107 protein-coding genes, 2 rRNA genes and 1 pseudogene are annotated in these 108,515 nt (G+C 42.0%); 59 read left to right on the top strand and 51 right to left on the bottom strand.

Features of this window, described 5'->3' with window-relative positions; all coding sequences use genetic code 11:
* Positions 1 to 376: 376 nt before the first annotated feature.
* On the bottom strand, positions 377 to 1,060 hold the full coding sequence (locus HYG89_RS08560; protein WP_178867112.1) for a M23 family metallopeptidase: 684 nt from the start codon (positions 1,058 to 1,060) through the stop codon (positions 377 to 379).
* A 106-nt stretch (positions 1,061 to 1,166) separates the two neighbouring features.
* Between HYG89_RS08560 and HYG89_RS08555 the strand changes: the two genes are divergently transcribed.
* The gene (locus tag HYG89_RS08555; RefSeq protein WP_004974242.1) at positions 1,167 to 1,607 is read left to right on the top strand and encodes a DciA family protein; all 441 of its coding nucleotides are present in this window, start codon (positions 1,167 to 1,169) and stop codon (positions 1,605 to 1,607) included.
* A 97-nt stretch (positions 1,608 to 1,704) separates the two neighbouring features.
* Here the strand turns inward: HYG89_RS08555 and lpxC are convergent, their stop codons facing one another.
* The 8 genes from lpxC to gshB form a co-directional block, all read right to left on the bottom strand.
* On the bottom strand, positions 1,705 to 2,607 hold the full coding sequence (gene lpxC / locus HYG89_RS08550; protein WP_004974240.1) for a UDP-3-O-acyl-N-acetylglucosamine deacetylase: 903 nt from the start codon (positions 2,605 to 2,607) through the stop codon (positions 1,705 to 1,707).
* A gap of 123 nt (positions 2,608 to 2,730) precedes the next feature.
* A complete protein-coding gene (ftsZ, locus tag HYG89_RS08545) occupies positions 2,731 to 3,912 on the bottom strand; it encodes a cell division protein FtsZ (protein WP_004974238.1) in 1,182 nt (393 codons plus the stop codon).
* A gap of 159 nt (positions 3,913 to 4,071) precedes the next feature.
* A complete protein-coding gene (gene ftsA / locus HYG89_RS08540; protein WP_178867110.1) occupies positions 4,072 to 5,334 on the bottom strand; it encodes a cell division protein FtsA in 1,263 nt (420 codons plus the stop codon).
* Between the two features lie 67 nt (positions 5,335 to 5,401).
* Entirely contained in the window at positions 5,402 to 6,256 is an 855-nt protein-coding gene (locus tag HYG89_RS08535; protein ID WP_004974235.1) for a cell division protein FtsQ/DivIB, read from the bottom strand.
* Between the two features lie 2 nt (positions 6,257 to 6,258).
* The gene (locus tag HYG89_RS08530; protein WP_104852724.1) at positions 6,259 to 7,188 is read right to left on the bottom strand and encodes a D-alanine--D-alanine ligase; all 930 of its coding nucleotides are present in this window, start codon (positions 7,186 to 7,188) and stop codon (positions 6,259 to 6,261) included.
* Positions 7,189 to 7,244: 56 nt separating this feature from the next.
* Positions 7,245 to 8,693, bottom strand: a complete 1,449-nt coding sequence (gene murC, locus HYG89_RS08525; protein ID WP_178867108.1) for a UDP-N-acetylmuramate--L-alanine ligase — start codon at positions 8,691 to 8,693, stop codon at positions 7,245 to 7,247.
* Positions 8,694 to 8,696: 3 nt separating this feature from the next.
* Positions 8,697 to 9,800: an undecaprenyldiphospho-muramoylpentapeptide beta-N-acetylglucosaminyltransferase gene (murG, locus tag HYG89_RS08520; RefSeq protein WP_004974229.1), complete on the bottom strand. Its 1,104-nt coding sequence runs from the start codon at positions 9,798 to 9,800 to the stop codon at positions 8,697 to 8,699.
* Positions 9,801 to 10,119: 319 nt separating this feature from the next.
* Positions 10,120 to 11,064: a glutathione synthase gene (gene gshB / locus HYG89_RS08515; protein WP_004974228.1), complete on the bottom strand. Its 945-nt coding sequence runs from the start codon at positions 11,062 to 11,064 to the stop codon at positions 10,120 to 10,122.
* A gap of 116 nt (positions 11,065 to 11,180) precedes the next feature.
* Between gshB and HYG89_RS08510 the strand changes: the two genes are divergently transcribed.
* Together HYG89_RS08510 and HYG89_RS16015 are read left to right on the top strand one after the other, a co-directional pair.
* Entirely contained in the window at positions 11,181 to 11,375 is a 195-nt protein-coding gene (locus HYG89_RS08510; protein ID WP_167846407.1) for a DUF3565 domain-containing protein, read from the top strand.
* Positions 11,376 to 11,518: 143 nt separating this feature from the next.
* A complete protein-coding gene (locus tag HYG89_RS16015) occupies positions 11,519 to 11,578 on the top strand; it encodes a hypothetical protein (RefSeq protein ID WP_225531235.1) in 60 nt (19 codons plus the stop codon).
* 48 nt (positions 11,579 to 11,626) lie between these two features.
* Here the strand turns inward: HYG89_RS16015 and HYG89_RS08500 are convergent, their stop codons facing one another.
* From HYG89_RS08500 to pyrE, 3 genes are all read right to left on the bottom strand, one after another.
* A complete protein-coding gene (locus HYG89_RS08500; protein WP_136144754.1) occupies positions 11,627 to 12,286 on the bottom strand; it encodes a hypothetical protein in 660 nt (219 codons plus the stop codon).
* Positions 12,283 to 13,143 (bottom strand): PAAR domain-containing protein, encoded by an 861-nt coding sequence (locus HYG89_RS08495; protein WP_178867106.1) that lies wholly within the window; start codon positions 13,141 to 13,143, stop codon positions 12,283 to 12,285. Before HYG89_RS08495 ends, HYG89_RS08500 begins: the two co-directional genes overlap by 4 nt.
* A 476-nt stretch (positions 13,144 to 13,619) precedes the next feature.
* On the bottom strand, positions 13,620 to 14,270 hold the full coding sequence (gene pyrE / locus HYG89_RS08490) for an orotate phosphoribosyltransferase (protein ID WP_096901637.1): 651 nt from the start codon (positions 14,268 to 14,270) through the stop codon (positions 13,620 to 13,622).
* Between the two features lie 39 nt (positions 14,271 to 14,309).
* Between pyrE and HYG89_RS08485 the strand changes: the two genes are divergently transcribed.
* Positions 14,310 to 15,128 carry an exodeoxyribonuclease III gene (locus HYG89_RS08485; protein WP_096901635.1) on the top strand — a complete coding sequence of 273 codons (819 nt, stop codon included), beginning with the start codon at positions 14,310 to 14,312 and terminating at the stop codon, positions 15,126 to 15,128.
* Positions 15,129 to 15,673: 545 nt separating this feature from the next.
* Positions 15,674 to 16,021 (top strand): Spx/MgsR family RNA polymerase-binding regulatory protein, encoded by a 348-nt coding sequence (locus tag HYG89_RS08480; protein WP_178867104.1) that lies wholly within the window; start codon positions 15,674 to 15,676, stop codon positions 16,019 to 16,021.
* A 94-nt stretch (positions 16,022 to 16,115) separates the two neighbouring features.
* Here the strand turns inward: HYG89_RS08480 and HYG89_RS08475 are convergent, their stop codons facing one another.
* Complete coding sequence (locus HYG89_RS08475; RefSeq protein ID WP_004974208.1) at positions 16,116 to 16,553, bottom strand: DUF2147 domain-containing protein; 438 nt, start codon at positions 16,551 to 16,553, stop codon at positions 16,116 to 16,118.
* 154 nt (positions 16,554 to 16,707) lie between these two features.
* On the opposite strand from HYG89_RS08475, the gene HYG89_RS08470 reads away from it, so the two are divergent.
* Entirely contained in the window at positions 16,708 to 17,658 is a 951-nt protein-coding gene (locus HYG89_RS08470; protein ID WP_256733966.1) for an alpha/beta hydrolase, read from the top strand.
* 87 nt (positions 17,659 to 17,745) lie between these two features.
* Here the strand turns inward: HYG89_RS08470 and HYG89_RS08465 are convergent, their stop codons facing one another.
* The 5 genes from HYG89_RS08465 to HYG89_RS08445 all read right to left on the bottom strand — a co-directional run bounded on the left by HYG89_RS08465 (position 17,746) and on the right by HYG89_RS08445 (position 23,977).
* Positions 17,746 to 19,863, bottom strand: a complete 2,118-nt coding sequence (locus HYG89_RS08465) for a peptidase domain-containing ABC transporter (protein WP_178867103.1) — start codon at positions 19,861 to 19,863, stop codon at positions 17,746 to 17,748.
* A 3-nt stretch (positions 19,864 to 19,866) separates the two neighbouring features.
* Positions 19,867 to 21,132, bottom strand: a complete 1,266-nt coding sequence (locus HYG89_RS08460; protein WP_178867100.1) for an HlyD family secretion protein — start codon at positions 21,130 to 21,132, stop codon at positions 19,867 to 19,869.
* Between the two features lie 8 nt (positions 21,133 to 21,140).
* A complete protein-coding gene (locus HYG89_RS08455; RefSeq protein ID WP_178867098.1) occupies positions 21,141 to 22,289 on the bottom strand; it encodes a JmjC domain-containing protein in 1,149 nt (382 codons plus the stop codon).
* Between the two features lie 71 nt (positions 22,290 to 22,360).
* Positions 22,361 to 22,687 carry a hypothetical protein gene (locus HYG89_RS08450; RefSeq protein ID WP_178867096.1) on the bottom strand — a complete coding sequence of 109 codons (327 nt, stop codon included), beginning with the start codon at positions 22,685 to 22,687 and terminating at the stop codon, positions 22,361 to 22,363.
* Between the two features lie 342 nt (positions 22,688 to 23,029).
* Complete coding sequence (locus tag HYG89_RS08445) at positions 23,030 to 23,977, bottom strand: Arc family DNA-binding protein (protein WP_178867094.1); 948 nt, start codon at positions 23,975 to 23,977, stop codon at positions 23,030 to 23,032.
* A 79-nt stretch (positions 23,978 to 24,056) separates the two neighbouring features.
* Here HYG89_RS08445 and HYG89_RS08440 point away from each other — a divergent pair, with 79 nt between their 5' ends.
* The 3 genes from HYG89_RS08440 (at position 24,057) to istB (ending at position 26,686) form a co-directional block, all read left to right on the top strand.
* On the top strand, positions 24,057 to 24,233 hold the full coding sequence (locus HYG89_RS08440; protein WP_178867092.1) for an Arc family DNA-binding protein: 177 nt from the start codon (positions 24,057 to 24,059) through the stop codon (positions 24,231 to 24,233).
* Positions 24,234 to 24,390: 157 nt separating this feature from the next.
* Positions 24,391 to 25,956 carry an IS21 family transposase gene (gene istA, locus HYG89_RS08435; protein ID WP_178867090.1) on the top strand — a complete coding sequence of 522 codons (1,566 nt, stop codon included), beginning with the start codon at positions 24,391 to 24,393 and terminating at the stop codon, positions 25,954 to 25,956.
* A complete protein-coding gene (gene istB, locus HYG89_RS08430; protein ID WP_178867088.1) occupies positions 25,949 to 26,686 on the top strand; it encodes an IS21-like element helper ATPase IstB in 738 nt (245 codons plus the stop codon). Before istA ends, istB begins: the two co-directional genes overlap by 8 nt.
* Before the next feature lie 291 nt (positions 26,687 to 26,977).
* Here the strand turns inward: istB and HYG89_RS08425 are convergent, their stop codons facing one another.
* The 6 genes from HYG89_RS08425 to HYG89_RS08400 form a co-directional block, all read right to left on the bottom strand.
* A complete protein-coding gene (locus HYG89_RS08425; RefSeq protein ID WP_004974205.1) occupies positions 26,978 to 27,541 on the bottom strand; it encodes an FMN-dependent NADH-azoreductase in 564 nt (187 codons plus the stop codon).
* Positions 27,542 to 27,707: 166 nt separating this feature from the next.
* Complete coding sequence (locus HYG89_RS08420; RefSeq protein ID WP_131261214.1) at positions 27,708 to 28,388, bottom strand: glutathione S-transferase family protein; 681 nt, start codon at positions 28,386 to 28,388, stop codon at positions 27,708 to 27,710.
* Positions 28,385 to 30,196, bottom strand: a complete 1,812-nt coding sequence (gene dsbD / locus HYG89_RS08415) for a protein-disulfide reductase DsbD (RefSeq protein ID WP_372595705.1) — start codon at positions 30,194 to 30,196, stop codon at positions 28,385 to 28,387. The genes HYG89_RS08420 and dsbD overlap by 4 nt, the downstream gene beginning before the upstream one ends.
* Before the next feature lie 186 nt (positions 30,197 to 30,382).
* Positions 30,383 to 31,153: a transporter gene (locus HYG89_RS08410; RefSeq protein ID WP_104852730.1), complete on the bottom strand. Its 771-nt coding sequence runs from the start codon at positions 31,151 to 31,153 to the stop codon at positions 30,383 to 30,385.
* A 16-nt stretch (positions 31,154 to 31,169) separates the two neighbouring features.
* Positions 31,170 to 31,712 (bottom strand): ankyrin repeat domain-containing protein, encoded by a 543-nt coding sequence (locus HYG89_RS08405; protein WP_004974192.1) that lies wholly within the window; start codon positions 31,710 to 31,712, stop codon positions 31,170 to 31,172.
* 164 nt (positions 31,713 to 31,876) lie between these two features.
* Complete coding sequence (locus HYG89_RS08400) at positions 31,877 to 32,242, bottom strand: HPF/RaiA family ribosome-associated protein (RefSeq protein ID WP_004974190.1); 366 nt, start codon at positions 32,240 to 32,242, stop codon at positions 31,877 to 31,879.
* A gap of 545 nt (positions 32,243 to 32,787) precedes the next feature.
* On the opposite strand from HYG89_RS08400, the gene HYG89_RS08395 reads away from it, so the two are divergent.
* The 4 genes from HYG89_RS08395 to HYG89_RS08380 all read left to right on the top strand — a co-directional run bounded on the left by HYG89_RS08395 (position 32,788) and on the right by HYG89_RS08380 (position 36,913).
* A complete protein-coding gene (locus tag HYG89_RS08395) occupies positions 32,788 to 33,528 on the top strand; it encodes an outer membrane protein OmpK (RefSeq protein ID WP_070155832.1) in 741 nt (246 codons plus the stop codon).
* A gap of 172 nt (positions 33,529 to 33,700) precedes the next feature.
* Positions 33,701 to 34,483, top strand: a complete 783-nt coding sequence (locus HYG89_RS08390; protein ID WP_178867087.1) for a sulfite exporter TauE/SafE family protein — start codon at positions 33,701 to 33,703, stop codon at positions 34,481 to 34,483.
* 176 nt (positions 34,484 to 34,659) lie between these two features.
* Complete coding sequence (locus HYG89_RS08385) at positions 34,660 to 36,075, top strand: DASS family sodium-coupled anion symporter (protein ID WP_178867084.1); 1,416 nt, start codon at positions 34,660 to 34,662, stop codon at positions 36,073 to 36,075.
* 136 nt (positions 36,076 to 36,211) lie between these two features.
* On the top strand, positions 36,212 to 36,913 hold the full coding sequence (locus HYG89_RS08380; RefSeq protein WP_178867082.1) for a phospholipase D family protein: 702 nt from the start codon (positions 36,212 to 36,214) through the stop codon (positions 36,911 to 36,913).
* 81 nt (positions 36,914 to 36,994) lie between these two features.
* Here HYG89_RS08380 and parE read toward each other — a convergent pair whose 3' ends face one another.
* Complete coding sequence (parE, locus tag HYG89_RS08375; RefSeq protein ID WP_178867080.1) at positions 36,995 to 38,875, bottom strand: DNA topoisomerase IV subunit B; 1,881 nt, start codon at positions 38,873 to 38,875, stop codon at positions 36,995 to 36,997.
* A gap of 14 nt (positions 38,876 to 38,889) precedes the next feature.
* Positions 38,890 to 39,474, bottom strand: a complete 585-nt coding sequence (locus HYG89_RS08370; RefSeq protein ID WP_178867078.1) for a YqiA/YcfP family alpha/beta fold hydrolase — start codon at positions 39,472 to 39,474, stop codon at positions 38,890 to 38,892.
* A gap of 308 nt (positions 39,475 to 39,782) precedes the next feature.
* On the opposite strand from HYG89_RS08370, the gene HYG89_RS08365 reads away from it, so the two are divergent.
* The gene (locus HYG89_RS08365) at positions 39,783 to 41,114 is read left to right on the top strand and encodes an alpha/beta fold hydrolase (protein ID WP_004974178.1); all 1,332 of its coding nucleotides are present in this window, start codon (positions 39,783 to 39,785) and stop codon (positions 41,112 to 41,114) included.
* A 142-nt stretch (positions 41,115 to 41,256) separates the two neighbouring features.
* On the opposite strand, the gene HYG89_RS08360 is transcribed toward HYG89_RS08365, so the two are convergent.
* Both HYG89_RS08360 and gshA read right to left on the bottom strand, forming a co-directional pair.
* Entirely contained in the window at positions 41,257 to 41,790 is a 534-nt protein-coding gene (locus HYG89_RS08360; protein WP_178867076.1) for a disulfide bond formation protein B, read from the bottom strand.
* 18 nt (positions 41,791 to 41,808) lie between these two features.
* Positions 41,809 to 43,386, bottom strand: coding sequence for a glutamate--cysteine ligase (gene gshA / locus HYG89_RS08355; protein WP_167846414.1), 1,578 nt, complete (start codon positions 43,384 to 43,386; stop codon positions 41,809 to 41,811).
* A 318-nt stretch (positions 43,387 to 43,704) separates the two neighbouring features.
* Between gshA and HYG89_RS08350 the strand changes: the two genes are divergently transcribed.
* The 5 genes from HYG89_RS08350 (at position 43,705) to HYG89_RS08330 (ending at position 49,007) form a co-directional block, all read left to right on the top strand.
* Positions 43,705 to 44,244, top strand: coding sequence for a DUF924 family protein (locus HYG89_RS08350; RefSeq protein ID WP_167846415.1), 540 nt, complete (start codon positions 43,705 to 43,707; stop codon positions 44,242 to 44,244).
* A gap of 45 nt (positions 44,245 to 44,289) precedes the next feature.
* A complete protein-coding gene (locus HYG89_RS08345; protein WP_104852739.1) occupies positions 44,290 to 44,865 on the top strand; it encodes a hypothetical protein in 576 nt (191 codons plus the stop codon).
* Positions 44,866 to 44,883: 18 nt separating this feature from the next.
* Complete coding sequence (locus HYG89_RS08340) at positions 44,884 to 46,212, top strand: DUF445 domain-containing protein (protein WP_178867074.1); 1,329 nt, start codon at positions 44,884 to 44,886, stop codon at positions 46,210 to 46,212.
* A 158-nt stretch (positions 46,213 to 46,370) separates the two neighbouring features.
* Positions 46,371 to 47,525, top strand: coding sequence for a methionine aminotransferase (locus tag HYG89_RS08335; RefSeq protein WP_178867072.1), 1,155 nt, complete (start codon positions 46,371 to 46,373; stop codon positions 47,523 to 47,525).
* A 114-nt stretch (positions 47,526 to 47,639) separates the two neighbouring features.
* Positions 47,640 to 49,007, top strand: coding sequence for an MATE family efflux transporter (locus HYG89_RS08330; protein WP_178867070.1), 1,368 nt, complete (start codon positions 47,640 to 47,642; stop codon positions 49,005 to 49,007).
* 32 nt (positions 49,008 to 49,039) lie between these two features.
* On the opposite strand, the gene HYG89_RS08325 is transcribed toward HYG89_RS08330, so the two are convergent.
* Positions 49,040 to 49,879, bottom strand: coding sequence for an SDR family oxidoreductase (locus tag HYG89_RS08325; protein ID WP_178867067.1), 840 nt, complete (start codon positions 49,877 to 49,879; stop codon positions 49,040 to 49,042).
* 213 nt (positions 49,880 to 50,092) lie between these two features.
* Here HYG89_RS08325 and HYG89_RS08320 point away from each other — a divergent pair, with 213 nt between their 5' ends.
* From HYG89_RS08320 to phoR, 3 genes are all read left to right on the top strand, one after another.
* Entirely contained in the window at positions 50,093 to 50,812 is a 720-nt protein-coding gene (locus HYG89_RS08320) for a TetR/AcrR family transcriptional regulator (protein ID WP_004974164.1), read from the top strand.
* A 495-nt stretch (positions 50,813 to 51,307) separates the two neighbouring features.
* Positions 51,308 to 52,018 (top strand): phosphate regulon transcriptional regulator PhoB, encoded by a 711-nt coding sequence (gene phoB / locus HYG89_RS08315; RefSeq protein WP_004974162.1) that lies wholly within the window; start codon positions 51,308 to 51,310, stop codon positions 52,016 to 52,018.
* 9 nt (positions 52,019 to 52,027) lie between these two features.
* Positions 52,028 to 53,386 (top strand): phosphate regulon sensor histidine kinase PhoR, encoded by a 1,359-nt coding sequence (gene phoR / locus HYG89_RS08310; protein WP_178867065.1) that lies wholly within the window; start codon positions 52,028 to 52,030, stop codon positions 53,384 to 53,386.
* Positions 53,387 to 53,482: 96 nt separating this feature from the next.
* Here the strand turns inward: phoR and asd are convergent, their stop codons facing one another.
* The 3 genes from asd to pncB form a co-directional block, all read right to left on the bottom strand.
* On the bottom strand, positions 53,483 to 54,343 hold the full coding sequence (gene asd / locus HYG89_RS08305; RefSeq protein ID WP_178867063.1) for an archaetidylserine decarboxylase: 861 nt from the start codon (positions 54,341 to 54,343) through the stop codon (positions 53,483 to 53,485).
* Positions 54,340 to 55,182 carry a sulfurtransferase gene (locus HYG89_RS08300; protein WP_178867061.1) on the bottom strand — a complete coding sequence of 281 codons (843 nt, stop codon included), beginning with the start codon at positions 55,180 to 55,182 and terminating at the stop codon, positions 54,340 to 54,342. The genes asd and HYG89_RS08300 overlap by 4 nt, the downstream gene beginning before the upstream one ends.
* A gap of 173 nt (positions 55,183 to 55,355) precedes the next feature.
* Positions 55,356 to 56,561 (bottom strand): nicotinate phosphoribosyltransferase, encoded by a 1,206-nt coding sequence (gene pncB, locus HYG89_RS08295; protein ID WP_168417727.1) that lies wholly within the window; start codon positions 56,559 to 56,561, stop codon positions 55,356 to 55,358.
* A 232-nt stretch (positions 56,562 to 56,793) separates the two neighbouring features.
* Here pncB and dtd point away from each other — a divergent pair, with 232 nt between their 5' ends.
* Positions 56,794 to 57,234 carry a D-aminoacyl-tRNA deacylase gene (gene dtd / locus HYG89_RS08290; RefSeq protein WP_178867059.1) on the top strand — a complete coding sequence of 147 codons (441 nt, stop codon included), beginning with the start codon at positions 56,794 to 56,796 and terminating at the stop codon, positions 57,232 to 57,234.
* A 57-nt stretch (positions 57,235 to 57,291) separates the two neighbouring features.
* On the opposite strand, the gene HYG89_RS08285 is transcribed toward dtd, so the two are convergent.
* From HYG89_RS08285 to serB, 3 genes are all read right to left on the bottom strand, one after another.
* Positions 57,292 to 57,771: an SCP-2 sterol transfer family protein gene (locus HYG89_RS08285; RefSeq protein ID WP_168460472.1), complete on the bottom strand. Its 480-nt coding sequence runs from the start codon at positions 57,769 to 57,771 to the stop codon at positions 57,292 to 57,294.
* A 203-nt stretch (positions 57,772 to 57,974) separates the two neighbouring features.
* A complete protein-coding gene (aciT, locus tag HYG89_RS08280) occupies positions 57,975 to 58,310 on the bottom strand; it encodes a ciprofloxacin tolerance protein AciT (protein ID WP_019838067.1) in 336 nt (111 codons plus the stop codon).
* Between the two features lie 403 nt (positions 58,311 to 58,713).
* Positions 58,714 to 59,934 carry a phosphoserine phosphatase SerB gene (serB, locus tag HYG89_RS08275; protein ID WP_178867057.1) on the bottom strand — a complete coding sequence of 407 codons (1,221 nt, stop codon included), beginning with the start codon at positions 59,932 to 59,934 and terminating at the stop codon, positions 58,714 to 58,716.
* A 78-nt stretch (positions 59,935 to 60,012) separates the two neighbouring features.
* Here serB and HYG89_RS08270 point away from each other — a divergent pair, with 78 nt between their 5' ends.
* Positions 60,013 to 61,272: a hypothetical protein gene (locus tag HYG89_RS08270; protein ID WP_178867055.1), complete on the top strand. Its 1,260-nt coding sequence runs from the start codon at positions 60,013 to 60,015 to the stop codon at positions 61,270 to 61,272.
* A gap of 106 nt (positions 61,273 to 61,378) precedes the next feature.
* Here HYG89_RS08270 and ppk1 read toward each other — a convergent pair whose 3' ends face one another.
* The 4 genes from ppk1 to mhpT all read right to left on the bottom strand — a co-directional run bounded on the left by ppk1 (position 61,379) and on the right by mhpT (position 66,173).
* Positions 61,379 to 63,442: a polyphosphate kinase 1 gene (gene ppk1, locus HYG89_RS08265; protein WP_131261229.1), complete on the bottom strand. Its 2,064-nt coding sequence runs from the start codon at positions 63,440 to 63,442 to the stop codon at positions 61,379 to 61,381.
* A 232-nt stretch (positions 63,443 to 63,674) separates the two neighbouring features.
* Entirely contained in the window at positions 63,675 to 64,301 is a 627-nt protein-coding gene (gene pncA / locus HYG89_RS08260; protein WP_104852749.1) for a bifunctional nicotinamidase/pyrazinamidase, read from the bottom strand.
* Positions 64,302 to 64,348: 47 nt separating this feature from the next.
* A complete protein-coding gene (locus HYG89_RS08255) occupies positions 64,349 to 64,750 on the bottom strand; it encodes a hypothetical protein (RefSeq protein ID WP_131261230.1) in 402 nt (133 codons plus the stop codon).
* A 196-nt stretch (positions 64,751 to 64,946) separates the two neighbouring features.
* Positions 64,947 to 66,173 carry a 3-(3-hydroxy-phenyl)propionate transporter MhpT gene (gene mhpT / locus HYG89_RS08250; protein ID WP_131261231.1) on the bottom strand — a complete coding sequence of 409 codons (1,227 nt, stop codon included), beginning with the start codon at positions 66,171 to 66,173 and terminating at the stop codon, positions 64,947 to 64,949.
* 830 nt (positions 66,174 to 67,003) lie between these two features.
* Here mhpT and dapA point away from each other — a divergent pair.
* The 4 genes from dapA to HYG89_RS08230 all read left to right on the top strand — a co-directional run bounded on the left by dapA (position 67,004) and on the right by HYG89_RS08230 (position 69,845).
* Positions 67,004 to 67,903 (top strand): 4-hydroxy-tetrahydrodipicolinate synthase, encoded by a 900-nt coding sequence (gene dapA, locus HYG89_RS08245; protein ID WP_131261232.1) that lies wholly within the window; start codon positions 67,004 to 67,006, stop codon positions 67,901 to 67,903.
* Between the two features lie 14 nt (positions 67,904 to 67,917).
* Positions 67,918 to 68,517, top strand: a complete 600-nt coding sequence (locus HYG89_RS08240) for a lipoprotein-34 precursor (NlpB) (protein ID WP_178867116.1) — start codon at positions 67,918 to 67,920, stop codon at positions 68,515 to 68,517.
* A gap of 36 nt (positions 68,518 to 68,553) precedes the next feature.
* Positions 68,554 to 69,273 (top strand): phosphoribosylaminoimidazolesuccinocarboxamide synthase, encoded by a 720-nt coding sequence (purC, locus tag HYG89_RS08235; RefSeq protein WP_178867053.1) that lies wholly within the window; start codon positions 68,554 to 68,556, stop codon positions 69,271 to 69,273.
* Positions 69,274 to 69,632: 359 nt separating this feature from the next.
* Positions 69,633 to 69,845, top strand: coding sequence for a cold-shock protein (locus tag HYG89_RS08230; RefSeq protein WP_004974113.1), 213 nt, complete (start codon positions 69,633 to 69,635; stop codon positions 69,843 to 69,845).
* 114 nt (positions 69,846 to 69,959) lie between these two features.
* On the opposite strand, the gene HYG89_RS08225 is transcribed toward HYG89_RS08230, so the two are convergent.
* Positions 69,960 to 71,228, bottom strand: a complete 1,269-nt coding sequence (locus tag HYG89_RS08225; RefSeq protein WP_004974112.1) for a replication-associated recombination protein A — start codon at positions 71,226 to 71,228, stop codon at positions 69,960 to 69,962.
* A 117-nt stretch (positions 71,229 to 71,345) separates the two neighbouring features.
* Complete coding sequence (locus HYG89_RS08220) at positions 71,346 to 71,798, bottom strand: YcgN family cysteine cluster protein (protein ID WP_178867051.1); 453 nt, start codon at positions 71,796 to 71,798, stop codon at positions 71,346 to 71,348.
* A 191-nt stretch (positions 71,799 to 71,989) separates the two neighbouring features.
* Between HYG89_RS08220 and HYG89_RS08215 the strand changes: the two genes are divergently transcribed.
* The 10 genes from HYG89_RS08215 to HYG89_RS08170 all read left to right on the top strand — a co-directional run bounded on the left by HYG89_RS08215 (position 71,990) and on the right by HYG89_RS08170 (position 79,258).
* Positions 71,990 to 72,148 carry a DUF1328 domain-containing protein gene (locus HYG89_RS08215; RefSeq protein ID WP_004974108.1) on the top strand — a complete coding sequence of 53 codons (159 nt, stop codon included), beginning with the start codon at positions 71,990 to 71,992 and terminating at the stop codon, positions 72,146 to 72,148.
* 207 nt (positions 72,149 to 72,355) lie between these two features.
* Positions 72,356 to 73,096 carry a dienelactone hydrolase family protein gene (locus tag HYG89_RS08210; protein WP_178867049.1) on the top strand — a complete coding sequence of 247 codons (741 nt, stop codon included), beginning with the start codon at positions 72,356 to 72,358 and terminating at the stop codon, positions 73,094 to 73,096.
* 69 nt (positions 73,097 to 73,165) lie between these two features.
* A complete protein-coding gene (locus HYG89_RS08205) occupies positions 73,166 to 73,528 on the top strand; it encodes an HIT family protein (RefSeq protein ID WP_070155794.1) in 363 nt (120 codons plus the stop codon).
* A gap of 136 nt (positions 73,529 to 73,664) precedes the next feature.
* Positions 73,665 to 74,699, top strand: coding sequence for an A/G-specific adenine glycosylase (gene mutY, locus HYG89_RS08200; protein WP_131261235.1), 1,035 nt, complete (start codon positions 73,665 to 73,667; stop codon positions 74,697 to 74,699).
* A gap of 60 nt (positions 74,700 to 74,759) precedes the next feature.
* Positions 74,760 to 75,299: a M23 family metallopeptidase gene (locus tag HYG89_RS08195; RefSeq protein WP_178867047.1), complete on the top strand. Its 540-nt coding sequence runs from the start codon at positions 74,760 to 74,762 to the stop codon at positions 75,297 to 75,299.
* Between the two features lie 18 nt (positions 75,300 to 75,317).
* Positions 75,318 to 75,563 (top strand): hypothetical protein, encoded by a 246-nt coding sequence (locus HYG89_RS08190; protein WP_178867045.1) that lies wholly within the window; start codon positions 75,318 to 75,320, stop codon positions 75,561 to 75,563.
* Positions 75,564 to 75,606: 43 nt separating this feature from the next.
* Positions 75,607 to 76,191, top strand: a complete 585-nt coding sequence (locus HYG89_RS08185) for a DNA-3-methyladenine glycosylase I (RefSeq protein WP_178867043.1) — start codon at positions 75,607 to 75,609, stop codon at positions 76,189 to 76,191.
* Between the two features lie 40 nt (positions 76,192 to 76,231).
* On the top strand, positions 76,232 to 77,254 hold the full coding sequence (locus HYG89_RS08180; protein ID WP_178867041.1) for an NAD(P)-dependent alcohol dehydrogenase: 1,023 nt from the start codon (positions 76,232 to 76,234) through the stop codon (positions 77,252 to 77,254).
* Positions 77,255 to 77,807: 553 nt separating this feature from the next.
* Positions 77,808 to 78,512: an FKBP-type peptidyl-prolyl cis-trans isomerase gene (locus HYG89_RS08175; RefSeq protein WP_178867039.1), complete on the top strand. Its 705-nt coding sequence runs from the start codon at positions 77,808 to 77,810 to the stop codon at positions 78,510 to 78,512.
* Positions 78,513 to 78,568: 56 nt separating this feature from the next.
* A complete protein-coding gene (locus tag HYG89_RS08170; RefSeq protein WP_178867037.1) occupies positions 78,569 to 79,258 on the top strand; it encodes an FKBP-type peptidyl-prolyl cis-trans isomerase in 690 nt (229 codons plus the stop codon).
* Positions 79,259 to 79,364: 106 nt separating this feature from the next.
* Here HYG89_RS08170 and murJ read toward each other — a convergent pair whose 3' ends face one another.
* Complete coding sequence (gene murJ, locus HYG89_RS08165; RefSeq protein ID WP_171525557.1) at positions 79,365 to 80,915, bottom strand: murein biosynthesis integral membrane protein MurJ; 1,551 nt, start codon at positions 80,913 to 80,915, stop codon at positions 79,365 to 79,367.
* Between the two features lie 80 nt (positions 80,916 to 80,995).
* Positions 80,996 to 81,565 carry a 1,6-anhydro-N-acetylmuramyl-L-alanine amidase AmpD gene (ampD, locus tag HYG89_RS08160; RefSeq protein ID WP_168525268.1) on the bottom strand — a complete coding sequence of 190 codons (570 nt, stop codon included), beginning with the start codon at positions 81,563 to 81,565 and terminating at the stop codon, positions 80,996 to 80,998.
* Between the two features lie 177 nt (positions 81,566 to 81,742).
* Between ampD and nadC the strand changes: the two genes are divergently transcribed.
* The gene (gene nadC, locus HYG89_RS08155) at positions 81,743 to 82,588 is read left to right on the top strand and encodes a carboxylating nicotinate-nucleotide diphosphorylase (protein WP_178867035.1); all 846 of its coding nucleotides are present in this window, start codon (positions 81,743 to 81,745) and stop codon (positions 82,586 to 82,588) included.
* 61 nt (positions 82,589 to 82,649) lie between these two features.
* Here the strand turns inward: nadC and HYG89_RS08150 are convergent, their stop codons facing one another.
* Positions 82,650 to 82,841, bottom strand: coding sequence for a hypothetical protein (locus HYG89_RS08150; RefSeq protein ID WP_178867033.1), 192 nt, complete (start codon positions 82,839 to 82,841; stop codon positions 82,650 to 82,652).
* 162 nt (positions 82,842 to 83,003) lie between these two features.
* The gene (rph, locus tag HYG89_RS08145) at positions 83,004 to 83,720 is read right to left on the bottom strand and encodes a ribonuclease PH (RefSeq protein ID WP_004974074.1); all 717 of its coding nucleotides are present in this window, start codon (positions 83,718 to 83,720) and stop codon (positions 83,004 to 83,006) included.
* Positions 83,721 to 83,924: 204 nt separating this feature from the next.
* Here rph and HYG89_RS08140 point away from each other — a divergent pair, with 204 nt between their 5' ends.
* The gene (locus HYG89_RS08140; RefSeq protein WP_178867114.1) at positions 83,925 to 84,581 is read left to right on the top strand and encodes a TetR family transcriptional regulator; all 657 of its coding nucleotides are present in this window, start codon (positions 83,925 to 83,927) and stop codon (positions 84,579 to 84,581) included.
* A 114-nt stretch (positions 84,582 to 84,695) separates the two neighbouring features.
* Here HYG89_RS08140 and HYG89_RS08135 read toward each other — a convergent pair whose 3' ends face one another.
* Complete coding sequence (locus HYG89_RS08135; protein ID WP_004974070.1) at positions 84,696 to 85,316, bottom strand: thiol:disulfide interchange protein DsbA/DsbL; 621 nt, start codon at positions 85,314 to 85,316, stop codon at positions 84,696 to 84,698.
* A 181-nt stretch (positions 85,317 to 85,497) separates the two neighbouring features.
* On the opposite strand from HYG89_RS08135, the gene ubiG reads away from it, so the two are divergent.
* The 15 genes and pseudogenes from ubiG to HYG89_RS08060 all read left to right on the top strand — a co-directional run bounded on the left by ubiG (position 85,498) and on the right by HYG89_RS08060 (position 98,817).
* Positions 85,498 to 86,214, top strand: coding sequence for a bifunctional 2-polyprenyl-6-hydroxyphenol methylase/3-demethylubiquinol 3-O-methyltransferase UbiG (gene ubiG, locus HYG89_RS08130; protein WP_178867031.1), 717 nt, complete (start codon positions 85,498 to 85,500; stop codon positions 86,212 to 86,214).
* A complete protein-coding gene (locus HYG89_RS08125) occupies positions 86,211 to 86,918 on the top strand; it encodes an HAD family hydrolase (protein ID WP_178867029.1) in 708 nt (235 codons plus the stop codon). Before ubiG ends, HYG89_RS08125 begins: the two co-directional genes overlap by 4 nt.
* Positions 86,919 to 86,999: 81 nt before the next feature.
* Positions 87,000 to 87,746, top strand: a complete 747-nt coding sequence (locus tag HYG89_RS08120; RefSeq protein WP_131261239.1) for a YciK family oxidoreductase — start codon at positions 87,000 to 87,002, stop codon at positions 87,744 to 87,746.
* A 311-nt stretch (positions 87,747 to 88,057) separates the two neighbouring features.
* Positions 88,058 to 88,624, top strand: a pseudogene (msuE, locus tag HYG89_RS08115) (FMN reductase); the annotation flags it as partial.
* A gap of 327 nt (positions 88,625 to 88,951) precedes the next feature.
* Positions 88,952 to 89,371 carry a hypothetical protein gene (locus HYG89_RS08110; RefSeq protein ID WP_178867025.1) on the top strand — a complete coding sequence of 140 codons (420 nt, stop codon included), beginning with the start codon at positions 88,952 to 88,954 and terminating at the stop codon, positions 89,369 to 89,371.
* A 138-nt stretch (positions 89,372 to 89,509) separates the two neighbouring features.
* Positions 89,510 to 89,665 (top strand): hypothetical protein, encoded by a 156-nt coding sequence (locus HYG89_RS08105; RefSeq protein WP_165492522.1) that lies wholly within the window; start codon positions 89,510 to 89,512, stop codon positions 89,663 to 89,665.
* 243 nt (positions 89,666 to 89,908) lie between these two features.
* A complete protein-coding gene (locus HYG89_RS08100; protein WP_131261242.1) occupies positions 89,909 to 90,298 on the top strand; it encodes an RcnB family protein in 390 nt (129 codons plus the stop codon).
* Between the two features lie 425 nt (positions 90,299 to 90,723).
* Complete coding sequence (locus HYG89_RS08095; protein ID WP_178867023.1) at positions 90,724 to 91,107, top strand: RcnB family protein; 384 nt, start codon at positions 90,724 to 90,726, stop codon at positions 91,105 to 91,107.
* 145 nt (positions 91,108 to 91,252) lie between these two features.
* The gene (gene argA, locus HYG89_RS08090; RefSeq protein ID WP_178867021.1) at positions 91,253 to 92,599 is read left to right on the top strand and encodes an amino-acid N-acetyltransferase; all 1,347 of its coding nucleotides are present in this window, start codon (positions 91,253 to 91,255) and stop codon (positions 92,597 to 92,599) included.
* A 352-nt stretch (positions 92,600 to 92,951) separates the two neighbouring features.
* Positions 92,952 to 93,935, top strand: coding sequence for a sulfonate ABC transporter substrate-binding protein (locus HYG89_RS08085; protein WP_178867019.1), 984 nt, complete (start codon positions 92,952 to 92,954; stop codon positions 93,933 to 93,935).
* A gap of 22 nt (positions 93,936 to 93,957) precedes the next feature.
* Positions 93,958 to 94,953 carry an aliphatic sulfonate ABC transporter substrate-binding protein gene (locus HYG89_RS08080; protein ID WP_178867017.1) on the top strand — a complete coding sequence of 332 codons (996 nt, stop codon included), beginning with the start codon at positions 93,958 to 93,960 and terminating at the stop codon, positions 94,951 to 94,953.
* 23 nt (positions 94,954 to 94,976) lie between these two features.
* The gene (gene ssuD / locus HYG89_RS08075) at positions 94,977 to 96,155 is read left to right on the top strand and encodes an FMNH2-dependent alkanesulfonate monooxygenase (protein ID WP_131261247.1); all 1,179 of its coding nucleotides are present in this window, start codon (positions 94,977 to 94,979) and stop codon (positions 96,153 to 96,155) included.
* Positions 96,152 to 96,967, top strand: coding sequence for an aliphatic sulfonate ABC transporter permease SsuC (gene ssuC, locus HYG89_RS08070; RefSeq protein WP_131261248.1), 816 nt, complete (start codon positions 96,152 to 96,154; stop codon positions 96,965 to 96,967). The genes ssuD and ssuC overlap by 4 nt, the downstream gene beginning before the upstream one ends.
* A gap of 92 nt (positions 96,968 to 97,059) precedes the next feature.
* Entirely contained in the window at positions 97,060 to 97,782 is a 723-nt protein-coding gene (locus tag HYG89_RS08065; protein WP_371971162.1) for an ABC transporter ATP-binding protein, read from the top strand.
* Between the two features lie 357 nt (positions 97,783 to 98,139).
* Positions 98,140 to 98,817, top strand: coding sequence for a TetR family transcriptional regulator C-terminal domain-containing protein (locus HYG89_RS08060; protein ID WP_178867015.1), 678 nt, complete (start codon positions 98,140 to 98,142; stop codon positions 98,815 to 98,817).
* A gap of 79 nt (positions 98,818 to 98,896) precedes the next feature.
* Here the strand turns inward: HYG89_RS08060 and HYG89_RS08055 are convergent, their stop codons facing one another.
* Positions 98,897 to 99,463 carry a 5'-methylthioadenosine/S-adenosylhomocysteine nucleosidase gene (locus HYG89_RS08055; protein ID WP_136144516.1) on the bottom strand — a complete coding sequence of 189 codons (567 nt, stop codon included), beginning with the start codon at positions 99,461 to 99,463 and terminating at the stop codon, positions 98,897 to 98,899.
* A 207-nt stretch (positions 99,464 to 99,670) separates the two neighbouring features.
* Between HYG89_RS08055 and ribF the strand changes: the two genes are divergently transcribed.
* The 4 genes from ribF (at position 99,671) to HYG89_RS08035 (ending at position 104,592) form a co-directional block, all read left to right on the top strand.
* Positions 99,671 to 100,672 (top strand): riboflavin biosynthesis protein RibF, encoded by a 1,002-nt coding sequence (gene ribF, locus HYG89_RS08050; RefSeq protein ID WP_178867014.1) that lies wholly within the window; start codon positions 99,671 to 99,673, stop codon positions 100,670 to 100,672.
* A gap of 66 nt (positions 100,673 to 100,738) precedes the next feature.
* A complete protein-coding gene (ileS, locus tag HYG89_RS08045; protein WP_178867012.1) occupies positions 100,739 to 103,585 on the top strand; it encodes an isoleucine--tRNA ligase in 2,847 nt (948 codons plus the stop codon).
* The gene (lspA, locus tag HYG89_RS08040) at positions 103,578 to 104,117 is read left to right on the top strand and encodes a signal peptidase II (protein ID WP_004974039.1); all 540 of its coding nucleotides are present in this window, start codon (positions 103,578 to 103,580) and stop codon (positions 104,115 to 104,117) included. The genes ileS and lspA overlap by 8 nt, the downstream gene beginning before the upstream one ends.
* Entirely contained in the window at positions 104,110 to 104,592 is a 483-nt protein-coding gene (locus tag HYG89_RS08035) for a peptidylprolyl isomerase (protein ID WP_004974037.1), read from the top strand. The genes lspA and HYG89_RS08035 overlap by 8 nt, the downstream gene beginning before the upstream one ends.
* A 424-nt stretch (positions 104,593 to 105,016) precedes the next feature.
* Here HYG89_RS08035 and HYG89_RS08030 read toward each other — a convergent pair whose 3' ends face one another.
* The 4 genes from HYG89_RS08030 to HYG89_RS08015 form a co-directional block, all read right to left on the bottom strand.
* Positions 105,017 to 106,186, bottom strand: coding sequence for a PQQ-dependent sugar dehydrogenase (locus tag HYG89_RS08030; protein ID WP_178867010.1), 1,170 nt, complete (start codon positions 106,184 to 106,186; stop codon positions 105,017 to 105,019).
* 191 nt (positions 106,187 to 106,377) lie between these two features.
* The gene (locus tag HYG89_RS08025; protein WP_004974034.1) at positions 106,378 to 107,736 is read right to left on the bottom strand and encodes an MFS transporter; all 1,359 of its coding nucleotides are present in this window, start codon (positions 107,734 to 107,736) and stop codon (positions 106,378 to 106,380) included.
* Positions 107,737 to 108,068: 332 nt separating this feature from the next.
* Positions 108,069 to 108,183, bottom strand: a 5S ribosomal RNA gene (gene rrf / locus HYG89_RS08020).
* A 223-nt stretch (positions 108,184 to 108,406) separates the two neighbouring features.
* Positions 108,407 to 108,515: ribosomal RNA gene (locus tag HYG89_RS08015) — 23S ribosomal RNA — on the bottom strand; the annotation flags it as partial.

Genomic DNA, 108,515 nt, shown 5'->3' with positions numbered 1-108,515 from the left:
TCGCAAGAGATGCGATGGATGTCTGATTATTTGTAGTCATAAATTTAAGTCCCCACTTGTTTCTAAGTGGGGACTAAATTAAGGCTTATAGGATGAATTCAGAAGGTGTGTTCAGCGGACGCTTACACACATTCTTACAGCAAATAACAAAAAACCGCCAATTTAGGCGGTTTTTTATACAATAAAGCAGATACTGCATGTTATTATTTTTTTAGGTGATAAGTTGATGTCTGAAATGTCTCACTAGATTTTGCTAAAAGCTAAAACGTGAGTATAAAGAAAAGCGACCTTTGCCGCTTTAATTTCATGTTTTAATTTGTAGTTCGCGTGTAGTTTACAGTGAGTGTGGCTAGAGCATGAATTTCTAGCCAAAACATTACGGCAACATTGCTAAATAGGTAGAAGGGTTCTTACGTTGACCATCTTTCACTACTTCATAATGTAAGTGAGGACCTGTACAACGACCTGTACAACCCACGTTGGCAATATGTTCGCCTGCATCTACACGGTCACCCACACGTGCAATTAAACGTGAAGCGTGTGCGTAGCGCGTGATATAACCATTACCGTGGTTAATTTCTACATATTGACCATAACCTGTGCCCCAGCCTGACTTGGTCACAATACCTGGGCCAGTCGCATAAATTGGAGTACCGCTTGGTGCAGCAAGGTCTAAGCCTGAATGGTTTTCAGCACGACCACTCATGACACGACCGCCATAGTTCGAGCTAATACGTGCATTTGGTAATGGATGTGACACTAACCAAGCATAAGGATTTGAAGAAGCAAAACGGGTGTTGGTATTGGTACCGTATTTTTTTGCTAAAGACGCATTGTTTAATTCTGTAGTCTTTTCACGAAGCTTAACGGTCATCTGCGTTTGTGCAGGAACATCAATGTCTTGTGTTTCTGTATAAGAACCTTGTGACAAGGTGCGGGTTAATTGCTCAATACGATCAGTCGATGAATTTTGAGAATCTAACTCAACTAAATCAGCAAATGCGACAGATGCTGCCGAAGCTGCCAGTGAAAACGCTAATAAAATACGGCGCGAATGCATAAAAAAACCTCTTAACTGTTCTTACTTGAAGTTCCTTGTGATCTCTTCCTTGATATCTACTGAAAGGAGCGCATAAGATTAGGGCATAAACATGAAGGAATGATGTATGTCCGAACCTGTGAATCTCTTTCAACAAACAAGAAAACACATAAAAACAGGAAACCTAACGTTTCTCTCAACCCAAGTTGCTGCATGGCAGAAACTTGGCAAACTTATTCAACCTTTACTGCCGCAACCAGAGCAATGGCAGGTGGTTTGTTATCAACAAGGTGTCTTAACCATTACTGGAACGAATCAAGCGATGGTCAGTCAACTTGCTTATTTGCAAAAGCAATACATTACTCAACTGTCACAACTGCATGAACTGAAAGACATACAAAAAATTCAAGTTCGTTTAAGAGTTGAATCTCAAACGCCCCCAAAAAGCGAAAAGCCTTTAAGAACACTTAGTCCAGAAACTCAAGATATGTTACGAGGTGCTGCTGACTTTGTGAGCGACCCTAAGCTTAGCCAAGCTTTGTTACGTTTGGCAAGCAATAAAAAATAATTGTTTGCAGAAAACACCAAAAACTCGTGCTCAAATTTGTGATGAAATTCACATATTATTGTTGTTACATTATAACGTAGTAAGAAAAGACAATGACTTATGTCACATGCACAAAAGTGATCGGGCAAGAATTTATGTCATCAAATGTTACAATTTCATAACTGCTTGGATCGCTCTGAACATTGCGTAATAACTGATTATTTAAGGCATGTCCTGATTTATAACCATCAAACTTGGCAATAATTTGATGTCCAAGCAAGTACAAATCCCCCACAGCATCTAAAATTTTATGCCGTACAAACTCGTCCGAGAAGCGCAAACCTTCTTCATTGACCACGCCTGTATCATCTACCCCAATGGCATTATCTAAACTCGCACCCAAAGCCAAATTATTGGCTTTTAAATAGTCCAAATCTTTCATAAAGCCAAAAGTACGTGCGCCACTGACTTCATAGACAAAGGTTTCTGTAGAAAAATCGATGGTGGCAGACTGATATTCTTTTTTAAAGGCAGGATGATCAAAGTCGATGGTGAAATTGAGCTGAAAACCTTCATGCGGACTGAACACCGCACGTTTATCGTCAATTAAAGCTTCTACAGGTTTTAAAATTTTGATGAACTTTTTCGCAGCATCCTGTTCTTTTAAACCACCCTGCATCAACAAATAAATAAAAGGCCCTGCACTGCCGTCCATAATGGGCACTTCAGAGGCAGACACTTCAATAATCAAGTTATCAATGCCCAACCCTGCAATTGCACTCATAACATGCTCAATAGTGCCAACTTTGGCATTATCCTGAACCAAATTCGAGCACATAAATGCTTCTTGAATCAGCATGGCATCGGCTGGAATATCGACAGGCGGATTTAAATCGATACGACGAAACACAATTCCCCCATCGGCATGATGCGGCACAAAGTTGATCAATACTTTTTGACCACTGTGCAGACCAATACCGCTCGCCTTGACGACACGTTGTAGGGTACGTTGTTTCAGCATGTTCTCAATTCATCTAAATTTTAAAACCGCTATACGTTAGCATATTTAGCCATTGATAAAAAACAAAAAAGGCAGTTTAAAACTGCCTTTTCCCGATCACACAATGAAATTGAGGATCTTGGCTTATTTACGCTGCTGATTTTTCAAATAGTCTTGAATACTCATTGGCGTTGGACGCGCAGAGCCTGATGTTGTTGTCGCACTAATTGCAGGCGCAGTTTCTGCCTGCTGACGCTGAATTGCAGGCACATCATCTTCTTCTACTGCCGCTGTTGGTGCTGCAGAAGTGGTTTGTGTCACGGTGCGTTTTGCAGGCTCTGGTGTATCGCCTGTGTTACGCGCTAAACCAGTAGCAATAACAGTCACGCTAATTTCGTCACGCGCTTCAGGATCAAATACCGTACCGTAGAATACTTGGGTTTGTTCGGTATCTGAAAGTTGATGAATCACGTCCATGATCTCTTCGATTTCACCGAAGGTCACATCATCACCACCCGTTACGTTAATCAACAAGCCTTTGGCATTGGCAATAGTCACGCTATCGAGCAATGGACTACGAATCGCTTGTTCAGCCGCTTGACGCGCACGGTTTTCACCACGACCTGAACCAACACCCATCATCGCATAACCGCGCGTACTCATCGCAGTTTTCAAGTCAGCAAAGTCTAGGTTGATGTGACCTGGACGTACAACCAAATCAAAAATACTGCGTACACCGTTCAACAAAACGTCATCGGCTTTTTTATACGCATCTTTCATTGAAATGTCGCGGTAAACTTTCATTAAACGTTGGTTTGGAATAATGATTAAAGAGTCTACATGCTGTTCTAATGCCGCAATCCCTTTTTCCGCAGAAAGCAAGCGGCGCTTACCTTCAAAGTTAAATGGCGTAGTCACCACACCAACAGTCAAAATGCCCATTTCTTTGGCAATTTCAGCCACAACTGGCGCAGCACCTGTACCTGTACCACCACCCATCCCTGCAGTCACAAACACCATGTCTGTGCCTTCAAGTTGCTGACAAATCAGCTCGCGGCTTTCTTCCGCTGCAGTTTGACCCACTTGAGGATCACCGCCCGCGCCTAAACCACGTGTGCTTTGCTCACCTAGCTGGATTTTGAATTGCGAATTCATGCGATCCAATGCTTGTTTGTCCGTATTGGCACAAACAAATTTTACACCCTGAATATCCGACTCAAGCATGTGCTGCACAGCGTTACCACCTGCACCACCCACACCAAACACAGTGAAACGGGCTTGACCGTTGCTATCGGTTTGATCATCTATAAATTCAAATGAGGCCATGACCTTTAGATTTCCTAATACGTTATTGGCAGTCACTTAAGCCCGTATACTGCCTTGATCTTCATAAAAATTATTTTTAAGAATGCTGTTCAACTTCTGGCTTGTCAAGTACCAGTGATGATCCGTACAACTTCCTAACAATATTCCCAAAAAACTCAACTAAAAAATAGATTTTAACTTTTCGTTCAAGCCAGACCATGCCCGTCCGACACGCCCCCAAACCGATAAGGTTTCAGGGTCTTCATGTTCTACAATCGTGTCTTGAGTATAGTTTTGACTATAAAGCAATAAGCCTGAAGCTGTTGCATATTGTGAACGGCGTAAGGCGGCCTGATGCGGTTCATCGGCATAAACTTGTGAAGGATGATTCCCCAAGTGTGCCGAAACACCCAACATACGACGTACCAAGCTGATCATGCCTTCAATTTGTGAGGCATCACCCGCCAAAACCACACCATGATATAAACCATGAATGGCACCGCTCTTTTCGAGTTCCAGACGAATTTGTGCAAAAATTTCTTCATAACGCGCAATAATAATTTCCGCCAGTTCAATACGGCTAATGGTTTGCGGCCCATCAATGCCCTGAATCTGAATCATGTGATCAGGTTTGACCACTTTCATATCTACACAGCCATACAATAGCTTAATCCGTTCAGCTTCTTCAGTTGTGGTTTGTAACACCGCTGCAATATCGCGGGTGACATGCTCACCACCACGCTGCAAAGTGTGTGCCAAGGCCAAACGTCCATCTAAATAAACTGCAATACTGGTCGTACCTGCGCCAATATCTACCAGACACACACCGTATTCTTTTTCATCTTTAAGCAGACTGGCTTCTGCAGTGGCTAAATTTGACACCACCATTTTTTCGACACCAATATTGGCACCTTTTAAAGCACGGTCTAAATTCTGCATGGTGCTAATAGGCAACATCATCAATTGATAATGCCCCGTCATGCTATGTGCTGACATACGAATTGGGTTTTGTACCCATTCACCCGAATCATCTAAATCGAAACCGAGTGGTACTGCGCTCACCAAATAATGGTCTGAGGTGAGGTGACTGGCTTTGGCCAAGTCCAATGCGCGTACCACTTCACTGGTGGTAATGGTGTGATCACTACTTTCAATAGGTGTGCGACCTGAAGCATAAAAGCTTTTTAGTTCTGCACTAGGAATAGAAATCCATGCCGAATGCACACGGCATTCCGCCATATCTTCTGCTTCTTGCACGGCATTTTTAATTGCAGTAATCACTTTATCGAGACTGACAATTTTTCCCTTACTCATGCCTCGATTACGTGCGGTGGCCATACCAATGACTTGGATATTGTCTGGCGCATGGACCTTAGCAATCAAAACTGAAACTTTGTGCGTCCCAATGTCAATCGCAACAACCGAGGGAACAGCTTCACTCATTTATTCACTACCATTACCAGTATGTTTAATTTATGGCTTAATGCCTCTATTTTTTTAAAGCCCAATATTATGGCTTTGCTCTTATTCCCTCTGCAATGCTTGTGTCATCAATCGTTACAACAAAGTGACCATTTGCAATTTTTGGCGGAATTGAGTTTTTCCATTGAATGGCTAAACCATTGCGATAACGCAAATCGATGGCGGATATTTTAGACCATACAGGTTTCAAATCACTTTGTGCAAGATGCCCCAAGCGCTGCAGCTTACTCATGGTTTGATCTTTATCTACAATAACACGTAGACCTGAATCAAACTGCATAAACCACGTCATACGTTCTGTTAAATATAGTTCTTTTAAACGATCGTTGACGGGTAAGAATAATTGGTTAATTTCATTATAACGACGCATCATCATTTTAGATTGATGCGTTGGCCCGTGTAATAACGGTAAATGTTGATTATTTTGTGGCGTGACCTCGGTAAAGACTTCACCGCTGTCACTGAGCAAACGACCTGTCCCCCAACGTGCAATTGGATGACGCGGCATAACCCGCACACGAATAGCATTCGGCCACGCACGTGAAACCACCACTCGATCTACCCAAGACAACTCCAAAGCGGTATCGCGGATTTGCTCTAGGTCAGAGGTGAAATAGTTCTTGGTCATTACAGGGTTCACATGCGTCATCACTTGGCGGTGTTCCGCATCTGAACGTGTACCCACTACATCTAGCTTGGCAATTTGTGCATCGGTCATGACTTTGTATAGCCCGTACGCACCCACTGCCAACACGAGCACCGCAACGCACAGCATTACCCAACCGCCAAAATGAATCAGCTTTTCTTTGGCTGTTGGCGGTTTGTCATGAATCGAGGTAATCGCTGCCCGTTTACGGCGCAAGGATGCAGGAAGTTGAGCCATATTTAGTGTGCTTCACCTGTAAGGGTTTGTGCCAAAATTGCCACACACAGCTCATCAAAACTATAGCCGACTGCATTTGCCGCTTTCGGAACTAAAGAGTGGCTGGTCATTCCCGGCACGGTATTCACTTCCAATAGCCAGAAATTGCCGTTCTCATCTTGCATGGCATCAATACGACCCCAGCCACTTGCACCCACGGCTTGGAAGGCACGTAATGCCAAAGCTTGTAACTGTTGCTCTTCGGCAGTGCTTAAACCACACGGAATACCGTATTGCACATCATTACGTTGATATTTGGCTTCATAATCATAGAACGCCACATCTTTCGGTGGTTCTAAACGAATAATCGGTAAAGCCTGACCATTTAACAGCACGATGGTAAATTCACGTCCTGTAATCCATTTTTCAGCCATAACAATAGCGTCATGTGCAGTTGCTTTCGCTACAGCATCGGCAAAGTCTTCTACTTTTTCGACTTTGCTCATGCCAATACTTGAACCTTCATGTACAGGCTTGATGATGAGTGGTAAACCCAATTCGACAACCACGTCTTCAATATTGGAATCTTTGCTAACAATACGATATGGCGCAGTTGGCAAGTCAGAACCTTGCCAAATTTGCTTGGTCTTCACTTTGTCCATGCCAATGGCTGAACCTTGCACGCCCGTACCCGTGTATGGAATATTCAACCATTCCAAAACACCTTGAATTTGACCATCTTCACCACCGCGCCCGTGTAACACAATAAAGGCACGATCATAATTGACCAATTCGGTCACGCTACGTGTTTGTGGATCAAATGCTTCTGCATTGACCCCAGAACGTAGCAGTGCTTCGAGTACTGCTTGACCGCTGTCTAGAGAAACCTCACGCTCAGCAGATTTTCCACCCAATAACACGGCAACTTTGCCGAACTTTGAAGCATTTGACACGTTTATATCCTTAAACTTTAAACTGGTCGATCAAATTCAAACATCACAGGTTGTGATTATTTTAAATATAAATGGTTTTGTGCAAGCTCGATTGAAATCGCCCCCACATTACCTGCACCTTGGGTCAATAACAAGTCATTGGCCTGTAACACTTGTTTCACAATATTCGGTAGGTTGCCGTCATTTGGATCGACCAAAATTGGCTCAACCTGACCACGCAAACGAATACTGCGTGCCAAAGTACGGCTATCTGCGCCAACAATTGGTTTTTCACCCGCAGGATAAACATCGAGCAATAACAATTGATCGACTTGTGACAACACTTCCACAAAGTCATCAAAACAGTCACGGGTGCGACTAAAACGGTGTGGTTGGAACAACATCACCAAACGGCGATCAGGATGACTTTGACGCGCAGCTTTAATGGTGGCTTCCACTTCTTTCGGGTGATGTCCGTAGTCATCTACCAATTTCACATTGCCGTCTGCTACCTCAAACTCACCTTGTACTTGGAAACGACGACCGACACCGCTAAAGCCTTCTAAAGCACGGCAAATTGCACCATCAGAAACGCCTTCATCGGTGGCAATTCCAATTGCAGCCAAGGCATTCAATACGTTATGCAGCCCCGGTTGATTCACCGTCACGCGTAACGGTTCGCGGTCTTTACGCAGTACAGTAAAGTGTGTGCGCATGCCGTCTTGATCGACATCAATGGCACGAATATCGTTGTCTTCATTAAAACCATAGGTCAATACAGGGCGCCCGATACGCGGCATGATTTCACGAATATTGGCATCATCACCACACACCACAGCCAAACCGTAGAATGGCAGTTTGTGCAAAAATTGAATAAAGGTATCTTTTAAGGTATCGAAACTACCACCATAGGTGTCCATGTGGTCGGCATCAATATTGGTCACCACAGCCGCCATTGGCTCTAGGAATAAGAACGATGCATCAGATTCATCGGCTTCTGCCACGATATAACGGCTAGCACCCAATGCTGCATTGACCCCAGTACGGTTTAGCAAACCACCAATCACGTAAGTTGGATCCATGTTTTCTTCGGCCAACATACAGGTGATTAAACTGGTAGTAGTGGTTTTACCATGTGTACCCGCGACTGCAATACCATGACGGTAACGCATCAACTCGCCCAGCATTTCAGCACGACGCACCACAGGAATACGGGTGTCAATTGCTGTTTTAATTTCTGGGTTTTCTGGGTCAATTGCAGTAGACACCACCAAAACATTTGCGCCTTTAATATGGTCTGCCGCATGCCCAATATAAACCTTGATGCCGTTTTCTTCTAATTGCGCTGTGGTTTTTGAGGCTTTGATGTCTGAACCCGATACTTTATAGCCCTGGTTTTTCAAGACTTCGGCAATACCACACATCCCCGCGCCACCAATACCCACAAAATGAATGTGTTTGATACGGCGCATTTCAGGCACTTTGATTAATTTTTTCGCTTGATCAGCGGGTGTAGATGGAGACATATTTTACTCGAACAATGCTTGAATAAGACGAACCACGTGCTGAGTTGCATCTGGCTGTGCCTGCTGACGGGCTTTGACCGCCATTTCAGACAACAATTGACGATTCATTAACGGGGTTAATAATGTTGTTAAACTTTCGGGAGTCATACTGGCTTGCGGACAGATTTTTGCTGCACCCAAATCGGCTAAAAATTTGGCATTGGCAGTTTGGTGATCATCCACCGCACTAGGCAATGGTACAAATACTGCTGCAACACCTGCAGTCGCGACCTCGGTTACCGTGAGTGCGCCCGCACGACAAATAATTAAATCGGCATCACTATAGGCTTTGGCCATATCTTCAATAAAAGGCTGTACCTCAACCTGTAAATGGTCAGGCTTGTGTGCATAACGTGCCTGCGTCGCTTCGGCATGGTTTTGCCCACATTGATGATAAACATCTAAAGCGACATTTAGTTGCTTTAACGCTTCAGGTACACATTCATTTAAGGCTTGTGCACCTAGTGAACCACCCACAATTAAAATACGAATTGGCAAGCCTGCTTTTTCACGTTCCTGATAGCGCCATGCAGGGCTTAAGGTCGCAGTGATTTCTTCACGAACAGGGTTGCCTGTGGTGACAATTTTGTTACTGTTTGGAAAGGTATTTGGGAAAGCCTGACACACGGTTTTTGCCACACGTGACAATTGAGTGTTGGTAAAACCCGCAACTGCATTTTGTTCGTGAATCAGCACAGGAATACCCAAAGCACGTGCTGCCAAGCCACCTGGCCCTGCCACATAACCACCAAAACCTGCAACAGCATCAACTTTTAATTGCTTCATGTAACGCACAGCACTGAGCGTTGCGCCTAAAATTTTAAATGGTGCAGCCAGTTTACGGATCAAACCGTTGCCACGTACACCTTGAATATTAATTTGGTAAATTGGGATATTATGATTTTTAAGCAGACGATTTTCCATGCCCGTTGGGGTCGCCAACCATGACACTTGAATCCCTTGTTGCTGTAATTGTTTTGCGACGGCCAAAGCGGGAAAAACATGTCCACCTGTACCTGCGGCCATCATCATGACATGTTTAGGCTGTTGTTGCTGTGCGTCAGTCACGGTTTAATTCTTCAACTCAAAATAAGGCAAATAAAAATCTTGTATAAGCTATCAATTGTAATCACAAACGCATGGGCTTGAAAGGTTATTTACTTTTTTTCACCAAGTGCTTGATTGTTTTTTTCTACAGATTTTCAAGTTTAAACTAGTTTTATTATTAATCTACGGAAAATGTTAAGTTTTATTCAATTTTACCTGCTTTGATTGATCTATTTTGCAAAGTGTTTAAGTTGTTTTTTGTATCCACGTCTCTAAAAACAAGGCCGCTTTCAAATAGAAAACGGCTTTTGTATTGATACAGTGAGCATAAAGCCCAAACTTAGTTGGGACGACCTGCTTCAAGTACGGTAAATAAATCATCGGCAATGGATGTACCAAACTGTGCATCAATTTCACGAATACACGTTGGACTGGTCACGTTGATTTCAGTGACATAGTTGCCAATCACATCTAATCCGACAAAAACCAAGCCTTTTTCACGTAAAAATGGCCCGACTTTGGCGGCAATGGCTTTGTCATTTTCAGTCAATGGACGTGCTTCGCCTAAACCACCTGCAGCTAAGTTGCCACGCACTTCGCCATTTTGTGGAATTCGTGCCAAACAATAAGGCACAGGCTCACCATTAACCATGAGGATGCGTTTATCACCATCTACAATTTCTGGAATATAGCGCTGCGCCATGATTGGCTGAGTGCCGTTGTTGGTCAGAATTTCAATGGTTGAGCCAATATTGACCCCATCTTGGTACAAACGGAAAATTCCCATGCCGCCCATGCCATCGAGCGGTTTAACGATCACATCACCATGTTGCTGAATAAATTCACGAATCAGGCTTTGTTGTGAAGTGACCAATGTCGGAACTTGTAGTTCTGGGAATTGAGTCGCAAACAGCTTTTCATTACAGTCACGCAGGCTTTGCGGCTTGTTGATGATCCATGCGCCTTCGCGTTCAGCTTGCTCTAAAATATATGTGGTATAAACGAAATTCATGTCAAAAGGCGGGTCTTTACGCATGAGAATGACATCATAATCAGCTAAGGATTCTTTGCGTTTTTCGCCCAATTCGTAATAATGGTTATAATCTTCAAAGACTTTGAGCGATGCAATCAGACCAAATGCCTTGCCCTGATCAATATATAAGTCTTGCTGTAATGCATAGCCCAAGGTATGCCCACGACGGCTTGCCGCCCATAACATCGCCATGGTTGAGTCTTTTTTCAAATTGACACTTTCGATGGGATCCATCACAACAAGTACGCGCATATTTCGGTGCTCTTTTGAAGAATTGAATAAGCAAAAGTATAGCGGAGTTTGGCTTTGGTTTTGCTGCAATTTTCGTAACGCTTTATCCACGATCATCATGCACTTAGGAGTATGCGATGCAACAAGCGATTATTGATTTTCATTTAGATGAAGAAAATGATTGGGTCGCAGATTTGGCCTGCGGTCATGGGCAGCATGTGCGGCATAATCCACCGTGGCAAAACCGCCCGTGGGTAATCACAGAGCAAGGGCGCAAGGAAAAGTTGGGGGTGATGCTGGAGTGTAAGAAGTGTGAGGAGGAGACTGAGTGAATACGCTTAGATACTCAGTGTTATTCATACCCCAAATGTCTCCTTTTAAGTCGTGCGTGTATAGCATTCTTCGCTGCCATTAAAGGGCGATCTGGTCTCATCCATGGAACTCGAGAACTTGTGGTGCATCGCACTATGTTGTCGTGTATGACGTTAAAGATTCTGTTCGTATTTTAAGAATTTTGCATACATCACAACAGTAGGGTTAGGTTGATGTATTTACGCACTCCTGAAAACCAATACAACAAAGATCACTGGTAACTAGCGATCTGTTCAATCGCCAACTCATAAGAACTTTCAAACTGATATTTCAGCGTTTTATCTTGAGTAGAATGAATAAAATCTTCCATTTTTTGTCTATATTCTTCATGTCCTGCCTTATACATCGCGAGTAAGTACCCCCACTCACCATATAAATATTCAGAGTCATTTTTAGGAGTGACTTTCAATGTCTTTTCCAGCAATGACGCTACTTGGGCATAACATTTTTCATATTCATTTTTAGGCTTTTTAGCGTAATAGCTCAACTCACATTGAGTCAGTAAACGTGCTTCGCTAAACCTAGTTTTTAACATTTTACTATTTAAATCATAAGCTTCTTTATACATGGCTGTGGCTAAGTAAATCTGCATTTGCAACTTTTCTCGCTCGGAATCATTCTTAATTTTGTTTATTTCAGACAAACTATCTTTCATTACCTTATTCGCATGTTCTCTTTCCCTAAAATTCAAATTATGAATCGTATCTTTATATTTTTTTATAATAGATTGATCTTCTGCAGAAAGACTCTGGGCAGCTTCACTATCTTGAGTGAGTTCAACTTCACCATGATGTGTATTATGTCCATTAGATGAGCAGGCAGTGCTTCCGAATATCAAGAAGGCTGTTAAAAAAATAAGAAAATTCTTCATCTAACTTCCCTTGCTGCGGAATTTAAAGTAAAGCTGTGGGTTGTAAAACTGGGTATCGGGGTAACAACTCCACCGCTAAACGTCAATACATATCCAAGATCTAATTCAACCCTCAATAGGAGTAAATCAGGCTCAGGCAAGGTAATGTTACAGAAACCTACTGGTTCTTTTCCTCGCTCAATACTCCAAACCCCACCATCAGACTTCAATTCTTGTATTTTTAATAATTCAGATTTTCTATTTTTTTCTTTATAGAGTCTTAGAGTTGCATAAGGAGTGATTTTATTTGCATCATGTTTTACAACTGGCGGGTGATATGAAACTGTTATAAACAGATTCTTTTTCTTTAAAATAGATGTAACGATAAAATCACATGCTCCTGAAACTATTTGTAAAACACTCCCAAATAGCCCTTTTTTATCTTCATCGTATGGAGGAATTCCTGTTTTAAATTTTACATAATCGGTTTTATTAAACTCAATATAATAGTTCTCATACTTCCTCTTATTTGTAAAACTATTTATTAAATTCTGTTGAGCACTTATAGGCAGAGTTTGCTCAGTTTGAGGATTAGAAACTATATGATAATTAGCATTACTCCCACCAACAACATGCGACTGTTGCGGCTGAATAATAGCACCGCATGTTAATTTATCCCCGACATAAGCAACTGGCTTACCATCAAAGATAATATGGTCATGGCTTTTAATCACTGAAGACCAACATTTACATCTTGGACAGAAATGCCCATCGCCCGCTCTAACAAAAGAATTGCCCATTTGAGAATTTCTTATCTGAGTAGCTAGAATACGACCACCATGATTAGTTGGTGCATTATGAATAGCAAAACCTCTCATAATCTTAATCCTTATAGTTTAGTCATGACTAAGAGAGTTCTGAAATGTTAATTGATCTTTAAAAATGCATATTGCCACCGAATTGTTAAAAGTATCAATAATTTCATCGCCATTCTTTAATTGACTACTGACCAATAGAGCAGTGATACCTTCAACAACTTTTAAGATTTGCTCAATCTCTTTTGAGAACATCTGTTGTTCTAGTGTTTTGATAAATAATTTGTATAACGAAGTTGATCTTGTCATTTTTGAGTTCGTATATGTTTTTATTATATAATGTGAAGTATAACAAACTTTAAAATTAGTAAAAAATCATAGTACTTTTCTCATATTAAATTTTAATGTGATTTAAAAATACAAAATTTGTCTCACCCCTCAGTCGGGCTTTTTTATTATTTATTACATTTCATTATATTATTAAAAATCAAACTGAATAAAAGCGAAAAGGAAGCTCTCGCTTCCTTCTCCAAAACAACTTAAATCCCATACTTCACACGGTACGCTTCCATTTTCGCCAAGGCATCTTTTTCACCTTTAGCATCCAAATAATTCATTAAATCTTTCATGGTAATTAAAGCATGCACAGGAATTTCCAACTCTTTTTGCACTTCCTGAATAGCAGACAAATCGCCCTGACCTTTTTCTTGACGGTCTAAAGCCACCAATACGCCCGCAATTTGTGCGCCTGCATTTTTCAAAATAGTCACCACTTCACGAATAGCCGTACCCGCAGTAATCACATCATCAATAATCCAAACTTTTTTGCCCTCAACCGCAGCACCCACCAACACACCGCCTTCGCCATGATCTTTGGCTTCTTTACGGTTAAACCCCCACGGCACACTTACGCCATGATTTTGCGATAAAGCCACTGCTGTAGCTGCCACAAATGGAATACCTTTATAGGCAGGCCCGAAAATAACATCTACATTTTTGCATTGCATGAGTTGATCTGCATAGCCCGAAGCCAATAGCGATAAAGCTTCGCCATCATTCAACAAACCTGCGTTAAAAAAATAAGGACTCACACGACCCGATTTTAAAGTAAACTCACCAAATTTAAGCACACCACGTGATAAGGCGAGTTCGATAAAAGCTTGCGGGTTAAATTGAGCTGGCGATGTCATGAGGTGCTCCAAATTAATACATTGAGGTAAGACCTGAGCATGATACCAAAGAGTAGCTATCCGAGTGATCAAAAAATTCTTCGAGTGGTTTCAATTAACGTCAATGGGTTGCGTTCATCGGTAAGCAAAGGCTTACTCGAATGGTTGGAAAAGTCTGAAGCAGACGTGATTTGCATGCAGGAAAGCCGCATCACACACGCCCAATGGACCGATAAATTTAAGCCTGAAGGCTGGCACACGCATCTTTTCCCTGCAGAACGTGCAGGTTACGCAGGAACAGCCATTTATAGCCGTTTGCCCTTTGTTTCTGTGCAAAATGGTTTAGGCTTTGAATTGGCCGATTCTCAGGGTCGCTTTATCAGTGCTGAATTTGATGTAGGACTGGATCACCCAATTTACATCTGTTCACTGTATTTGCCTTCTGGCTCTTCGGGTGAAGAAGCGCAAATGCGGAAAGATCACTTTTTAGAAGAGTATCAAAAAATTCTAAAACAGTGGCGTGAAGACAATAAATCGATCATTGTCTGTGGCGATTACAACATTGTGCATAAGCGCATTGATATTAAAAACTGGTCAGGTAACCAAAAGTCTTCAGGTTGCTTACCGCATGAACGTGCATGGTTAGATCATATTTATAATGACTTGGGCTATGTCGATACCTTCCGTGAAGTACGCCATGAAGCAGAGTTGTATTCTTGGTGGTCAAATCGCGGGCAAGCCCGTGCCAAGAACGTTGGTTGGCGGATTGATTATCATGCCTGTTCACCCGACTGGAAAGCACGCACTGTCAATGCTTGGGTGTATAAAGAAGAATGGTTTAGTGACCATGCTCCCGTGATTATTGATTATAAGATCTAATATTCACACAAATTTCACAGCCTACACGAGTGAACAGTTGTTCACTAAACTGAGGTTCAATTCGCACATAATCTGTCGACTTTGTGTATTTATCTTCAAGTCGATTCAGCGCATTATTGCATCACGGCAAAGGGACAGTCAGGATGACACAAAAGGATTGGAAGCCGAAGGATGGAAAATAAACTAACTGGTTTTGGTTAGTTTCAAGGATGTAACAATGGACGTTAAAATGAGACCCGCATAATCAGGATGATTAAATGCGGGTTTTCTCTTTTTATCATCTTATTTTCTGTTTTGCGCTGTTACTGTTGTTCTTCACTGTATTTTTTATTTTCACTAGAGTTTGTTCTTATCAAGTTTTTCATTTTTTTCTGTTTATGCGTCCCATTTTAGAGCGATCAAGTGTCAATTTGGTGACATCGGTATGACGTATTGATGACACATACCATTTAAACAGCCAATCATTGTTCACTGCAAGTTTCTAGCACTTAGCGCTGTTTTGGGCTAGGCTATAGCCAGTTTGATGATATTAACGTGAAAAAAATATGTTAAAAATTTATGGGATTAAGAACTGCAATTCAATGAAAAAAGCCTTCGATTTACTCAATGAATTGGGGCTAAGTTATGAGTTTCACGATTATAAAAAACAAGGGATCGATGCCGACACTGTCAAAAGTTGGTTAGATGCGCTTGGGCAAGATGTAGTACTGAATAAAAAAGGCACCACTTGGCGCAAACTCAGCGAAGCAGAACAGCAAGCTGCTTTGGCCAGTGAAGCCAACTTAATTGAAGCACTTTGCACTCACACCAGTTTAATTAAACGTCCTGTCTTAAACACTGAATCAGGCTTTATTGCGGGTTTTGATGAAACGGCTTATCGTGCTTTAGGTTAAATTTAAAAAATACCAATAAAAAACCTGCTCACATGGAGCAGGTTTTTTTATATCCTGTGCAATATGATTTCAACTGCACAGGTGGAATACATGCTTAGTTCGCACGAATCCATGTTTGGTTACGACCCAATGCCGCTACACCAATGAAACCACGCAATTCCAGTTTCTTACCACCATCGGCAAGTTTACCTTTTAGCTTGTAGGTTTTACCTGTTTGCGGGTCAAGAATTGAACCACCATCGTAGCTCGTGCCGCCTGTATTTTTCAGACCGCGAACAATGGTCAAACCTTTGAGTGATTTGTTGTGATACGGACCTTCACATTTTGTACAGGCATTTTCTTCACCAGGCGTTAAAATTGACTGAATGCTTGCGGTTAAAGTTCCATTTTTTTGCTCAGTAAATCTTACCGTGGCTTTGGGTTGTTTGGTTTTGTCGTCAATTGTTTTCCAAACTGTGCCGTTAAGCGGATCTGCAGCATTGGCCAAAGCGCTTAAACCTAACAGCCCGAATGCAAGTGCAATTTTTTTCATTGTTTTGTTTCCCTGGTCTACTATCAGACAACTTTATTATTAAAAAGTCACAACAAATTTGCAATTTTTGAATGTGACCGTTTAGTGTACCCTTGTAAATTATGTTGGTAAATACACAAATATCCGATCAAATAAAGAACAAGATGGAAAAATCATGAAGATTAACCCCATGTGGAAACAAATTATTACAGAGCAGTTTTTAAAAACCACCATTCGCAAACCAAGCCAATTTAATTTACCCCCCAATTCTGTACGTTTTGCACTAGAACAAATGTGCCGTTTATTTCCCATGCAAAAGTCGGTGCAGGTACGCGCGCTGCGTTTAGCAGGTCTGCATGCCGAAGAATTAAAACCACAGAATGCTGCAACACAGCTCATTTTTCATATTCATGGCGGGGCTTTTTTTCTGGGTTCGTTAAATACCCATCGAGCATTTTTGAGTCAAGTTGCGGCACGCACCCAAATGCAAGTGATTCATGTCGATTATCCGCTTGCACCTGAGCATCCTTTTCCACATGCTTTGGAAGCCGTGTTTGATGTCTATCAAAGTCTGTTGGCGCAAGGTATACACGCCAAAGATATTATTTTGTCAGGAGATTCTTGCGGTGCAAATTTAGCGTTGGCGCTAGCTTTAAAAATACGTGATGAGCAATTGCCGCAAGTGAGTGGCTTAATGCTGCTGTCACCATTTTTAGATTTAACCCTCACCAGTGAATCCTTGCGTTATAACAGCAAGCATGATGCCCTGCTGTCAATTGAAACGCTGGAAACAGGCATTGATTACTATGTACCGCCTGAACTTGATCGGGCAGACCCGCAAATTTCGCCATTGTTTGATGATTTACATGAATTACCACCAGTTTTAGTACAAATTGGCTCTAAAGAAATTTTGCTGGATGATGCAACACGTTTTAAAGAAAAAGCCGAACAGGCAGGCGTAGAAGTGCATTACAAACTCTACACGGGTATGTGGCACAATTTTCAAATGTTTTCACCGTGGTTTGAAGAAGCCAAACGTGCATTGGCTGCATATTCCTGTATAAACATACCACCTATTCTTGTTCCCACCATACCAGTCATTCCTGTTCGTGCTATACCACTTTAATTAAACGAATAAAGGGTGGAGCTAAACACCAATATTGACTATTAAATTAAATATTTTCTACACTAATCCGAATATCTATTAAAAAGACTAAAGCATTTGATCACTAACAATACAACCATTGTTTAAAGCAATAATACGATCAACCGATGAAATCGTCTCTGGGCGATGAGCAATAATGATTCGGGTGATATTGAGTGACTTAATCATATCGTTAATTTCTTTCTCTTTTATGATGTCTAGATGACTTGTTGCCTCATCTAAAAATAGAATCTTAGGCTTTCTATACAATGCTCTTGCCAATAATATTCTTTGCTTTTGTCCTCCAGACAAAATATTACCCATATCACCGACTAATGTCTGATATCCCATAGGCATCGCCATAATTTCATCGTGTACAGATGCCATTTTTGCACATTGTTCTACCCAATCTTGCTGAACACCATCATCAAAGAAACTAATATTTTCTAGAATAGAGCCCGCAAATAAAACATCATCTTGGGCAACATAGGCAATAAAATGTCTGAGTTTATTAGCACCAAGGTTCTTTATGCTTTGCCCACCAATTTTGATTTCACCATGCTCAGGAGTTAAATTACCTAAGAGCAAATTCATAAGTGTGGTTTTACCACAACCTGTAGGGCCTACAATGGCTACAGATTGTCCTTCTGGAATATTAAAGTTAATGCCATGAATGATCCAAGACTCATCTTCTGAATACCTGAATTTGAGCGATTTAACATCTATCTCTGTTTTTTGTAGTTCTGACGATTCAGGTACAAATAAATAGCTATCTGTTTTTTCTTGATCGGTAAGGACGATGTCCGCTAGACGTTCACCATGTAGACTGAGCATCTTTACTTCAACATACTTATCAATTAAAGAGCTAACTCGACCACCGAATTGGTTTTTATAGGCAAGAAAGGCCATTAATATACCAACAGTAAACTCACCCTCAATGACTAGAGTTGCACCCAGCCATACAATGATAATATTCTGCAATCCAAACAGTAATGTATTTACAAACCCAAACATGATGTTAAGTTTTTGTGTCGTCAATCCTGCATTAATTTGGTTTACGAATAGCGTTAGCCACGTGGCTTGTCGATAGTCCTGTTTTTCGAATTGTTTAATGGTCTTTATGCCACGCATAGTTTCCATAAAATGAGTGCTTTGCTTTGCAGCATGGACAATCTGATCTTCCGTTGCTCGCCTTAAAGGGTAATACCAGATCCAACGAATGACTGCATACAACAGCATGGTGATCACTGCGATCCATGCCAATTTTGCACTATATACGAACATTAAAATTAATGTGAAAATCGTCATTAAACCATCGAGAATGGCTGTAATAAATGATGTTGTTAATGTTCTTTGAATTGCATCAATCGAACCAAATCTGGAAATAATATCTCCTAAATGACGTTTCTGAAAAAAATTGGTCGGTAAGTTAACCAGATGATGAAAAATATTGGCTTTCCATTGTACATTCAATGTAGTTGCCATATGCATGACCACCCATGCTTGCAACAAGCTAATTAAGCTACTCAACAACATCAACAGACCAAAACCAAGTGCCAAGGTCGTGAGCAAGTTTAGATCAGCGGAAACAATCGCATGGTCAATCACCCATTGCATAAAGAATGGACTGACGAGAGAGAATACTTCTAGGACTAAAGCAAGAATAAGAATTTGCCCTAAAGATTTCCACAAGCCTCTAATTTCACCAAATAATTTAAAAATACGAATACTTGTTTTATCTTTTTTTTCTTCAAAATTAGAATCAGGCCATAATTCTAAAGCAATGCCTGTAAAATGGGATGAAGCCTGATCATAGGTGAATACTCTTTCTCCGAAAGCTGGATCAACAATCGTTATTTTTGTTGCCGATACATTCTTGAGAACCACAAAGTGGTTTAAATCCCAATGTAAAATACATGGTAGTCTTAATTGATTTAATTCATCCAATTCAAGTTTTAAAGGGCGGGTCGTGAGGTGCAGCTTATTGGCAATCTTAACCAAAGTTGTAAGCGTTGCCCCTTTTTGGGATATAGGATGCTTCTGTCTTAATGTTAAAAGATCTGATTCATAACCATAATAGCCTGCAATTATTGCAAGGCACGCTAGTCCACATTCTGACGATTCTGTTTGTAATATTACAGGAACTTTTCGACCAAGACCTAAAGATAAACGATCAAGATAACGCATGGACTATAGTTTTCCTGTAATACTAAATAATGGTTCTAAAACCCACTCATACAATTTACGCTTTTCATGCATGATATCGCCTTCAAGGGTCATTCCCACCTGTAAAGGCATATCCTTACCATAAGCTTTCACCATCTGTTTATCGAGTTTTGCTCTTACCAAATACACAGGTTCATTATTAAGCTGTTCTTGTGGTGAGATAATTCCGATCGTTTGTAAATCCTGACTTGCCAATGCCGTTTTTGCTACAGATAAAACTTGTGCTTTTGCATGACCAAATTTTTGATAGGGGTATGCTTGATAACGTAGTAAAACCTGATCCCCCTCTTTAACAAAACCAATGGCGCGACTCGGCACATAAAGCTGTGCAATCAATGCTGTGTTTTCAGGAAGAACCGTCAATAAAGGCTTAGATAAATCAACAAACTGTCCAACTTCAGCATTAATGGTACCTATAACGCCTGATGAATTCGCCTGTATGGCAATATGCTGCCTAGATTGCATTTCGATTAATTCTTGCGTATTGGTCGATAACAACCGCTCCAACTGCTCAATTTGGTTATTTTGTCTATTTTCTAATCCTGACAAGCTAATTTGCTGCTCTGTGAGCTGTTTTTCTAATGATACTTTTTCACGTTGTAATGACTCATATTGAGCCAACTGATCCAGATAATCTATTTTTCTTGCTTCAAACTCTTCATGAGAAATTGCATTTTCATGAAGTATATTGCCATACCGCTGTTGATTTTTTTTAGCTAGATTGACACGTTCCCGCTGATTAGCAATTAAATTTTCAACCTTAATCAAAGTCCCATTCAGCAAACCAATCTGATTATTGATTGTTCGCTTCTCATCTTGGTGAATAAAGCGCATTCGAGTGATTTCATTTCGTATGGATTGCTCTTTTAATTGCGTTTGCTTCGCTAAAGCATCGGCAATACTACCTTGTTCACCATAACTGGCGGTTGAAATTGTAAAAAGAACATCGCCTTTTTTAACTGTTTGTCCTTCGTGCACATTCTTTTTAAGAACCGTACCTGACTGTGTTGTATAAACCTGTATCAGCCCTGATTGCGGAATCAATTGTCCTTGGACTGTACTACGTTTGGTATAGCTCCCCCATATTGCAAAAGCGATAATCACTAAAGCAATGCATAAGGCACAGATTGTTAAATAGGTAAAACTAAATGGACGGGATAGAATGATAGTTCCCGTCCATTTAACCTGTTTGGCATCAAGTGCTTCTTTTCGAAATAAATTAGAGCTCATTTATAATTTTACATTACCAGCTCAATTACATTTTCTACGGATAATTGAAAAAGAAGTTTGTTTATTTTTTCTGGAGGATGTTCTAAAAAGTTACTCAAAATATCTTCTACGCGCGAATAGGGGTGATTAAATAAATATTGAATTAAGCTTAAACTCGTACCATCGACATTAATTTTATTGCCATTAATGATAACAAAGCCTTCATCAAAGTAATGCAATAAGTTGGCATTCAAATATAGCTTTTGGTTGCTATCCAATTGACTTACTTTACCATTACCCAATACATCTAGTGATAACATGGATGGTACTGATTGCTCTGCTAGGTGGTGCATCATAAAACTTTGATAACAGTTTTTGTCTTTGATAATTTCCATAACTTGCTGACTAATACTGTTGATCATCTCTGCATCATTTTGAAAATTAGTAAAATTCTTACGGCAGTCTAGAATACCTGGCATAACATTCTGCAACCAGCGCATATACTCAAATCCTGTCGGTGCAAATGTTGCAACAGCTAAATGAAAGGTTTCTTCATCTAAAGGTAATGGATCATGCCACCAGCCACGAGGTATATATAAAATATCTCCAGCTTCTAAAATTACATCCATGTAGATTTCTTCTGGTTCTTTTATATCTGGAAAATTCTTGGTTTGTTGCATATATAAAGGAAATTCAAAATTAGGCTTTCTTAATATCCAACGTTTCCGTCCTAATAATTGAACAGCATAAACATCTCTAGTATCCCAATGACTTTTATAGGATGATTTAGAACTAAATGCCGCATAACTACCTGTAAGTGTACGAGCCTCTGCGAAGCTACCAATTTGCTTACTAATCTGATCAACGAAGGGTTCATTTTTAATCCGATTACGGACTAGGGTTGCACCATTTCTAAGATACTCATAGAAGACTGAAGTAATACAGCGGTATTCTGTTACCCCCAAAAAGTCATATGATTCTACATATTCTTTTTTAGGTACTTCATAGCCATTCATTAATTTAAAGTCACGATGTGAAATATCACCACGACTATAAAGCTCATTAACTTCTTTCCAAGAAAATTTGGTGGAATCAATTGCATTTTTAAATAGAAAAGGTTTTTGGTATAAAAAATCGTTTTTAAAAGTGTCTTTATCAAGAGAAAAATTTAGCAGCATAACAACCTAGCTATAAATAAAATTGGCTGATTATATCAGCCAATTAAATAAATTTGTAGAATATCAAATTTTTAATAATCGCTACCGTCTTCACAGTAGTCATTACCACTTTTATCGCCTGTGACACTCTCTTTTAAGGCACCCGCAGCCGCACCAAAATTTGCGGCGTGTGCTGTATTTGCAGCGGTAGCTCCAGCTCTAATTGCTTTAATGCTATTTCCTGCAATTCCACCTAAAGCACCAGCAGCAGTATTAATTGCCAACTCTCCCCAAGAAAACTCTTTTCCCCCTATAACCTCTCCCGCATATGTGGCTGCACCAACAATAGCTCCAGCTACATGTAAAGGAACGGTCGCACCTGACACTATTTCCATTTCCTCTAAAGTAATTTCTCTCAAGGTAATCTCCTCTCACTATTCCATTTAATAAATTTCATCAAAAGGAATACCAGTATAAATACTGATACTCCTCTAAAAATATATGAGTAAATACTGTTTTCTAAATCATATCTAATAGCGAACTTTGAAAAAATATAATTCATGAATACGTAGATAAATAAAATAATTAACAATATCATTGCTTTAATTAAATATTTTTTTAGCAAAATCTTCACCAAACGATTGATAATTGCGAAAATAAATTTACCAATACAACTATATACTGTCAACACCTTTTCAACAGTTACTATTTTAAAGAACAATTTAAAAAGCACTTAAATTTATTATTTTTACCTATCAAGATTACGGATTCGTATCTTTAACTCCTTCACTGGCAACATGAACAGTAGACAACCAATCAGACCATAGACCTTCATATAATTGTATAGTATGGGTACTTGGCTGTTTTCTCCAAATTTCCTCCCACCAGTAAGATGGTTGGGTGTGGCGAAGAATAGCTAAAGGGTGCATGTATAATTTACGAAGTTCATTAAATTTTTCTTTCTTCATTAAATAACTATGCACTGAATTACGATGAGGACTATTGTAAAGATGAGCCCATAAACTCGCAAAATTTTGCAGCATTCTTCGTCCGCCATCTCCAATTTCCGTAGAAATATGAGCACGTGTTTCTAGCACATCAACTTTCTCATCTTTATATTCTCGGATAATTACTAACTCGCCTTCAGGGGAGATATTCCTTACAAAGTGAATCTTTTTAACTTTGCTCATAAAAATTTCATGGTCAGAGATTCCTTCCGTTTGAAATAGCTCAGGAATATCTTGCTCTGGTAAACCTGAAGCATCAAATGAAGAATGTGGTGTTGGATAACCATCTCCATGCACCAACCAATCTTGCTCAACCCCTAAGAATTCAGCAATTTTTCTGAGCTCAACAAATGTAGGTTCCTGTTTGCCTTGTACCCAATCCAAAAAGATTTCTGCTGTTTCATACTCAAGCTGTTCTGCGATATGAGAATATTTTAACTCTCGAAAGTTATTGAAATTTGCCCATTGAATAGAATGAACTAATCTATCTGATAATTCTTTTTTACGATCTAAAAGTTGGTAAGGGCTTAATGCCATACTCCCATTTTCTGTGTCCAACTTTTTAAAATTAAAGCTATTTTCAAGACGTGCTACGATTTCTGAATTCATTGACCGCTTAGCATCTTGTGCCTCAGCTTCGATTCTTTGTTTCAATTCAGTTGGTAATCTTAGTTTTACTTGCGAATCACTTAATAGACTCATAGAACATGGACCTTATATATTGATATATAAACCACATTGGTTTAATATAATTAAACCAATGTGGTCCAAAGAGGTTTCTATGAACCCCAATACTCATGAACTCGCCCAACTTAAAATTCGTATTCCTGCCAATTTAAGAAAGCAATTGCAGGAAGAATCTATTGCTCAACAAAGGTCCATGAATGCTCAAATTAACTTTATTTTAAAGCAATTTTTGCAAATTCCTAGCAATGTACAACAGATGAAAGATAACTAAAATACGGCAGAAATAATAGAGACTCATGCGGGTACATGAGTCTCTAAAGTTGTCTTAATTTTGCGGTCAAGACAACTTCATTGTATTGAACATCGATTGATTTATCAATGTTCAAGCGGTTCTTTCTGCCTCTTTTAAACCAAAGAGGTCCAATCCTATGCGTATTGAAACAGATAAAATTAGGCAAATTGTTCGGCTCCTTAATCTTGGGTATAGCCAAAGATCAATAGCAATGCAGGTTCAGGCGAACCGTAGTTCTGTAAAAACCATTTTCGATAAATTAAAACTTTTCCCTATTGATAATAGTGAACTTAATTTATTCACCAATTTAGAATTGTTGGATTATTTTGAGATTTCCCGTATTTGCTCTTACCCAACACGGAAAATCTACCCTGATTTTGAATATATTAATCAAGAACTCAAAAAACGGGATATGACACTGGAATTGCTTTGGCAAGAGTATATTACTCAATTTAAAGAAGGCCTTTCATATTCTCGTTTTTGCCATGTATTTAATCGTTTTCGCAATAAAAAACATGCTTCAATGCGCCAAACGTTTAAAAGTGGTGAAGCGTTGCTTGTTGATTTCTGTGGTAGGACTATGGAGATTACATCTCCAGTAGATGGATCAAAAAGTTATGCTCAAGTCTTTGTGGGTGTTCTAGGGGCCTCTGCGTATACATTTGCTTATGCTGTGCCAAGTCAAAGGGTGGAACATTGGCTTGAATGTTTTATCAAAACTTTTGATCATATTGGTGGTGTTCCTGCAACCGTGATCACAGACAATCTCAAATCAGCAGTCATTAAAAACAACAAGTCAGGTTTGATATTCCAAAAGGATTTTGAAGACTTTGCGGCACATTATGACTTTGCAATTATTCCAACTCGTCCTCGTCATCCTAAAGATAAAGGTCTAGCTGAAGTGAGTGTTCAAATTGTGCAACGTGCTGTACTTGCTTCATTACGAAATCAAAAATTCTTTTCTATTGAAGAATTAAACGAAGCCATTAAGGAAAAAATGGATATTATCAATCGAAAAACAACTCGGCGTTTTACGATTAGTCGTTATGAGCAGTTTTTGGCGTTGGATAGCAAAGATATTTCACCATTACCACTTTATCCTTATGAGCTTTGTTCATGGAAAAGGCATGTACGGGTGAGTGAATTCTATCGAGTTGAATATGATGGGAATCAATATTCAGTTCCTTATACCCATATACATTTGCATGTCGATCTCAAAGTTACCCAATCAGCAATACACGTTTTTTATGAACGTGAAAAAATTGCGGAACATGCAATTAGTCACGGTATTCGTCAAGATATATGTCTTGATGAACATATGTCACCTGCGCATCGTACCCAAAAAGGCTTATCAAAAGATGAAATTATTTATTGGGCAAATCGGGCTGGTCCAAATACTTCACAGTATGTATGCCATATTTTAAATCAAAAAGGCGATCTCGCTAGAAATATTAAATCATTGAACAAACTGAGAAAGTGGGTAGTTGACAATCAAAAGTCCCATTGTCTTGAAGATGCTTGTGATTTTGCATCACAACGACAAATTTATGCCGTGGATCGACTACAACGAATCATTGCAAACAGTGCTTATCAAATCCAGCAACAACCTGTATCAGACGCATTAAGTCATATACCCACACCACACCATAATATTCGTGGTGCAGATTACTATTTCCGCAATTCTGGAGCTGCTCATGCTTAAACAATCCGTGAAAGACAAATTAGAGCAACTTAAACTCAAAGGTTTCTTACGTACAGCAGAGACTTCTTTGGATCAAATGCTTACTCGAGGCACAAGTTTCGAAGAGTTTTTGGACTTCTGCCTAGAAGCCGAATTAAATGATCGGACAAACAGACGAATCGAAAGACTTTTTTCGATTGCAAAATTTCGTTATCCCACTGCACGATTAGAGCATATTGACTATGCTTCTGAACGAGAAATTAAAAAGGCAGATATTGCTCGCTATGCGAATTGTGAGTGGATTAGTGATTGCAGAGGGCTAATTATATCTGGGGCGACAGGTGTAGGAAAGTCATGGTTAGCCTGTGCCTTGGGTGCGGAAGCTTGCCATCGCAGCTATAGTGCTATGTATTTTAATGCAATAAGCCTATTCGATGAAATTAGCAGTGCAATAACATTAGGTGAAATCAAAGATTTTAAGAAAAAGGTATGTTCTACAAAACTACTTATTATTGATGACTTTGGATTGGGTGGTTTTACTCAGTCCTTAGCACCCTCATTTTTAGAAATTATTGATAAGCAATCACAGAATGGTGGGTTGCTCATTACTAGCCAAGTTCCTAAGAGGTTATGGTTTGAGCAATTTCAAGATCCGACGATTGCAGATGCAGTTATGGATCGCATTTTACATCGTTCATACGAGTTAGAAATTTCTGGTCGATCTTATAGGGAAAAAATCTACGCTCAATAATGGCAACTTTATTCAGTTAAGGGAGTAATGGCCTACACCATTCTCCCTATTATTTTGATTGTAGTGGTATGGTACGAACAGGAATGACTGGTATGATACGAACAGGAATGGGTGGTCGTTTTATCCAGTATTTTGCACATTGGCAGATTTAGCAGAGTTTGCACATCGGCAAGATCAGAGCTAAGTTCAACCATAACAAGGCTTTGCTAACCAACCCTTTTAGCCTATCCATCTATATAAAAAAAGCTCAGCACCCTCAAGGCACTGAGCTTTTTTTATTGAAATAGTGGGTTAAATCGCCTGAATTTTTTGCATCGCATTGGCAACAGCTTGGTCTTTAAATTCCGACATACTCACCCCTTCAGCGCGAATAATTTCTACATCATTCACCCCTGTAAAGTTGAAGATGGTTTTCAAGAAATCTTCCTGAAAATCGGCAGGGCTGTTATCACCATACACACCGCCACGGCTACTGGCGATATAGGCTTTTTTCTCACCCGCCAAGCCTACAGGCCCTTGCTCGGTATATTTAAAGGTTTTACCTGCCACGCTGATGCGATCAATCCATGCTTTTAAAGTTGAAGTCAAACCAAAGTTATACATGGCTGCACCCACCACCACGACATCGGCATCAATATATTGCTGGATGATTTTTTCACCCAAAGCCGCTTGTTCTGCATCCTGCCCCATTAAAATTTCGGCAGTTAAGTGCGGAATCGGCTGTTGTGCCAAATCTAAATAATCGACCTGTGCATTGCTATTTTTTGCAGTCAATTGTTGCACAATCGCTTGGCTTAACTGACGTGAAACTGAGTTTTCACCTAAAATACTCGAGTCGATGTGTAAAATTTTCATGGGGATGTTCCAATCTTGTATTCATTTAATAACGCTATTTTAATCGTGCAGCGTAAATAGAATAATTGGGAAAACTAAGACACTATGTTTTATTTTTGGAACAAAAAAGACCACTTTACCGCACAAAAACTTCCGCAGTATTTTTCCTAATCCTGCTTTTTCCAAGTCATTTTGCTGGTTTTTGATAAGGCTCTAAATAATTGACCCACATTGCTTCTTGTGATGCGGCGTGTACCCAAGCCCGCATAGCAGGATGCTGCATCACCCGCTGCATATAGTGTTGGCTGTTGGCACTTACAGGCAAGGCATAAGTCATAAAACGCGTCACCACAGGAGCATAAAACGCATCGGCAATGCTAAATTCACCACACAAGAAACCATCTGCTGCAGGACGTGCCGACCAAATGTGTTCAATGCGTGCCACATCCTGCCTTAAACCCGAATGTTCTTGCCATAATTTTGTACCCACTTCTGCTAAATTGGCGCGAATATTCATGCCACATAAACTGCGTAAATCGGTAAAACCACTGTGCATTTCTGCGCTGATGCTACGCGCCCAAGCGCGTTGCTGTACATCACGCGGCCAAAGTGCTTGTTCAGGATATTGCTCTGCCAAGTATTCACAAATGGCGAGAGAATCCCAAATCAACATGCCCTGATCTAACAAGGCAGGCACTTTACCATTGGGGTTAATTTCTAGGACACGTTGTTTAAAATCGCCCTCACCACGCTCGCATGGAAAGTTCAGTTGTATTTCTTCAAAAGCCAAATCAAACGCCTTCAGTACCAACCACGGGCGCATCGACCAGCTCGAATAATTTTTATTGGCAATATACAGCTGCATCATGGCGATGACTCCTGTGTGGTTTGAAGTTGCTGCAGTTGATTTAACAAGGTGCTTTCGTTAAACGCACCCGTTAAACGCAGACTGCGAATTTCTTGTTGTTGTGCATCCAAAAATAAAAAGGTAGGTGGCCCTAAAATTTCCCATTTATTCAGCAAAGCTTGATGACTGGCATCGTAATGGCTTAAATCGAGTTTAATTAAATAAAATTCTGCAAGTGCCTGTTTTACAGTGGAAGATGTCAATACCTGTTGCTCAATCGGACGGCACGCCACACACCAATCGGCATAGACATCTATAATCATGCGCTGATTTTTCGGAGCTTGGGCAAGTAACTGTTGTAATTCCGTTGCAGTCGTTGCACGGTGCCATTCTAAAACCGCATCGTTTTCCTGCGGCCAAAAACGCTGGCTGTGTTGATATTGGTTATAAATCAGATACGGCACCACCACCAATAACGCACTCAGATACATCGCCCGCAGCGCACCATGATAGCCACTCAAACGATGCAACACATAGCCGACAAAACCCAGTCCAAGTGCCAAACTAAGCCATTGCATCCATGCTTCACCCAATAACGGACGAATGAAATACAACGCCAATGCCAACATAATAAAGGCAAACAGCACTTTGACTTGATGCATCCACAAACCTGCGCGTGGTAAAGCTTTTGCCCCAAGCACACTGGCCAATAATAACGGCGTACCCATACCAAAACCGAGCGTAAATAACAGCAACGCCCCCTGCATCTGACTTTGGGTTTGTGAAATAAACAATAACGCCCCTGCCAGTGGTGCAGTCATACACGGGCCGACCAAAAGTGCCGACAACATGCCCATGAGTGCAGCACCTGCCAAATTGCCGCCTTTTTGCATAGATTGCGCCTGATCGAGTCGATTGACCCAAGCACGTGGTAACTTGATTTCAAACAAACCAAATAGGTTTAAAGCAAACAGCACAAATAACAGACTAAATGCAATTAAGGTTACAGGCTGCTGCAACCAACGCTGAAAATTCAAACCTGCCGATGAGGCAATTAAACCCAACAGCGCATAGACTAAGGCCATGCTGCAGACAAAGACCAGTGCAATCATCCATGCTTTGATGCCTTTGTGTTCACGTACCAATAGGGAGGTCAAAATGGGCAACATCGGCAAAGAACACGGGGTAAAAGCCAGCAGCAGCCCCAATCCAAAAAATAATAGCAAGCCATAGGCCAACGAGCTTTGTGCCAGTTTTTCAGACCACTGCTGATCTTGTGCCGTTATAGGTTGTGCAGCTTCAGGGCTTGTCTGCAAATCAGTTGGAGAATTGGCAGGTGCAGTTGAAAATCCTTCACGAGTGGAACTACTTTGCCCAGCCCAAATACTTTTTTGTGATGCACTTTGATTTTCTAAAATGACCAAACCTGTGTTATCGGTCTGGAATTCTATACGCTGCGGTGGATAACAAATCCGATCTTGGGCGCACCCTTGCCAAGTCACTTGATAGTGCTGCGCAGCTTGGGTGGGAATTTTAAAACTCACCTGCCGATAATAAACTTGAGTGTGTCCATAATTTTCATCATAAACATCTTCTGCGGGAGGCAACTCTAAAGCCAGTATTTGCTGTCCATGCTCAACCTTAAATTGATGCTGATACAAATAATACTGTTCAGGCATGTTCCAACGCAGTTCAGCTTGTTGGGGATTGACCGATTCAACGCTAAACTGAAAGGCTTGTTCGGGTGAGAGTAAAGGTGCTTCTGCGTGTAGGCTTAGCGAACACAATAAAAGTAGACTTGCGAGCAGACAAGATAAGCCCCTATTCATATAGCGAAAAATATCAGCCATTAGATCAACAGCAGCTTGCCAAAAGGTCTGAAATAAGGACTGCTTCATGTTCTGCTCGCCTCGGCATGAACTTTATTAGGATGAAAACGAATCTGCAGCAAGCTTGATGAGTTTAGCCTGCTGCAACATACAACGTATTTTAAAGCTTTAAATGGTTTAAATGGCTTAGAACAAGAACGCCATACCTAAACCTGCATGGTAACTTTTATCTGCACCGTCTAAATCTACACCGACACTGGCATCCAGCTGAGTGCGTTCATTCAGTGCGTAAATCACCCCCGAAGTTAAGCCATATTCATTGTCCTGACTTTCTGCTTTACGATAGACCAATTCTGAAAAACCTGACCATTGATCGCTTAAACGATACTGAATATTGGGAATTGCTGTAACCGCCCAATCGCTATTTTGTACATCGTAACGCATGTTGATGCCTGTTTTTAACAGCTCACTGTATTGATAGCTGACTGCCGTACCCAAGCTATAAATATCATCTTCTTCGCTAAAGCCATCATTGCCTGTGGCAATTAGCGCTTGCAACAACACGGCCATAGAAAGTTTGTCATCATTTAAGTCAATGGCTTGTTTCAAACCAATGCTGACATCGCCCAAACCATCATCTTCAACCGATTGACCTGCAGTTTTGCTTTTGCTCCATGCAGGCCCTTGCCAGCCCAGCTGTAACTCTAAATCTTGCGCCAAACCTGTACGTAACAGCATGTCAGCATTAAGGCGAGTAGTTTTAACTTTTTCGCCCGAAGCATCGTTACTTTCTTGATAACTTGCACTTGGCAAAGCCTGTTCCCAAGCCAGTTTCCCTACAGGTGTAATACCCGTACTCATTCCTGCACCAGGACGATCAAACTCAAAATCTGCCGCGCTCACCTGCATGCTGATGCCTGCCGCCACGATTAACCCAACTGTTTTTAATGCTGACATATTTTTATCTCTGCTCTTAGGCCAATTCTTTGCTCATTTTTGCGCCATAACGACGCAACAATTCTAAAGTCTGCTGTTCTTCTAGCAAAGCATCCGACCACTGAATTTCATCAAAATCACAATCAAACAATAAATCACTAATTGAAGATAAAATCGTTAAACCATCTTCATCTTTGCTGTTCGGATCGACTTTTTCATCTAATAAACGCTGTACCGCAGGAACACATGCTGCAGAAGCCGCATCCCACAATGGGCCGTAAATTTCTTCGGCATCCCATAAATGCAAATTCACTTTGGCTTGAATCAAGGCCTCTAAAATATCTAAATGCACTTGCAAATCTTGCTGTTTTTGCTGCTCTGTGAGTGGCTGACCTGCTTCATATGCTTCGCAGACTTTTTCCCACCATTGAAATAAACCATCTGACCAGACTGAAATTACAGGGCCTTTTTCGGCATCCATAAAGTTAGGGTCTAAACCGTCTGCCAATAGGCGTTGCACTTGGGCAAGGTCTAATTCTTCTATTGCTTGCACCAAGACTTGTTGTTGCGCAGTTAACATGCAGAGAGCTCTCTTATTCAATGTTTAATTTAGAACTATTATGCCCAATAAAGCGACATTTGTATGAGATAAATGTCAGCAAATCGTGAATTTAGTGCATTGGCTGCATGCAAACACAAAAAAGCCCCGCAAAATTTGCGAGGCTCTTGGAATCTGTCTGATCCTTATTCGTCGTCGCCACCAACATCTGTATCTACAAATTCTGGGCGAGCACCACGAGGATTCTCATTTTTCTCAAACGCATGTTCTAGGCTGCGTTTTAAACGGTCAATCGCACCGTGAATGGCTGTATCAATATTATGACCACGATGATTCACAACCACTGGTTTTAAACCTGCTGGACGTGCTTCAATCATACAACGAATGTCGTCATCACCGCCTTTTTCACCATTTTCATCACTAAAATGCACTGAAAAATGGGTAATACGCTCACTGTGGCGTTGGAATTCATTATTCAGTTCTTCACGAACGTAACTAATTAATCGATCACTGTTTTGAATGTTTTTATCGGTACGGATTTCAATGTTCATGATTTCATCCTCTTGCGTTCGTTATTTCTGAATCTTGTTGTGCCAAAATCTTACACATAATTTTATATATATGTTTTGGCGTGTTTATAATGTGCTGTTTTTACAGCATAAAGTACATCTTCAACTTAGTTTGGAATCACTTCCTCCTACGTGAATGATGAACACTTTTAATTCTGCAGAACCGTGTCCCTATACCTTGAATATCGGGCCTATCTGAAAAATATGCAAGCAATATTTATAGAAAAGCAGCAAAAGAATAACCCTTTTATCACCAATTTCAGCTTAGATGCTCAATAAGCGATCAATTTGGATAGCACCATGTTGTTCAATCTATTGCCAATAAGAAACTTGATGCTTTTAAAGGGTTTAGTTACATCTGCAATATTCGCCTTTGCATTTTGACCATTGGTTTTAAATCGTTTAAAAAACACTCAACCCAAAAACTGATAAAAAACACCCAAAAATGACCCGTCAATAATCGAATTTTGCTTTATTTTTGCTAAAGAATCTGTATCCTTGAAACGCTTTTATTGGGGTCTATTTTTATGAAACTTACACATATTGCTGCGCTGTGCGCAATCTCCACTGCTGCAACTTTTACGCAAGCTGCACCGATTTGGCAAGATTTTAGCGTGACAGGTTTATACGGTGAAAATTACAAATCACCTTTTTTAACTGGCGATCAAGAGATTGAACAAAGCACTGTAACTTTTGAATACGCTGCTGGTTTTAAATATGGTGATTTTTTTGCCTTTGCTGACCGTTCAAACAATGATGTAGATGGCAATGACACTTACTTTGAAGTATCACCACGCTTAAGCTTAGGCGCTGTTTCTGGTCAAAAACTTGCCTTTGGTCCAATTAAAGATGTTTTAATTGCAACCACTTGGGAAGGTGGCGAAGGCTTTAACAATTACCTATACGGTATTGGTTTTGATCTTGAGCTTCCATATTTCAAATATGCGCAATTGAACTTCTACAAAGCAGATAATGATAAAGATATCTCTCAAGATGATTATCAAATGACGTTTGCTTACGGTCTTCCATTTAAAGTCGGTGCTGAAGACTTTTTAGTAGATGGTTTCCTTGATTGGTCTACTGCAGAAGATGACCACGCTAGCGAACTCAACTGGACTACACAATATAAATGGAATGCAGGCAAACACATTTCGCCAAATACACGTTTATATGTCGGTATCGAACACTCTGTTTGGAACAACAAATACGGTAATAAATCAGGCATCAATCAAAACGATGTCAGCGCATTGGTCAAATACCACTTCTAAGCTGTATTTTTCTCTGTTCAAAAAAGCAAGACTTCGGTCTTGCTTTTTTATTGGTCATTAAAATAGTTTCCAATAAATATGCATTGCTCATAATCACGCAACCCATTTGTACTTAGCTCAAAACTCCGCTACATTGAGTTAAATTTCAAATAAAAAGCACTGTGAAGCCCACATGCAAAAAACCGATTTCATTATTCTGCTGTTTTGTGCGATTGCTGCAATTTTGCATGGCATGAGCGGTTTTGGTTTTCCTATGCTCAGTACGGCTGCGGTGGCGATGTTATATCCACTCAGTACTGCGGTTGCTTTGGTTCTGATTCCCTGTTTGCTTCTCAATATCTACATGCTGCGGGGCGATGCCACACAATCTATATTCAGCAGTTTATATGGCTACTGCAAAAAATATTGGGGTTTAATCTTCAGTGCGCTGATTGGCAGCTATTTGGGCGTCAGTTTGCTGCTCATTCTGAACGAAGGTTATTTAAAATTGGCAATGGGCGTACTGATTTTATTGTACGTGGCCGATCAATTTCGACAACGTCCTTTGCAAATTTCTGCCTCACTCAAAAATATGCTGATTTTTGGTTTGCTGGCAGGTGTGATTGGTGGTGCGACCAATGCCATGGCACCATTTCTAATGATGTATTTACTCAGCACTCAACACAGCAAAACCGATATTGTGGTGATTAGCAACTTAAACTTTATTATTTCCAAACTCATTCAATTGGCAGTTTTATATCCAGTAATTCAACAGTTTAACCACACTCAATTACAAGTTTTAGCCCTGATTTGCCTAATTTCTGTGGCAATGGTTTATGTGGGCAGTCAGATTCGTAAAAATATTTCTCAGGCTGTATTTAAGCAGATTGTATTTACTTTACTGGGTCTTATGGCTATTTACGCAATTGCTCAAGGATTATCCATCATTTTAAAACAGCCTGCATTGATGGTATAAATCATTAAAATGTACATAACAAATGGAAAATTATTTAGATTTTTTTTGGCTTAAATAAATTTTTAAACCTATAATTAAAGCTAGCTTAAAAGACAGTCTATTCAGACTGCTTCGGTCGTTTGCATCGACCAATCTTCCCTCTTTTCTTTTAATTCCTTTTGACGGAGCGAACTTCTATGGAAAATAACCATATAGAAGTGCCAGCCAGTATTAAGCGAAAAGAACTGATCAAGACTTGGGCCATTGTTATTCTTGCGACCCTGCTCTCTTTCGGTTTGTATAACGTCTTACCCTATGATGAAAACGCCAATAAGGGTCTAAGTCTGTTGCTTTTTATTGGTATTTTATGGCTCACCGAAGCGGTACACATTACCATTACAGCACTGTTAGTACCTGTGCTTGCTGTGGCTTTAGGTATGCCACTTGAAAATGCCAGCAAAGAACTTGTACCAATTTCAACCAAGCAAGCATTAGCAACTTTTGCAGACCCTGTCATTTTCTTATTCTTTGGTGGTTTTGCCTTAGCAACTGCGCTGCATATCCAAAAACTGGATCGTAAAATTGCGATGTGGATTATTTCCATGTCGGGCGGTCACTTGGGGATTTCGGTTTTATCTATTTTTATTGTCACTGCTGCGTTGTCGATGTGGATTTCCAACACAGCCACGGCGGCGATGATGTTACCACTGGCATTGGGCTTGTTGTCACACCTCGATGCCACTAAAGAACGTAAAACCTTCATTTTCATTTTATTGGGGATTGCCTACTCTGCCAGTTTAGGTGGTTTGGGTACTTTGGTCGGTTCGCCGCCAAATGCCATTGCAGCCAAAGCTTTAGACTATGACTTTGCTGACTGGATGAAAATTGGTCTACCAATGGTGCTGATTTTACTACCAGCGATGTTGGTCAGCTTATATTTGGTATTGCGTCCAAATTTAAACCAGAAAATTCGTTTTGAAACTGAAGTCATTCCATGGACCAAAACCCGTATTGCAACCATGCTTTTATTCGTATGTACTGCAGTGGCATGGATTTTTGGTAAAAAACTTAGCGAAACCTTTGGTATTAGCCAACCCGATACATGGACTGCATTAGCTGCTGCATGTTTGGTGGTCATGCTAGGTACTGCCTCATGGAGGCAAGTGGCTGAAAATACCGATTGGGGCGTGTTATTACTGTTCGGTGGTGGTTTAACCCTCAGTGCGATCTTAAAAGATTCAGGCGCATCTTTGGTATTGGGTCAAACCCTTGCCAATACCTTTGGTGATACTTCGCCATTGGTAGTGATTTTTGCGGTGACCATCTTCATTATTTTCTTAACTGAATTTACCAGTAATACAGCGTCTGCTGCGTTATTGGTTCCTGTATTTGCTGCAATTGCAGACCAAATGGGTATTCCAAAAGAAATTTTAGTGGTGATTATTGGTATTGGTGCATCGTGTGCCTTTATGTTACCTGTGGCAACGCCACCAAATGCGATTGTATTTGGTACAGGTCAAATTAAACAAAGTGAAATGATGAGTGTGGGCATGGTGTTGAACGTCATGTGCGTATTTATTATTTCATTATTTGTATATTGGTTCTTTAGTTAAGGATCAATAAAAAATGGAGCACAAGATGCTCCATTTTTTCGCCTCAATTTTAGAATATTTTTAATCATCAAATCATTACCTAAATAAATTCGCTATACTCAGGACATAATAATTTAGACACAATGAGGAGGGTTAAATGGCTAAGTTTTTAAATACGAGCGCGACCAATTTTTTCTTAGAAGAACTGATAAAAAATGCCAAAGAAAGGTTAATTTTAATTAGCCCATATTTACGTTTAAATGACCGTATTAAAGAGTTACTTGAAGATAAAAACCGACTCAAAATAGATATTCGTATTGTCTATGGTAAAAGTGACTTGCATCCTGATGAAATAAAATGGATGCAAAAACTTGATTTTATTCGGCTGAGTTTCTGCAAAAACCTACACGCAAAATGCTATCTCAATGAGTCGGAATGTATTATTTCTAGCTTAAACCTTTATGAATTTAGCCAAATTAATAATAACGAAATGGGTATTCTGATTCATAAGTATGAAGATCAAGACGTATTTCAAGATGCTTATGAAGAGTCACAGCGGATTATCCGTATCAGTGATGAAGTCAGAATTAGCCTAGATGAAGTAAAAACAGAATCTATAAATGAATCTAACGATGATACTAGCGAGAATAATGTAGGAAAATTGACCTCTTCTAAACTTGCAGCAAAACATAAAATAAAAACGAATGAATTACTGGCTCATTTTACCGAGAAAGGCTTTTTGAATATCAATGATGCGGGAAAACACATTCTCACTCAACAAGGTAAAGACTTGGGTGCGGAATTCAAAACTAGCCAATATGGCGGTTATTTTATATGGCCTGAAAATATAGAATTATAAAAATAGGGTTATATTTCGATACTGTCACCATCCATCATCTTAATAAAATGATGGATGGTTTTTTATTCACTTTAGATCAACTTAAACGGCCAAATCAGCTAAATTACCTTTCTGCTCTAACCATACTTTACGGTCCGCAGAACGTTTTTTTGCCAACAGCTTATCCAGCAAACCTGCAGTGAAATGGCTGTCGTCTAAATCCAACTGCACCAAACGGCGTGTATTGGGGTCCATTGTGGTTTCACGCAACTGACTGGCATTCATCTCACCCAAACCTTTAAATCGGGTAATTTGCGGATTTTTGGTCTTGGCTTTTTTCAGGGTGTTTTCCAGCTCATCGTCATCTAACGCATAATGCACATCTTTACCGTCATCAATACGGAATAATGGCGGCATGGCCACATATAAGTGCCCATCTTCCACCAGACTTGGAAAATGCTTCACAAACAGAGCACATAACAAGGTCGCAATATGTAAACCGTCCGAGTCAGCATCGGCCAAAATACAAATTTTGCCATAACGCAATTCAGACAAGTCATCACTACCTGGATCAACCCCAATGGCAATTGCAATATCATGTACTTCCTGCGAGCCTAAAACCTCATCGGAAGAGACTTCCCACGTATTTAAAATTTTCCCACGAATCGGCATGATCGCCTGAAAGTTTTTATCGCGTGCTTGCTTGGCAGAACCACCTGCAGAGTCACCCTCTACAATAAATAGTTCCGATTCTTCACGGGTTTGCCCCACACAATCTGCCAGTTTACCGGGCAAGGCTGGGCCTGAAACGATTTTTTTACGTTCCACTTTTTTAGCCGCTTTTAAACGACGACCTGCTTTAGAAATTGCCATTTCTGCAAGTTGCATGGCAATGTCAGAGTTTTGGTTAAGCCACAAGGCAAAAGCATCTTTGGCAATATTTTGCATAATGCTGGCTGCTTCACGGCTAGATAAACGCTCTTTGGTCTGCCCAGAAAACTGCGGCTCTTGGAACTTTAACGATAAAATGTAGTTAACCCCATCCCAAACATCTTCGGCAGATAGCTTTAAATTGCGCGGCAATAAATTGCGTAATTCACAGAACTCACGTAAAGCATCGGTCACACCAGAACGTAGTCCATTGACATGCGTACCGCCTTGCGCAGTCGGAATCAAGTTGACATAACTTTCCTGAATTTGCTCGCCACCTTCTACGTTCCAACAAATTGCAAATTCTGCACTAGCACGTTCTGCCTCACCTGTCGCCACAAAAGCAGGAGCAGGTACAATCTCACGATCTTCCAGCTCATCCATCAAATAGTCGACTAGACCATTTTCAAACTGCCAGACAATTTTTTCATCGTTAATTTCATCAATGTAATGAATTTCTAAACCTGCAGCCAGTACCGCTTTGGCTTTTAAATTGTGCTTTAAGGCTTTTAGCGCAAATTTAGGTGAATCAAAATATTTAGCTTCAGGCCAGAAATGTACCAACGTACCCGAAGCACGTTTTGGCGCTTTGCCTTCCAAGACTTCTAAAGGTGCAGCGGCTTCGCCCTGATCAAAAGCCATTTTATACAGGTTGCCCTGACGCTGTACGGTCACTTCAACCCGACTGGACAAGGCATTCACTACAGAAATACCGACCCCGTGCAAACCACCCGAAAATTGGTAGTTGTCGGTGCTGAACTTACCGCCTGCATGCAGCTTGGTCAGAATAATTTCAATCCCGCTTTGCCCGTATTCTGGGTGAATATCGACAGGCATACCACGGCCATTGTCTTCTACCGACAAAGAGCCATCTTTATAGACTTTTACGGTAATTTTATTGGCATGCCCTGCAAGTGCTTCATCCACCGCATTATCAATAACTTCTTGCGCCAAATGGTTTGGACGTGTGGTGTCGGTATACATGCCCGGGCGACGACGTACTGGATCTAAACCAGATAAAACTTCAAGAGATTGAGCGGTATATTGAGACACGTTGTACTGTTTCCTTAAGCTAGGGAATCCGATAAAAATTGCAGTAACATCGGAATTTTGTCTGCAAAATCATCCATGGCATGATTGCCGTGCGCTTCAGTCATGATCATGGCCGAAGGTGAGGCAGCACTATAATAACGCTGCGCTTCACGATAATCCAAAACTTCATCGCCTTGTTGCAATAACACCAATATTTTGTCTGCATCTTGCGCAACTGGCAACGCAATTTCTGCTAAGTCATCCAATTGCGCTGCAGTTAAGCTCCAGTTCGGATGTACCACATAGGGCAGCACATCGCCAAACAAGTCCTGAAACAATTGCCATGGTCGCATAGCAGGGTTAATCACAACAGCAGGCACATGATGCTGTGCGACCAGTTGTGTCGCATAAAAGCCGCCTAGACTGCTGCCCACCAATGCCACATTGGGCAAACGTTGAATCAATGCCGATACGTTTGCCAAAACCTCTAAAGGTGGAGCATTTAAATCGGGCAAATGCATCTGAATACCAGGGCGATGCTGCTGCACATAGGCATACAATAGCTGCCCTTTCATGGACAAAGGACTGCTCTGAAAACCATGTAAATAAATTAAATTCATGCGTGACATTTCTAAGTAACACCATTCAATTTTTGGCTGATACAGCACTTATTTTGCGTTTTTAATTTAATTTTCATGGAAAAATGCAATTGTTAGACAAAAAGATGCGAACATCTTGGCATTCATCGGTATTTTACAAGTAGTTCAAAATGAACACGATAAAATAAAAGTATCGGGTTTGGTGACAATTCATCTAAAAATTTACAGTCCTGTAAATTCATGAAATGCCAACAGACCCTTGAGTTTATACCGCGAACCCAAGTAAAAATAAAGCGTTCGGTATATGGGAACACAAGGGGCAACACAGTATGCCAAGTTTAACACCGCTGCATGAAACCTATTGTAGATGGGATCGTACACCTCCAAGTCAGGCCGATATCCTAGAAGGCTTGGCACAGTTGGTCAGCACGCGCCTGAATGCCGTGATGAGCGAAGTGATTCAAACCATTCAGCGTGAAGTTTTGCTCAGCGTATTTGGCATGAGCGAACAACGCTCGCAAAAGTTTCAAAAAACCGCGACTTTTCAAAAGCTGTATAAGTTTGCCTTTCACAGCTTACAACAATACGGCTATCACTTTGTTGCGCCAGGTTTACGTCAAATTATTGCGCAATTTCCCAACTTACATGACAAAGCACTCACACCAAGCCTGCATTTTTTAGTCGGTGTACTGAATGGCGTATTGGGAGATTATCTACTCGAACAGCAAAATCCGCTCGCCTTACCTATGGTGCTCTATGACCATTATGGCGAAGTCCAACAAGGCGATTTGTCTGGGCGTGTGGTGATTTTTGTGCACGGTTTATGCCGCAATCACCTCGATTGGACTACACACCAATTTGGTGGTTTTGGTGAAAAATTACTGGCACAACGTGACCATAACACCATGTTATATCTGAATTACAATACAGGGCGTCGCATTTCTGCCAATGGCCGCAGTCTTGCCAATACCTTAGATGATTTAATTCAGCGTCATCCTAAAATTACCAGTATTGATTTAATTGGGCACAGCATGGGTGGCTTGGTGTCGCGCAGTGCGCTGTTTTACGGTAAGCAAAATTTGCAGCACTGGATTCACTTGGTCGAAAATCTGGTCTGCTTGGGTTCACCACATCATGGGGCTGTTTTGGAGCGTTTTGGTTTCCATTTACAGGAAAAATTAGGTCGCTTTCCTATTGTGAAAATTGTCGGGCATTTGGTCAACATTCGCAGCAACGGCATTTTAGATTTGCGCTATGGCAGTGTGCGAGATGATGACTGGGAACATAATCAGGCACGAATTGGACAGGTCGATGACAACCGCAAACCTGCACCTTTGCCAACCCATATTAATGCTTATTTCGTGGCAGGCAGTATTGAGTTCGAGAAAAAGCAGAACCTGACCCGCAAAGTCATTGGCGACTATTTGGTCAGTGTAAAAAGTGCTTTGGGGGAGCACCCTAACCCACGGTTTCAATTAAGACTGCCTGAATCACACAAAGCTGTGTTCTATGGTCTGAACCATTTTCAGTTGCAATATCATCCGAGTGTGGCTGAGCAATTGGTGAAATGGTTTTATCCTGCGCATGAAGAAGTGCCAGAGCAGCAAATTCGTGAGTTTATTGGTGATTGGTCAAGCTTAGAAGGCATCGCGCTCACCTAACATAGTCTAAACAGTTCAAAATACGCTACAACACGATGATTTTTAGATGGATTTTCAACAGCCCCTAAATACACAAATAAAAAAGCGCCATCTACATTGAGATGGCACATTTTTATCAATTCAGTGAGCAAGTAGCCCGAATTTATTTTTTCTTCACTTTGCCAAATGTAGTCGATGCCACAAACGGATAGTTACGCAGCAATTGCCATAAACTGATGAGTGCCAACACGCTAAAGAACAGCAATGACCACACGGGTAAAGACTGCCCCAAGAACATCCAATCAATCACAGCACATTCACCTGAACCCGACAGTACTTGTTGCAATACGGCTTTCATGGGTAAGGCATCTACCAAATAATCTAGCCCTGGACCGCAGCTTGGCACTTGATCGGGCGGTAAGTTTTGCAGCCACACATGCCGTGCTGCCACACCCACTGACCATAAAATTCCAATACTGCCGAACAGCGCGTAAATACGCTTAACCACGTTAGATTTAGGGTTATGCACAAAAGCAATCAGTGAAACCAAACCCAATGCAATTAAGCCCACCCGCTGAAAAACGCACAGTGGACACGGCGCTAAACCTTGCACATGCTCTAAATACAATGCAAATGTCATCCCAATGACACTGGCTAAAAATAAAACACCACTTAGCAGACGATAACTCAATTGCATGTTTAAATCTCTGAGCTGTTATCTATATTGTGCGACATAGTCTGCAAAACTCAGACCCTGTGCTTGTTCAAGTTGTTGTTGTTGCTGAATAGATTGCACTGCAATTTCATCAAAATATGTTTGTGTTTCAGGACGCAGCGCATGTTGCTCATACGCATGTGCATGTTGCTGCGCCATATAACTGCCAAAGCCCCACGTACCGCCATGACGAATAGTATCGGCAATCATGTGTGCCGACAGAGTTTCATCGACTTCATGCAAACGCGCCATCATGCGTTCTAAAGCTTGAGAATACAGCTGCGTCGCATAACTTTGGTCGAGTAAAGCAGCCAAAGGTTGCATGGCGGTGACATACTGCTGTCCCCACGCTTCAATTGGGGTTTTAACATCGCTCTCTTGAATGTGCGCATTTGGCGCACGCCCACGATTGACCACTTCGGCCTGATTTTTTTCGATGATGCTTTGTTCCGCATCTAACAAGGCTGGGCTGTCTTGCAACAAACAATACAATGCTAAGACTTCCAAAAAGCCTGCGGTATGTTCATCTATCCCAATTGGGCTATACGGATTAACATCTACCGCACGTAATTCGACATAACCAATACCACGATTGGCAAGTGCTTGAGATGGGGTTTCACCTTCTTGTGGTACTTGTTTTGGGCGCACCAAACTGTAGTACTCATTTTCGATTTGCAGCACATGGTCATTAATTTGAATTGGCTCACCCGTGGCATCATCTAAACCTAAGCGGCTAAATGGCAAGTACGGGGTTTTTACGGCTTTTTGCAAACCATCCAAATAACCCGTTAAATCATTGTAATGAATACCAAGTTTTTTCTGCGCCGAGTTTTGATAGCCAAAGTTACCCATACGCAATGCAGTCGCATACGGTAAATACAACGTGCCTCTTAACAACGGCAGCAAATGATGTTCACGCCCCGTCATAAAACACTGACAAACCGATGGACTTGCACCGACTAAAAACATCACCAATGGTGTTAAACGAATAAAGTTACGAATTAAACCTAAATAACGATGACTACGATAATCTTGCAAACTCAGTGCTTTGAGCTGCTCATCACTTTCATGTTGTTGCAAGGCGGCAAATAAATGTTCAGGGAAGGATAAATTATAATGCACCCCTGAAATAGTCTGCATACGGCGACCATAGCGCACACCTAAACCACGGCGATACAAAGTTTTAAAGCGCCCAATATTGGAGCTGCCATATTGCGCCAGTGGAATACCGTCATCGGTTTCATCAAGCATACATGGCATCGACAGCGGCCAAAGTTTTTCACCTTCGCCTAAGTGCTGATGCACCACGCTATGAATATCTCGCAAATAATCAAGCGCGTGTTGAATGCTGCTTTGCGGTGGAGTAATGAACTCCATCAATGCTTCGGAATAGTCCGTAGTAATATGCGGATGTGTGAGTGCCGAACCCAAGGCTTGAGGATGTGCTTGCTGCGACAAGAAGCCATCGCTTTGCATACGCAGACTTTCGCGTTCAATCCCGCGCAACATCCCTTGAAGCAACGCAGCGTCTACCCATGTTGGTAGAACATCTTGCGCATTTGGTTCGGGTTGACTCATTACACTCTCGCTTAATCCAATACACTACAAATACGACATAAACCACAGGCTGATTTTGGGTCGGTGGCAATTTTCTCTATCATGCAGATGATCTGAGATGAAATTGCTACCGTTCAAGTATAACTTGATTTGGCATCAGCACATGCGCTTGGGCTGTTTTTTCTAACAAAATGATGATTTTGGGGCATGCTGACATTTTATAAAGTGGTCAACGTCAATAAATTTTAATTTGGCAATTTTTTATCACAAAGTTGCACTATAAGACATGCTAAATTTGTGATTTTATAATCAAAAGAACAGAGGTAAATAATAAAGCGTATGAATTATCAAGATTTTTTAGATTTTTGGTTTTCTCCTGCTGCAGAACCGAACTGGTTTGTCAAAAGCGCAGAATTTGATGCCCTGCTCGCAGAAAAATTTACCGATGTACTGCAACAAGCGGCACAAGGAGAATTATGGACATGGCGCGAAACACCTGCAGGTCGTTTGGCTGAAATCATTGTTTTAGATCAATTATCACGTAATTTATACCGTAATGACCCGCGTGCCTTTGCCCAAGATGGAATGGCCTTGGTGTTGGCACAAGAAATGATTCACTTAAAATTGGATCAGGACTTAAACCCAACCGAACGTCGTTTTCTATATATGCCGTTTATGCACAGTGAATCCAAACGTATTCACGAAGTCGCATTAACGTTGTTTGAAAGTTTGAATGACCCCACCGTGTTGGGCTATGAACTGAAACATAAAGTGATTATTGACCGTTTTGGACGTTATCCACATCGGAATCAGGTGTTGGGACGTCCTTCGAGTGCAGAAGAACTTGAGTTTTTAACCCAACCCAATAGCAGTTTCTAACTGGCGAGCTTGTCTTGGCTGGTTGATGTGTACAGGAGCTTTCACATGAAATATTCCCTACTCGGTCTTGCCCTTGCCAGCAGTTTGCTGTTTACAGGCTGTGCCACGACATCCTCTAAACCGCTCAGCTTTGAGCAGTTGGGGCAATACAGCACCACACCGCTCAATGCGCAAACCTATCGGATTAGTTTTTTAGCGGGTCATAACATGAGTTTTGGCACAGCAGAAGAAATTACTTTGGTGAAAGCAGCACAAACCACGCTGCAACACGGTTTTCGCTTTTTTAAAGTTTTAGATGATCCGAGTAACCGTAGCCAGAAACCACCTAGACAAGCCGTGGTTTACCCTGCACCAAGTTACTATCCGTATAGCTATTCGCCGTATGGATATTATCATCGTCGCGCACCATTCTGGCCTGACCCATTCTATGATATGCCGCAAGTGGTCACCCTCGATCCGACTCAAGTGTCTTACACCATTCAGTGTTTTAAAGATCAAAAATCTGCACCTGAAGATGCCTTTGATGCGAGCCTAATTTTACAATCACTGGGGGCAAAATATGGTTTAAGTCCAACAGGACAACCATTACCCCCACCAACCTCTGCCCCTGCCGCGCCCTAATGAGATAAGGATGCCTGCATGAATACAGCGTCTGACCACACTTTAGCGAGCAGCTCGCAACATAGCTCTCCGAGCCTGCAACGCAGTAAACGCTTTGCCACCATTGCTTTAGTGATTGCCGTGCTGGCATGGCTGGCATTAATGCTGACCGCAAAATTACTGCCTGAATATACGTGGTTGATTCACATACTAATGCTGTCTGCCGAAGCAGGCGTGGTCGGTGGTCTGGCAGACTGGTATGCGATTACGGTGCTGTTTCGCAATCCTTTTGGCAAAATGCCAATTCCTAAATTCTTACGTGATCACACCGAAATTATTCCACGCAACAAAGACCGTATTGCCGAGTCGATGGGGCGTTTTGTGCAGGAAAACTTTTTATCGCCACAAGTGGTACAAAAAAGCCTGCACAGCACTGACTTATCTTTAGCCGTGGGCAAATGGTTAGCGAATCCACAAAATAATGCGCAAGTGACCCAAGTCATTCAGCAAACTGTACCGAAAATTTTTGAATTTGTTGGGCAAGAACAAATTGGGCGCTTTATTCAAAGCAATAGTGTGCAATGGGTTCGCAACACACAGGTCAACCACTTGGCCAGTGAAATGCTGCGTGCAGTTTTGGAAAATGACTTCCATCAGGATGTGCTGCAACGCGGTTTAGACCTTGCCCATGACTGGATGCTGAAACATCCTGAAAAAAGCCGTGAATTGACCCGTCAATTGTTTAAAGAACTTGGCGTATGGAAACTGGCCAAAGGTGCGAGTTGGATTGGAATTGATGTGCAGCAACGCACTATAGATTCTTTACTGCAACGGGTCGAATCCATGCTGGCAGACCCTGAACATCCTTGGCGACAAAAAATTGAAGAGGCTGGGCAGCAACTCATGTTACAACTGGCAGATAACAACAGCAGTGCCAGTCTGCGCCTAAATGACACTAAAAATGCTCTGTTAGACAGCCCACAAGTCTTGAATTTTATCAGTGGTGCCGTGGTCATTCTCTGTAATGCGATTAAGGAAGATTTACAAAAACCTGATTCGGGAATTACCCAAAACCTGCGTGTTGCCATTCAGCAAGTCGGTGAAAATATTATTGCAAATATTGCAGTACGTCAGTTACTGAATGAAAAAATGAGTACGATTGCGGTGAATTTGTCTGATCAATATAGTGAAAAAGTAATTCGCTTTATTAGTGAGCGCATTCATGAATGGGACTCGCGCGAAATGATTGGCAAAATTGAAAACGAAGTCGGTGGTGATTTACACATGATTCGGGTCAATGGTGTAGTGGTAGGTGCATTTATTGGTCTGGGATTGGGAATTATTCGGGCATTGGTGGAGTTGATTTGAGATGAAATTTTTTTGATAAGTCGATCTTGAGGTGTTCAATCAAAAATAACGCCTCGAACGATCTATTCAAGCCACATCATCACCCTTTACCCCATTTGCATTCCCCCCTGAAAACGCTACGATGTAAAACAAGCTGCTGCCACCACCAGAACCTCTCTATGCTCGATATTCACGCGAAACTGCCTGCTCAAGGTCTGAGTATTTTTAGTACCATGTCTAACTTGGCACAACAACTGAATGCCTTAAATTTATCGCAGGGTTTTCCCGACTTTCCCCCACCTGCAGCATTACTGGATGCTTTAAGCCAAGCCACACACGCAGGCTTCAATCAATATCCTTCGGGCGATGGTTACTTGCCACTACGCGAACAACTGGCACAGCAATTTTTACAGCGTGATCAGCTAATGCTTGACCCGATCAGTGAAATTACCATCACCCCAGGGGCAACACTGGCTATTTTTAGCATCATGCAAACCGTGCTGCAGGCAGGCGATGAAGTCATTATTTTTGATCCAAGTTATGACAGTTATGCACCCTGTGTAAAATTGTTGGGTGCAAAAGCCGTTCATATTCCGCTGCAGGCTCCACATTTTCAGGTGGACTGGAATAGGGTCAAAGATGCCATTCATGCTAAAACCCGCATGATCATCATCAACACGCCACATAATCCCACTGGCACAGTGTGGTCAGAGCAAGATTGGCAGCATTTAATTGATGTTATTCAGGAACATAATATTTTGGTGCTCTCCGATGAAGTCTATGAACATTTAGTCTTTGATACGCATCAACATCGCTCTGCGCTGTCTTTTCCTGAGCTTAGGGAACGTAGTTTTGTCGTGGGCTCGTTTGGTAAAACTTTTCATGTCACAGGCTGGAAAACAGGCTACTGTGCGGCTGCACCTGCCTTAATGCAGCTCTTTCGCCAAGCCTATCAATTTATTAATTTCTGCGGAGTTAGCGCTGTGCAAGTGGCTTTGGCAAATTATATGCAGCAGCACCCTGAACATATTGCAGAACTGGCAAAGTTTTATCAGGACAAACGTGATTTGTTTAATCAAGGCATTGCCAATTCACGCTTTCAATTCAGCCCTGCACAAGGCACTTATTTTCAAAATTTAGATTACAGCAATATCCGTCCTGACTTAAATGCCGTAGATATGTGTCATTTTCTAGCCGAGCAGTACGGCATTGTCGGTATTCCTGTGTCTGCATTTTATCAAAGCCCACCCGATGATTTACGTTTAATCCGTTTCTGCTTTGCTAAAAAAACTGAAACCCTGTTGCGTGCAGGTGAAATTTTATCGGCAATTTAAGTAGTGAAGCTCTACTGAAATGTCACTGAGTTACTGAAAAGCTAAGGCTTTTTATGAGCAAATCATGCTAGGGTGAAATTTCAAACAACCGCATAGTGAAGCGCAGGATTTGGCATGGCAAGACCTCAGGCACTGGTCGATCACCCTCAGCTTTGGAAAACCTTTTTGGTATTTCTATTGCCACTGATTGCCACCAATATTTTGCAAAATCTTTCTGGCACCATTAACACAATTTTTGTCGGGCAAATGCTGGGTGTGGAAGCCATTGCTGCAGTGTCGGTATTTTTTCCCATTATTTTTTGCCTAATGGCCTTTGTGATTGGGCTTTCGGCAGGCTCGACCGTGTTGGTTGGACAAGCATGGGGCGCACAAAATGTCGAAAAAGTGCGCTGTATTGTCGGCTCGACTTTATTTATGACCCTGATTGGCGGCAGTTTGATTGCCTGTTTAGGGGTAATTTTTGCCAAACAAATTTTAATCTTATTGGGCACAGACCCTAAAGTGATGCATCTATCCCTGCCGTATGTGCAATGGATGTTGGCAGGCAGCCCACTGCTGTTTGTGTATATTATTTATACCTCTATTTTACGTGGAGTGGGCGATAGCCTTACACCGCTCATTGCCCTAAGTCTGACCAGTTTAATGGGCTTAGTGATTACCCCCATCCTGATTGCAGGTTATTTTGGCTTTCCTCGCTTGGGCATTATTGCCCCTGCCATTGCCACCATTCTGGGCTATTTGGCTGTTTTAATTTTTTTGGTGATTTACCTGAATAAAAAGAACCATCCCCTAAAAATGGATAAGCATCTGCTACGTCAAATTCGGCATCAACCCAATCTAAGCAAGGTGATTTTACGCTTAGGCATTCCTACGGGCTTACAAATGGTCACCACCTCTCTGGCGGGTTTGGTGATTGTTGGTTTGGTTAATCGACATGGTGCTGCGGCCACTGCCGCTTATGGTGCTGTCAATCAGGTGTTGAACTATATTCAATTTCCTGCACTATCCATTGCCATAGCTGCGTCAATTTTTGCAGCACAAGCTATTGGAGCAGGCAAAGCCGAATTACTGGCCAAAGTCACCCGTACTGCCTTGGGCATGAATCTGCTAATTACAGGTATTTTAGTCACTTTGGGTTATTTATTTTCTAAATATCTGATGGCGCTGTTTATTACCGATCCTGCAGTGGTGGTGCTAGGTCAACAACTGTTATTTATTGTGTTGTGGGCTATAGTATTCTTTGGTGCCAGTGCAATTTTTGCCTCAATTATGCGTGCCAGTGGTACAGTCACTGTACCCATGATCATCAATATTTTAGCCATTGTGCTGATTGAAGTGCCATGTGCGTATTTGTTTAGTCAACGCTGGGGCTTGGAAGGTATTTGGTATGCCTATGCTTTGGCCTTTGTGAGCCTGTGCATTGGTCAAGGCGCATATTATCAATTCGTCTGGAAGAAAAAGACCATTCAGGTTTTGGTCTGAATGGTCGGGGCTATCTCATCTTTCAGATTAGATTAACTGCGTTTTTTACCCAGCTTGGTTGCCCACGCTGTGACTTTTTGATACCCAGTTGGAACAATACGCTGAATCAAATCTAAGGTTTTCGCATCATTACCAATCAATAAACGGCGTTTATCTTTTTGTACGGCTTCTAAAATTTGACGTGCTGCTTCTTCAGGTGGGCAACGCAATAATTTATTAAACGCACGTGCCGATTTTTCAGGATTCATGCCCAACGTACGCATGCTGTCATTCATTTTTGCGTTATTGGCAATATTGGTACGAATCCCGCCTGGATGCACACTCAATGCACTCACACCGCAGTTTTCCAAGTCCAATTCCTGACGCAAAGACTCTGTAAAACCACGCACCGCAAATTTGGTTGCGTTATAGGCAGACTGAGTCGGTTGTGCGGTTAAACCAAATAAACTGGAAATATTAATAATATGACCATCGCCCGTTTGTTTAATTAAAGGCAAAAACTCTTTGGTGCCATACACCACGCCCCAAAAGTTAATCCCAACAATCCACTCCAGCTCTTCGTAAGTTGCACCCTCTACAGTAGAACCCAAAGCCACGCCTGCATTATTAAAAATCATATTCACCGAGCCGTGATCTTGTACAGTTTCTGCCGCCCAAGCACGCATTTGCTCCAGCTGAGATACATCCACCTTTTTAATGGTCACACGAACATTGCTGTCTTTTAACAAGTCTACAGTTTGGGCCAAACCTTGTTCATTCACATCACTGAGCGATAAATGACAGCCTTGCTTCGCCAATAGAACAGCCAATTGCTGCCCAATACCCGAGCCTGCGCCTGTAATTGCGGCAACTTTATTTTTAAAATTTTTCATGTGATTTCCTTGAGTATGTGGCGTGCACAGTTCAGACCTGCTTGTTGTTTTGTAGGGCTGTGCGATGCGCTGTGGTTTAAATATAATTTTGACAATAAGTATTGTCAATATAAGCCAGTACGAATATCGCAAATGAATCTGAAAACATAGGTTTAACAGATAATTATTGCTAGTATAAAGCCTAATTACGGTTCTTATTTGGCTTAACTGAACATGACAGAACAACTGCCCGTGACTGCAGAAACAGAAAAAACCACCCAGAAACAACAAAAAGAACGTCAGTTTAAAGGCTTGTCTTTAACTGAGCGCAAACAGGCGCGTCGTGAAAAACTGATTGAGGCAGGTATTCAAGCCTATGGCACGCATGGTTTTTTTGCCGTGACCGTAAAAGATATTTGTACCGAAGCCAAACTAACCGAGCGCTATTTCTACGAATCCTTTAAAAAAAGCGAAGAACTGTTTCAGACCATTTTTTTAAAATTGATTGATGAATTACAGCAAAATGTCATGCAAGCCATTATGCAAGCCTCGGCTGATCCTAAAAAAATGATTGATGCAGGACTGACTGCTTTACTGACCACGCTAAAAAATAACCCGCAAATGGCACGTATTATTTATATTGATGCCATGCTGGTGCAAGAACTACATAACCAAGCCACCATTCACGAAACTATGTCGCGTTTTGACCGCATGATTCAGGCCTTTGTCATGCTGATGATGCCGCATTTAGACCGCCCCAACCGAGAAATTTCACTGGTAGCGACAGGCTTAAATGGTTATGTCACCCAAATTGCGATTCGCTGGGTGATGAGCGATTTCAAACAATCCATGGAAGATGTCTTGTCTTCTTGCCGTATTGTATTTTTATCGTTATTACAGACCTTTTCGGAAAAAGAGCAAGCTTTTGTGAAAGATTCTTCGACATTGTCATAAAATCGAAAAATATTCATAATATTTTTCAAATTCAGAGGGGTCTGCTGACATTTCATAAATGGCTTGCGCTGTAGGCTAAAACTGAGCAGATCAGGCATGAAACGCAGGGAATAGTGGGTCTATTGCCAAGTTTCATAACGCAATCTGAGAAAGTTTTAGCTACAGTCCTTCGGAACGAGCATATTTTTTTGCCGCTATTGCGTTATGAGTCAGTCACTTAGAATAACTAAATTTCCTGCCTCATGCCTTATATCAGCTAAAAAATCTTGCGAGATATATCTCTCACGTCGCAAACATAGACGAAGTGTCAGCAGACAATATTTACTTTGACTGAATCTATTCAGTTTTTTCATCAAATCGACACTATTTTGTCACAAATTATTGCAAAAATAGCCCATTCAACCCTTTCTGCAATGATACTGTCATAATTAATCTTTGTAATAAGCCTGTCATAAATAAAACGGTCCACCGTTAACATCTATAGGATATTGCGTTGTGAAAGATGACTACATTTTAATCGTCGATGACGAACTTCCAATTCGGGAGATGATCCATACCTCTTTAGATATGGCAGGCTTTCAGTGCTTACAAGCAGAAGATGCAAAACAAGCTCATCAGATGATTGTCGATCAACGTCCAGCGCTTATCTTGCTTGATTGGATGATGCCAGGCGGTGTCAGCGGTGTAGACTTGTGCCGTCGCCTAAAACGCGATGACAACCTTGCTGAAATTCCTGTGATTATGCTCACTGCACGTGGCGAAGAAGACCACAAGGTTCAAGGTTTAGATGCTGGCGCGGACGACTACATGACTAAGCCGTTCTCGACCCGTGAACTGGTGTCACGTATTAAAGCGGTCTTACGTCGTGCCAATGCCTTAAGCGGTGAAAAAACTATTGATGCCAACGGTTTAATTTTGGACCCAGTCAGCCAGCGTGTTAGTTTTGGGGACAATATTTTAGAAATGGGACCAACTGAATATCGCTTACTTGCGTTCTTTATGACCCATCCTGAGCGTGCCTATACCCGTGCGCAATTGCTTGACCAAGTCTGGGGCGGCAATGTATATATTGAAGACCGAACTATTGATGTGCATATTCGTCGTTTACGTAAAGTTTTAGAACCGTATGGCGTAGACCGTTTTGTACAAACGGTACGTGGTACAGGCTATCGCTTCTCGACACGTGCGGATGTTGCTTTAGGCTAAAATTATTTTATGTACGAACCTTACCCAGTCCCTGAACTCGCCCGTGACCTCAAACAAGTTCGTTACAGCAGTTTATGGACTTTTGCCAAACAAGATTTTCGTTTATTGGCCTTTTTCCTAATTATTGCAAGCTTGATTGGTTTTGGGATTGGGTATTTTTGGATTTGTATTAGCCTCGCCTTTTTGCTGTTTTTTCTTCAGCAAATGCGCTCCCTCTATTTAGTTAATGATTGGATTTCCAATCGTCCTTATGATGTGCCGCCAAATCTGCATGGTATTTGGGGTGCATTACTGTTCAATGTTTATCGCTCACAACGTCAGGAACGTATCGTTCAGGCCGAAATGGTCGGGTTGATTGATCGCGCCCAGTCTTCATTGGTGGCGTTGGATGAAGCCGTGATGCTGATTGATGAAAATCATCAAATTGAATGGTGGAACCCTGCTGCTGAAAAGCTATTGGGTATTCAGCCTTTAGACCGTGGACGCAACATCCTCACTATTTTGCGCCAACCTAGTTTTATTGAATATTTTAATCATATTGATCAAGCACCTGACGGTTTAAAAATGAAATCTAGCGTGCATGAAGGGCAATATGTGCAAGTCAAAATGACTCAGTTTGGTGGCGATAGCCGTTTGTTATTTGCTTACGACATGACGCGTATGCATAACCTAGAACAAATGCGTAAAGACTTTGTCGATAATATTTCACACGAATTACGCACTCCGCTAACGGTGCTGAGTGGTTATATCGAAACCTTTACCGATCAGGAAGATATTAACCCGCGTTGGAAACGTGCTTTTGAGCAAATGCAGTCACAAACCCGACGCATGAACGCTTTGGTAAATGACCTGCTGCTGCTGTCGCGTCTGGAAAATGAAAAAACCATCGCCAAAAATCAAATTATTGAAATGCCAAGTTTAATGAATCAATTATTTGACGATGCACATGCCTATAACGTCGATTATGGACATACGCTCAACTTAAATATTGACAGTCATTATGATCTGATTGGTTCAGATGTAGAATTGGCCAGTGCCTTTAGCAACCTGATCACCAATGCGATTAAATATACCCCGAAAGGTGGGACGATTACCATTGGCTGGCATGATGATGGCAATCAAGGTTATTTTACTGTGGAAGATACAGGCATCGGGATTGATCCGAAACACTTACCACGCTTAACCGAACGCTTTTATCGTGTAGACAGCGCACGTAGCCGACAAACAGGCGGTACTGGTTTAGGTTTAGCAATTGTGAAGCACGTTTTGATGCAGCATAATGCACACTTAGAAGTCGAATCTAAAGAAAATCAAGGCTCTATATTTAAAGTCGTGTTCCCAAAAGAGCGTTTGTATTACGAAACTTAAGCGCTGGTTGAGCTAAAATAGACAATAAATTACAGATTTAAAAAACAAAAAAATGCCAAATTACTTTGGCGTTTTTTATTTCTTTATTCACATATTTTATTCAGCAGAAACGATATGTCCCAGGGCTTTCCCCATTTCCACCACAGAATTAGCCTTGAATTCGGCATCCCACTGCATTTTATTTTCTTCAAACAAAACAATCGCGGTTGAACCCAAATAAAAACGTCCTAATTCTGCACCTTTTTCAAGGAATAACTGGTGCTGATTCAGCTCCAAACGTCCCGATGGTTTTACTTTACCTGTCGCCACGGTTTCAATGCCCGCTACAATCATGGCGCCCACCAAAACGACCGCCATACGCCCCACTTCGGTATCAAACAAACAGACCATGCGCTCATTGCGGGCAAATAAACCCGGAATATTTTCGGCTGTGGTTTGATTGACAGAAAACAACTCCCCCGGCACATATAAAGTTTCGGTGAGTGTGCCTGCAAAAGGCATGTGTACACGGTGATAATCACGTGGAGATAAATATACGGTTGCAAACTGACCATTTTTAAAGGGTTCAGCCAATTGCGGGTCGGCAATTAAGTTTTCAACAGTAAATTGCTGACCTTTGGCCTGAAAAATCGCACCATTCTCAATTTTACCTAACTGCGAAATCGCCCCATCGGCAGGCGATACAATGCTGTTCGGATTGCTGTCAATTTCACGCACACCTTGCTTTAAAGAACGGGTAAAAAAATCATTAAAAGACTTATATTTCAAGGCATTACTTTGCTCTGCCAAAGACATATCAATGCCGTATTGTGCCTTGAATGCAGTAATCACTGCATTTTTGAGCACAGGATGTTCACTGGCTGCAAGTTTACCCACTACACGTGATAATTGATGTTGTGGCACAACGCGTTGTGCCTGAATGAAAATTTGTTTTTTTAAACGTGATGTGAGGCTCAAGACGGCAACTCTCCAGTAATAACAGGACTGTCAGGGCGGTTGCCCCATTCACTCCACGCACCATCGTAGGCCTGAATTTGCCAACCCAGTAATCTTCCTAAAATATAGGCCAGACCTGAACGGTGATGTGACTGACAATACACCACTACAGGTTCGTTGAGATTAAATCCGAGTTGTTCCAGACGCTGTCGTGTGCGTTCTAAGGGATGCAATTTTAAATGATTTTCACGATTAAGGGCAGTACTCCATTCAAAATGCAATGCCCCTGGTATGTGACCACCGCGTCGTGCAGCCAAACGCAGCCCTGTATATTCGTCTACAGTACGGCAATCCCACAGTTGTACCGACTGGTTTTGGCACTTTTCTAATAGCTCATCATATTGAATACGATACTGATTTTGCGCTACAACAGGAGCAAGTGTACTGACAGGTTTCAGTGATTCAACTTCAGAAGTAGTCGGTAAACCTGCGGCCAACCAAGCATGAATACCGCCATTCAGCAAACTGGTATTTTCAAAGCCCAAACAGTGCAAGTTCCAGATCAAACGCCCTGCCCATGCACCGCCTTCATCATCATAAGCCACCACATGATGCTCAGGCGAGATATTCAAATACTGAATCAGCTCCTGCAAGGCTTCAGGTTCTGGCAATAGACCTGAAGTATCTTCATCCTGACGTAACAACATGCTCGGTTTGACCTGTAAGGCATGCGGCAGATGCAATTGCTCATACACCGAATTACGGCTTAAATCGACAATGCGTAATTTGTCATGTCCTAAAACGGGGACTAAATCTTCTGCTTCAATCAGCAGTCCAAAATCGAATGGTGAAGCGTTCATTTTTATGCTGTTCAGTCTGGTTGGCAATCCACTTTAACTTAGTATAGGTCATTTTTGGGCACATGCTGTTTTTTTCATAACTTTCTCAGAATTTTAACAATCACATGCTTTAATCTAGAAAAAAACCGAAGATTTTCTTCGGTCTTTTTTCAGTTTTTTAGGCTTGTTGGTCTTTAAACTGGTGCCTGAATATCAAAAACTTGGCGCAAATATGCCAAGAAGGTGTCATTATCGGTCATGGTTTTACCAGGACTATCTGACAATTTCGCCACCGACTGACCATTACACTCGACCAGCTTCAACACAATATTCAGTGCCGTTTGCCCCATGTCATTGGTTAAATTGGTACCAATCCCAAAACTGACCTGAAAACGGTCTTTAAAGTACTGATGCAAGGCCCATGCTTTTTCAACATTCAATCCATCACTAAAGGTCAGCATTTTAGTTTTGCTGTCAATTTTCAGCTTTTTATAATGTGCATAGGCTTTATCGCCCCACGCATACGGGTCGCCACTGTCATGTCGCAAACCATCAAATAACTTGGCAAAATATAGGTCAAAATCACGCAGGAAAGCATCCATTCCCACAACATCGGTCAGGGCAATACCTAAATCACCCCGATATTCCTGCACCCAAGTTTCCAACGCAGCTTTTTGGAAATCGCGCAGACGCACATCCAATGCCTGAAAAGCCTGTAAAAATTCATGTGCCATGGTACCAATAGGCGTAATACCTAATTCTTTGGCTAACAGAACATTACTGGTGCCACGGAATACATCGGGTACAGCTTGATGAAAAGCTGCTACCACATGCTTTTGCCAAGCAAAGCTATAACGACGACGCGTACCAAAATCTGACACTAAAAATGGCGGGTCTTCAGGTTGTTGCTGCTGTTGATAGTCCTGAATCAGGGCAATTTTTTGCTGTAAACGTCGCTCGCCTTCTGCCCAGACCTCATCTGTGCGAATTCGCTGGAAATACAGTTCATTCACAATGGCCAGCACAAAAATTTCAAACATCATGGCTTGTACCATTGGGCCTTCCACCCGAATGTCCAAGCGGCCCTGTGCATCAATACTAGCCTGAATAAAACGGCGTTTGAGCTGGAACAGTTCTAAATAATCGACAAAATCACTTTTAATAAAGCGTAAATTGCGCAAATACTGCAATTCATCTTCTTTAAATTTCAGCTGACACAAGTGATCGAGCTGTTCATTTAGTTCATCTAAAATATCGGTCAGTGGATAGGCAGTATCTTCAAGGTTACGACAGCGGAACTGATAAACACTGTGTGTTTGCGGAAACTTATGCAGTACCACCTGTAACATGGTGAATTTATACAAATCTGTATCAAGCAAAGATTGAATAATTGGGGTCATAGTGCTCATCATTTCGCAGTCCTTCTTGCATTAAAGCATAATTTTTTCAGCAAAAAAGGGCTTTTATCGACAATCTTGTTACAACTTTGCTGCACTGTACGGCTCCATTCCTTTTCATTTTCATTTTCAGTGGGTTTATCGCTTCGCTATTAGATGCGGGCTGATCTTTAATCACGCCAGCGGGCATGAATTTGTTAGAATCTCGCCATCTTCACTTAGATTAATACTGAGTATGCGCGCATTATTACAACGGGTTCTTGAAGCTAAAGTCGTGGTCGATGGCAAAATCACTGGCGAGATTCAACAGGGTATTTTGGTGTTCTTAGGTTTAGGCAAAGACGATAATTTTGAAAAAGGCAAAAAGCTGATTGATAAAATTTTAAAATATCGTTTTTTTGATGATGAACAAGGCAAAATGGGCTGGAATGTGAGCCAAGCCAATGGCGGTGTGTTATTGGTTTCACAATTTACCCTGATGGCACAGACTCAAAAAGGTTTACGTCCTGATTTTGGCCCCGCCATGCCCCCACAAGCCGCTCAAGTGCTCTACGAACAATTGGTGGACTATGCCAAAAGCCAGTTTGATCAAGTAGAAACGGGTATTTTTGCTGCCGATATGAAAGTACATTTGGTCAATGATGGGCCTGTGACTTTCTGTTTAGAAGTAGAATAAAGTGCATTAAAAAACCTCTGTCAAAACTGATCAGAGGTTTTTTCACATCATGGCAACTTATTTGCCTGTTTTTTGTTTAATAAACTGACGTGCTAATTTAATTTTTTCTTTTACAGGTTTTGGCAATTTAGGCGGAATTAATTTCGCTGCTTGGTTAAACCACACTAACAAGCCAAAGTCACCTTCCATTTTAATGCTGCCATTTTGCATACCAGTCATAAATGCAGTTGGGTCACCTTTCATCAAGGTTTTCACCCCTTGCTCACTGTCTGCAAATTGCAAAACAAAATCCGCTTTTTCTGCATCGCCAGCAACCGTATCAATATGACCATTGTTGACAATAATTTGACGCGCCATGCCCAAATCTGTACCAATTTGAATACGGAACTGACGCTCATGCACCAACTCAATAAATTTTGGACTGGTACGTGCCAGCTGTTTCATGCGTAATGCCAAACCTGCCACTAAAAGATCAAGTGGATCGGTACTGACATCAACTAAAGGAAGTTTGACCACAGGAATTGCAGAAAGTTTCATGACTGTGAAGCCTATTGTAATTGTTGGAGAGTTGATCGCATCATCCTATCACAACTCCTGCTTTTTACCGCAAGGCTTTGTATAACAATCTTAAGCTGGATGTTAAACTTTTGTCGCACACTTTATGGGTGAGTTAGCCGTGTTTATAAACTAAAAAAGATGCAAACCTGTTGCATCTTTTTTAAATCAAGGATCTATTTTAATTAACGGCTTGAGCATTGCTGCTGATCATCTTCATACACTGGGGTATGTTCAATATAGCGGCGTTTTGCCAAAGCACGTTCTGCGCGTCGATCTTCTCGTAATAATAATAAAGTTACCAATGCCATCGCCAAGCAAATTGCAGACAGATAACTATAGGTAATTGGCAGCTCAAACACACGTTGTACACTGTAGCGTACCACTTCTAACAAGCCCCAAAAAACCATACCTGCCAACATAAAGTTTAACCAGCGACGATAAGGCGAAAAGAAAACAGCAATCAACGCAGCTGCGACTAGGCTTAAGCCAACAATGGTCGCTAAATTCGCTGTTACCATAAAAACCTCCGTCTAAAGATGCAGCCTCATTTTTTAAATTGGTCTGCGACTTCAAATACCGTTTAAATAAATAATGGATGTCGATTTAAATTCTATGCATGCATTATGCTGCGTTTTTTCGATAAAAAAAGACTTGTATTTTCATAAAGCGACACACCTTGTCGCAATATTATATTGTCATTACATTTTTTTAATTTGGTAGTTTTCGGGAAGTGAAGCAGGCTCTTTATTCGCGTGTCATTACAAAAAAACACCTTATATTTTTGCCCTAAAAAAAATTTTTTTGATTCGATCTTGTTGTTGTTTTTATCGGCAGTTTTTCCTTACCGTTTATCGTTATCTGCTGATTATAAAAACAAAAAACGCAGCATGACTGCCGCGTTTTTTTCATTGATTTGTCATATTAGGCGCGGTTCAAATCTTTGTCATGCACACCCAATAAGTACAGCACACCATCTAATCCAACACTAGAAATGGCTTGATTGGCATTCTGACGCACCAAAGGTTTAGCACGGAATGCTACACCTAAACCTGCAATGGAAAGCATTGGCAAGTCGTTGGCACCATCCCCCACAGCAATGGCTTGCTCTAAAGAAATACCCATTTTTTCTGCCAGTTCACGTAGCAATAATGCCTTACGTGCACCATCGACAATATGGCCTTTAACCTCACCCGTTACCACGCCATTTTCCACATCTAAAATGTTGGCATGCACTTCATCAATCCCTAGTTTTTCCTGTAGGTATTCTGCAAAATACTGGAAACCACCCGACAAAATTGCAGTGCGATAACCCAAGGATTTCAGCGTTGAAATTAAACGCTCGGCACCTTCAGTGACTGTAAGTCGCTCTGCAATTTTAGGTAACACTGCAGCATCTAAGCCTTTCAGCAATGCCACACGGGCACGGAAACTTTGCTGAAAATCCAATTCACCCTGCATGGCACGTTCGGTAATTTCAGCTACCTGATCGCCTACGCCTGCTTCAATAGCCAACTCATCAATCACTTCCTGCTCAATCAGGGTCGAGTCCATATCAAAACAAACTAAACGGCGGTTACGACGGTAGGCATTGTCTTCTTGTACCGCGACATCCACACTCAGTTCATTCGACAGGCTTAAACACGCAGCACGCATGGCAACTGCATCTAGCATTTGTCCACTTAATCCAAACTGAATGCAAGCACGTTTAGGTTCATCTTCGGCTACATTAAGCTGTGGGCGACCCGACAAACGGGTTACAGTTTCAATGTTAAAACCTTGGCTAGATACAATATGCGTGACCGCCTGTAAATGTGAGGCATTCAGCTCTGGTGCCAGTGCAGTCACGATATAACGGGTACGACCGCCTTCTTTGACCCATTGCTCATATTCAGTTGCAGAGATTGGTTTAAAACGCACAGTTAAGCCAATATCATGTGCTAAAATCAGAATCTCCTTCATGGCTAAAGCAGTTGCAGTCTGGTCTTCTGATGCAACAACAATACCTAAAGTCAGTTGATTATGAATAACAGCTTGGCCAACATCTAAGATTTGTAAGGAATGAGCGGACAATACCTGCATTAATCGAGTAAACTGATTAGGTTGGTCAGGTCCTAAAAATGATATAAGAATGATTTCTCGCATGAATTGACTCGGGTCTGAGCTACAACTATTGTGAGAATCATAATCTAAATTGAATATAAATGCCTTGGAAGTTTTACCTTGAATGCGCCTAGACAAGGGCTATTTGCTAGCCTATTGATTGTAAGTTTTGCTTTTCACACCTTTTTATTGGTGCTTGCAACAACACACCAATTAAATGAAAACCGCGCCAATCAGGGGCAGTTAATGACCAGCCAACTGGTCACAGACAGCCTTTCTGAGCTGGAACCTGCCAATACAGTATCACTGGCATTATTGGTGAATCGTTATGCCACCAATCCAAGCATTGCTTCTATTCGTATTTTAGATGCGCAAAATCAGGTCTTGGCGACAGGTGGACAGTCACGTACCCGTGAAGGTGAAGTCTTTGTCCGCGATGCAATCATCAATGAAAAGAAAGTCGGCAGCGTTGAAATTACCTTAATTCAGCCAAGTATTGGTGAAATTCTGCGTACCCAATGGTTAGCGACACTTTTATCATTATTGGTTCATGGCTTGTTATGGTTGGCTTATCGCGCGATTGCCCGTCCAAGTCGTAGTGAATATTTAGCACGCATTAATAATGAATCTCGCCTTAAACACGAATTACAATTATTGACGCAAGCCCTTGAACAAGAAAAACATCAAACGGCTTTGGCACTTGCGCAGGCACAGCAACAGCCTAAACCTGTGATGTCGCCTAAAGCAAACAAAGCCATTGAGCAAAGCCAAGAGCAAAACAACATTGCGCTGAATATTCAGTTTTATGACCCGAAACAATTATTAGACACGGTCACGCAAAGTGTGTCTGTGCCTTATTTTAGCTTATGTCAGATTTTCCTGAACAAAAGCATTGAACTGTGCGTACAACACTACAAGTTAAACCGTTCCGACATTCAAACAGTACAACCATTCCATGAAGATGGCGCAACACTCAGTATTGCAGCCAATACACCAAATGCAGCAGCCTGTATGGCCATGATTGGCACGGTGTTCCAGTTATTGTCTGAAGTGCTGTATAAGCGTTATCGTGAAGAAAAGCGTTTTGTGTTGCAAACTCGCAGTGGTTTATCAACCGCAGTCGAAGCCATGCAGTTATCTGCAGTGCAGGCAGCAGAGCGTTTGGTGCATCAATTATCTGCTCGTGAAAATGCAGTGCATTTACCGAATGAATTACTAGATGAACTGTCTACGCATTATGAATTGGTGAGTATGCCAAATCCGACCAATGTGCTGATGCGCCATGCCTTTATGGTTAATGGCATGGACAGCCAATCGGCTGAGTTGGCGCAAAGCCTGCGAACTGAAATTCTAAAAGGCAAACATTCAAGAGCTTCTTAAAATAATCCATGAGATGCCTTAAAAGCATAAAAACCTGAGTATGCACACATACTCAGGTTTTTTATACTCACAGATGCTAGATCACATCCATTTACTGCAGCCCAATTTACACATTCAACTGCTTCTGCTCGACCAAATACATTTGCGCATTGTGTACAGCAGCCTGCCCCACCACAGCAGCTTTCTGCCATTCGCCATTGGCTTGTAGCTCCCACGCATTTTGATTGTCATGCAAATAACTCAGCAAGCCATCTTCTACAATACGCTGTTTAATTTTCTCATCCAAAATAGGGAAGCAAGTTTCCACCCGTGAAAATAAGTTGCGCCCCATCCAGTCTGCGCTGGCGCAGTACAATTTTTTTGCACCACCATGCTCAAAATAATACACGCGGGTATGCTCCAAAAAGCGTCCCACAATCGAACGGACATGAATACGCTCAGACATACCTTTCACTTTTGGAATCAAACAACAAATCGAGCGGATAATTAAATCGACCTGTACCCCTGCCTGCGAAGCACGGTACAAAGCCGTAATTAACTCAGGCTCAGTCAATGCATTGACTTTAATGATAATTCGGGCAGCTTTGCCTGCTTGTGCAAACCCGATTTCTTGTTCAATCAGTTTGAGCAATTCACTGTGCAAGGTAAATGGTGCATGCAGCAAGTTTTTTAATTTTGCCGATCTGCCCATGCCTGTGAGTTCCTGAAACACCCGATGCACATCTTCACAAATATCAGGATGTGTGGTCATCAAACCATAGTCGGTGTACATACGTGCATTGCCCGCATGATAGTTGCCTGTACCCAAATGCACATAGCGCACCAACTGATCTTGCTCACGACGCACAATCAAAATCATTTTGGCATGGGTTTTATAGCCGACAATGCCATACACCACCACTGCGCCTGCCTCTTGCAAGACGTTGGCGACCATAATGTTGGATTCTTCATCAAAACGTGCGCGTAGCTCGATCACGGCAGTGACTTCTTTGCCATTACGTGCGGCTTCTGCAAGTACCTGCACAATTTCAGAATCTGGGCCACTACGATACAGCGTTTGCTTAATCGCCAACACATTTGGGTCTTTCGCCGCTTCTTTGAGTAAATTAATCACTGGCTGAAAAGAGTCAAATGGGTGATGTAGCAACACATCCTGCTTTTTCAGAATCTCAAACATCGGTTTTTGCTTCCGAAATATTTTTGGAATCACAGGTGCAAAAGGTGGATATTTCAATTCAGGTCGGTCAAAACTACTGGTCAGACGCGACAGGTTAATCGGCCCGCTAATCCGATATAATTGCTGCTCATCTAAATCAAACTCTCTGAGCAAATAATCAATAATATCTTGCGGGCAATCATCTTCAATTTCTAAACGTACCGCACGCCCAAAACGACGTGACGATAATTCATCTTTTAAGGCAACTGCCAAATCATCGACATCTTCGGCCAAAATCAGGTCGGCATTGCGGGTCACTCGAAACGCATAGCAACCTGTGGCTTTCATGCCTGGGAACAGATCATTGATATGCTGCTGAATAATCGCAGTCAAGAAAATATGTTCAGTCGCACTACCTGCCACTTCTTTTGGCAAATTGATTAAACGTGGCAAAGAGCGTGGCGCAGGCACAATCGCCATTTCAATTTCACGTCCAAAAGCATCTTTGCCTTGTAAACTGACAATAAAGTTCAGACTTTTATTGACCAAACGCGGAAATGGATGCGATGGGTCTAGGCTAATTGGCGTTAAAACAGGCTGTACCTGACGGGCAAAATAATCGGCAATCCACGCTTTATGTTTATCCACAATGTCATGGTATTGAATAAAGTGAATCCCTAAACTTTGCAGCTGCGGCAAAATGGCATAATTTAAAGTGTCGTATTGCTGCTTCACCGCCTGATGCACTTTATCAGACAGTTCTACCAAGACCTGTTCAGTCGGAATGGCATCTGGGGTACGGGTAATGGCATTCAAATCGAGTTGCTTCATTAAACCTGCAACGCGAATTTCAAAAAACTCATCTAAATTACGTGAAAAAATAATTAAAAAATTGAGTCGCTCTAAAATAGGTAACTCTGGGTCTAAAGCTTGCGCCAAGACCCGACGGTTAAACTCAATTAAAGAGAGTTCACGATTAAAATAAGTATCAGATGAATGCTGAAAGTGTTCCATATCTTCTCTATGCTGTTTTTAAGACAGTCTGCTTATTTCGCCTCTGTGCAAGGCATGGTAGGTAGAGATTATGACAATCATGTTACACCCACAATCAATCGCAGAACATTTCGTCAAAATTGGGTATATGTAAAAAATTGATTTTTATTTATTTTATTTTACATTTAATCTATTTTTATAGCAAAAAGGAAGATTTCGCCCTTCCCTTTCGCGGCCAGTTCGTTATCTAGTTTTAGCCAAGTAAGTGCTGACTTTGTACTCGCTGTACTCCTTGTGCCAACATCTGTTGCCATGCTTGTTCTAAAGAGCCATTTAAATCAATCGCTTTGGTGGCATCTTCAATCACATAGGTGCTAAAACCCAACTCACAGGCATCTATTGCCGTCCACGCCACACAAAAGTCGGTGGCAATGCCCACAATATAAACCGTATCAATTTCACGGGCTTTTAAATAGGCCGCCAAGCCTGTGGTGGTTTTGCGGTCTGCTTCCATAAAGGCAGAATAACTGTCTATTTGCTCGTGAAAACCTTTGCGTATAATCAATTGTGCTGTAGGCAAATCTAAATCTGGGTGTAATTCAGCATCAGCTGTGCCTTGCACACAATGCACAGGCCACAACACTTGCTCGCCATAACTGAGCTGAATCTGCTCATAGTCCTGTTTGCCTGCATGGTTGGCAGCAAAGGACACATGCGTTGCAGGATGCCAGTCTTGGGTGATCACAATGTTCTGAAACACACGTCCCAACGCATTAATGCAGGGAATAATTTGATCGGCATTTGCAACCGCCAAATTACCTCCTGGACAAAAACCATTTTGCACATCAACCACAATCAAGGCATTATTCAGCTGCTGCATGCTGTTTCCTTTCCCATCTTAAACGCTACCCTCAGCATAGCTGAAATTTAAGTCTGAGTTGTATCGCTTTGATAAAAATAAAAAGAATCGTTTTCGGCACAATGTTGATAGTTCGGTAGCTGTAACAATAATTGCCGTACAAAACGTGGATAGATTTTGGCTTTGCGTGCAGTCGCGGCATGAAAATAAAAATAAGGCAGTGGATGCCGAGTTAAATAATTGACCAAATGCTGTCGGGTTAAACGCATCACCTGAAAGGCATCAATACCTGCGTTGACATCTTCATAAGTAGCTTGATCGGCAAATGCCAGCCACGCGTTTTGTTTTGGAGAAGTCCGTGTTGCTCGAAAATGGCGTTTCAGTTCTAAAATAAATTCATATTCAATCAGATACAGCGAAAACTGCTGTTGATCCAACTGAAATTCTGCAATCAATTTTTTCTGCTTCAAATGATACTCTTATATTTACTGTTTTTTAGGACTTATTATACCCTGCTTGCGTCATTGCCACCCAGTAGAACAGGCAGCTTTGCGACAGTACTTGTCACACTTCATTCGAGCATTTTCTCTCAAAAATCAGCGATCAACATACAAAAAAACAGCCTGCAGGTGCAGGCTATTTGGTCTTTCAACTGTTCTCATCCTTTTAAACAGTTTGAATACGACGTACCAATAACAACATGAAAATGGCTGAAATAATAATACATGGAATAGCTGCTGAAATAACCCCAGCCGCACCAAAGCCTGCTGCCAACAACTGACCTGCAATAGCAGGGCCAAGCATTGCGCCTACACGACCAACAGCAGAGGCAACACCGACCCCAGTACCACGTACTTCAGTTGGGTAGACAATACTACCAAAAGCATATAACACGCCCTGACAGCCAATCACAAAAGCACCGACCAAAGCTGAAGCCATATACATTTGCATGAGTGAACCCGCTGCATTTAGAGCAAATAAACCTGCCAAAATACCACCATACATCAATAAAATCACGTAGGCTTTTTTCCAACGGTCGGTCAGCATACCCAAAATTACAGTACCGACTGTCGCACTCACCATGAAATAGAACTGTGCAGTACTGCCTTCTTTACGCGAGAAACCTAATTCCATAAATAAAGATGGTAACCAGCTCAACATGATGTAAACCACCATCAAGGTAAAGAAGTAACTCACCCAAATAAATAAGGTACGCAATAAGTTTTGTGAATTAAACAAATCTTTAAAAGATGCTTTTGGCGCAGCATTTTGTGCTGTGACATCTTTACCTGCCGCTTGTGCTTTTAAGAATTCACGTGATTCTGGCAATAACCACATCATCAATGGAATGACAATAAATGGCAGCAAACCACCCAAATAGAAAATGTTTTTCCAGTTTGAGCCAAAATCTGTACTGGCAATTAAAGATAAAATGGCTGCACCCACAGGCATACCACAATACATCAAGCCCACAGCACGACCACGGTTTTGTGGCGAAACAGCTTCAGATGCCAAAGTAATTAAAATTGGCATGGCTGCCCCTAAACCCGCACCTGCCAAGAAGCGCACCGCCAATAGGCTTTCAAAGCTATTCACCCACACCGTACATAAGGTAAATAAAGCAAAGACTGCTGTAGACCAGATTAATACTTTTTTACGACCAATACGGTCTGCAAAACGTCCGCCAACCAAAGCACCTGGCAATAAACCTAAAATACCCGCACTAAAAAATACCCCAAGCTGCGAGCTGTCTAAACCAAAATGCTCACGGATACCTGCCGCAGCAATACCTGCTGCCTGAATATCCAGACCTTCAATCACTGCAATTAAAAAGCAGATCGCGACGGTAATAACCGCATGCCGCTGATCGCTATGTTGTGTTGATCTATCCATTGGGTCCCTCTACTAGAATTAGATAGCCATGTGAAAGCCTGCATCTTGCGCAGTTTTAAACTGCAGCAATAGCTATCAATAAGTGTTAGACCAAAGTGAATTTTTTCAGATCAGCGCAAACGTGTTGCGCAGCATGTAGAAAAAAACATAGCGAAAAAAACAATAAATCTGGCAAATTACACGCTATTTTCCCGCTTAAAGCAGTAAATTCAGCGCAAGATTTCTCACCATTTAAGAAGTCAGCGACAACATAGTTAGACTTAAAAGCTATTATTCTTAAGAATCAAAAATCAAAATATCCCGATTAAAACAGTCAGATATAAGAGCTATAAGGTCTGAATTGAGCGTTTTTTTATATAAATATCTAGGGTCTGTTGACAATTCATCTATGTTTGCGACGTGAGAGATATATCTCGCAAGATTTTTTAGCTGATATAAGGCATGAGACAGGAAATTTAGTCATTCTAAATGACTGGCACATAACGCAATAGCAGCAAAAAATATGCTCGCCCCCTTGCGCAGCAAACAAAGCAACGCTTTGTTCTTGCTCATGTGGGTTGCGCCATACCAATGAAAATTTGGGTACAAAGGAGATGGTTATTATTTTTTTATTTTGAACAACAAGCTGCTGATCCTAAAATACTAAATTAAACAAAGTTTATGATTGCTTTGACGAAAGCATATTGTTCTGACACACTGAATCAGTCATAATTTGGCTAAGCATTATTTAATCAATTTGATTGAATTTTGACCCAAATCAAAATACTGCAACCATCCACATCTACCTTTTCTACACCTCTGTGGATGGAAAAATAGGATCTTTTTAAAAAATGACTCAGCAAGCACAGACCATTCAAGGCTCAATTGTCGCAATTGTCACCCCAATGTTAGAAGATGGCAGCGTAGATTGGAAAGGTCTCGAGAAGCTCGTTGAGTGGCACATAGAACAAGGTACCAACAGTATTGTTGCTGTAGGTACAACTGGTGAAGCATCGACCTTAAGTATGGAAGAGCACACCAAAGTGATCGCAGAAATTATTCGCGTCGCAAATAAGCGTATTCCTGTCATTGCTGGTACTGGTGCAAACTCAACGCATGAAGCCATCGAACTGACCAAAGAAGCACAACAATTGGGCGCAGATGCGGCCTTATTGGTAACGCCTTATTATAATAAGCCAACTCAGGAAGGTTTATACCAGCACTATAAAGCAATTGCAGAAGCAGTTGATTTACCTATCATTTTATATAATGTACCGGGTCGTACTGGTGTAGATATGTCAAATGAAACGGTCATCCGTCTTGCAGACATCCCAAATATTGTGGGCGTAAAAGATGCAACGGGCGATGTGCCACGTGGTCAGCAATTATTGGCTGGCTTAACAGGCAAAAACATGGTGGTGTATTCAGGCGATGACGCTACGGCATATCAATTGATGCTGCACGGTGCAAAAGGCAATATTTCTGTAACTGCCAATGTTGCACCAAAAGCCATGAGCCAAGTTTGCGCGGCTGCAATCGCAGGTGATGCTGCAGGTGCAGAGCAACAAAACAGTGCGATTGCAAATTTACACAATATTCTATTTTGTGAATCGAACCCAATTCCTGTGAAATGGGCACTTCATGAAATGGGATTAATTGGTACAGGAATTCGCCTGCCATTAACTCCGCTTGCAGAACAATATCGTGCACCGTTACGCGAAGCCCTTCAGGCTGCGGGTGTCATTCAATAAAAGAGCTTAGTATGATGCAATTACGTTTTGGTTTTATCGCCGCACTTTCAGTATTGAGTTTGGCTGGTTGTAGTTCTCTTTCCATCAATAATGGTTCATTGGACTATAAAGACGCCGCTACTTTAGCACCACTTCAATATCCAGAAGGTTCTGTGGTTCGACCTGCAACACCGTTGTATCCTGCACCAAGCGTTGACCCTTTAGCAACGGCAAATGCACCTAAGCTTGAAAATGCACGTGGCAACCGTTTTGCGATGCCACGTCCTGAAGCCATGCAAGCCAGCAGCAACACAGTTCAAGACAGTACGCAAATTGGACGTCCTCAACCCGTAGTTGACGGAAACCAAAATCCGTTGCTCAAAATTGATGGAAATTCTGCTACAATTTGGCAATACACACTTGCCACCCTCAGCAGTCTGAATTACAGCATTGTTGGTCAAAGTAAGAACCGTTACGAGGCAACCATTAAGGTCGATCAACAGATTTATGTCTTAAGATTGACCTCTGTCGGTTCGAGCAACAACCTAGCTGTATTCAATGCCGATAACAGCTTTGCAGATCAAGAAAAAGCTGCAGATCTGTTGGCCCAGATTTACCAAAATTGGCCAGCCTAGCCGTACTAGGCATTTTTTTTTGAAAAAGGTTCCCTCATGTTAAAACAAACCTTGCTCTATACTGGTAAAGCAAAATCTGTTTATACCACAGACAGTGCAGACCACCTGATTTTAGTCTTTCGTGATGATGCCTCTGCGTTCAATGGCGAAAAAATCGAACAACTAGATCGTAAAGGTAAGGTGAACAACCGTTTTAACGCCTTTATCATGGAAAAATTGGCTGAAGCGGGTATCGAAACTCACTTTGAAAAACTACTTACACCAAACGAAGTATTGGTGAAAAAGTTAGACATGATTCCTGTAGAGTGCGTTATTCGTAACTACGCTGCAGGTTCACTCTGCCGTCGTTTAGGTGTAGAAGAAGGTAAAGAACTGACCCCACCTACATTTGAATTGTTCTTTAAAGATGACGCTCTTGGCGACCCAATGGTAAACGAATCTCAAGCGATTACTTTAGGTTGGGCCAATGCTGAACAATTGGCAAAAATGAAAGAATTAACTTACCAAGTCAACGATGTATTAAAAGCATTGTTTGATGCAGGTAACATGATTTTGGTCGACTTCAAACTTGAGTTTGGTGTATTCCACGACCGTATTGTGTTGGGTGATGAGTTCTCTCCAGACGGTTGCCGTTTATGGGACAAAGACACCAAGAAGAAACTCGACAAAGACCGTTTCCGTCAAGGTTTAGGCGGTGTGGTTGAAGCTTATGAAGAAGTTGCTGCACGTTTAGGCATCGACTTAGACAATATCTAATTCAAGCTTTTCAATTTTAAAAGCTGAATTCCCAAAACCGAGCAACATTGCTCGGTTTTTTGTATTTTGCTGTAGACCAAACAGGGTTTACAAACCAAATCTTTGAAAAAATCGCCCCATCCACAATGCCCAGTCTGTCTGCCTATTTTTAAATTTATCTGAATTTAAATTGTGTATTCTGCAATTCCGTGTATGCTTGTTGTCATACTAGAAAAATATGAAGTTCGTTTTAATCGTCTAAGTCCGTAGTTTTATTTTGTAATCCTTCGTTTGTTCAGATTTTAAGTCGCATCTTTTTCCCAGTTATTCCAAATCTTTTTTAGATTGCAACATATTAAAATTCAGCAGGATATTTCCCTATGTCAAATCCGACAATGAAAGGCACGGTAAAGTGGTTTAACGAAACTAAAGGTTTTGGTTTTATTCAACCAGAATCTGGTCCAGATGTGTTTGCGCATTTCAGCGAAATCGCACACTCAGGCTTCAAGACTTTACACGAAGGTCAGCAAGTTGAATTCAGCATTGCGCAAGGTCAAAAAGGCCCGAATGCTGTAAACATCAAACCGCTTTAAACCTTTGAATGCAGCACTCAAGGCTGCAAACAAATCTAAAAAAGCTCAAGTTGATTCTTGAGCTTTTTTTATGCCAATACTTTTACAAATATCTTTTCAGCTATACCAAATCGCTTAGGATTGAGTCTGCTGCCAACGACGTTGTTGTAAACGCTCACCTTCCACTTCACGTTTATTACGTGCCGACTCATACAACTTTGTGCCTTTCAGTTCAGGCGGCAAATAGTCCTGTAGCACAAAATGCTCTGGGTAATTGTGCGGATACAAATAATCTACGCCATAGCCTTGTTCTTTCATCAGTTTGGTCGGTGCATTACGCAAATGCAGTGGCACAGGTAAGTTGGCGGTTTTTTCAGCCAAATCCATGGCTTTATTAATTGCCAAATAAGTACTGTTACTTTTGGCACTGGTTGCCAAATATACTGCACATTGTCCTAAAATAATCCGCGCTTCGGGCATACCCAGCACTTGTACCGAGCGGAAACACTCGCCTGCCAATAACAAGGCATTCGGATTTGAATTGCCAATATCTTCCGAAGCAGCAATCAACATGCGACGCGCAATAAAGCTCGGGTCTTCACCGCCTTTGAGCATGCGCGCCATCCAATACAATGCAGCATCGGGGTCACTGCCACGAATTGACTTAATAAAAGCCGATACCAAATCATAATGTTGCTCGCCTGACTTGTCATAACGGGCAATGTTTTGTTGCGCAACCTTGACCACAATCGCGTTGGTGATGATATTTTCCACCTCGGGTTCAAAGGTGCTTGCCACCAAGTCCAGTAGGTTTAAAGCCTTGCGTGCATCACCTGCAGCAAACTGAATCAGAGCATCAAATTCTTCAATCTGAATATAACGGTCTTTTAAGAATTGATCTTGCTGAATGGCTTGAGTAAGCAAAGTCTGAATCGAATCGGCATCTAAAGCCTTTAAGGTATAGACCTGACAACGTGAAAGCAGCGCACTATTGACTTCAAAAGATGGATTTTCAGTGGTCGCACCAATTAAGGTGATTTTGCCCTTTTCCACCGCATTTAATAAGGCATCTTGCTGCGACTTATTAAAGCGATGAATTTCATCAATAAACACCACTGGTGTGAGCAAATCGCCGCCTTCGGCAATAATTTCACGCAGCTCTTTGACCCCAGTATTCAAGGCAGAAAGGCTGATAAAAGGACGATCTACCGCCTGCGCCAACAGCAAAGCGATGGTGGTTTTCCCCACCCCTGGTGGCCCCCAGAAAATAATTGAAGGCAAATGCCCCTGATCAATCATTTGGCGTAACGGCGCTTGCTCACCTAAAAGATGATCTTGACCAATAATTTGCGATAAATCGCGTGGACGCAAACGCTCAGGCAGTGGAATATGACTCTCTGACATCTTGTTATTTCTATACTTGACTTCAACCTAGTCTACTATGATCTCAAGCTTTGGAGTATTTCTAATCGTACCGATTTATCGCTAAAACACGATTCAAAGTTTATTCTGCAGTATGAATTAACGCACCCAACGCACCACATAATCTTCTATATCTTCTTCTGCAACATCCAGTTCTGAAATACAACGCCCTGCCGCAGATTTTTTGGCTTTAATCACACTTTGGCGTGAGCCCGTATTTAAGTAATGCCAAGATGGCAAATTTTTGCCCTGTTTTAAACGACGATAGGCACAACTTGGCGGCAACCAGTGAATTTTTTCTAGTTTTCCGGGGGTAAGTTGAATGCAATCGGGCACAAAGTCAAAGCGATTGGCATAATCTGAACAACGTGCTGTGTTACAGTCCAGTAACTTGCACGCCACTTTGGTATAGGCCACTTCTTGCGTGTCTTCATCTTCTAGTTTGACCAAACAGCATAAACCGCAACCATCGCACAAGGCTTCCCATTCCGCAGTATTTAAGGCATTCAGCGGATAGTTTTTCCAAAATTCAGGTCGTAATTGATCAGACATAGCGCACAGAAAATAACAAAACTGCGTCATTATAACAGCCTTGTTTCAACTTGTTGCTTTTGTTTAGTCTTTAAATGAATCAAACACTTAACTCAAACAACTGAACATTTAATACACAAAAACAAAACAGTGTGCTGCGTTCAGCTCCCTATACTAAATTCAGAAGCTATAAAAACACATGGAGAACAATTATGTTTCGTTGGGCTATAATCTTCGCAGTGATTGCGTTAATCGCGAGTTTACTTGGTTTTGGTGGTGTCGCAGGTTTATCCAAAGACTTTGCCATTATTTTATTGGTGATTGCTGTGATTTTGGCAATTGTTGGTTTCCTCTCTCGCGGAAAAATCTAGTGACCTCGTCTATAAATTCCTAAAAATCAGATAAAAAAGAAGGATTTTTCCTTCTTTTTTTATGTCCGCTTTTTACGCAACAAATGCCAATTTGGCTATTTTAAAAATATTTTCTCACATTTATAGGCAGTATTTACCCTGTTTTTAAAAATGCGTGCCATATTATTATGCTTTAATCATGGCATTGAAAACGATAAGGAATAAGGCATGGCTTTAGCAATCAAAACTCGCGAAATTGAATATACGGCTGCAGATGGCAGCAAACTGATCGGTTATTTTGCTGCACCAGAAACAGCACAAGCTGTCGCGGGGATGATTGTCGCACCTGAATGGTGGGGACGTAACGAATACACCGAACAACGCGCGCGTGAATTGGCTGAACATGGTTTTGCAGCCTTAGCGATTGATATGTATGGCGATAAAAAAGTCACCACCACCGCAGCCCAAGCCAATGAATGGATGATGCAAACTTTTGCAGATGCTGACACAATTGTGACTCGTGCGTCTGCAGCTTTGGACACTTTAGCTGCCCAACCTGAAGTAAATCGCGATAAACTCGCTGCAATTGGTTTCTGTTATGGCGGCAAAGTCGTTCTGGATTTGGCTCGTTCTGGCGCAGCATTAAAAGCAGTGGTGACCTTCCACGCCAACCTCAGCCCGAAAGCCCCTGCACAACAAGGTCAGGTACAAGCCGAGATTTTGGTGTTGCATGGTGAACTGGACAGCATGGTGACTTTAGACGACGTCGCAAGTTTCCGTGAAGAAATGCACGCGGCTCAAGTAGAGCATGAAGTGATTATTTTTGAAGATGCCAAACACGGCTTTAGTAACCCTCAAGCCGATGAACGTGCCAAAGCCAATGGGGTCGATTTAGGCTATAACGCATCGGCAGAGCAACAAGGTTTAGCTGCCATGTATGAAGTGTTGGATCGTCGTTTAGCAGATTAATCTGCTGTTCACATTACGCAGCATATACTCAACGCAAGCCAAGAAAATTTTAAAGAAGAGGATATAACAATGACTGAGCAATGCCCTTATTGCAATTTTGATGATTATGATGTTTTGGCAAAAAATGAATTTGGGGTAATTTTGCCTGAACCCAATGCCCTGTCTAAAGGACATTGCGTGATCATTCCGCTACGTCACGTCGGCTCTTTTTTTGACATTACAGACAAAGAACGTAAAAGTTTATTGTCTTTATTAGAATTGGCGCGCAATGAGTTACAATTGCGTCATCAACCTGCAGGTTTCCATGTGGGTTTTAATGATGGCGATGTGTTTGATGCTAAATCTGAGCATTTACACATCCACATTATTCCACGCTATGAAGGTCAGACCTTAAAATTGGATAACCGTTGGGGTATGAGCGGTCAAATTTAAACCACGACTCGTTTTATCCCAAACCAAGTGAAACCAAACCTAAAGAAGAAGATGCACGCTCATCTTCTTTTTTTATGCACGTAATTCCCACGCCAGTTTGGCTATACTAAGCCGCTACTTTACAAACTGGGTTCGCATGACTGCTTTTTCATTTTCCGATGCTCTCCTCACGTGGTTCGATCAACACGGACGCCATGACCTGCCGTGGCAAGTCGCCGATGATCCCTATGCGGTGTGGGTGTCTGAAATCATGCTGCAACAAACTCAGGTCAAAACCGTATTGCAATATTTTGAGCGTTTTTTGCAGCGCTTTCCGACAGTGCAAGATTTAGGACGTGCAACTTGGGATGAAGTTGCACCGTATTGGGCAGGTTTAGGCTATTACGCCCGCGCCCGCAACTTGCATAAAGCCGCAGCCATTGTGGCACAGCAAGGACATTTTCCAAGTACGCTCGAACAGTGGATGGCTTTGCCGGGCATTGGTCGCTCTACGGGTGGTGCCATGATGTCGCTGGGTTTACGCCAATACGGCGTCATTATGGATGGCAACGTCAAACGGGTTTTAGCACGTTTTTTTGCTATTGAAGATGATTTATCCAAACCTGTACATGAACGTGCCATGTGGCAACTGGCAGAACAGCTCTGCCCCGAAGTGCGTAATCACGACTATACGCAGGCTATTATGGATTTGGGCGCCACCATTTGTACCCCCAAAAAACCACTGTGCTTATATTGCCCAATGCAACAACACTGCAAAGCACATCAACAAGGTTTAGAGCAGGAATTGCCCTTTAAAAAACCGAAAAAAGCCGTACCCGTTAAATCTGCACAGGTCTTAGTACTGCAATGCGCAGATCAGTGGTTATGGCAACAACGTCCCAATACAGGACTTTGGGGTGGACTATGGTGTTTGCCTGTCATTGAAGATGCACAGGCTTTTGAGCAACTGTGTCAAAGCTTGAGCCTTAAACAGGTACAGCAACGCGCACAGATTTCACATAGCTTTACCCATTTCACTTGGCAGCTTGAAGCACTGTGTTTTCAGGTCGATGCTGATCTACAAGAACACTTGGCAATAGAACTGAATGCAGATTGGTATAGTCCGCAACAAGCCAGCGATTTAGGCATTCCAACCGCCATGAAAAAATTGATCTCAGCAATCAATCTGTGACATAGTCAAGCATCGTGATGAATGAAAATTTTGCTTTCACTGCCATTACAAGGATGTCTTATGTTTCGATGGATTGCTGTTTTAAGCCTGTCACTCTTCACTTTATTGATTGCGGCCTGTAGTTCTACACCGAAACGTCCCAGTTCCCCACTCCCGCCTGCCTTGGTGCAAAAACTCAATCAAATGAGTTTAAAAAACCGCTTACCCATTCCTGTACAGGGCATTAAAGCACATCAGTTGAATGACACTTGGGGTGCATCTCGTAGTCGCGGACGTTTACATGAAGGCATCGACATCATTGCTCCGAAAGGCAGCAAAGTGTATAGCGCCACAGAAGGTTTAATTGCAGACTTACGCGATAATCGCTTAGGTGGTAAAGTAATTTGGATATTAGGGCCTGCAGGCACTTGGCATTATTATGCACACTTAGATGGACATAAGCGTGGACTCAAAGTTGGCGATTATGTCAAAGCTGGGGCACATATTGGCTATGTGGGCAATACAGGCAATGCCCGACATACCGCAGCACATTTGCATTATGGGCTCTATTTAAATGGTAAAGGACGCGGTGCGGTCAATCCTTATCCTTATTTACGTTAATTTTGTTAGGAACATTTCATGTCTGAAGCCCTGATTAATCGACTGGTGGAATTTGCTGAATCTGGCAATCAACAAAAAATTGTATTGGCAGGACAAAGCCATCAAGGTTGGGTCATGGAAATTACCGAAGATGCCTTACTCATCAGCACAGGCTACTCAGATAAAGTCGGTAAAGATAACTGGATTTCCTTTCAGGACTTAGAACAGGCCGAGTTATATTATTGGGATAACCAAAACGACCAATGGACGCAATTTCAGCTTTAATCTGCCCGATTATTTTATACCTTAATTGATCAGGAGTACGCACATGACCTTACAACGCTGTGGCTGGTGCTCCGATGATCCGCTCTATATGGCCTATCACGATTTAGAATGGGGACGACCTGTATTTGCAGAAGCACATCTGTTTGAAATGCTTTGCCTAGAAGGTCAACAAGCAGGTTTGTCTTGGATTACTGTTCTAAAAAAACGTGAAGCTTATCGTCAGCATTTTTTTCAATACAGCATTGTTGAAATTGCAGCCCTCAGTGATGATGAGATCGCACTTAAATTACAAGATGCAGGTTTGATTCGGCACGCAGGCAAATTAACTGCCATTCGTGACAATGCAATTGCATGGCAACAATTAAAAGATGATGAGACAGACGTTGTGAAATGGCTCTGGGATTTTGTCGCACAGCAGCCTATTTCTAATGACGTGCCTGACTATCGTCTTGCCCCTGCCCAAACCACAACCAGTGTGGCCATGTCTAAAGCCTTAAAGAAAAAAGGGTTTAAATTTGTAGGGCCAACTACCTGTTATGCCTTTATGCAGGCCGTTGGTATGGTCAATGACCATGAAAATCACTGCAACTTTAAAAACCTGACACAGGTTCAGCATACTAATCCTTAGCCGTAATCACACAGTCAGCCCATGACAAGGACAGTGCAATATGAGTAATACAATTCGAGCCTATGCCGCAATGCAAGCGGGTGAACCACTACAAGCCTATGAGTTTGATGCAGGTGAACTGCAGGCACATCAAGTAGAAGTCAAAGTTGAATATTGCGGCTTATGTCATTCCGATCTCTCGGTCATTCAAAATGACTGGCATTCTTCAGTCTATCCTGTAGTGGCAGGACATGAAATTATTGGCACCATTACCCAATTGGGTGCAGAAGCCAAGGGCTTAAAAGTTGGACAGCGCGTAGGTATTGGCTGGACAGCAGACAGTTGCCAATACTGCGATGCCTGTGTAGCGGGAGAACAAGTACTGTGCAGCAATGGCACCACAGCCACCATTGTCGGGCATGCAGGTGGTTTTGCCGATAAAGTCCGTGCAGGCTGGCAATGGGTCATCCCCTTACCCGATGCGGTCGATCCTGTCAGTGCAGGGCCGTTACTCTGTGGGGGAATTACCGTATTTGATCCGATCCTGAAACACCAAATTCAGGCAGTGCATCATGTTGCTGTGATTGGTATTGGTGGCTTAGGCCACATTGCAATCAAACTCTTAAAAGCATGGGGCTGTGAAATTACGGCCTTTAGTACTAACCCCGACAAAACTGCAGAATTGTTGGCCATGGGGGCAGATCATGTGGTGAACAGCCGTGATGCCGCTGCGCTTAAAACCCAACGTGGCAAATTTGACCTGATTTTAAGTACGGTAAATGTGAGCTTGGACTGGAATGCCTATTTAAGCACGCTGGCACCGCATGGCACTATTCACATGCTAGGTTTAGCGCTGGAACCCATGCCTATTAAGGCAGGCAGCTTGATTGGTGGTGCAAAATCAGTGACGGGGTCTTCAACAGGTTCACCCAAAGCTCTGCGTCAATTACTTCAATTTGCAGCACGCAAACAGATTGCCCCGCAAGTCGAAGTTTTTCCAATGTCACAGATCAATCAGGCCATTGAACATTTGCATCAAGGCAAGGCTCGCTATCGGGTGGTGTTAAAGGCCGACTTTGACTGATTTTAAGTTAAATCAGGATAGTCAAATATATTTATGTCTATCTTTATTTAGGTAAAACCGCTTATCTAAAAACCTAGATAACATGAAGATACTCGGAAGTGTCATCCACAACCTGCGTAGTATTAGACCATTATTTTTTTTGTGAAATAATGAAAGGGATACAAGCATTAAACAGGTTTTGTGGATGACAATGGTTTTGCCCACTTTTGCCGAAACAAAAGTGGGTCGAACCGAAGGTTAATCCAATTATTGGACGACAAGCCCACAGAACGCTGTCTTAATCATTTTACGATTACAATAAAAATTTTCCTGCAGCTCAAACTAAATCAGAGTTTTCTTAATTTGCTCACAGCGAATCCTGAATTGATAAGATTTATGTATAAAAAATGTTTTAGATATTCAGTCTGTTATAGAATAAACTGCGTAAGCAGCATATATTAAAACGTTGAATCGATACCTGCTTCAACGCAGGTATCAAAATAGAAAAGTCTGTAAAAAAGTCTGCTAAGATGAATGCTGCTTTTTTAACTATAAAATGAATTTGAGAAAACCTATGAGTAAAGCCTTACCCATCGCTGTTGCTGTAATTTTAGGCGGTGCTGCACTTGTTCCTGTTTATTATGCCTCTCAAAACCCTGCGGTTGCGACTTCTAAGGCGTCTGCAAATGCCTCAGCCGTTGAAAAAATCAGCTACGCTTTGGGTTATGAAGTGGCACATCAAACCCCACCAGAGCTGGACATCAACAGCTTTGTAACAGGTGTGCGTGAAGGTCATGCGCGTAAACAACCTGCTTATACCGAAGAAGAACTACAAAAAGCCTATGAACAGTTCCAGCAAGAGTTGCAACAAAAACAAACGACTCAAGCACAAGCTGCCCAAACTGCCAGTGATTCATTCTTAACTGAAAATGGTAAAAAAGCAGGCGTACAAACCACAGCATCTGGCTTACAGTACCAAGTCGTTAAAGAAGGTACAGGCAAACAGCCAACAGCAAGCTCTGTGGTGAAAGTGCACTACACCGGTAAACTGGTCGATGGCAAAGTATTTGACAGCTCAGTACAACGTGGCGAACCAATTGAATTCCCACTGAACCAAGTGATTCCAGGTTGGACTGAAGGCTTACAACTTATGAAAGAAGGCGGCAAAGCCACGCTGTATATCCCATCACAATTGGGCTACGGTGAACAAGGCGTACCGGGTATGATTCCTGCCAACAGTACCTTAATTTTTGATGTTGAACTGATTGAAGTGAAATAACAACATCGCCCTTTCAGGAGAGCTTGGCTCTCCTGTATTGTCTTAGGACGGAAATAATGAAAAAACACCTCGCCCTTGTGTGTATTGTGCTACTCAGTAGCAGTGGTTTTGCAAAAACAGTGACCAATAAAAGCCCTGTCGCAGATCAGGTGGGTTATAGCTTTGGCTATTTAATGGGGCGCAGCAATGCTGAAACGCTAAAAGACATTGATTTAGAAGCCTTTATGACAGGCTTAAAAATGGCTACCCAAGACCAGCCTGCCAGTCTGAGCGATGAAGAAATGGCACGGGTTTTAACCCAATTTAGAAAACAAGCCGAAGCCAAGCAACTGATTGAACTGAAAAAAGTAGCCGATGCCAATGTAAAAATTGGGCAAGCCTTTTTAAGTAACAATGCAAAAAAGGCAGGGGTAAAAGTCACTAAGTCTGGCTTGCAATATCAAGTCTTACAAGCGGGTGCAGGTAAATCACCAAAAGCCACCTCGACTGTCAAAGTGCATTATGAAGGTCGCCTAATTGATGGTACGGTATTTGACAGCTCCATTGCTCGTGATCAGGCCGCTGAATTTCAGGTGAGTCAAGTCATTCAGGGCTGGACTGAAGGTTTACAGCTAATGAAAGTCGGTGCCAAATACCGCTTCTTCATTCCTGCTGCATTGGCCTACGGTCAAATTGGCTCAGGTGATGCCATTGAGCCAAACAGCACGCTTATTTTTGATGTGGAACTCTTAGAGATTTTAAAATAATCACCGCTCACACTTTTGATCAAGCGCTGAGAGAAAAATACCGCAATTAAAATTGCGGTATTTTTTTACTTGATGTTTGGAATGCAATCAACAGCGATTTCTGTATTTATGGTTTTAAATGACGTGGTCTAAAACCTGTTGCCAACAAACCAATGGCATACGCCAGCACACCCACCACACATAGTGCAGTCACTTCAGCCACACGCATCCACTGTGATACATCACCGTTATACCAAGTTAAGGCGTACCACAACGCAGCAATCATCACCGCATTGGCAACGGAAAATTGCAGAATAAGTTTTTTCCAGTGTGCACCAAAACGGAAAATCTTACGCTGATGCAAATAAAAATACAGCATGCCAGCATTGACCAAAGCCGAACCTGAAGATGCCAATGCCAATGCCATGTGCTCAGCTTCCCAATCAATCAGTTTAAAGAAGCCAATAAACACCACGTTTAAAATGGCATTGGCTGCTACGGCCATTAAACCAACACGTACTGGGGTTTTGGTGTCTTGCTGCGCATAAAAGCCCGGTGCAAAGACTTTAATCAGCATGAATGAAATTACCCCTGCACTCATACATTGCAAGGCCAAAGCCGTCATTTGTGTGTCTTGAAAGGTAAACTGACCACGCTCAAACAAGGCCTGAATAATCGGGGTAGACAGCATAAACAGTGCAATACTGGCAGGTACACCCACCAAAATAATTACCCGTGCCGCCCAGTCCATCATGCCACGGAATTTATCCATATTCTGTTCTGCATGACGTGCAGACAGTGACGGTAAAATAACCGTACCAATCGCCACACCAATTAAACCTAGCGGCAACTCTGTCATACGTTCTGCACTATACAACCAAGATACCGAACCATCCTGCATGAAAGAGGCCCAAATGGTATTGAGTAACAGGTTAATTTGCGTGACCGACACCCCAAACAAAGCAGGCAGCATCAGCTTCATAATCCTATCCACACCTTCATGTTTAAAATCAACCTTGGGTGGAATCAGCAGTTTTTTACGCCACAATTCAGGAATTTGAATTGCAAGTTGTAAAGCCCCTGCAATAATCACCGCCCAGCCCAGTGCCATAATTGGCTCTGCCATGTACGGCGTGAGCCATAAAGCCCCTGCAATCATTGCCAGATTCAGCAATACAGGTGCAAATGCAGGCGTAGTAAATGAGCCGTAGCTGTTTAAAATACTGCTGGCAAATGCCGTTAACGACATAAATAACAAATAAGGAATGGTCAGGCGGAACATATCGGTCGCCAAAGCAAACTTGGCAGGGTCGCTATGGAAGCCCGGTGCGTAGATATACATCACCGCAGGTGCAGCCACCATGGCAACAAAGGTTAGTCCTGTCATTACTGTCATTAGACAGCCAAAGACCCGACTAATCAGAATTTGTACTTCGGCATGGGTACGACTGGTTTTGTATTCGGTCAGTACCGGAATAAAGGCCTGCGAAAATGCCCCTTCGGCAAACAAACGCCTGAAAAAGTTGGGAATACGAAACGCCACCACAAAGGTATCGAAATCTTTACCTGCACCAAATACATTCAGCAACACCACGTCACGGACTAATCCAAGTACTCGTGACAGCATGGTCATTGCACTGACAATAAAGGTCGATCGCCAAAGCGCCATCGTTACCACCCAATTAAAAATTTAGTCGCTATTGTAATCAAAGCATCAACAAAGTTTTGTTATTGATTGATCAATTTTTTCTGTAATGTCTAAGCTTTAGCTTGAGATAACTGTTCACGAAAACGCTGCCAGTCAAAAAAAGGCCCGGGGTCAGTTTTACGACCAGGGGCAATATCGGAATGCCCTGCAATATGCTGCTGAATACGTGGATACGCCTGTTGCAAGGCCTGCACCACTTGTACCAAACGTGCATACTGTACCTCTTCAAAAGGTAAATCGTCACTGCCTTCCAGCTCAATACCTATCGAATAATCATTACATTCAGGCTGTGCCATATAACTAGAACGCCCTGCATGCCAAGCCCGATCTGCAAAATTGACAAATTGCAGCACTTCGCCTGTTCTTAAAATCAGCAAATGTGCCGACACTTGCATGCCCTGAATAGTCTGAAAATAAGGATGCTGCGACCAATCCAGCTGATTCTGAAAAAACTGCTCGATATAGCCCCCGCCAAATTGTGACGGCGGCAAACTAATATTATGGATGACCAGCAATTGAATCTCTTGATCTGTCGGACGGGCGTTGAAATTTGGAGATGGGACTTGTCTTGCCCCCTGTAATTGTCCTTCAACCACCTGAAACGACGGCTCATGCTGCATAAGGCAACCCTCAAGCAATTAGAATAGAAAAATAGAAGTCTATTTTCAGTTTAATGCCAAGCCATGGCAATGAACACCTTAAATTACACCCGAACGCGGCTAAAAAATACATCCAGACGCAGAACAATGCTAATATAACGCGCAATTTTCATGGGCAAAACCGACACGGAAAATCTTATGAGCATCTCTCCATCTTTGCTTGAACACTCTATCCAAATCAATATTCAGCAAGCGCTGCAAGAAGATATTGGCGATGGTGATATTACCGCATTATTGACCCCTGAAGATGAGCAGGCCACTGCGACCATTATCAGCCGCGAAGATATGATTCTGGCAGGTCAGCCGTGGGTAAATGCACTGATTCAAGCTTACGATGCCAATGTTCAAGTGACTTGGTTAAAAAATGATGGAGATCGAGTTGCTGCTAACGAAGCTTTTTTAAAATTGGCAGGTTCAGCTCGCAGTCTATTAACCTTAGAGCGTCCTGCATTGAATTTTGTGCAGACCTTGTCTGCGGTTGCCACCAAAACTGCGGCTTATGTGCAACAGCTTGAAGGCTTAAACACCAAATTATTAGATACCCGTAAAACCTTACCAGGTTTACGCATTGCACAAAAATATGCCGTGACTGTCGGTGGTGGTCAAAACCATCGTTTAGGCTTGTTTGATGCCTTTTTAATTAAAGAAAACCACATTATGGCAGCGGGTGGCATTACTCAGGCAATTGCCAAAGCACATGCCATTGCACCGGGTAAGCCTGTAGAAGTTGAAGTGGAAACTTGGGATGAACTCAATCAAGCCCTCGATGCCAAAGCCGATATTGTGATGCTAGACAACTTTAGCCAACAACAGATGATTGATGCTGTTCAGCATGTGGCGGGGCGTTGCAAACTTGAGGCATCCGGCAACATCACCATTGAAAATTTACGTGAAGTGGCCAGCACAGGCGTTGATTATATTTCGATGGGTGTCTTGACCAAAGATGTGAAAGCTATTGATTTATCGATGCGTTTCAATGCTTAAACTTAGATAAGTTGAAATTCAGGAGGCAAGCTTGCCTCCTTTTTTATGCCTGAATTGCTACTCAATCATCATCTTCGTTGTCGTTGTCGTTGTCGTTGTCGTTGTCGTTGTCGTTGTCGTTGTCGTTGTCGTTGTCGTTGTCAGAAGCTTGACCGAGTACGCTACGATTGTCTTCATTTTCACGTTCTGAACGTGAATCACATGCGGTCAGTAGCAACATCATTGCAGACATCAAAATAATCAGTAATTTCATGGGCATCTTCCTGTTTTAAACATTTTTGATCATCTTAAAAGAATCCACGCATCGGTATTGTATAATTTTGATTCAGCCCTCCTGACATGATTCAAGCGCATCCATAAAAAAACGCATCCGAAGATGCGTTTAAAACAGTGGTACAATCTTAGAAAACTTGGTTTACCAACCTAAAGCCTGTTGCTGTTTTTTCACCAATTCCTGAATACCTTTTTCTGCCATTTCCAACATGGCATTACATTGCACACGATTAAACGGCTTATCTTCAGCAGTACCCTGAATTTCAATAAATTCACCTGCTTGTGTCATCACCACGTTTAAATCAGTTTGGCAATTTGAATCTTCTTCATAGCACAAATCCAATAACACTTGGTCTTGGTACATGCCCACAGAAATTGCAGCCACCAAACCCTTTAATGGATCATGCTTAATTTTTTTCTTTTCTAGCAACACATTCATAGCATCAATCAATGCCACTGCTGCACCTGTAATGGCTGCAGTACGGGTACCGCCATCGGCCTGAATCACATCGCAGTCAATGGTAATGGTGTTTTCACCCAGTTTCTTCAAATCGACCATGGCACGCAAGCTACGACCAATTAAGCGCTGAATTTCCTGTGTACGTCCGCTTTGTTTACCACGCGCCGCCTCACGGTCACTACGGGTATGGGTTGAACGTGGCAACATGCCATATTCTGCAGTTACCCAACCTTGTCCCTGCCCCTTTAAAAAGCGCGGTACAGAGTTATCAATACTTGCAGTACACAAAACTTTGGTATGACCAAACTCTACCAACACTGAACCTTCAGCATAGCGAGTATAGTTACGGGTAATTTTTACCTCACGTAATTGATCTAAAGCTCGTTGGTCAATACGCATAATGTGTCCTTATTTTTGGCTCAAATAAATTGCCCTCAAGTATAACAGATGCCACAGCGCAGGTCGCTTTTCCAAAGCTTGACGTGTGCTGTTTCGGTAAATTTTGCCTGTATTTTTACAAAGTGGCTTCATTCATCTTTTAGTATTATCGTGAAACACAGGTTTTTGTTAGACTGCGCGGCACTGGCAGAATCAGGAAATACAATGTCGATTCGGGAAGAACGAAAACAACAAAGTCGTCAGGCAATTATGGATGCAGTGCTGCAACTTTGCAGCGCAGGACGTGCATTTAGCAGCATTAGCTTAAGAGAAATTTCACGACAGATTGGACTGGTGCCCACCGCATTTTATCGGCATTTTCAAGATATGGATGAGTTGGGGCTAGATTTGGTCGATCAAGTTGCCTTGCACATTAAAGGTATTTTGTATCAGTTGGGACAAGCTTATTTATACCAACCCGATGCACAGACCGAAAAGGCATTGACCCTATTTTTTAAATCTGTCGATCAACATCCACAACAATGGATTTTTTTAATTGCCGAACGCTGGGGCGGTTCGACCATTTTACGGCAAGCCATCGCCCGTGAAATTGATTTTTTAATTGAAGATTTAGCTAATGATTTACAACGGGTCGAAAGCGTACAACATTTTCAGCATGCTGAAGATTTTCACATTCTGGCCAATATTTTAATTAATTTATCGTTAAATTGGGCAATGAGCTGGATTGGTTTAGAACGCCAATTTGAAGCCGAAAAATTACCTGAACAACAGCAGCGTTTTATTCAACAAACCATTACTCAAGTACATTTATTATTTCGTGGCATTTGCCACTGGCAACGTCCGCAGCCTGTCGCAGATTAAACATACAACACACTTTTAACCTGCATTAAAAAAACCGCAATGACGTTGCAATCATTGCGGTTTTTAGCGATGCGCTGCTGATTCAGCCTTGCATCATCTTGTTATTGCATCTGCTTATTTCTTAGCTTTACGCTCTTGATCAACCAAGTAGTTCACTACTTGAATCACTTTGCCGTTATCGCCTTGAACGATATATTTACCATTCACCACCACCGCAGGTACACCTGTCAATTGGTACTGACGCGCCAATTGTTTAGCTTGTGAAATTTTAGAGGTGATCGCAAACGAGTTAAACATGCTGTTAAATTTCGCTTCAGGTACACCATATTTCACAAAGAATTTAGCTTGTGATTGTTGGTCAAAAATTTGCTGACCTTTGTCATGAATGGCATGGAAAAGTGGCAAGTGAGTTTTCTTGCGCACACCCAAAGCTTCAGACACATAATAACCACGTGCATTCATTTCCCAAACAGGATTCATGGCTGCAGGAGTACGCACAAAATTCACATCTTTAGGTAACTGGCGTAACCATGTTTGCATATATGGTTCTAAAGTAAAGCAGTGACCACAGCCATACCAAAAGAACTCACGCACTTCAATTTTACCCGGTACATCAACCTTACCCGGGTTGGCGACAACGCTATAATCTTTACCTGCTACAAAATTTGCCGCCATAGTGCTACCAGAAATAGCAAAGATGGCTGTTGCCAAACTACCTAAAAGGAATTTTTTCATTGCGTTTATAATCCTCTAAATCATTCTGTTTAGTGTATGGCAACACTATAAATCAATTATGCTGATTTCGTTTTCCTTCTGTGAACTTTTTTACAGCTTTTATCGCTTTTTTTAGAATTAACGCTACACTAGGGTTTATATCTATTTTTCCAATTATCACGACCCAATTGAGGTGGCACCCATGTCGCATTTGAATGTTGATCCACAAGAAATTGCCAAATTTGAAGCATTTGCAGCCATATGGTGGGATCAGCATTCCGAGTTCCGTCCCCTGCACATGATTAATCCACTGCGCTTAAACTGGATTGATGAGCACGCAGGCGGCTTGGCAGGCAAGAAAGTGCTAGACGTCGGCTGTGGTGGTGGTATTTTGGCAGAAAGCATGGCTCGTCGCGGTGCCAATGTGCTTGGAATTGATATGGGCGAAGCACCTTTAAACGTGGCACGCCTGCATGCAGAACAAGAAGGCGTACACAATATTGAATATCGCCAAATTCCTGTTGAGCAATTGGTAGATGAGCAAGCTGGTCAATACGATGTGGTGACTTGCATGGAAATGTTAGAGCACGTACCTGATCCGGCCTCGATTATTCAAGCCTGCCAAAAACTGGTCAAGCCGGGCGGTCATGTATTTTTCTCGACCATTAACCGCAACCCTAAATCATACCTATTTGCCATTATTGGGGCAGAATACGTGCTGCGCATGTTAGCCAAAGGCACACACGATTATCATAAATTTATTAAACCGTCTGAATTGGCACACGACATTCGCCAAGCGGGTTTAAAACTTAAAGATATGACGGGTTTACACTACAACCCACTGACTAAACGCTATTGGTTGGCACCTAATGTTGATGTGAACTACATGGTTTACACGGTCAATGAGGTAACAGAATGAAAGCCGTTTTATTCGACCTCGATGGCACCTTAATTGATACCGCTGCAGATTTTATTCGCATCATTCAAGACATGTGCCGTGACAAAGGCTGTGAGATTGTGGCAGCAGATGCCATTCGTACACAGGTGTCTGAAGGTGCACGGGCAATGGTAAAACTGGTCTATCCAGAACTTGAGGTAGATGACCCTGTATTTCTTGCGCACCGACAACGCTTTTTAGACCTGTACGGTGCAGATATTGCGGTAGAAACCGATCTTTTCGAGGGCATGTATCCACTGCTCGAAGCTTTGGAACAGCGTCAAATTCCGTGGGGAATTGTCACCAATAAACCCCGCTGGCTCAGCGAAGCACTGCTCAAAACACTGAATTTAACTGACCGCTGTGCGGTTTTGGTCTGCCCTGAAGATGTTAGCCGTACCAAGCCAGACCCAGAACCTATGTATTTGGCGGCCAAACAGATTGAAATTGCCCCTGAAGATTGTATTTATGTGGGTGACCATCCACGTGATATTGATGCAGGCCGCAATGCCAATATGTACACCATTCTGGCCGCTTACGGTTATTTACCGTTACAACACAAAGATGACTTAACAGCGTGGCAAGCAGATTGTATAGTGGATTCAGTCGCTGAATTACATACGGTTTTAGACAAATTGGTGCTGCAAGCCGCAACATTATCAAGCAGCCTGAATGCCAATACCTGAGTTGATTCTATAACACCTGTCAAAGCACGAATATCACCTTTAAAACATGACCAATAAAAAATCAATATAGGAGGGATGACCATGAAATACTCAGAATATCAACCTCGCCCCGATCTGTTAAAAGATCGCATTATCCTCATTACCGGTGCGGGAGATGGTATTGGACGTGCCGCTGCCCTCAGTTATGCCCTGCATGGGGCCACTGTGGTATTGCATGGTCGTACCCTCAATAAACTTGAAGTCATTTATGATGAAATTGAAAGTTTAGGTGCACCACAACCTGCTATTTTACCGCTGCAACTGTCTAGCGCTTCGCCACGTGACTATGAGTTGCTGGTCGATACTCTAGAGAAACAATTCGGACGTTTAGACGGTATTTTGCACAATGCGGGCATTTTAGGTGAACGCACCGAGCTGGCCAATTACCCTGCAGATGTCTGGGATGATGTCATGGCGGTAAATTTACGTGCGCCTTTTGTCTTGACTCAGGAATTATTGCCGCTCTTGGCAAAATCAGAACATGCCTCGGTGGTATTTGCCAGTTCAGGGGTTGGTCGTGAAGCACGTGAACGCTGGGGGGCTTATTCAGTTTCTAAAATTGCGATTGAAGCAGTCAGCCAATTATTTGCCAAAGAGCAAGTTCACCCGAATATTCGCTACAACTGCATTAATCCAGGTGCGACCCGCACAGCCATGCGTGCCAAAGCCTATCCAGATGAAGATCCAAAAACCTTACCAACACCCGATGCAATCATGCCTGCCTATTTATATTTAATGGGCGATGACAGCTTACACATGAACGGTCAAAGTATTGATGCACAGGATTAATCCTGTGCGTCTGCTTCCCGTTTTTTATGACTATGCTTGTGCAAAAAATCGTCATTTTTCAGCTTTTTTAAATTGCTTGAATACGCATCACTTTTTTATATATATGCCATCTATAAACGAAAAACCTTATTTAGATAAAATATAAATATAAATTTTAACAACTTATGCTTTAGTTTTTAGCCCCAATCCATGCCTAGAGTGCATATCTAGAAATGAGATAACTTTACAGCTTTTGCTTATTTTACAGTGCACAGCCCAATCATGATTAATAGCGACATTCCAAATTAATTTATTTTTAGGTTGTTCAGCACATGTCATATTCTCAGCAAAAACCGCTCAATATTGTTGCCATTTCCGGGGGGCTCAATGCACCTTCTAAAACAGAAGCGCTGTTACAGACCCTAGTAGAGCGTTTGGCCAGAGCCATCCCGATTCAGGTACATTTCATTAAATTTAGTGAAATTGCGCCACTTTTAGGTGGTGCAATTTACCGCAATCAATTGCCTCAACAAGTGCAAGACGATTTAGCTACTGTAGAAAATGCAGATGCACTGATTGTAGGAACACCTGTCTATCGGGCTTCATTTACAGGTTTATTTAAACATTTCTTTGACTTTGTTGAACAAAATGCATTGATTGATGTGCCTGTATTATTGGCTGCGTCTGGTGGCAGCGAGCGACATGCACTGGTTTTAGAACATCAATTGCGCCCTTTATTCAGTTTTTTCCAAGCACAAACCTTGCCTATTGGTGTCTATGCCACAGACCGCGATTTTAGTCCTGAATATACCGTACAAAGTGAACTCCTTAATGAGCGAATCAATTTGGCCATTACCCGTGCAGTTCCAGTTTTGCAATGGGAAGCAGCCAAATCACAGTACACTATAGCCCAAACACAAGTGGCTTAATAACCACTACACATAGCACAGCTTGATCACAACCCACCCACACGGGATAGATATATGAAATACATTATCTATCCCACACATGACTTAGCCTTCATGCTGCCAGTGCTACAGCAAATTCAGATCAGCTTTCTTTTTTATGCAAGTTGCATATCATACTGCCAGTTTTCAGACCTTCATCTTGTGTAAAATAAGCACTTAAAGGCCACCGCAGTAATTGTCTGTATGCATCTTGCATAAACAGAATTCACTCGCTACGCTTCTGCCTTTCTATCCCACTCTTACGCTGCAGAGAACAACATGACTGAATTAAATAACATCACCGTAACCCCGCTAGAAGATGGCATGGTGTCTTTACTGATTGATGGTCAGCCTATTTCTGAAAAATACGGCATGAAGTTTGAAGCCAGCATCGTGGATGATATTCAAGCGCTCGACAACGGCCAAAAAATCAAATTGTTTGATCAGTTTGTGTTTTCACATACCGATCTCAATTTTGAACACGCTTACCACTATGTCACTGGCATTGAAAAGTTGGATGATCGCTATCACGTGGTTAAAAACTTTGTCTATCGTATTAAAATTGAAGGGCAACCTGAAATTGAACACGTGATTACAAAACAAGGTGCACCGATGACAGCTGAAGATGTACGTGAATTTATTAATGCACATATTCAAAAATCACTCACCGACTATACCGACTTAAACTACGCTTACTAAAATCCAGTGAAGCTACCAAACTCAGGGGCAATACATCAATCGATTTATTGGATTGAAATTATAAAACTAAACTGTTTTTCAAATTAATGTAAATCCTTTATTCTAAATCCATCTTCAACAGTATTGAGGTAGATTGCGATGACGGATATGAAACGAAAAACAGCCGTGATTCAAAGTATTGAAACTTTACAACTGAGCCAACATTTGATTGTTGCCTTAGATGACAAAGAAAAAGCCGAATGTGTAGCGAGCGCAGTGCAGTCTTTACAAGGTTTAGCAGATCAGTGGAACTGATGCATCCCATAGCAGCTCGCTGCTATGGTCATGCTCGATCTAAAATATAATACCCCAACCCCTTCCCCTATATTTTCTGCATGCACATACATTCAAAATGCTTTTTTTGTCGCATAATAGAATAGACTCTATACTGTAGCATCAGGCTTTATTTAAAAAATTCATGTGCTTTCTTCACAGTTTCTCTGCATTTAATGGCTAAAGTATGAACTGTGAAATAGAGATGAGAAATGAGGGGTTTACATGAAAAAGATTTTGACAGTTCTGGCAATGTCTTTCAGTGCTTTACTTGGCAGTAATTTAGCAACTGCTGCTCCTCAATTTGATCGGGATGATGCGGAACACCCGCGTTATCAGGCACAAAATAAACGTGAATTTCGTGCCAATATGGAAGAGCGTGTACAAGATAAGCGTCGTATGCGTGAAGAACGTGGTGTAAAACGCTTGCAGCAACATAAGTGGCAAACGGGCTATGTCATGCCGCAGCACTATCGTGGTAATGGCTATAAGGTCGATTATCAAGATCACGACTTGCCTAGACCTGAACGTAAGCAACAATGGTATAAAATCAATCAGGACTATATTTTAGTCGATTTGGAAAACCATCATATCTTGCGTATTGCAGGTTCTTGACATCCTCCCCCCTTAAAAGAGGGTGATTCCTACAGCTAGACGCTTATGCCCAAGCGCAAGTATTTTTAAAACTGTATTTACACAGAATTATTTACACCCTCCAATGCTTAAAGCTAAATTAACATAATCAGCTTATACGCAATTTCAATTTACCCCATATTATTCAATATCTTAGAAAAATCATAAAGCCCAAGTATATATATCTGGGCTTTTTATAGATTCTTTACTTTCCACGGTAATCCCTTCAAAAGAATAGATAACCAAGCACATCTTGGTTTCTCATCTTGCAAAGCGGTACATCCATTCTCCTCGTTTTCTCCATCAAATTCACAATTCAGCCAACTATCCACCATCGTTTCTCTTGAGTTCTGCATTAATTTGAATGCATCAACTCAACATTCAAAAGAAACCGAAGGTGAACATTCATGAAAAAAGCGCTCAGCATTCTTGCCCTGTCTGTAACGGCCATCCTGACAACTTCTGCAATGGCTGCACCAGACCACCGTTATGATGACCGTCGCCATCAAGCAAATGCCACCTATAAACATCACAGCAACCACTGGGACAATCAACGTCAGCATACGCAATGGGAGCAAAAACGTTATAATCAGAAACGTGTGAATCCAAGCCGTGACTGGCGTGTAGGTCAAAACCTCCCACGCGGATATGATGCGAACCGCTACAAAGTCAGTGATCGTGAAGCACGTCGTTTACCCAACACAGGTCGTTATCAGCAGTGGTATAAAGTCAACGGTGACTATGTGCTGATTAATGAGCGCACCCAGCGTATTATTCGTATTATTGGCTAAAACCGTTCAGCCTGAGCTGAAAAATAGCATTTCTCCACAACACCTGAAGCACCATTCAGGTGTTTTTTTATATTTAGTCTTCCGCTGCAGAATTTTTTGATTAGAATCAAAGACAGCACCATCGATCATTACAGCAGGCCAACGAATGACTCCAACTGAAAACCCGCACAGCACAACCTTACAATATGTGCATTGGTTTAGACATTCTGCGCCTTATATCAATGCCCACCGCAATAAAACCTTTGTGATTATGTTCGATGGTGAAGCGGTTTTGCATGAAAACTTTCAGCACATTATTCATGATATTGCCCTACTGCATTCGCTGGGAATTCGTCTGATTTTGGTCCACGGCGCACGTCCACAAATTAATCAAAATCTGAAATTCAGCCAAATTGACACCCCTTTTCATTTGCAACGTCGTGTCACCACACGTGAGTCATTATCCTGTGTGATGAATGCGGTGGGTTCAATTCGTCTGCAAATTGAAGCCTTATTGTCGATGGGGCTGGCCAACTCTCCCATGTATGGCGCACGTATCGATGTGGTGTCGGGTAACTTCATTACCGCCAAACCGTATGGCATCCGTGATGGGGTCGATTACCAACTCACAGGTGAAGTCCGCAGTGTCGATACCGATGCCATTCAGCGCCATTTAGAAAACCACAATATTGTGTTGTTAGGGCCTACAGGCTATTCCAGCACAGGTGAAGTATTTAATCTTTTGGCAGAAGAAGTCGCCACCAAAACTGCCATTCATTTAAAAGCTGATAAGCTCATTTTCTTAGGCGAACAGCACGGATTAGTGAATACCGAAAGGCAATTGCAACGTGAAATTCACCCACAACACTTAAATCAATATATTCAGGCTGCGCAACAGCATCATCCTGAATTGGCACTACACTTAAATGCAGCACAAGAGGCTTCGCTCAACGGCGTGCATCGTGTACATCTGATTTCTTATGCTTATGATGGTGCATTATTAGAAGAGCTATTTACCCGCGATGGTTCAGGCACGATGGTCAGTGATGCACATTATGAAGAAGTACGTACAGCCAATATTCAAGATGTGGGCGGTCTGATTCGACTATTACGCCCTTTAGAAGAAGAAGGTGTATTGGTGTATCGCTCACGTGAACGTCTGGAAAATGAAATTGGGCAATTTGCAGTGATTGAGCGAGATGGCATGATTCTAGCCTGTGCAGCACTCTACCCTATTCCTACCACAGGCAATGAATTAAGGTCTGCTGAAATTGCCTGCGTGGCCGTGCATCCTGCTTATCGTAAATCGAACCGTGGCCGCCAAATTCTGGATTATTTAGAAGATAAAGCCAAAGCCATGGGTATTCAGCAGTTGTTTATTTTGACTACCCGCACCGCACATTGGTTTTTAGAACAAGGCTTTTCCCCTGCCAGTGTCGATGAACTGCCCGATGCCCGTCAGGCCTTATATAACTATCAACGCAACTCCATTGTTTGCAAAAAGTCACTATAAAGTGACTTTTTGCCTGTAGGCGATATAGCTCAATTTTGCATAAGCTTATGCAACCAGTTCAAAAAATACTTCTATTTTGAAAACAAAGCCTTAGCTGTAAATTCACTATATTTATCTCTCAACTTCAATAATAAAAATAAGCAATAAAAATCATAAACTTAAAAATAAATACTGCTGACTATCCTCCTACAATTTGTGCAGTTTTAAACATAAGGTTTGCACTTTTTTATTTATCTCAATTTCTGCTTAGAAATTTCCGATTTATTATTTTTTTCAAAAAACAAACCTGTTTAGCGTATGTGTCATCTAGCCCGCTACACCCGTTGGGGTTTATTTTCAGGAGCACATTTGCATGTACCCAATTTCGACATCTTTTTGGAAAAAAACGATTTTTACATCTACGGCTTGGGTCGGAATCATGCTGCTCTCAGGCTGTACTCCAAACCAAGCTGCCAATCAAATCACCTTAAATATTGGCTATCAAAAATACGGTATTTTGCCAATTGTCAAAGAACGTGCCGTACTGGAAAACGCCCTTAAAAATCAGAATGTCAAAATTAATTGGGTGGAATTTCCTGCAGGCCCTCAACTGTTAGAAGGCTTAAATGTAGGCAGTGTGGTTTTTGGGGAAGCAGGAGAAGCACCGCCTATTTTTGCTCAGGCAGCACAAGCCGACTTGGTCTACGTGGCTAATCAGCCTGCTGCACCTTTAGCTGAGGCGCTGATTGTACCCAAAAATTCAAACCTCCAGTCTGTCCAAGATTTAAAAGGCAAACGTATTGCACTCAATAAAGGTTCCAATGTGCATTATCTGCTTTTAAAAGTTTTGCAAGCGCATCAGCTCAAACTTGAAGATATTCATGTGGTGTATTTACCCCCTGCCGATGCCCGAGCTGCATTTGAACGTGGTGCTGTCGATGCATGGGTCATTTGGGATCCCTTCTTTGCTGCGGCAGAACAACAGCTGGGTGCGCGTGTTCTGGCCACAGGGCAAAACTTGGTGAGCAATCATCAGTTTTATTTGGCAGATCGTCAATTTTCCGAAGCTCATCCTGAATTGTTAAACACAGTGGTACAGCAACTGAATACCACCACACAGTGGATTCAGCAACATCCACAACAGGCTGCACAACTCTTAGAAAAACCGACAGGTTTATCAGTCGATATTTTGAGCCGTTCTATTGCCCGCATGGGTTTTGGTGTGCAAAACATTTCTGCACAAGTGGTTCAACAACAACAGCAAGTTGCAGATGCCTTCTATCAACAAAAGTTAATTCCACAAAAAATTGACATTCAAGCTGCAATTTTAAAACCCACAACAAGCACATCGCCATAAAACAAAAAATCAGGACAGTTAAATGAAAGCGCTACAAACATTCACATTATTTAGTTTAGGTCTATTCAGTCTGGGCTTCACAGGCTGTGAAAAAATTTCAGCCAGTGCGGATTCAGCAAAAAGTTCTGCTGCCCCTCTGCAACATCTCAGCATTGGTTACCAAAAGTCTGCTTTAAATTTACTGGTTGCCCGTCAACAAAAGTTATTTGAGCAGCAACTGCCCAATGTCAAAGTTGACTGGAAAGAGTTTCCTGCTGGCCCACAAATGCTAGAAGCCTTGGCGGTGGGTGCTGTCGATTTTGGCTACGTGGGCAATACCCCGCCTATTTTTGCCCAAGCTGCAGGCAAAGATATTAGCTATGTCGGTTATGAAGTGGTGACCCCAACTTCACAGGCTTTGGTCGTTCCATCAGGCAGCCCGATTCAATCGTTGCAAGATTTAAAAGGCAAACGCATTGCCGTGCAAAAAGGCTCTAGTGCGCATGAATTATTGGGCAAAGTATTAAAGCAAGCCCAGCTAAGCTGGAAAGACATTCAACCTATTTGGCTTGCGCCTGCAGAAGCTCGTGCAGCATTTGATAAAAACAGCATTGATGCTTGGGTCATTTGGGATCCATTTTTAAGTGCTGCCAAGCTCGATGCGCAAGCACAGGTCTTGATTGATGGCACAGCATTCCCAAAAAGTTATGCCTTCTATATTGGCAATCCTAAATTTATACAGCAGCACCCTCAAGCGGTCAGCAAGGTTTTAGCAAGCTTGAATGCTGCAGATCAATGGATTCTTCAGCATCAAGATCAGGCTTTGTCTATTTACACCCAAAGTACAGGTTTAGCACCACATATTGCCACACCCGTATTTCAGCAACGCTTAAAACCATCTCCAATTTACCCGCTGAACAATCAGGTCATTCAATCACAACAACACATTGCCAACAGCTTTCAGCAAGACCAACTGATTCCGCAGTCTATCAAAATTCAAAGTGTGGTTTGGAAAGACCAGCACAGCATTACACCTTAAACATACACAACAAGGATATTAAGATGAAAATTTTTTGGTTTATTCCTACCCACGGTGACAGTCGTTATTTAGGTACCAACAAGGGCGCTCGCCAAGTCGATCATGCCTATATGAAACAAATCGCACTGACTGTTGAACATTTGGGTTATGAAGGGGTTTTAATTCCTACAGGCCGTTCTTGTGAAGATCCGTGGATTACTGCAGCCAGTCTGATTGACGCCACACAAAAGCTCAAATTTTTGGTGGCATTACGTCCAGGTATTACCACACCTGCGTTGGCGGCACGCATGGCTGCAACCTTTGACCGACTATCACATGGTCGTCTTTTACTGAATTTGGTCACAGGTGGCGATGAACAAGAGCTCAAAGGTGATGGGCTCTATGAAGATCACAGCACCCGTTATCAAACTGCGGCAGAATACACCCACATTTGGCGTGAAATTTTAAGCCGTTCACATTCAGGTGAGTCGTTCAGTTTTCATGGCAAACGCTTACAGGTTGATGATGCTAAATTGCTATATCCACCTGTACAACATCCACATCCGCCACTATGGTTTGGTGGTTCCTCTGAAGCAGCCATTGAGCTGGCCAGCGAACAGGTGGATACCTATTTAACCTGGGGTGAACCACCTGCTGCAGTCAAAGAAAAACTTGAACTATTAAAAGCCAAAGCAGCTGCTAAAGGACGCAGTTTAAATTACGGCATTCGCTTGCATGTGATTGTTCGTGAAACCAATGCCGAAGCATGGCAAGCAGCAGAAGACCTGATTCAATATGTAGATGATGCCACCATTGCCTCAGCACAGGCTAAGTTCCAAGCCATGGACTCGGTTGGACAACGTCGCATGGCGGCATTGCATCAAGGGAATCGTAGCCAGCTGGAAGTATCGCCTAACCTGTGGGCAGGTGTTGGTTTGGTCCGTGGTGGTGCAGGAACGGCCTTGGTAGGCGACCCTGAAACGGTGGCAGCTCGCATTCAGGAATATGCAGACTTAGGCATCAGTACCTTTATTTTCTCTGGTTATCCGCATTTGGAAGAGTCTATTCGCTTTGCTGAGTTGGTTTTCCCACTGTTACCACTGGAAACCCAAAAGAAACTGGCTCAACCTAATTTAACTGGTCCTTTTGGTGAAATTGTAGCAAATCAATATGTACCTGCTGCTCATACATCTGCACAGCGTAAACTGGAGCAAGTCGAATGAGTCAGCAAATACCCTCAAGTTTAGGCAAAGCGCAAAAGGTTTCACGTGGAACATTGATTGGACAACAACTGCTGCCGTGGTTGTTCCCCATCGCTTTAATTGCCTTGTGGCAACTGGCCTCAAGCACAGGCCTTTTGCAAAGCCGCATTTTACCCGCACCAAGTGCAGTACTCAGTGCCTTTTGGACGTTACTTAGCAGTGGTGAATTAGCGCAACACGTTCAAGTCAGTGCAGGGCGTGCCCTGCTAGGCTTGCTGATTGGTGGTGGATTAGGACTGCTGTTAGGCTTACTCAACGGCTCATCTAAAACAGCCTCGACGCTGCTTGACACCACCTTACAAATGATTCGCAACATTCCTGCACTGGCACTGATTCCACTGGTGATTTTATGGTTTGGTATTGATGAAACAGCCAAATTATTTTTAGTTGCTGTGGGGGTGTTTTTCCCAGTCTATATCAACACCTACCACGGAATTCGTTCTGTAGATTCACAGTTGCTGGAAATGGGTAAAAGTTATGGGCTCACCCGCTGGCAATTGTATAAAGACATTATTTTACCCGGGGCGATGCCGTCTATTTTAGTCGGTTTACGTTTTTCGCTTGGTTTGGTGTGGGTTCTGTTAATTGTGGCAGAAACAATTTCTGCTCAGGCAGGCATTGGCTATATGACCATGAATGCACGCGAATTCCTACAAACCGATATTGTACTGGTGGGTATTTTACTTTACGCCCTGCTGGGTAAACTGGCCGATGTGTTCGCGGTACTGTTAGAAAAGTATTTACTACGCTGGCATCCAGCCTATCAAAAATAAGGATTATCCCCATGACAGATTTAAGCTTGGGACGTCATGTACACAGCACAGACCTCCCTCACCAATCTCCAACTGCGCAGTACAACAATACAATGGGTGCAGAAATTCTCATTGAACAACTGCACAAGTTTTATGGTTCAGTTCAGGTTTTAACCGACTTAAATTTGCATATTCAGCCTGGTGAGTTTCTGGCAATTGTTGGACGCAGTGGCTGTGGTAAAAGTACCTTGCTGCGTCTAATAGCCGATCTTGAACAAGCCAGCTATGGTTCCATTCAATTTAAGTCAGCACGACATATTCGAGAAGGCATTACATCCGATGATATACGGGTCATGTTCCAAGACCCTCGCCTATTGCCTTGGCGTAATATCCAACAGAACGTACAACTGGGTTTGGCCAACGCTCAACATGCAGAAGCCGCCAACTTACTTGAAAAGGTCGGTCTGCAAGCGAAGGCCGATTTATGGCCAAGCCAACTTTCAGGAGGACAACGTCAACGTGTGGCTTTAGCACGTGCTCTGTCACATCGACCACGCATTTTATTGCTTGATGAACCCTTAGGCGCATTAGATGCCCTGACACGTTTAGAAATGCAGAACCTGATAGAGCAACTTTGGCTCGAACAAGGTTTCACCGCCATTTTAGTCACGCACGATGTCAGTGAAGCAGTACAACTGGCTGATCGGATTATTTTGCTCGATCAGGGACGTATTGCCCAACAGTTTCAGGTGCCACTGGCACGACCACGCCAAAAAAGTGTGCAATTTGCCACATTAGAACAACAGGTCTTAAGTGCAGTATTGGCAACTGAATAATCTTGACGCTAACAATGGGCTAGATTCTCCCATTGTTAGGGCAATACAAATGCTCATCTATTCCTCTTGATTAAGGCACTCGATTCATTCTTTAATTTTTTTAAACAAACCCAAGCTTAAGCACCGTAAAACTTCACTTTTACCATTTATAAATAAAATCAACAAACGCTAATCATTTAGTCAAAAAATACATGAGCAAATATACTCCCCAACCCTAATTGGTTTTTTGATTGATTGCATAGCTAAACTACAGAATAAACTAAAAATATTTTAAAAATACATCTTTAAAAGATGCACAAGCCTGATGATTTGCCGTACAATTAATAATTCCCTTTTTTCATTGTTTTAAAATTACGAATGGAACAAAAAAAGAGTACACAAAAACGCCATCAGCTTCTCAATGCTGCACTCGACGTATTTTCTTTATACGGATTTAGCGGCGCAAGTTTGGATGAAATCGCACAAATTGCAGAGATGCATAAGTCGAATATTTTCTATTATTATGAAAATAAAGAAGCCTTATATGTTGAAGTACTAACTACAGTACTACAAAAATGGCTTGCACCTTTGCAAATGCTCGAAGCTGAACTCGAGCCTGATGAAGCAATTACCAATTATCTGCTGCAGAAAATTGAGGTTTCACGTACTCAGCCAAAAGCATCACGTCTATTTGCATTAGAAGTGATTCAAGGTGCGCCACATATTCAGGAAATTTTAAAAGGCCCTCTGAAAAAACTGGTCAAACGCAAAGCCAAAGTCATTACCATGTGGCAAGATCAAGGCAAACTGTCTAAGCAGATTGATCCTGAATTGCTTATTTTGAATATTTGGGCGATTACCCAAAACTATGCCGACTTTGCAACGCAAATGGAAATGGTGACAGGTAAAACCCTGCGCAACCGCAGCATGTTGCAACGTGTCTTGCAACATACAGTTCACATGATGCTCTACGGTATTATGCCGCGTCAGGACGAAGTGGATGCACCTCAAGCCGCTGTGGTCACTGCCACACCTGAACAAGAATCAGAAGACTAATTGCACAGCACTAACTAAGATACGCACTTTTACTCACGACCCTAGTTATGACTAGGGTCGTGGCGTTTTGGCAACGATATTATTTAAGACCCTGATACAAAGACAATAGTTTTTGCGCACCCAACAACAAGTTTTCTTCCCAGTCTAAATGTGCCGTATCATTGGCACCATCGGTAATGTATTTCACCGACAGCATTCGCACCCCTAATTTTTTACAGACTTTGGCAATCGCATAGCCTTCCATGTCAACCAACTGACACGGTACTTTGGGCGTACCCGTTTCAAAGCTATCCCCCGTACCACAAATGCCACTTGGCAAATGCTCAAAATAGCGTTCCAAATGAATTTCTGCAGGATGTTCCTGATCCATTGGCGTGACCCCCACCTGAAAACCCAACGGAGAAACATCCATATCGCGCTGCACAAACTGGCAGACTTCCACCAAAGCATGTGCATCAAAATGTGAGCTGCCAGCTGTGCCTAAATTCAATAAAGTTTTACAACCTGTCTTTTGAATCACTTCAAAGGCTTTAAATGCAGCATTGACCTTGCCAATGCCACTGTAATGCACCTGAATCCCAGCCTGCTCAAACAAGCCTTTAGACTCACTGGGCAATGCCATAATTAAAGCGAAATCAGAATTCATCACTATTTACTCGTACAGATCATTGAAACTGGGCACATTAGAAAAGAAAATCTGACGCGGTGCAAATCCAGTTCACCTTTCGCGCTCAAATAGTCGGATTTTGCCTGATTTTCAGATAATTTTTCAGGTTAAAAACACAACAGCAAGACGAAAGCGCGAGAATATGGCAATATATAGCCCTTACAAATTTTCAACTTTCATCCGATCATGCAGCTGCTCCGCCTGAATGCTTTATCTTCAACCACCGACCTCGCCCAAACTGCCGTGACCATTGGCAATTTTGATGGCGTGCATGTCGGTCATCAGGCGATGATTCAACAACTCAAAGCAGTGGCTGCCGCACAACAACTAAAAACGGTGGTGATGCTATTTGAACCACAACCACTGGAATTTTTTAAAGGTTATGATGCCCCGCCACGTATCAGTTCTTTGCGGGAAAAAGTCGAATATCTGACTGAATTGGGCATCGACTACATTGCAGTAGCGAAATTTGACAATCATTTCCGCAGTTTAAGCGCCGAAGCCTTTGCAAAACTTTTAAAAGATACCCTGAATGCCTCGCATTTGGTCTTGGGTGATGACTTCCATTTTGGTAAAAACCGCCAAGGCAATAGCGAGTTTTTGCGCAACTATGGCTTTCAGGTCACCAATTTAAACACCATTGAACTAAATGGTGAGCGTGTTAGCTCAACCCGTATTCGTCAAACTTTACAAGCAGGCGATTTGGCACTGGCAGCCAAACTGCTTGGACGCCCATATAGCATTACAGGGCGCGTCCAATATGGCGATCAAATTGGTCGTACCCTAGATTTTCCAACCATTAATGTGCGCTTAAACCGCCATAAACCCTGCTTAAATGGCATTTATGGCGTTGAAGTGGTGTGTGAAACCACCGCTTTAAGTGAAAAAGTCAAACATGATCATCCCGATAAAACGGGTGTTGCAGGCTACAGCCCGAACAGTCTGTTTGGTGCAGGACATGTGGGTACGCGCCCAGCCATCCAACAAGTACAGCCCGAATGGCGATTAGAAGTACATTTCCCCAATGTTTCTGCTAATCTGTATGGCTTATTAATGCGGGTCACATTTTTAAACTATTTACATGGCGAAAAAAATTACCCTTCGCTTGAAGCACTCAAAGCGGGAATTGATGATGATGTTGAAAAACTTCTTGAATTTCGACAAGATCATCCAAATTTCCCTTTTTAATTTACCCTAAATATTTAATGTAAAACGCGTCAGTCCATGGGCTGATTCAACTGGAAGACAACTTGCATGAGCGATAAGCAAACTCCTGAAAATGCAGTGGATTATAAAGCCACGCTAAACCTCCCAGGTACTGAATTTGCAATGAAAGCAAATCTCGCAGTACGTGAAGCGAAATGGTTAGAAGAGTGGTATGCCGACAACATTTATCAGCAGATTCGTGCATCGCGTATTGGCAAGAAAAAATATGTGCTTCACGATGGCCCTCCGTATGCCAATGGTCAAATTCACTTGGGTCACGCGGTCAATAAAGTCCTGAAAGACATTATTATTAAAAGCCGTGTCATGGATGGCTATGACGCACCTTATGTTCCAGGCTGGGACTGCCACGGTCTACCAATTGAGCTCAAAGTAGAAGAAAAAGTCGGTAAAGTTGGCGTTAAAGTAGATGCCTCAACTTTCCGTAAAGCCTGCCGTGAATATGCTTACACCCAAGTTGAATTACAGAAAAAAGACTTCGTGCGTATGGGTGTATTTGGTGATTGGGATAACCCTTACCTCACCATGAATTTCAAGCAAGAAGCCGACATCGTACGTTCATTGGGTGCAATTGCCAAAGCAGGCCATATTGAACCTGGTCTAAAACCTGTGAATTGGTGTCTAGATTGTGGTTCTGCACTGGCAGAAGCCGAAGTTGAATATGAAGATAAAAAATCCGATGCAATTGATGTCGGTTTTGCTGTTGTTGATTTAGCCGATTTATCTGCACGTTTGGGCGTTCAAATTACCGATGCAACAGATATCGTGATTTGGACCACAACACCGTGGACATTGCCTGCTAACCAAGCTGTTGCCTTGCATGCCGAAATTGAATATCAATTGGTAAAAGCACGTAGCGATGAAAAAGCAGCACAAAACTTTATTTTAGCCAAAGAATTAGTACAGTCTGCAACTGAACGCTATGGCTTTAACAGCTATGAATTGTTGGCAGACTTTACTGGTGACAAACTTGAAAACCTGATCTTGCAACACCCACTAATTCAAGAGCGTCAAGTACCGGTAATTTTAGGTGAACACGTCACCGCTGCCAGCGGTACTGGTGCAGTACATACCGCACCTGGACACGGTGTGGACGACTATAAAGTCGGTTTACAATACAACCTGAAAGTTGACAATCCTGTCGGTGGCAATGGCGTATATTTACCTACTGCACCAATCTTTGCAGGCGAACACATCTACAAAGCCAATCCACAAATTATTGCGACTTTGGCAGAAAACAATAAGCTGTGGGCACATCACCCAATCAAACACAGCTATCCGCACTGCTGGCGTCATAAAACTCCAATTATTTTCCGCGCTACACCACAATGGTTTATCAGCATGGATGCCGAAGGTTTACGTCAAGGCGCACTGAATGCGATTGAAAATGACATCAGCTTTGTACCTGATTGGGGTAAAAACCGTATCCAAGCGATGATTGAAGGTCGCCCAGACTGGTGTATTTCACGTCAACGTACTTGGGGCGTGCCAATTCCATTCTTTGTACATAAAGACACCAACGAATTGCACCCACGCACACCTGAATTGATCGAAGAAGTTGCGAAACTGATCGAACAAGAAGGGATTGATGGCTGGTACAACCGTGAAGCCAAAGACTTCATTGGCGAGGATGCCGAGCACTACAATGCAGTACGCGATACATTAGACGTATGGTTCGACTCAGGCACGACCCACTACGCCGTACTACGTGAGCGTGAAGAGTTGCAAGACCCAGCCGATTTATATCTTGAAGGTTCAGACCAACACCGTGGTTGGTTCCAATCTTCATTACTCACCTCGATTGCAATCAATGAACGCGCACCATATAAAGGCTTGTTAACACACGGCTTTGTGGTGGATGAAAAAGGTCGCAAAATGTCGAAATCGTTGGGTAACATCATTACTCCACAAGACATTATTAAAGACATGGGTGCAGACGGCTTACGCTTCTGGATTGCATCGGCAGATTACCGCTATGAAATGACCGCAGGTAAGGAAATCTTTAGCCGTGCCTCTGACGGTTATCGTCGTATCCGTAATACTTTGCGTTTCTTGTTGGCTAACTTAAATGGTTTCAAACCCGCTACAGATGCTCTGCCTGTAGATCAGTTGATTGCACTGGATCAATACATCCTGCAACGTGCCGCAGAAGTACAGAAAACCATTCAGCAAGCCTATGAAGATATGAACTTCCATATCGTAACCAGTGCGCTGACCAACTTCTGTATTAATGACTTGGGTGGTTTCTACCTCGATATCATCAAAGACCGTCAGTACACCACCAAAGCAGACTCGCAAGCACGTCATTCTGCACAAACAGCTTTGTATCACTTGGTTCAGGCTTTCGTTCGTTGGATGGCACCAATCTTAAGCTTTACGGCACAAGAAGCATGGCCGCTAATTCCTGAGCAATCAGAAAAATACGTGTTCACTGCAGAATGGTATGACATCCCAGTGGCTTCTGAAGCCAACATACTGGCAGAAGCGGAATGGCAAACCCTGATCGCTGTTAAATCTGCCGTCAATAAATTCATTGAAGCTGCACGTACCGCCAAAACAGTCGGTTCCAACTTGTCTGCTAAAGTTGAACTTTGGGCGAATGACGAACTCAAAGCCGTATTGGATAAACTAGGCGATGAGCTACGTTTTGTCCTGATTACCTCACAAGTGGTTGTGAATGGCTTTGATGCTGCACAAGGTGAAGCCTCTGATTTAGATGGCTTGAACGTGAAAGTTTCTGCAGCAGATGGCGAAAAATGCGTACGTTGCTGGCATGTACTCCCTGATGTGAATACACATTCTGCACACCCAGGTTTATGCTCACGTTGTATTATCAACCTTCCAACAGGTCAAGGCGAAGAGAGAAAATATGCCTAATCCACAACACAAAAAGGGCTTATTCCAGTTCTATCCACATAATTTATGGTGGGTGGGCTTGTCCATTGTCGCGATTATTCTCGACCAATGGACCAAATGGATTGCAGTATCGCATCTGAATTACGCAGATCCAGTGCCTGTATTGCCCTTTTTGAATTGGACTTTACTGCATAACTATGGCGCTGCCTTTAGTTTCTTGTCCGATGCAGGTGGATGGCAACGTTATTTCTTTACCTCACTGGCAGGTTTAGTGTCTGTAATTTTTGTATTTTGGCTAATGCGTATGCCAAAAAATGTCATCGTACTGCCTTTGGCGATTGCCTTGATTTTAGGCGGTGCGATTGGGAATTTAATTGATCGGGTCAGTCTTGGCTACGTGGTCGATTTTATTCACGTGTACTACAACAACAGCCACTTCCCTGCCTTTAATATTGCAGACAGTGCCATCACACTTGGCACCATTCTGCTGTTAATTGATACGTTTTTCCTAGAAAAGCACCGAATTGAACGAGCGCAGGCGCAACATGACTGAAATTATTAATCCAAATGATGAAACTCGTATTGAAGATGGCTCAAAAGTCGAATTGCACTTTTCTGTCGCCATTGAAAATGGTGTAGAAATTGACAACACCCGTAGCCGCGCTGAACCTGTAAGTTTGGTCATGGGCGATGGCAGCCTATTACCTGGTTTTGAAAAGTCATTATTTGGTTTACGTGCAGGTGACCGTCGTACCGTGAGTCTTCCACCTGAAGAAGCATTTGGTCCATGGAATCCTGAAAACGTACAAACTTTTGATACGGTTAAATTTGAGCAACATCCAGTTGAAGGACACATGATTGAATTTGAAGATAAAGCCAAACAAAGCCTCTATGGCGTGGTGAAATCTGTCAACGATGATGTGACTGAAGTAGACTTTAACCACCCTTTAGCGGGTAAAAATATTACCTTTGAAGTTGAAATCTTTAGAGTGACCCCAGCAGGACAACAAGGTATTAAGTTGATGTAATCAATTTGCATACTTACTGCATCTTTCTGCTGTTCAAATCTCCCAAGTACAAGAAAATGAATTTGGGAGATTTTTTATTGAATAAGATAATTATTAAATATAATCAAATACTTAAAATTAAATAAATCCAGTTTATTGATCTATATTTTACCGATATATCGTTGTACGTTTTAGCTTACATGCACTGCAGAAAATTGACGCTAGGCAAAGATCAGCTTTCATTTTATATTTAACACATACAGAAACAGGATGTTTCTAAAAGCAAGAATAACAATAATAAATAATATAACGGCAGGACGCTGAAAGGTATAACAGGAGTAATACCTAAACATAAATCTGAAAAAGCCCCGACATGATGTTGGGGCTTTTTTCTATTTGTTTTTTGTCCTACTTTGAAATAAGTTTAGACCTGAAGAAATTTATTTTATGGAGCCACCAATTTAAGCAATCTGGCAGATTGACCATCTTCAATCACCCAAATATTGCCATCCTGTGCTTGAAGTACGCCACGAATCCGCTGACCCATCTCGATACGCTGTAACTCCCGAACAGGCTGTGCTTGCGTATCCACCACAATAATTGCTTTTGAAGATAAACCACCAAGAATGGCTTTATGCTTCCAGTGTGGAAATACATCTCCCGTATAAAACATCAAACTTGAGGGAGAGATGACAGGCGTCCAATCCAGCACTGGGGCTGTAAATTCAGGACGAGTCGCATGGTCTGGAATGGGCAAACCATTATAATGATCACCGTTCGACACCAACGGATAGCCATAGTTTTCGCCTTTGGCAATCAGATTCAACTCATCACCCCCTTTAGGTCCCATTTCTGCAACCCAAAGCTGCCCTGTAGAATCGAATGCCATGCCTAAAGGGTTGCGATGTCCCAAACTCCAGACTTGCTTGGCAATCTCTCCATGTGTTTGAAATGGATTGTCTAAAGGGGTTGTGCCATCTGCATTTAGACACAAAATTTTGCCTAAATTAGATTTTAAATCCTGAGCAGGTTCAAACTTTTGTCGCTCACCAGAACTTATCCACAATTTGCCATCTGCACCAAACTTTATACGATGCGCATAGTGCCCCTGTCCCGATACTTTCGGCACTTGCTGCCAGATTCTTTGAATTTGGGTGAGTTTTGGCGTGGGTTTGGCATCTAATACAAGCTTGCCCCGAATCACGACTGCACCGTAACCACCCGCACCCGCTTCGGCATAACTTAAATAAATCTGCTGATTCTGTTTAAAGTCAGGATCTAAAATGACGTCACCCAAACCACCTTGTCCGCCATAGGCGACTTCAGGGATAGCTTGAACATCTAAGCTTTGACCTGTTTTTGGATCAAAAAGTTTTAATTTCCCCGCTTTTTCTGTAATTAATAGGCGTCCATCGGGTAATTCTGCCAATGCCCACGGCTCATTAAAATCTGCAATTGGCTGTATTTGATAGCGTTGTAAATTTTGTGCAGAAGTTGATTTTGACTCTAAAGCAGCCGTGTTCTGTTTCGGCTCAACTTGCGCATTACACCCTGTAGTTAAACCCAATACAACTAGACATATAAATCCATAGTATTGCCGATTTATCTTGAGCATCCTAATTGCTCCTCTATTCATTCAATCTTTGCTTGTGCTAATCAAGACATCATAATCAATGAAATGTACCTCGTGCACAGTAGAAATGTAGCGATACACACTTTCTTACTTAAATCTTCTACAAAGTGAATAGGCAAAAAATTAAGGAGCAATGCTCCTTAATTTCAAAGTCCCAAAACACTAACGATCAATTAACTATAAGATCGGCTGGCTTTTTTAACCACGCTTGGCTCACTCACCACCTGTGATGTACTTTGTAAACGAATCAGTGCTACTGCAATTGCACCAATCACTGCAGGAATCGCCACCGCCAAAAAGTTCATTTTATGTGGTAAATCCATGCCCAAAAGTACGCCAATAATAATAGGGCCTACAATCGCACCGACACGCCCCACTGCAGAAGCACAGCCGATACCTGTAGAACGAATCGTAAGTGGATAATACTGAGCAACAAAGCTATACAATAAAATACTGCTGCCAATGGCAGAAGCACCTGCTAAGCCCACCAATAAATAAATCACAGGCTGTGGTGAATTAAAGCCTAGACCCACTAGAGAGAATGCGCCCAATAAAAACATGCCAATAATCACAGGTTTTAAGTGGAAACGGTCTGCTAAAATCCCGCCACTGATGGTTCCGATCACAGCACCAATGTTCATCGCCATTAAGAACATTAAACTGTTACCCAGCGAATAACCTGCTGCCATCATCAGTTTTGGCAACCAACTGCCCAAAGCATAAACCATCAACAAACACATAAAGAAGCAGCACCAAAACAGCAAAGTACTCATGCCACGGTTATTTTTAAATAAGGCTGCAATTGAGGCATCTGCGGTTTGTACTTCATTTAATACAAATTGTGTTTGTGGGCTGATATTTTCTTGTGGGCTAATTTGCTGGACGATGTGACGCGCTTTTTCATGTTGCTGTTTTTTCACCAAAAAAGTTAAAGATTCTGGTAAGAAAAACCACAATAAAGGCAAAATAAGTAACGGTAATCCCGCAATATAGAACATCACTTCCCAGCCAAAGCTAGGCGTCAACCATGCACCAAGTAAGGCTGCCATAATGCCGCCCACTGCATAGCCGCTGAACATGGTGGTAACTAAGGTACTACGCATTTTTTGTGGTGCATATTCAGAGGTTAAAGCCACGAGGTTAGGCAATACCCCGCCAATCCCTAAACCTGCAATAAAACGTAAAATACCAAACTCTGTTGGGTTGGATGCAAAGCCGCCCCAAAAAGTAAAGCCACTAAATAACGTCACACAAATTAATATGACATTTTTACGGCCAATTTTGTCTGCCAACATGCCAAACAGCATGGCGCCAAACATCATGCCTGCCAGTGCCGTACTCGCAAGCATACCTGCCTGTACAGCCGTCATATTCCATTCTTGCATCAGTAGTGGTAAAGCCACACCGTTAATCGCCAAATCATAACCGTCAAAAATAACGACAAATACGCACCAAAGTACAATTTTTAAATGAAAAGGTTTAAACTTTGCTTGATCCACTACAGCATTCACATTCATTGTTGTTGCTGTCATTTTTCCCTCACCTCCAATTGTGAGCTTTTTATTTTATAAAAAATGAATGGTTATTCACTTTTGTATATAAAATGAATCAATATTCACTTTTTGTCTACAGCAAAAACTTAACTCTGGTTAATTTTCTTAAAAACCTAGACTAAAGTTGTAGATAAATTCGACCAAATAGACTTGCAGTAATTTATGATATTTTGATATATGCTATATTTTTCACATAATTTATTATTGTAAATATATTGTTTTAAACTTCTTTCTTCTACTTTTCTTCTTAATATTTTCTCTCTTGCATAAAAAAACACCCCCAACGCTAGTTGAGGGTGTTTAGAATAATGAGCTGGCGATGACTTACTCTCACATGGGTAACCCCACACTACCATCAGCGCGAAGAGGTTTCACTTCTGAGTTCGGGAAGGGATCAGGTGGTTCACTCTTGCTATTGTCGCCAGCACAACTGTTATGGACTTGTTCGGGTCTTAGTTACATTGCTTAAGCTCGATGCTTTCGCTTGTAATGCCTTACTTGGTTCCAAATGAGTTATTAACAGGTTGGCTATTGTATCTGAAATATCATGTTCAGCAAGGGCTGAATCAAGATATTTGATCTGATCAGTTTCAAGTGATCTTTTATGAATCGATTGATGCTTGTGATACAACAACTGTTTGGGTGTTGTATAGTCAAGCCTCACGAGCAATTAGTATTGGTCAGCTTCACATATCGCTATGCTTCCACATCCAACCTATCAACGTCGTAGTCTTCAACGGCTCTTTAGGAGGCATAAA

This window comes from Acinetobacter sp. SwsAc5 (genome assembly GCF_013391485.1).
GTDB lineage: Bacteria > Pseudomonadota > Gammaproteobacteria > Pseudomonadales > Moraxellaceae > Acinetobacter > Acinetobacter towneri.
This window is presented reverse-complemented; position numbering and strand designations above follow the sequence as displayed.

What these genes read in the sequence shown, in the direction of transcription:
- HYG89_RS08440 (WP_178867092.1), top strand. Translation starts at nt 24,057, where the DNA reads ATGAACCCCAATACTCATGAACTCGCCCAACTTAAAATTCGTATTCCT.
- gshB (WP_004974228.1), bottom strand. Translation starts at nt 11,064, where the DNA reads ATGCGCGTACTTGTTGTGATGGATCCCATCGAAAGTGTCAATTTGAAA.
- HYG89_RS08085 (WP_178867019.1), top strand. Translation starts at nt 92,952, where the DNA reads ATGTACCCAATTTCGACATCTTTTTGGAAAAAAACGATTTTTACATCT.
- HYG89_RS08225 (WP_004974112.1), bottom strand. Translation starts at nt 71,228, where the DNA reads ATGTCAGAGAGTCATATTCCACTGCCTGAGCGTTTGCGTCCACGCGAT.
- HYG89_RS08205 (WP_070155794.1), top strand. Translation starts at nt 73,166, where the DNA reads ATGACTGAGCAATGCCCTTATTGCAATTTTGATGATTATGATGTTTTG.
- ribF (WP_178867014.1), top strand. Translation starts at nt 99,671, where the DNA reads ATGCAGCTGCTCCGCCTGAATGCTTTATCTTCAACCACCGACCTCGCC.
- aciT (WP_019838067.1), bottom strand. Translation starts at nt 58,310, where the DNA reads ATGGTAACAGCGAATTTAGCGACCATTGTTGGCTTAAGCCTAGTCGCA.
- HYG89_RS08495 (WP_178867106.1), bottom strand. Translation starts at nt 13,143, where the DNA reads ATGAGAGGTTTTGCTATTCATAATGCACCAACTAATCATGGTGGTCGT.
- HYG89_RS08285 (WP_168460472.1), bottom strand. Translation starts at nt 57,771, where the DNA reads ATGAAACTTTCTGCAATTCCTGTGGTCAAACTTCCTTTAGTTGATGTC.
- HYG89_RS08455 (WP_178867098.1), bottom strand. Translation starts at nt 22,289, where the DNA reads ATGCTGCTAAATTTTTCTCTTGATAAAGACACTTTTAAAAACGATTTT.
- HYG89_RS08380 (WP_178867082.1), top strand. Translation starts at nt 36,212, where the DNA reads ATGGCTAAGTTTTTAAATACGAGCGCGACCAATTTTTTCTTAGAAGAA.
- HYG89_RS08140 (WP_178867114.1), top strand. Translation starts at nt 83,925, where the DNA reads ATGTCGATTCGGGAAGAACGAAAACAACAAAGTCGTCAGGCAATTATG.
- HYG89_RS08535 (WP_004974235.1), bottom strand. Translation starts at nt 6,256, where the DNA reads ATGGCTCAACTTCCTGCATCCTTGCGCCGTAAACGGGCAGCGATTACC.
- HYG89_RS08445 (WP_178867094.1), bottom strand. Translation starts at nt 23,977, where the DNA reads ATGAGTCTATTAAGTGATTCGCAAGTAAAACTAAGATTACCAACTGAA.
- HYG89_RS08300 (WP_178867061.1), bottom strand. Translation starts at nt 55,182, where the DNA reads ATGAACGCTTCACCATTCGATTTTGGACTGCTGATTGAAGCAGAAGAT.
- HYG89_RS08180 (WP_178867041.1), top strand. Translation starts at nt 76,232, where the DNA reads ATGAGTAATACAATTCGAGCCTATGCCGCAATGCAAGCGGGTGAACCA.
- HYG89_RS08060 (WP_178867015.1), top strand. Translation starts at nt 98,140, where the DNA reads ATGGAACAAAAAAAGAGTACACAAAAACGCCATCAGCTTCTCAATGCT.
- pncA (WP_104852749.1), bottom strand. Translation starts at nt 64,301, where the DNA reads ATGCAGCAGCTGAATAATGCCTTGATTGTGGTTGATGTGCAAAATGGT.
- argA (WP_178867021.1), top strand. Translation starts at nt 91,253, where the DNA reads ATGACTCCAACTGAAAACCCGCACAGCACAACCTTACAATATGTGCAT.
- ampD (WP_168525268.1), bottom strand. Translation starts at nt 81,565, where the DNA reads ATGCAGCATGAGCCGTCGTTTCAGGTGGTTGAAGGACAATTACAGGGG.
- HYG89_RS08055 (WP_136144516.1), bottom strand. Translation starts at nt 99,463, where the DNA reads ATGAATTCTGATTTCGCTTTAATTATGGCATTGCCCAGTGAGTCTAAA.
- HYG89_RS08555 (WP_004974242.1), top strand. Translation starts at nt 1,167, where the DNA reads ATGTCCGAACCTGTGAATCTCTTTCAACAAACAAGAAAACACATAAAA.
- HYG89_RS08425 (WP_004974205.1), bottom strand. Translation starts at nt 27,541, where the DNA reads ATGAAAATTTTACACATCGACTCGAGTATTTTAGGTGAAAACTCAGTT.
- HYG89_RS08230 (WP_004974113.1), top strand. Translation starts at nt 69,633, where the DNA reads ATGTCAAATCCGACAATGAAAGGCACGGTAAAGTGGTTTAACGAAACT.
- HYG89_RS08330 (WP_178867070.1), top strand. Translation starts at nt 47,640, where the DNA reads ATGGCAAGACCTCAGGCACTGGTCGATCACCCTCAGCTTTGGAAAACC.
- HYG89_RS08325 (WP_178867067.1), bottom strand. Translation starts at nt 49,879, where the DNA reads ATGAAAAATTTTAAAAATAAAGTTGCCGCAATTACAGGCGCAGGCTCG.
- HYG89_RS08485 (WP_096901635.1), top strand. Translation starts at nt 14,310, where the DNA reads ATGATACCAAAGAGTAGCTATCCGAGTGATCAAAAAATTCTTCGAGTG.
- dapA (WP_131261232.1), top strand. Translation starts at nt 67,004, where the DNA reads ATGACTCAGCAAGCACAGACCATTCAAGGCTCAATTGTCGCAATTGTC.
- HYG89_RS08240 (WP_178867116.1), top strand. Translation starts at nt 67,918, where the DNA reads ATGCAATTACGTTTTGGTTTTATCGCCGCACTTTCAGTATTGAGTTTG.
- HYG89_RS08335 (WP_178867072.1), top strand. Translation starts at nt 46,371, where the DNA reads ATGCTCGATATTCACGCGAAACTGCCTGCTCAAGGTCTGAGTATTTTT.
- HYG89_RS08500 (WP_136144754.1), bottom strand. Translation starts at nt 12,286, where the DNA reads ATGAAGAATTTTCTTATTTTTTTAACAGCCTTCTTGATATTCGGAAGC.
- istA (WP_178867090.1), top strand. Translation starts at nt 24,391, where the DNA reads ATGCGTATTGAAACAGATAAAATTAGGCAAATTGTTCGGCTCCTTAAT.
- HYG89_RS08210 (WP_178867049.1), top strand. Translation starts at nt 72,356, where the DNA reads ATGGCTTTAGCAATCAAAACTCGCGAAATTGAATATACGGCTGCAGAT.
- HYG89_RS08410 (WP_104852730.1), bottom strand. Translation starts at nt 31,153, where the DNA reads ATGTCAGCATTAAAAACAGTTGGGTTAATCGTGGCGGCAGGCATCAGC.
- HYG89_RS08350 (WP_167846415.1), top strand. Translation starts at nt 43,705, where the DNA reads ATGAATTATCAAGATTTTTTAGATTTTTGGTTTTCTCCTGCTGCAGAA.
- HYG89_RS08120 (WP_131261239.1), top strand. Translation starts at nt 87,000, where the DNA reads ATGAAATACTCAGAATATCAACCTCGCCCCGATCTGTTAAAAGATCGC.
- HYG89_RS08465 (WP_178867103.1), bottom strand. Translation starts at nt 19,863, where the DNA reads ATGCGTTATCTTGATCGTTTATCTTTAGGTCTTGGTCGAAAAGTTCCT.
- HYG89_RS08175 (WP_178867039.1), top strand. Translation starts at nt 77,808, where the DNA reads ATGAGTAAAGCCTTACCCATCGCTGTTGCTGTAATTTTAGGCGGTGCT.
- HYG89_RS08400 (WP_004974190.1), bottom strand. Translation starts at nt 32,242, where the DNA reads ATGAACATTGAAATCCGTACCGATAAAAACATTCAAAACAGTGATCGA.
- HYG89_RS08420 (WP_131261214.1), bottom strand. Translation starts at nt 28,388, where the DNA reads ATGATGCAGCTGTATATTGCCAATAAAAATTATTCGAGCTGGTCGATG.
- HYG89_RS08385 (WP_178867084.1), top strand. Translation starts at nt 34,660, where the DNA reads ATGGAAAATAACCATATAGAAGTGCCAGCCAGTATTAAGCGAAAAGAA.
- HYG89_RS08125 (WP_178867029.1), top strand. Translation starts at nt 86,211, where the DNA reads ATGAAAGCCGTTTTATTCGACCTCGATGGCACCTTAATTGATACCGCT.
- HYG89_RS08095 (WP_178867023.1), top strand. Translation starts at nt 90,724, where the DNA reads ATGAAAAAAGCGCTCAGCATTCTTGCCCTGTCTGTAACGGCCATCCTG.
- pyrE (WP_096901637.1), bottom strand. Translation starts at nt 14,270, where the DNA reads ATGACATCGCCAGCTCAATTTAACCCGCAAGCTTTTATCGAACTCGCC.
- HYG89_RS08185 (WP_178867043.1), top strand. Translation starts at nt 75,607, where the DNA reads ATGACCTTACAACGCTGTGGCTGGTGCTCCGATGATCCGCTCTATATG.
- pncB (WP_168417727.1), bottom strand. Translation starts at nt 56,561, where the DNA reads ATGACCCCAATTATTCAATCTTTGCTTGATACAGATTTGTATAAATTC.
- nadC (WP_178867035.1), top strand. Translation starts at nt 81,743, where the DNA reads ATGAGCATCTCTCCATCTTTGCTTGAACACTCTATCCAAATCAATATT.
- HYG89_RS08195 (WP_178867047.1), top strand. Translation starts at nt 74,760, where the DNA reads ATGTTTCGATGGATTGCTGTTTTAAGCCTGTCACTCTTCACTTTATTG.
- HYG89_RS08110 (WP_178867025.1), top strand. Translation starts at nt 88,952, where the DNA reads ATGACTGAATTAAATAACATCACCGTAACCCCGCTAGAAGATGGCATG.
- ssuC (WP_131261248.1), top strand. Translation starts at nt 96,152, where the DNA reads ATGAGTCAGCAAATACCCTCAAGTTTAGGCAAAGCGCAAAAGGTTTCA.
- istB (WP_178867088.1), top strand. Translation starts at nt 25,949, where the DNA reads ATGCTTAAACAATCCGTGAAAGACAAATTAGAGCAACTTAAACTCAAA.
- HYG89_RS08190 (WP_178867045.1), top strand. Translation starts at nt 75,318, where the DNA reads ATGTCTGAAGCCCTGATTAATCGACTGGTGGAATTTGCTGAATCTGGC.
- HYG89_RS08220 (WP_178867051.1), bottom strand. Translation starts at nt 71,798, where the DNA reads ATGTCTGATCAATTACGACCTGAATTTTGGAAAAACTATCCGCTGAAT.
- HYG89_RS08320 (WP_004974164.1), top strand. Translation starts at nt 50,093, where the DNA reads ATGACAGAACAACTGCCCGTGACTGCAGAAACAGAAAAAACCACCCAG.
- HYG89_RS08150 (WP_178867033.1), bottom strand. Translation starts at nt 82,841, where the DNA reads ATGAAATTACTGATTATTTTGATGTCTGCAATGATGTTGCTACTGACC.
- ssuD (WP_131261247.1), top strand. Translation starts at nt 94,977, where the DNA reads ATGAAAATTTTTTGGTTTATTCCTACCCACGGTGACAGTCGTTATTTA.
- HYG89_RS08395 (WP_070155832.1), top strand. Translation starts at nt 32,788, where the DNA reads ATGAAACTTACACATATTGCTGCGCTGTGCGCAATCTCCACTGCTGCA.
- HYG89_RS08105 (WP_165492522.1), top strand. Translation starts at nt 89,510, where the DNA reads ATGACGGATATGAAACGAAAAACAGCCGTGATTCAAAGTATTGAAACT.
- murC (WP_178867108.1), bottom strand. Translation starts at nt 8,693, where the DNA reads ATGTCTCCATCTACACCCGCTGATCAAGCGAAAAAATTAATCAAAGTG.
- HYG89_RS08215 (WP_004974108.1), top strand. Translation starts at nt 71,990, where the DNA reads ATGTTTCGTTGGGCTATAATCTTCGCAGTGATTGCGTTAATCGCGAGT.
- HYG89_RS08345 (WP_104852739.1), top strand. Translation starts at nt 44,290, where the DNA reads ATGAAATATTCCCTACTCGGTCTTGCCCTTGCCAGCAGTTTGCTGTTT.
- HYG89_RS08135 (WP_004974070.1), bottom strand. Translation starts at nt 85,316, where the DNA reads ATGAAAAAATTCCTTTTAGGTAGTTTGGCAACAGCCATCTTTGCTATT.
- HYG89_RS08170 (WP_178867037.1), top strand. Translation starts at nt 78,569, where the DNA reads ATGAAAAAACACCTCGCCCTTGTGTGTATTGTGCTACTCAGTAGCAGT.
- mutY (WP_131261235.1), top strand. Translation starts at nt 73,665, where the DNA reads ATGACTGCTTTTTCATTTTCCGATGCTCTCCTCACGTGGTTCGATCAA.
- HYG89_RS08080 (WP_178867017.1), top strand. Translation starts at nt 93,958, where the DNA reads ATGAAAGCGCTACAAACATTCACATTATTTAGTTTAGGTCTATTCAGT.
- HYG89_RS08460 (WP_178867100.1), bottom strand. Translation starts at nt 21,132, where the DNA reads ATGAGCTCTAATTTATTTCGAAAAGAAGCACTTGATGCCAAACAGGTT.
- HYG89_RS08480 (WP_178867104.1), top strand. Translation starts at nt 15,674, where the DNA reads ATGTTAAAAATTTATGGGATTAAGAACTGCAATTCAATGAAAAAAGCC.
- HYG89_RS08370 (WP_178867078.1), bottom strand. Translation starts at nt 39,474, where the DNA reads ATGAATTTAATTTATTTACATGGTTTTCAGAGCAGTCCTTTGTCCATG.
- HYG89_RS08470 (WP_256733966.1), top strand. Translation starts at nt 16,708, where the DNA reads ATGAAGATTAACCCCATGTGGAAACAAATTATTACAGAGCAGTTTTTA.
- ppk1 (WP_131261229.1), bottom strand. Translation starts at nt 63,442, where the DNA reads ATGGAACACTTTCAGCATTCATCTGATACTTATTTTAATCGTGAACTC.
- HYG89_RS08065 (WP_371971162.1), top strand. Translation starts at nt 97,060, where the DNA reads ATGGGTGCAGAAATTCTCATTGAACAACTGCACAAGTTTTATGGTTCA.
- HYG89_RS08100 (WP_131261242.1), top strand. Translation starts at nt 89,909, where the DNA reads ATGAAAAAGATTTTGACAGTTCTGGCAATGTCTTTCAGTGCTTTACTT.
- dsbD (WP_372595705.1), bottom strand. Translation starts at nt 30,196, where the DNA reads ATGAATAGGGGCTTATCTTGTCTGCTCGCAAGTCTACTTTTATTGTGT.
- dtd (WP_178867059.1), top strand. Translation starts at nt 56,794, where the DNA reads ATGCGCGCATTATTACAACGGGTTCTTGAAGCTAAAGTCGTGGTCGAT.
- HYG89_RS08025 (WP_004974034.1), bottom strand. Translation starts at nt 107,736, where the DNA reads ATGACAGCAACAACAATGAATGTGAATGCTGTAGTGGATCAAGCAAAG.
- HYG89_RS08510 (WP_167846407.1), top strand. Translation starts at nt 11,181, where the DNA reads ATGCAACAAGCGATTATTGATTTTCATTTAGATGAAGAAAATGATTGG.
- lpxC (WP_004974240.1), bottom strand. Translation starts at nt 2,607, where the DNA reads ATGCTGAAACAACGTACCCTACAACGTGTCGTCAAGGCGAGCGGTATT.
- gshA (WP_167846414.1), bottom strand. Translation starts at nt 43,386, where the DNA reads ATGAGTCAACCCGAACCAAATGCGCAAGATGTTCTACCAACATGGGTA.
- mhpT (WP_131261231.1), bottom strand. Translation starts at nt 66,173, where the DNA reads ATGGATAGATCAACACAACATAGCGATCAGCGGCATGCGGTTATTACC.
- HYG89_RS08035 (WP_004974037.1), top strand. Translation starts at nt 104,110, where the DNA reads ATGACTGAAATTATTAATCCAAATGATGAAACTCGTATTGAAGATGGC.
- phoR (WP_178867065.1), top strand. Translation starts at nt 52,028, where the DNA reads ATGTACGAACCTTACCCAGTCCCTGAACTCGCCCGTGACCTCAAACAA.
- ileS (WP_178867012.1), top strand. Translation starts at nt 100,739, where the DNA reads ATGAGCGATAAGCAAACTCCTGAAAATGCAGTGGATTATAAAGCCACG.
- HYG89_RS08340 (WP_178867074.1), top strand. Translation starts at nt 44,884, where the DNA reads ATGAATACAGCGTCTGACCACACTTTAGCGAGCAGCTCGCAACATAGC.
- lspA (WP_004974039.1), top strand. Translation starts at nt 103,578, where the DNA reads ATGCCTAATCCACAACACAAAAAGGGCTTATTCCAGTTCTATCCACAT.
- serB (WP_178867057.1), bottom strand. Translation starts at nt 59,934, where the DNA reads ATGCGAGAAATCATTCTTATATCATTTTTAGGACCTGACCAACCTAAT.
- HYG89_RS08390 (WP_178867087.1), top strand. Translation starts at nt 33,701, where the DNA reads ATGCAAAAAACCGATTTCATTATTCTGCTGTTTTGTGCGATTGCTGCA.
- HYG89_RS08365 (WP_004974178.1), top strand. Translation starts at nt 39,783, where the DNA reads ATGCCAAGTTTAACACCGCTGCATGAAACCTATTGTAGATGGGATCGT.
- rph (WP_004974074.1), bottom strand. Translation starts at nt 83,720, where the DNA reads ATGCGTATTGACCAACGAGCTTTAGATCAATTACGTGAGGTAAAAATT.
- HYG89_RS08560 (WP_178867112.1), bottom strand. Translation starts at nt 1,060, where the DNA reads ATGCATTCGCGCCGTATTTTATTAGCGTTTTCACTGGCAGCTTCGGCA.
- ftsA (WP_178867110.1), bottom strand. Translation starts at nt 5,334, where the DNA reads ATGAGTGAAGCTGTTCCCTCGGTTGTTGCGATTGACATTGGGACGCAC.
- ftsZ (WP_004974238.1), bottom strand. Translation starts at nt 3,912, where the DNA reads ATGGCCTCATTTGAATTTATAGATGATCAAACCGATAGCAACGGTCAA.
- HYG89_RS08475 (WP_004974208.1), bottom strand. Translation starts at nt 16,553, where the DNA reads ATGAAAAAAATTGCACTTGCATTCGGGCTGTTAGGTTTAAGCGCTTTG.
- ubiG (WP_178867031.1), top strand. Translation starts at nt 85,498, where the DNA reads ATGTCGCATTTGAATGTTGATCCACAAGAAATTGCCAAATTTGAAGCA.
- purC (WP_178867053.1), top strand. Translation starts at nt 68,554, where the DNA reads ATGTTAAAACAAACCTTGCTCTATACTGGTAAAGCAAAATCTGTTTAT.
- HYG89_RS08405 (WP_004974192.1), bottom strand. Translation starts at nt 31,712, where the DNA reads ATGTTAACTGCGCAACAACAAGTCTTGGTGCAAGCAATAGAAGAATTA.
- HYG89_RS08030 (WP_178867010.1), bottom strand. Translation starts at nt 106,186, where the DNA reads ATGCTCAAGATAAATCGGCAATACTATGGATTTATATGTCTAGTTGTA.
- HYG89_RS08360 (WP_178867076.1), bottom strand. Translation starts at nt 41,790, where the DNA reads ATGCAATTGAGTTATCGTCTGCTAAGTGGTGTTTTATTTTTAGCCAGT.